65 protein-coding genes are annotated in these 81,746 nt (G+C 43.9%); 21 read left to right on the forward strand and 44 right to left on the reverse strand.

Features of this window, described 5'->3' with window-relative positions; translation table 11 throughout:
- The 22 genes from L5L94_RS19800 to tagH form a co-directional block, all read right to left on the reverse strand.
- Nucleotides 1-3,696, reverse strand: a 3,696-nt coding sequence (locus tag L5L94_RS19800; protein WP_263164725.1) for an RHS repeat-associated core domain-containing protein, incomplete at its 3' end; no start/stop codon positions are given.
- A gap of 6 nt (nt 3,697-3,702) precedes the next feature.
- A complete protein-coding gene (locus L5L94_RS19805; RefSeq protein ID WP_263164726.1) occupies nt 3,703-4,698 on the reverse strand; it encodes a hypothetical protein in 996 nt (331 codons plus the stop codon).
- Nucleotides 4,683-5,459 carry a hypothetical protein gene (locus tag L5L94_RS19810; RefSeq protein ID WP_263164728.1) on the reverse strand — a complete coding sequence of 259 codons (777 nt, stop codon included), beginning with the start codon at nt 5,457-5,459 and terminating at the stop codon, nt 4,683-4,685. Before L5L94_RS19810 ends, L5L94_RS19805 begins: the two co-directional genes overlap by 16 nt.
- A 266-nt stretch (nt 5,460-5,725) precedes the next feature.
- Nucleotides 5,726-6,016, reverse strand: coding sequence for a PAAR domain-containing protein (locus L5L94_RS19815; protein ID WP_006081784.1), 291 nt, complete (start codon nt 6,014-6,016; stop codon nt 5,726-5,728).
- A 37-nt stretch (nt 6,017-6,053) separates the two neighbouring features.
- A complete protein-coding gene (locus tag L5L94_RS19820) occupies nt 6,054-7,868 on the reverse strand; it encodes a type VI secretion system Vgr family protein (protein ID WP_263164730.1) in 1,815 nt (604 codons plus the stop codon).
- A 74-nt stretch (nt 7,869-7,942) separates the two neighbouring features.
- Nucleotides 7,943-8,422: an Hcp family type VI secretion system effector gene (locus L5L94_RS19825; RefSeq protein WP_006081786.1), complete on the reverse strand. Its 480-nt coding sequence runs from the start codon at nt 8,420-8,422 to the stop codon at nt 7,943-7,945.
- 309 nt (nt 8,423-8,731) lie between these two features.
- Entirely contained in the window at nt 8,732-11,344 is a 2,613-nt protein-coding gene (gene tssH, locus L5L94_RS19830) for a type VI secretion system ATPase TssH (protein ID WP_263164731.1), read from the reverse strand.
- 19 nt (nt 11,345-11,363) lie between these two features.
- The gene (gene tssG, locus L5L94_RS19835; protein WP_263164733.1) at nt 11,364-12,362 is read right to left on the reverse strand and encodes a type VI secretion system baseplate subunit TssG; all 999 of its coding nucleotides are present in this window, start codon (nt 12,360-12,362) and stop codon (nt 11,364-11,366) included.
- Complete coding sequence (tssF, locus tag L5L94_RS19840) at nt 12,359-14,188, reverse strand: type VI secretion system baseplate subunit TssF (protein WP_263164735.1); 1,830 nt, start codon at nt 14,186-14,188, stop codon at nt 12,359-12,361. Before tssF ends, tssG begins: the two co-directional genes overlap by 4 nt.
- A complete protein-coding gene (gene tssE / locus L5L94_RS19845) occupies nt 14,188-14,676 on the reverse strand; it encodes a type VI secretion system baseplate subunit TssE (RefSeq protein WP_263164737.1) in 489 nt (162 codons plus the stop codon). Before tssE ends, tssF begins: the two co-directional genes overlap by 1 nt.
- A 37-nt stretch (nt 14,677-14,713) precedes the next feature.
- The gene (locus L5L94_RS19850; RefSeq protein WP_263164739.1) at nt 14,714-15,511 is read right to left on the reverse strand and encodes a type VI secretion system accessory protein TagJ; all 798 of its coding nucleotides are present in this window, start codon (nt 15,509-15,511) and stop codon (nt 14,714-14,716) included.
- A gap of 16 nt (nt 15,512-15,527) precedes the next feature.
- Complete coding sequence (gene tssC / locus L5L94_RS19855) at nt 15,528-17,066, reverse strand: type VI secretion system contractile sheath large subunit (RefSeq protein WP_263164741.1); 1,539 nt, start codon at nt 17,064-17,066, stop codon at nt 15,528-15,530.
- Nucleotides 17,067-17,138: 72 nt separating this feature from the next.
- On the reverse strand, nt 17,139-18,632 hold the full coding sequence (gene tssC, locus L5L94_RS19860; protein WP_113940345.1) for a type VI secretion system contractile sheath large subunit: 1,494 nt from the start codon (nt 18,630-18,632) through the stop codon (nt 17,139-17,141).
- Nucleotide 18,633: 1 nt separating this feature from the next.
- Complete coding sequence (gene tssB / locus L5L94_RS19865) at nt 18,634-19,134, reverse strand: type VI secretion system contractile sheath small subunit (RefSeq protein ID WP_006081794.1); 501 nt, start codon at nt 19,132-19,134, stop codon at nt 18,634-18,636.
- A gap of 59 nt (nt 19,135-19,193) precedes the next feature.
- Nucleotides 19,194-20,285: a type VI secretion system protein TssA gene (gene tssA / locus L5L94_RS19870; protein WP_006081795.1), complete on the reverse strand. Its 1,092-nt coding sequence runs from the start codon at nt 20,283-20,285 to the stop codon at nt 19,194-19,196.
- Between the two features lie 46 nt (nt 20,286-20,331).
- On the reverse strand, nt 20,332-21,099 hold the full coding sequence (locus tag L5L94_RS19875; protein WP_113940343.1) for a PP2C family protein-serine/threonine phosphatase: 768 nt from the start codon (nt 21,097-21,099) through the stop codon (nt 20,332-20,334).
- A gap of 14 nt (nt 21,100-21,113) precedes the next feature.
- Nucleotides 21,114-21,830 (reverse strand): type VI secretion system-associated protein TagF, encoded by a 717-nt coding sequence (gene tagF / locus L5L94_RS19880; RefSeq protein ID WP_113940342.1) that lies wholly within the window; start codon nt 21,828-21,830, stop codon nt 21,114-21,116.
- Nucleotides 21,812-25,348, reverse strand: a complete 3,537-nt coding sequence (gene tssM / locus L5L94_RS19885; protein WP_263164744.1) for a type VI secretion system membrane subunit TssM — start codon at nt 25,346-25,348, stop codon at nt 21,812-21,814. Before tssM ends, tagF begins: the two co-directional genes overlap by 19 nt.
- Before the next feature lie 24 nt (nt 25,349-25,372).
- Entirely contained in the window at nt 25,373-26,683 is a 1,311-nt protein-coding gene (gene tssL / locus L5L94_RS19890; protein ID WP_263164746.1) for a type VI secretion system protein TssL, long form, read from the reverse strand.
- Nucleotides 26,684-26,722: 39 nt separating this feature from the next.
- A complete protein-coding gene (gene tssK / locus L5L94_RS19895; protein ID WP_006081800.1) occupies nt 26,723-28,051 on the reverse strand; it encodes a type VI secretion system baseplate subunit TssK in 1,329 nt (442 codons plus the stop codon).
- Nucleotides 28,052-28,074: 23 nt separating this feature from the next.
- On the reverse strand, nt 28,075-28,560 hold the full coding sequence (gene tssJ, locus L5L94_RS19900; protein ID WP_113940338.1) for a type VI secretion system lipoprotein TssJ: 486 nt from the start codon (nt 28,558-28,560) through the stop codon (nt 28,075-28,077).
- A gap of 38 nt (nt 28,561-28,598) precedes the next feature.
- Complete coding sequence (gene tagH / locus L5L94_RS19905) at nt 28,599-29,888, reverse strand: type VI secretion system-associated FHA domain protein TagH (RefSeq protein WP_263164750.1); 1,290 nt, start codon at nt 29,886-29,888, stop codon at nt 28,599-28,601.
- A 500-nt stretch (nt 29,889-30,388) separates the two neighbouring features.
- On the opposite strand from tagH, the gene L5L94_RS19910 reads away from it, so the two are divergent.
- The 11 genes from L5L94_RS19910 (at nt 30,389) to L5L94_RS19960 (ending at nt 44,281) form a co-directional block, all read left to right on the forward strand.
- Entirely contained in the window at nt 30,389-32,443 is a 2,055-nt protein-coding gene (locus L5L94_RS19910; protein ID WP_263164753.1) for a serine/threonine-protein kinase, read from the forward strand.
- 47 nt (nt 32,444-32,490) lie between these two features.
- Complete coding sequence (locus L5L94_RS19915; RefSeq protein WP_263164755.1) at nt 32,491-33,576, forward strand: hypothetical protein; 1,086 nt, start codon at nt 32,491-32,493, stop codon at nt 33,574-33,576.
- Between the two features lies 1 nt (nt 33,577).
- Nucleotides 33,578-34,327 carry an Imm49 family immunity protein gene (locus L5L94_RS19920; RefSeq protein ID WP_263164757.1) on the forward strand — a complete coding sequence of 250 codons (750 nt, stop codon included), beginning with the start codon at nt 33,578-33,580 and terminating at the stop codon, nt 34,325-34,327.
- A gap of 20 nt (nt 34,328-34,347) precedes the next feature.
- A complete protein-coding gene (locus L5L94_RS19925; protein ID WP_263164758.1) occupies nt 34,348-34,848 on the forward strand; it encodes a hypothetical protein in 501 nt (166 codons plus the stop codon).
- Between the two features lie 265 nt (nt 34,849-35,113).
- Nucleotides 35,114-35,965, forward strand: coding sequence for a hypothetical protein (locus L5L94_RS19930; RefSeq protein ID WP_263164759.1), 852 nt, complete (start codon nt 35,114-35,116; stop codon nt 35,963-35,965).
- Between the two features lie 2 nt (nt 35,966-35,967).
- Nucleotides 35,968-36,786 (forward strand): Imm49 family immunity protein, encoded by an 819-nt coding sequence (locus tag L5L94_RS19935; protein WP_263164760.1) that lies wholly within the window; start codon nt 35,968-35,970, stop codon nt 36,784-36,786.
- Nucleotides 36,787-37,044: 258 nt separating this feature from the next.
- Nucleotides 37,045-37,314 carry a hypothetical protein gene (locus L5L94_RS19940; RefSeq protein ID WP_263164762.1) on the forward strand — a complete coding sequence of 90 codons (270 nt, stop codon included), beginning with the start codon at nt 37,045-37,047 and terminating at the stop codon, nt 37,312-37,314.
- Between the two features lie 2 nt (nt 37,315-37,316).
- Nucleotides 37,317-38,135 (forward strand): immunity 49 family protein, encoded by an 819-nt coding sequence (locus L5L94_RS19945; RefSeq protein ID WP_263164764.1) that lies wholly within the window; start codon nt 37,317-37,319, stop codon nt 38,133-38,135.
- Between the two features lie 501 nt (nt 38,136-38,636).
- On the forward strand, nt 38,637-39,047 hold the full coding sequence (locus tag L5L94_RS19950; protein WP_263164766.1) for a hypothetical protein: 411 nt from the start codon (nt 38,637-38,639) through the stop codon (nt 39,045-39,047).
- A gap of 886 nt (nt 39,048-39,933) precedes the next feature.
- A complete protein-coding gene (locus L5L94_RS19955) occupies nt 39,934-41,595 on the forward strand; it encodes an MFS transporter (protein ID WP_263148120.1) in 1,662 nt (553 codons plus the stop codon).
- A gap of 148 nt (nt 41,596-41,743) precedes the next feature.
- Complete coding sequence (locus tag L5L94_RS19960; RefSeq protein WP_263164768.1) at nt 41,744-44,281, forward strand: glycoside hydrolase family 15 protein; 2,538 nt, start codon at nt 41,744-41,746, stop codon at nt 44,279-44,281.
- Nucleotides 44,282-44,402: 121 nt separating this feature from the next.
- Here the strand turns inward: L5L94_RS19960 and L5L94_RS19965 are convergent, their stop codons facing one another.
- Nucleotides 44,403-45,221: an AraC family transcriptional regulator gene (locus L5L94_RS19965; protein WP_263164769.1), complete on the reverse strand. Its 819-nt coding sequence runs from the start codon at nt 45,219-45,221 to the stop codon at nt 44,403-44,405.
- A gap of 80 nt (nt 45,222-45,301) precedes the next feature.
- On the opposite strand from L5L94_RS19965, the gene L5L94_RS19970 reads away from it, so the two are divergent.
- Nucleotides 45,302-46,693, forward strand: coding sequence for an SLC13 family permease (locus L5L94_RS19970; protein WP_263164771.1), 1,392 nt, complete (start codon nt 45,302-45,304; stop codon nt 46,691-46,693).
- A 115-nt stretch (nt 46,694-46,808) separates the two neighbouring features.
- On the opposite strand, the gene L5L94_RS19975 is transcribed toward L5L94_RS19970, so the two are convergent.
- Nucleotides 46,809-48,683, reverse strand: a complete 1,875-nt coding sequence (locus L5L94_RS19975; protein ID WP_263164773.1) for a choice-of-anchor I family protein — start codon at nt 48,681-48,683, stop codon at nt 46,809-46,811.
- A 430-nt stretch (nt 48,684-49,113) separates the two neighbouring features.
- Here L5L94_RS19975 and L5L94_RS19980 point away from each other — a divergent pair, with 430 nt between their 5' ends.
- From L5L94_RS19980 to ilvN, 3 genes are all read left to right on the forward strand, one after another.
- On the forward strand, nt 49,114-50,337 hold the full coding sequence (locus tag L5L94_RS19980; RefSeq protein WP_263164775.1) for a multidrug effflux MFS transporter: 1,224 nt from the start codon (nt 49,114-49,116) through the stop codon (nt 50,335-50,337).
- 533 nt (nt 50,338-50,870) lie between these two features.
- Complete coding sequence (locus L5L94_RS19985; protein ID WP_263164776.1) at nt 50,871-52,589, forward strand: acetolactate synthase 3 large subunit; 1,719 nt, start codon at nt 50,871-50,873, stop codon at nt 52,587-52,589.
- Entirely contained in the window at nt 52,589-53,083 is a 495-nt protein-coding gene (ilvN, locus tag L5L94_RS19990) for an acetolactate synthase small subunit (protein ID WP_028759823.1), read from the forward strand. Before L5L94_RS19985 ends, ilvN begins: the two co-directional genes overlap by 1 nt.
- Before the next feature lie 101 nt (nt 53,084-53,184).
- Here the strand turns inward: ilvN and L5L94_RS19995 are convergent, their stop codons facing one another.
- From L5L94_RS19995 to trmJ, 14 genes are all read right to left on the reverse strand, one after another.
- Nucleotides 53,185-53,628, reverse strand: coding sequence for an Hsp20 family protein (locus tag L5L94_RS19995; protein ID WP_028759822.1), 444 nt, complete (start codon nt 53,626-53,628; stop codon nt 53,185-53,187).
- Between the two features lie 362 nt (nt 53,629-53,990).
- The gene (ndk, locus tag L5L94_RS20000; protein ID WP_011789197.1) at nt 53,991-54,422 is read right to left on the reverse strand and encodes a nucleoside-diphosphate kinase; all 432 of its coding nucleotides are present in this window, start codon (nt 54,420-54,422) and stop codon (nt 53,991-53,993) included.
- Between the two features lie 197 nt (nt 54,423-54,619).
- Nucleotides 54,620-54,787 (reverse strand): hypothetical protein, encoded by a 168-nt coding sequence (locus L5L94_RS20005; protein ID WP_263164777.1) that lies wholly within the window; start codon nt 54,785-54,787, stop codon nt 54,620-54,622.
- Nucleotides 54,788-55,004: 217 nt separating this feature from the next.
- Complete coding sequence (gene iscX, locus L5L94_RS20010) at nt 55,005-55,202, reverse strand: Fe-S cluster assembly protein IscX (RefSeq protein WP_028759821.1); 198 nt, start codon at nt 55,200-55,202, stop codon at nt 55,005-55,007.
- Nucleotides 55,203-55,315: 113 nt separating this feature from the next.
- Nucleotides 55,316-56,221 carry a 30S ribosomal protein S6--L-glutamate ligase gene (rimK, locus tag L5L94_RS20015; RefSeq protein WP_006081851.1) on the reverse strand — a complete coding sequence of 302 codons (906 nt, stop codon included), beginning with the start codon at nt 56,219-56,221 and terminating at the stop codon, nt 55,316-55,318.
- A 157-nt stretch (nt 56,222-56,378) separates the two neighbouring features.
- Complete coding sequence (gene fdx, locus L5L94_RS20020; RefSeq protein WP_006081852.1) at nt 56,379-56,717, reverse strand: ISC system 2Fe-2S type ferredoxin; 339 nt, start codon at nt 56,715-56,717, stop codon at nt 56,379-56,381.
- An 8-nt stretch (nt 56,718-56,725) separates the two neighbouring features.
- Nucleotides 56,726-58,588 carry a Fe-S protein assembly chaperone HscA gene (hscA, locus tag L5L94_RS20025; protein ID WP_263164779.1) on the reverse strand — a complete coding sequence of 621 codons (1,863 nt, stop codon included), beginning with the start codon at nt 58,586-58,588 and terminating at the stop codon, nt 56,726-56,728.
- A gap of 67 nt (nt 58,589-58,655) precedes the next feature.
- A complete protein-coding gene (gene hscB, locus L5L94_RS20030; protein WP_263164781.1) occupies nt 58,656-59,180 on the reverse strand; it encodes a co-chaperone HscB in 525 nt (174 codons plus the stop codon).
- A gap of 16 nt (nt 59,181-59,196) precedes the next feature.
- A complete protein-coding gene (iscA, locus tag L5L94_RS20035; protein ID WP_006081855.1) occupies nt 59,197-59,520 on the reverse strand; it encodes an iron-sulfur cluster assembly protein IscA in 324 nt (107 codons plus the stop codon).
- Nucleotides 59,521-59,534: 14 nt separating this feature from the next.
- Nucleotides 59,535-59,918 carry a Fe-S cluster assembly scaffold IscU gene (gene iscU / locus L5L94_RS20040; RefSeq protein WP_006081856.1) on the reverse strand — a complete coding sequence of 128 codons (384 nt, stop codon included), beginning with the start codon at nt 59,916-59,918 and terminating at the stop codon, nt 59,535-59,537.
- A 37-nt stretch (nt 59,919-59,955) separates the two neighbouring features.
- Entirely contained in the window at nt 59,956-61,170 is a 1,215-nt protein-coding gene (locus L5L94_RS20045; RefSeq protein WP_028759818.1) for an IscS subfamily cysteine desulfurase, read from the reverse strand.
- Between the two features lie 80 nt (nt 61,171-61,250).
- Nucleotides 61,251-61,712, reverse strand: coding sequence for a Fe-S cluster assembly transcriptional regulator IscR (gene iscR / locus L5L94_RS20050; RefSeq protein ID WP_006081858.1), 462 nt, complete (start codon nt 61,710-61,712; stop codon nt 61,251-61,253).
- 378 nt (nt 61,713-62,090) lie between these two features.
- The gene (gene cysE / locus L5L94_RS20055; RefSeq protein ID WP_028759817.1) at nt 62,091-62,912 is read right to left on the reverse strand and encodes a serine O-acetyltransferase; all 822 of its coding nucleotides are present in this window, start codon (nt 62,910-62,912) and stop codon (nt 62,091-62,093) included.
- Nucleotides 62,913-62,952: 40 nt separating this feature from the next.
- Nucleotides 62,953-63,681, reverse strand: coding sequence for a tRNA (cytosine(32)/uridine(32)-2'-O)-methyltransferase TrmJ (trmJ, locus tag L5L94_RS20060; RefSeq protein WP_028759816.1), 729 nt, complete (start codon nt 63,679-63,681; stop codon nt 62,953-62,955).
- Nucleotides 63,682-63,834: 153 nt separating this feature from the next.
- Between trmJ and suhB the strand changes: the two genes are divergently transcribed.
- Nucleotides 63,835-64,638 (forward strand): inositol-1-monophosphatase, encoded by an 804-nt coding sequence (gene suhB / locus L5L94_RS20065; protein WP_028759815.1) that lies wholly within the window; start codon nt 63,835-63,837, stop codon nt 64,636-64,638.
- Between the two features lie 276 nt (nt 64,639-64,914).
- Here the strand turns inward: suhB and lolE are convergent, their stop codons facing one another.
- From lolE to L5L94_RS20080, 3 genes are all read right to left on the reverse strand, one after another.
- Nucleotides 64,915-66,165, reverse strand: a complete 1,251-nt coding sequence (lolE, locus tag L5L94_RS20070) for a lipoprotein-releasing ABC transporter permease subunit LolE (RefSeq protein ID WP_263164783.1) — start codon at nt 66,163-66,165, stop codon at nt 64,915-64,917.
- The gene (lolD, locus tag L5L94_RS20075; RefSeq protein ID WP_028759813.1) at nt 66,162-66,857 is read right to left on the reverse strand and encodes a lipoprotein-releasing ABC transporter ATP-binding protein LolD; all 696 of its coding nucleotides are present in this window, start codon (nt 66,855-66,857) and stop codon (nt 66,162-66,164) included. Before lolD ends, lolE begins: the two co-directional genes overlap by 4 nt.
- A 134-nt stretch (nt 66,858-66,991) precedes the next feature.
- A complete protein-coding gene (locus L5L94_RS20080; RefSeq protein WP_028759812.1) occupies nt 66,992-68,224 on the reverse strand; it encodes a lipoprotein-releasing ABC transporter permease subunit in 1,233 nt (410 codons plus the stop codon).
- A gap of 94 nt (nt 68,225-68,318) precedes the next feature.
- Here L5L94_RS20080 and L5L94_RS20085 point away from each other — a divergent pair, with 94 nt between their 5' ends.
- The 3 genes from L5L94_RS20085 to L5L94_RS20095 all read left to right on the forward strand — a co-directional run bounded on the left by L5L94_RS20085 (nt 68,319) and on the right by L5L94_RS20095 (nt 73,532).
- On the forward strand, nt 68,319-68,960 hold the full coding sequence (locus tag L5L94_RS20085; protein ID WP_212601065.1) for a hypothetical protein: 642 nt from the start codon (nt 68,319-68,321) through the stop codon (nt 68,958-68,960).
- Nucleotides 68,961-69,045: 85 nt separating this feature from the next.
- The gene (gene mfd / locus L5L94_RS20090; protein WP_263164790.1) at nt 69,046-72,531 is read left to right on the forward strand and encodes a transcription-repair coupling factor; all 3,486 of its coding nucleotides are present in this window, start codon (nt 69,046-69,048) and stop codon (nt 72,529-72,531) included.
- The gene (locus tag L5L94_RS20095) at nt 72,531-73,532 is read left to right on the forward strand and encodes a peptidoglycan binding protein CsiV (RefSeq protein WP_173244633.1); all 1,002 of its coding nucleotides are present in this window, start codon (nt 72,531-72,533) and stop codon (nt 73,530-73,532) included. The genes mfd and L5L94_RS20095 overlap by 1 nt, the downstream gene beginning before the upstream one ends.
- Nucleotides 73,533-73,599: 67 nt before the next feature.
- Here the strand turns inward: L5L94_RS20095 and L5L94_RS20100 are convergent, their stop codons facing one another.
- The 3 genes from L5L94_RS20100 to L5L94_RS20110 all read right to left on the reverse strand — a co-directional run bounded on the left by L5L94_RS20100 (nt 73,600) and on the right by L5L94_RS20110 (nt 78,427).
- The gene (locus tag L5L94_RS20100) at nt 73,600-73,875 is read right to left on the reverse strand and encodes an acylphosphatase (RefSeq protein ID WP_028759808.1); all 276 of its coding nucleotides are present in this window, start codon (nt 73,873-73,875) and stop codon (nt 73,600-73,602) included.
- Nucleotides 73,876-74,472: 597 nt separating this feature from the next.
- Nucleotides 74,473-76,173: a toxin-antitoxin system YwqK family antitoxin gene (locus L5L94_RS20105; RefSeq protein WP_263164784.1), complete on the reverse strand. Its 1,701-nt coding sequence runs from the start codon at nt 76,171-76,173 to the stop codon at nt 74,473-74,475.
- A gap of 10 nt (nt 76,174-76,183) precedes the next feature.
- Nucleotides 76,184-78,427 carry a hypothetical protein gene (locus L5L94_RS20110; protein WP_263164786.1) on the reverse strand — a complete coding sequence of 748 codons (2,244 nt, stop codon included), beginning with the start codon at nt 78,425-78,427 and terminating at the stop codon, nt 76,184-76,186.
- A 1,099-nt stretch (nt 78,428-79,526) separates the two neighbouring features.
- On the opposite strand from L5L94_RS20110, the gene L5L94_RS20115 reads away from it, so the two are divergent.
- The gene (locus tag L5L94_RS20115) at nt 79,527-81,170 is read left to right on the forward strand and encodes a hypothetical protein (protein WP_263164788.1); all 1,644 of its coding nucleotides are present in this window, start codon (nt 79,527-79,529) and stop codon (nt 81,168-81,170) included.
- Between the two features lie 418 nt (nt 81,171-81,588).
- Nucleotides 81,589-81,746, forward strand: a 158-nt coding sequence (locus L5L94_RS20120) for a transposase (protein ID WP_259573881.1), incomplete at its 3' end; no start/stop codon positions are given.

Below are 81,746 nucleotides of genomic sequence, written 5' to 3' on the forward strand. Positions count from 1 at the left end.
GATCCCTTCTACGGCCCACTCTATCGGTAATAATGTTACGGATTGTAATCCCGGTTCTTCTGGTGGAGGACCATAAGCCACTTCTCCTAAACCTTCCTTGCAACTCAGTCCCAACGGATCTATCCAGTTGATATGATTGGGCGCATATCGGTAATGGTTTATGCCCCCTAGCAACCCTATTGGGTCTTGACTGATAAAACGGCCTGTTTCGGGGTCGTAGTAGCGGAAGTGGTTGTAGTGTAAGCCGCTTTCGCTGTCAAAGTACTGCCCTTGAAAACGCAATGGGTTATTTATGTCGTTAATAGTAACAGTGGCCTTACCAAACACACTGTAGTGGGCTTGCCAAACGAGTTGATTAGTAGCGTTAATCAGTCCTATGGGGGTACCCAGTTGGTCTAATTGATAATGATATACTTGTCCGTCTTTCACCATCGCCAGCGGTTTATGGCTATTAGGTTCGTAGAGGTACCAAGTAAAGTGATCAAGATAGTGTTCACCGATCAGAACATCACCGTCCCATAAATAGTCAATCCGTCCTTGGGCGGTGATTTTGGCACTACGACGCCCTAGCGCATCGTATTCGTATTGAAAACATGCGCTACTACTCTCTAGCCAACTCAGTTGATTTAAACCATTAAATTCGCGTTTCTGAGCCATGCGGTTGGCCGATACAGGGGTTGACGCCGCATTAACTGAAGCCTTGGCCGCGCTCACGCTAACTTGATTACCGCTGTCGTCATAACGGAACTGTCGCCCATCGTATTGCAGCAGTCTGTCGCCTTGAACAGCAATACTCTCCCCCTGCGGATTTCCGAAGCTATCCCATTGATGCTGTTCATTCTGGCGGGGATCTTGTAAGTGCAGTTTACTCACTAACTGATCTAACGAGTCATACTGATATTGCCACTGACCGCAGAATGTATCGCTCACACTAATACACTGATGTTGCAAGCTATAATGATAACTACGCTCATGTAAGCGGCTATTCGAGTCCTCTTGAGCAGATGTTAACCCTTGCCACTGTTGAGCGCAGAGGCGACCAAATACATCGTATTGTTGGCTGAGTAATATACCGCTGTGATATTCGCGTTCAGTTTCACGGCTTGCGCTATCGAACTGACGCTGCAATAACGGTTGTTGATTAAACCCTACATAGGCAGCGTGGCCTTGCTCGTTGTAACGTAAGGTGATTTGGCTACCATCAGGCAACAATGTCGCGATTTTACGCCCAAAATTGTCATATTCGTGTTCAATATGCCAATTGTCTTGCCAGTGTGATTTTAACGCTTTGTTATTACCAAAATGACTACTCGCATAGCCAAAACGCAATTTACGTTGAGCATTATTTGCCCGTAATAACCGGCCTAACTTGTCGTAGTGAAAATGTTGCTCACTGACATTTCGTCCGGTAGAAGTCTCTTTGTGCGCTTTTTGCTGGATAATACGACCTAAGGTATCGCGCTCTAGAATGACGTGACCTTGCTTACCCTCTTGAATTTTATGGATCCGACCATTAACGTCATACTCAATTTGCTGTGATCGACCATCAAAACCTTGTATTTGTATCGGCCTTTCTTGGCCATCGTAATCAATTTGATAGCAGGCATCGTCACTGCGTTGAATCGCGGTAAGGTTACGTTCACTATCGTACTGGTAGGCAAAGTGACTACCATCAGCTTGCCAATAATGGCTAGCTTGGCTTAGTCCGGCATAACCGAGACGTTGCTCGTGTCCTAGAGAATTACGCTGGCAAATCAATCGTCCCGCATCATCATATTGATAATGAAGCTCAATTACGTCGTGCTCTGGTATCTGACTATTTGCCATAAATGGGTATTGGCGTTGACAAATCACTTGGCCAGCACTATTACGTTGCCATTCAGTGACAAGACCGGCAGCATCGACAATGCCATTCATTAACCCCAATTCATCGTAACTATAGCGAGTTAGCCCTTGTGGCGATTGCTGAGCGAGTAGTTGCCCTTCCTTGTCCCACGCCAATTTAGTTTGCTGACCACAGGCATCCGTAATGCTCACTAGCTGTGATAAGTGATTGTATTCATAACGTACTGATGCGCCATTAGGGCCGGTCTCTGCTCGGAGCAATCCCGCCGATGAAAACTCACGGCGCCACTCCTGACCTTCTGCATCAATCACACCGCTACGCTGCCCTAGAGCATTATATTGAAACTGGGTAATGCCCTCGTCGGCGGCAATCACTCGGCTTAACTGGCCGCGTCGGTTATATTCAAATGTGGTCACAGCCCCAGAGGGTTGAATTTCAGCGGTTTTCTTACCCTGTGCATTCCATTGGTATTGCCAAGTTGCGCCATCTGGAGCGATCTTTTTGATTAATCGATTTTGTGCATCATGGTAATAATGCCAAACTTGACCTCGGCTATCTGTGCTTACGGCCAGCCGCTCTGCTTCATGGTACTCAAAGTGATAATCGTAACAACCATCATCGCCCCAGTTACGGCGACAACGGGCTAACGGTCCTGTACCATACCAAGTGAAATAATGCTTAAAGCCGCTCGCGCGTTCACGCTCAACGAGCAAGTGCCCATCATACTGATATTGCTCAGTTTGCTGCGTTCTATTTGTTGCAGTTCTGAGATCGTTTGTCTCATCATATTCATAAATAGCCAGTAAGATCCCTAAGCGTTGTAAGCCTTGATCTGTGTGCCTAACGGCTTCGATACGGCTAATATTCCCATTGGCGTGGTAGGTTAATTCAATACCCCGCTTAGCAGTATAGTCGATACGGCTGAGCCTCTGGTATCTGTCATAGAAAAGTTGCAGAGTATGCCCCAGCTGATTAATCACTTGATGTAATACCCAGCATTGCGGCTTTTCATTGCACGGAACAAATACCCAATGAGTATCATCAGACTTGACTAGCACTAAGCTGCCATTTGATTCGTGTCGTAGAGCGAGTCCTTCAGCAAGCTGATAGGTAATTTCCCCACGAGGAACAAAGGCAAATGGTAAGCGTCGACCTTCTTCGTCGACAAACCAAAATTGAGAATTGGCCTCGTCATCAATAATAAGATCAATATGCTGATGAAAATTACTCCGCCAACCAAAACCTAAGCCTTCATTCTGTGTACTTTGGCTTGAACGATAGGTGCGAGTCCAGATTAATGGCATAGCACCTTCTAAGCTAAAATCAGTTAACGCAAGAATTTCCTCACCACTACACATAGCCACTGGATCGCCGCAGGTGACTTTATCTTTATTGGGGGGTTCCGTTTGACCTGCTGCATTTTGGCCCTGTTGATCATTTTGGCCATGCTCGGACGGACTTTGCGTCGGCTCCGCTCGCCCTCCAGGATTGGACGCTTTCGCTGTAGAAGCAGAACTAGACGAAGCCGGTGCCGAGGGAACCTCTACTGGCTTCGCCGGTAAAATTGCGGCAAATAGCTGTTGTTCAACTAACGCTTTTGCAAGCGTTTGTCTTAGCGCCCCTGCACGAGCTTGGCTCCACGTTGTCGTAAAAGATGCTGACTGATTAAACCACGCATATACAGACACAATCGTATCGCCAGGTAAGTCCGATACAGAAAACATCGATTGCAAAAAGGCAATAGCACTCTGCTCATCACTAAAGGCCAGAGAGGTTCGCGTCGGCTTTGTCGTGCTGAATAGAATTAAGTCGCCTGAGCGCGCTTTTAAAGATAACGACTTGGCTTGCATGCTAGTTTAACTTCCTTGCTGTGATAACGAACCATTCCAGGTCCGCCAACTAAATAATCCTGCTGCTCGAAATGCCTTGGCAGAAATCTCACACTGTAAGATATTCCCCGATAACAAGCCGTTTTTAAATCCTTCAAATATATGTACAAAGCGATACAAACCACCTGCAGCACCGATTTCCCCTGTATGATAGGCGGGGAATAACAGCTGCGTATGTTGACCTATTTTGGCCGACAGTAACGGATATGCATCTAACCACTGCTGTGTGAGCGTTTCATCACCATTATCAGGAAAGTAAATCGCCTGAAGTGAATCACTAGACTCCGCACTGACCTGAGTAAATAAAGACGTTAACGCCTGTTTCTGTGTACCTTCTACATCAGCATCCATAGCCGAAAAATTAACGACTACACCCACCTCTGACTTACCTAAACATAATCCCACGATCCCTTCGGATGGGCATAAACCCATGTGTTGTGCAGTGAGTAAGCGCTGCTGCTGCGCTAGCTGCAACAAAAGCTGTTTTTCTGCCAAACTATCCATGGCAATAATCCAAACCTGCTCTACTGCATCTACCGATAACAAACGGGATGCTTCAGCTAATGCCGTTAGATTGCCACTACTCCCATAAGGGAAAATACGGCTTAAGCTATGCGTCAATAAATGAGGATACACCACAGCTATCTGAGCAAATAACGCGTGTAACAAATGATCTTGACCATTAAAAAACTCTGGTAAAACGAGTAGTACACATTCATCCTCTGGACACTGCAATTGCTCGGAAAACAAACAGTCAAATAACGCCATAAACTGTTCAATCGATAACTGACCTGAAGTATTGAATGTTAAAGACGATATGAAGTTAACTAAAATCTCTTGATTCTCACCAAGAGACAACGTTTGTGGCTCAGGAGAGATCATATCTAGCATCATCCCATCGATACTATTTTTAGCTCTACCAATAACAAGTCCAGATTGCAAAATGGTTATTGGAGATGCCATATCCCCCCCAATAAGCGACAAGGTCTGGCTAAGGGAGTCTGCGGGAAGTGTACTTTAGCGCGATAGGCTGCAGCCTGACGCTGTCCTTGACACTCTAACTGCCAAAACGTTTTTAACTCGATAGTGTCGATAACTTGCAGTTTAGTTAAGGATGGATACTTATTCACCACTAACTCAAGGCTCGTTTCATCAATGAGATCTAATTGCGAAAGTAATACCTCTGCCTCAACAGTACCGACTAAGGTATAAAGCACATCCATTGCGACATTTTCTGTCTCTTGCTCTTTTGTTAAGGCTAAAACCATAGGAATAAACTTGGATAGGCCGCTAAAACCGATAGCCTTAAAACTGGCAGATTTATCATTTGCTTCTGAGCAAATAAGGTTTAACAAACGGATCTTTAATGGCTCTGGCGCGCCACAAATCAATACAAAAAGATAATCCCAGTGGCTTATTTCATTCTCTATTGCACAAGAAAGTAATTCGAGTTCATCTGTGCGGTCACCTAGCATATACAATGCAAGCTTTATCTCTACTCTCAATCTTGGATCAGCATTCCGGATTGCGGAGTTCAATGCCGCTTTTTTGGAAATACATCCCATACTCGCGAGATACCATAACATTGCAGACGAAATATCTTGCTCAAGCAATTTGTCAGTATTGGGGATGGGGATATGCAGATAGCTTGCAAGAAGCCAATTAGCATTGTCTTTCTGAGCTGACATGGCAATACCTGCATAATCCATATTATGCAACGCCATTTTTAGCTCAGTCAGCCATAGAGCATGGGGAGGATTAACCTCAAATGCTGAATCAAATGGAATTTGTGAACAATCTAAAACCCAATCAAGCCACCGATGCTCTGTAACGTGAACCTTGCGTCTAAGCAATTCGTTTAATCCACGCATCAATTTTTGATCATGCATCATAAGTAGCTGTCGATTGGTATAACGGCTCTGAACTAGGACATGTCTTTGTTCAAGTAGAGATGCGGTGATCTCGATCAATGACTTATCGGTTAGCATGATTAACCACCAATAAGCACCGTTGGAACACCGACAACAATTTTACCACCATGGGCAGTATCATCACCCAGACGGGCGGCATTTTTGCCATTAATAAAAACGGTAGATGAACCGCCACTAATCGTGTCAGGTGGACCGATACAAACAAGTTTGTCACCCTTGCGAGCGGCTGGAATACCACAGATAGAAACATTTGGCGAGCCTTGAACAACAGGACCACCAACATGGGGAACCTGTCCCGTAAACTTAGGGCAAATATGCATTGAGCCAATCACAGAGGCAGGTTTACCCATTTTATCTTTCTTCCTTGAATATCAATCAAATAATTAACTAGTTGATACTAACTTTACTGCCTTTAATCGTAATATTGGTGCCTTTAATGCTAATAGAACCATCACTTTTCATTGAAATTGAAGCCGAACCCGTTTTGATAGTAATAGCGTCACCAGCATCGATAACAAGTTTCTTACCCACTTTTAAAGTATCGCTACCATCAATCGTGCTTTTACGGTCCTTATTGACAGTATGCGTATCATTACCTTTAATGACCGATTTTCGATCATTATCAACACTGTCTGACTGATCATTCTCTACATGCAATGTAAAGTTTTTCTCTGCATGCAGATAGACCAGTTCATTTCCTTTTTTATCATCAAAAGTCAATTCATTGAAATTAACCGCACTCCCCTTTTCACTTGAGCGTGTACGGATACCACTTTGAGTTTTTCCGTCTGGCAAGTTATATGGCGGCATGTGATCCGAGTTATAAACTGAACCGATAATAATCGGTTGATCAGGATCACCATTTAAAAATTCAACAAGTACTTCTTGATCTCGGCGGGGCAGAAAATTACTACCCCAATTCTTACCTGCCCAACTTTGACTTACCCTAATTGGACAAGAACTTTCATGATCTTTGATTGCACTTCGATCCCAGTGAAATTTAACGGTGACGCGCCCTAAGGCATCTACCGAAATTTCCTCACCACCTTTGCAAGTAACAGTTGCGGTTTGAACACCCGAGATCATCGGCTTGGCAGTGATAGGACGAGGACGATATGGAACACTTTTAGGTACACACATAAAAGTATTTGTGATTTGTTGACGTGAGTTTTGACTCGCACCAATCTGATTGACAATCGCACAAGTTAAGACTAACTGAGTTATCGCATACTGCTTACCGACTTCAGACTTATCCTCATGCTCACTAAAAGCAAAAGTTTGACCGGCAGTAAAAGTTCGACAATTACTTGAGCCTTTGCGCAATTGAATGTCACGTTGTAAGGCTTCTAATCTCGATGCAGCGACGGCCTTACCTCTTGGATGAGTGTCAGATTCAGCGTCATATGCAAACACTTCATAATCGGTATGCTTAGGTAAAAGCCCACCTTTATCATGTGTTCCCGTGGGTAATTCCTTTGGTTTTAATAAATTATATCCACGTTGAACAAATTTACCTGGTGCCATATTAATTGCAGAATGCCATTGATTAATATGAGCTTCAGCAATACTACCTGTATTAAATTTCACTTTATTTTCAACACAAGGCTCATAAGCTGTTGCTTTATCAGCCAAAACCAAAGTATGTTGCGAAGCTGTGTGCGTAAAATAATAAAAAATACCTTCTTGCTCAAGCAAGCGGTTTATAAAAAATAAATCAGACTCTTCATATTGGACTTTAAATTCATAATCTGGATAAGATGAAGAAATCTTAGAGGCTATATCAACCTTAACACCGTGCTCTGCAGCGACTTCATTTACAATTTTAAGAACATTTTTCTTTTTAAAAATACGACTATTTACCCGATGTTGCATAAACCATGCAGCAGGCACAATAGTTAAAACGTAATCTTTATGTACTTTATCATCTGCTTCTTTCGCGACTCTTAACCCTAACGATGTGACGTCAGAAACCATACCGTGAATAAAACGATTCTTACCTCCACCTAATTTCAACGTTATGGTCACATCTTTACCAATTAACGCCTGTGAATCAATATCCTCACCATTAGTATAAACTTGCGCCTTTACATTAAAAAGTTCCGATATTGCCTCTTCAAACACAAAACGAGTCAAATAAAGTTTATCTTTCCCTAACGGAGTATCAATTTTGATACTGTTCTCATCCTGAGTCGCCAACTGCATATCGAAGCCTTAATGGTAGAAACGAAATAATCAAAAAACTGATGCGGAAAACCGCATCAGTTTGACCATTAGTCTTATAACTTTTGGCCTTTAACGCCACTGTAACCATAAACTTGTGGTGCAGATACGTTGTTTTTGTCATCTGTAGGTACAACTGTCATCATTAGCTCTGTATAACTAATAACAATTGTTTCAACTGGACGATCACCAGAAACTGACATGTGGTAGCTACTTACCATGGCGTCAGTTAGTTCAATTTTCATGATTTCTTCAATTTTATCACCTTGTTTAGTGATATGAAAAATTGCTTTCTTACCTTTACCAATAGTCGCTTCCTTGAAAAAATCAGGAGAAGATTTATCTTGCAACTTGGTAATGACAACATCGCTCAAACGAGTTGAACTAGCTTCACGATCCATAGCAGTACCAGTATGAGAAGAGATTTCACGTTGTGAACCCCAATCCATAGATAGAACAGTAATCATGTCTTTAAAAGCTTCTGCAGTTGCTTCGCCTTTAATCCCTTCGTAGTCCAAATATGTGTTAGCTTGCATTCTATATTCCTTTTACTAATTAACGGCTGTCCTTAATTGGACGTTCATATGCTCAGGTATTAATGACCCTGGTACACAAAAATACAAAGAATAAAGGAAAGCAAAATACATTAAGCATTCCTTGATTATTAGATATATTTTTGTCGGTAGACATTATACTACCAAAAGCGTTTCTCTCAATACTTGATAACGCGATTAAACATGGGTCACATCAGCAACATATCAAGCAAATCAGAGGCTTGCTGAGATCAACCAAAAAATTGGTCATCAAACTTCTCAATTTAATACTTTTGGACTAATACGATATTTTTATAAAATATCATATTTGAATTCATTGCCATCAACCATTAGTCTGATATTTGATAGAGCTTTACTCTCTGCAACAAATTGTAAAATCTTGACTGACATCTCTGGCAATATTCTATTCTGAATAACGTTATGTATGGTTCTTGCACCACTATCAGCATCTTGACACTGCGAGACAATATAATTGACAACATCTTCATCATAATTGAATTCGACTTTATAATTATTCAACAACCTTCGAGTAACACGCTTGAGTTGCAAACAAATAATCTGTTTAAGTTGTTCATCTGCCAATGGCAAATAGGGAATAACATTTATCCGACCTAAAAATGCAGGTTTAAAGACTTGTAGAAGATCAGGTTTAAGTGCTTTAGCAAGTCCACTTGGCGAGGGAGATGTTGATTCATCCTCAAATAAACGCATAGTCGTATCAGTACCAACATTTGAAGTTATAATAATTATTGTATTCTTAAAATCAATATCTCTACCTTCTCCGTCCTTTATTGTTCCTTTATCAAAAACCTGATAAAAAATATCTTGAACACCGGGATGAGCCTTTTCCATTTCATCGAGTAGAATTACGCTATAAGGTTTGCGGCGCACAGCTTCGGTTAACACACCACCTTCACCGTATCCTACATAGCCTGGCGGAGAACCGAGTAATAAGGATACTTTATGTTCCTCCTTAAACTCCGACATATTGATAATAGTGATACTATCTTCACTACCATATACTTGCTCTGCAACAGCAAGAGCGGTTTCAGTTTTACCTACACCACTTGGACCTGTGAGCAAAAAGATACCATTCGGTTTATTTTCGTCAGCAAGTTGTGCGCGTGATGTTTGTACCGTACGGGCAATTAACTCTAAGGCGTGCTCTTGACCAACAACCCTCTCTTCTAGAATTGACTTTAATGCCAGAATTGTTTTTATTTCATCAGCTTGCATTTTCCCTAAAGGAATACCAGTCCAATCTGAGACAACCTCTGCAACTAAGTTTTCTGTAACCTGCCAATGAACCATTGGATTTGGAATGGCTGACAATAATGCCTTTATTTCATTCAATCGATGAAGTGATGCACTATTATCTTCCCCATTCTCCGTATGCAGTAATATCGCGAGTTCTTTTGCTTCTGAAACTAAACTTTTTTCATATGTCCACTGCTGCTGAACTTGTTCAAGCTTATTATTTGCATCGAGAATTTGATTAGTAAGCAAATCAATAGCAACTAAGTGGTCCGCACCTAATCTTAGTTCGCGTTGTAATAGTGCTATTTCGGCTTCAAGCTGCTGTACACGGCGCTGCTGATCTTCAAGCTGACCAGGAATAGCATCTTGACTCATTGACACTCGCGAACATGCGGTATCAAGTAAGCCAACAGCCTTATCCGGTAACTGTCGACCATTAATATAACGGTCGGATAAATGTACCGCTGCTTGCAGGGCTTTATCCGCAATATTGACACCATGATGCGTTTCCATAACAGGCAAGATTCCTCGCAACATAACAATTGCGAGTTCAGGCTTTGGCTCTTCTACTTTTACAACTTGGAAACGACGGGTTAGCGCAGCATCTTTTTCAAAATATTTTTTATATTCAGCCCAAGTTGTCGCGGCAATAGTCCGCAATTCACCACGAGCTAATGCAGGTTTTAATAAATTAGCCGCGTCATTCTGCCCAGCTTGACCACCGCTACCTATCATTGTATGCGCTTCATCGATAAACAATATTATAGGTTGAGCACTCTGGCGAACTTCCTTGATCACATTTTTCAAGCGGTTTTCAAACTCCCCTTTCATGCCTGCACCCGCCTGTAATAGCGCAAGATCAAGGACACGCAGAGAAACATTCTTTAGACGATCAGGAACATCGCCTGCTGCTATTTTAAGAGCTAAGCCCTCGACAACAGCGGTTTTCCCAACACCAGCCTCCCCCGTTAAAATGGGATTATTTTGACGACGACGGGATAAAATATCGATCATCTGTCGAATCTCGAAATCACGTCCAATTATGGGATCAATTTTTCCAACCCTAGCTTGTTTTGTTAAATCAACAGTAAACTGATCTAATGACGGGGTTTTACCTGCTGTAGTCGGTGCATCAGAAGTATTATTTGAACTTATATTTGCAGCTTGTTGTTCATGTGAATGCTGAGCCAGACTTGGCCAGACTCTTAGTATTTCAGCAGCATCAATTTTGTCGAGCTCAGTAACACGCCTACTAATTGGGGCGAGTAAAGTTTCATCCTTCAACAATGAATAGAGTAAATATGCCGTCCGAATACGCTCATCATTAAAATCAATACTTGTATTCAACCATGTTGCTTTTAACAAGTTAACAACTTGTACGGAAATAGCAGGTAAAGAATTGTTACCTGTCTTAAAGTTTTCTAATGCTTGTTGTAATTGATACTTCACCCTATCAACATCAATAGAGAATGCATTCAACAGAAGCCTAATATCTGAATCCTTCTGTTCTAAAATTGCATCCAGCCAGTGCTCAATTTCAACGCTATAGTGACTACGAGACTGACATTTAGCCGTTGCAGCCTCAAGTGCCATTTTTGATGATGGACTAAGCTTTTCAACAAGGCTCTTTAATGGGGTATTTGACATAATAGCTTCCTTTGCTTATTTAACTACGCGCTAATTTAAAACCAACTCTGTTAACTTCTTCCAACTTATGATTTCGAATACTTAATCTTCCAACCTGTCCCAACTGATTACTTCCCGCACCCAACCGAACAGTAGGGAAATCAATATAGCGGCCGACTAAAGTTACCCTAGCTTTAACTTGAGGCGCTAAATATTCCTTAACTAGTTTTTGCACTAATAAATTAAGAGATTGACTGGGTAGTAATTTTCTTAAAACTTCAGACGTAGCCTTAATATTAATGTCAATAATGGAGCTGACATCCCATACTTTCTGCCCTAACATCATGCTCTTCCCTAGCTCAGCATTGACACCTTCAGGTTTTACTCCAGATGCTAGATAGCTACATTCTGATGCATTTAACGAAATCCAATGCCCCTGCAATGATTTTATTTCAATCTCTGCGCCAAGAAAATCTGTCAGTATTTGCTTTAAAAATTGGGCACCTCTACTTTTAGCAACAAATGCACCTGCATAATAAGAGTTTAAATTTGAAGCAGAACCTACGAGTTTCAACACTACCTGACTAAATGGGTCTTGTGAAAACTGTTGACTGCCATAGTGACAAGCAAACTGATGTTTTTCCCAAGCTCTATAATACAGTGATATAAGTCTATGATTAAAAATATCGAAAAAATCTCGCATTGTACGATCTTTTAATTTCAACCTTTGTAACATTAATTCTGAATAATGTTGGGGCATAACACCTGAAGGGCCAGTCAACCCCATAAAGCTTACATGAATATTAAATGCTTGCTTATCTGCGGAATCATAGTCTTTGCTTTCCACTTTACTGATTGCTTGCCCTGGAAAACCTAAATGCTGAACAGATTTAAATCTAATTAACTCCTGTTCAGGAAAAGCATCTCGCCCGACACTATGCCAATGGAGTTCTTGAGATGATAACTGCTTTTGCAAGAAGTATACTGCTTGATAAAAGTCAAAACTCTCGGGAGAGTCTTTCCAATCCCTAATACTCATAGCAACACCTGAGTACCGACTCTAGCCGGCCATGTATGATAAACCTGAGCCTGATCACGCAATTTAATTGAGAGTCGAGTGTAAGAATTTATTGCAGCAAACTGCGAAAAGAAAATATCTAAAATACCTGCAAAAAAATACACTCCCGTTCCTGCATAGGATGATTGGCTAAACTCAATAAGAATATCTGAGCCTGCACAAACAGCGACTCTTCCTTGCTGGTTAACTCTTGCCGTTCCATTGCTAATGGTTACTGCGGTTATTCCATCGATCAACGCTCTGGACTCTGGCGCTCCCCGAAAATCATATAACTTTAATGTTTCTTGTAACTGAGACAATGCATTTTCGCCACTGAAACTCATGAGTGTAAGGTGATTTACAAGCTGCCAGCGGGTGTTCTCTTTCAATGCGGGCCTAACTGGCGAGGTCGGAGCAATTAAACAACGGACATCTTTAATAATGTCTACATGACTACGAATACTAAAATGAGGCTCTCCACCTCCAAAAGGTAAATAGGAGGGCAAATTTCGATTGCTGCATAGTGCATTAACTTGAATGACCCAGTCTTGTTCTGCACCATCAATAGCCATACCTTTAAACTGACAGTCAATGATTGACAGATAAACTTCAGTTCCAGCCTCTGAATAACCACCGGCCCAATTCACAAATTCACGTCGACTATGCCAAAACATATTCTGCTGTTGGGAGAATGCGGGATGCCCTTGACTATAGTAAGGATTCAGGACCATCTCATTCCCAAAAGGATCATAAGCCCTAATATCTTGTATTGATATAATTTCACACACATCAGCATCTAAATAGCTTGCTGCAAGACGATATTCATATTGTGAAGACACTAACTTGATAGGCTCTAGCTTCTGCTGAAATAAGTTAATTACAGGAGTGCAGCCAAGCAAAAAACTATCGGCATTTATATGACGCTCTAATTCAGTAGCGCCTTCAGAAAGATAAAAATATAGATTAAATTCATCTTTAATCCCATGCCAATTTGGGTCTAAATCAATTAGATCTATAAATAGAAACTTCTCAGGACACAAAAACTGTTCAATAAGCAATCGATAGCCTGAAAAACTTTTTTGGCTATATGGCACTACACTCTCATTGTCACCAAATCCTACTTGTTGTATATGCCGAGGTTGTAAATAACGAATACTTGCTTCATCAGAAGCAGATACCCCAATACTGATAACTTGACGATATAAAAGCTCATAGAGCGGATACACATGATGACGTTGTCCATTCAAATAAAATCGTAAACGCGTCACACCAAGCTCATGCATTTCCGTCGTATCAAATTCACATGTAAGTGTAAGTTTAACAAGCGCCTTAATAGGCTGTTTTAAGTTCGGTGTTGGAGCATTAAACGGAGCGTTTTTAAACTCTGCTTTTGTTACCTCTAAGGGAAGCACTTCCGTATCATAGCAAGATTGAAATAAACAGTTTTTAAGCCCTTCAGTTTTAGTTTCAAACTCTGTTCCCCGAGCAACTAGAACTCCAGAAGTAGAAAGATTCTGGCTCGTCAATTTAAGAATCGAGCAGGCCGGAATGGGTGCTTGATAATCTGGATATAGCTGACCCAATAATGCATCCGTTACTTCAGGAAAACTATCATCTAGTTTCTGCCTAATTTGAGCAGTGAGTAACGAAAAACCTTCGATCAATCGTGAGACATGCGGATCTTCTACATTCTCTTCCGATATACGTAAACGTCCTGCAATTTTGGGATATTGTTCAGCAAACTCTGCGCCCATGCGACGAATGAAAGTAAGCTCACGATTATAATATTTCAGGAGTTCATCATTCATTATTGATAATCCTTTATCGTTAATCCCAAGTGAACGGGCTCTATCTCTGAATCAAACATAATATGTTCAGGTTCAGGATCTGCATATAGTAACGCTTGGATTCTTAGCTTTAGCACACGGTCTATAACCTCTTCATTTTCGAGTAATGACACTTCTACATCAATAAACCGCGGCTCAAAACGCCTTATCGTTTGCTCAACAGCTCGGCATAGCTTTTCACGCCCATGATCGGTATCAACAACCATCACTGAAAAATCAGGTAAACCATAATTCAATAAGCTTTGATTTAATTCTTGATAGCAATCAGGCCAAACATGCCACTGAACTCGGCTGTTGAGAAGATTTTCAAGATCACGCTTAACATTTGACCGCAAAGCGCGTAAATCAAAGTTACGCCGTGAACGAAGATCATCACTTTGTCCGGGAGCGTCATCAATCAACCGATCAATAAGTGACATTTGTAAAGATTGCTTATTATTAATTTTCAATTAATTAATCTCAAGATATCGCATTAAAAGAGGCTGATTAAGCTGAGCAAGATGCCATCTTTTCAAAACTACTTATCGCTGTAATTGGGAGTACTTCATCACCAACCAACCACATTTTAAGACCTGTCCCTGTGGCAACAAACTCCCCTTTTTGCAACCAATCAGTATCTTTACCTAAGCGAGAAGATTCATCCTCACTTGAAACATACGTTAATGGAAGAAATGCTTCGCCGCTGGGTCCATTTTCAATTGAAATATCAATACGTCGCCAAACACTATCGATAATTGATTCAGCTTTATGTACAGTAAAATGTTCAATTTCAGAAAACTTCGCTAAGTAAAATTTTCCATCAGTACCATATATTTCAACGTAACCCGCTAAAACATCATCTAGATCTCTAATATCATCAATAGAGTTGTTATTGACACTTGCTAATACTTTCTCTCGATCATTTTCGATTTCGAAAACTAACGATGTTGCAGCTTCTATGTTGTTCTCAAGCATTGCTAAGTTGACACGTATTGTCTTCTCAAAAATATCATCTGATTCCTGAAAGAGATTCGCAGTCATTCCGCCACGATAAAAATCTAATCGTGCTTGATCTGCGCGGATCAGTTGCCTTAAATTTACTGCACCCAATAGAAAGTCAGGATGTTGCCGAATAATCATGTCTAATTGATTATCTGCTGACTCTAAATCTCCATTGATACATAGTAACTCTACATAAATAGCGCGTAACTGAGCATTGATGGGATCCTCTCTTAACGCCTCTTTACAGTATTCGCAAGCCAAATTTAGCTTTCCTTGCTTAATTAAATCATTTAACTTTTTCATGTTATTCCTTTTACATTTAGATTGAATTTTGCTTTGGTGACAACTCAGCAACTAATCTTACAGTCGTTACCATTTGGTCCAACTGAAAATGTGGTTGCAAATGAATTATTGAATAAAACTGTCCTGGCTTACCACGTTTTTCCTTAACCTCTATCCTTGCTGCTCGCAATGGAAATCGTGCTCTAATTTCGTCGGATGCATCTTCAGTCGCAGTTGTGTATTTATGTAACCACTTTTGCATATCCTGCTCACATTCTTGTGCTGAATGATATCCACCGACCTTATCTCGCCCCATAACTTTTATATAATGGGCAAATCTCGCGACACATAAAATATACTGCAGCATTGCTGACAATCTATGATTAACATTAACGACCAATTTATTTGTTATTTTAGCCTTCTGAACAGAGGCATTATTATAAAATGCAAAAAAATCACTGTATGGAACGGCTGACAATGGAATAAATCCATTATCGGATAATTCAGCTTCAAACCGATGGCTTACAAGTAAACTTACAGACGGCTTATTAGATTTTTGATATATATCAGTTTCATACTGACATGCAGGCAACCCACTTACAAGACCAAAACTATGACTACCCGACTTAACTCCGCGTATTTGACCAAACCAACCAGATTCACAATATGCTCGTAATAATACTGTAGCAAAAGCAAAAGCCGCATTTCCCCAAAGATAATCTTTTTCTGGCCTAGATAAATTTTCTTTAAAAACAAAGCATTCTATTCTTGAACCGTCATCTTTATATGGGCTTCTCATTAGAACTTCAGGTAGCACAATACCAAGAAAGCGAGAATCGTCCATTTCTCTTAAAGCATGCCATTTTATATATTCAATTTGTTTAAATTGATTGCCAATATCTGTTACTTGTCCTAATTGGGAGAAATCATCAACGCCAAATAAAGATGGATGAGCTGAACAAATAAATGGAGAAAAAGCCGCTGCAGCCGTTCGAGTAACATCTTTTAAAATATCAAGATCATTTACAGCATGCCCTGGGCGGATAATATGACTAACCTTATAATCCCCAACAATAACACCAAACGGTTCGCCACCTGGCATATCGAATTCATTGCTATATATCAGCTTAAAAAATTCACTTTGGTCAAAATCAATTGCTTTTGTAACATCCTTTGATAGCTCAGTCCAAGATAAAGAAATCAATTTTATCTTGGTCTTTTGTTCCCTATCATAGATGCCAGCTTGCTCGGTGAGATATAAAACCCCTCTCCAACTCGCTTCTAATTCTTGCAATATTGAATGATGCAATATCTCATTAAGCTGAGCGTTGATTAGCTCATCAATTGCAGAAATAGACCGGCATAGAGATGGAACTATATGTTCAATCTCTATGTTAGTCATATTTTCCACGTTCTCTAACCAATATACTATTGCTAGTGCAGGATTGTTTTCTCGTAAAAAACGCGCAAGTACACCTCTGCGCGTAATATCAGAGTATGTGGCACGATTTTCAATCGGATCATTTGACTCAGATAGAAAAATATCTTCTGAGACAAAGTTAACCTCATTGAACATATAATCTCCCACATAAAAACAAAAAATAGGACTTAACTAAAGCTAAGTCCATATCAAACTCACAAGTGAGTGTTAGCCACCGATTTGTGGGATCTTTGCAACTAATCGTAAAGACGTTGACAATTCTTCAAGTTGAAGCCAAGGCTTTAACCATGCAACCGCATTATATGATCCTGGACGACCAGGAATTTCTTTAACTTGTACTTTCGCATCAGCTAAAGGATAACGCGCTCTCACTTCCTGTCCGCCACCTTCTGAAGCATTCACATAGCTTAAGATCCAGCGATTTAACCAGACTTCAACATCTTCAGCTTCCATGAAGCTACCGATTTTATCTCGAGCTAAAACTTTCAAGTAGTGAGCGAAACGTGATGTCGCCATTAAGTATGGTAAGCGAGCTGAAATAGCCGCATTGGCCGTAGCTTCAGGGCTATCATACTTATGGGGTTTCTGAGCTGTTTGTGCACCAAAAAATACTGCGTAATCCGTATTTTTATAATGGCATAGCGGTAAAAACCCTAGTTTACCTAATTCAGCTTCTCGTCTATCCGTGATCCCTATTTCAGTAGGACACTTCAGATCTGGATCACCGTCATCACTCATAAAGATATGACTTGGTAAACCTTCTACTTTTCCACCACCTTCGGCGCCACGAATAGCAGTACAGAAACTATATTGAGAAAATGCGTTAGTTAAACGGCTACCCAGTACATAAGCAGCATTCATCCAGCAATAATCAGCATGATCAGCAGTTATAGCGACCTTTTTAATAGGGTCTAACTCAAACTCTTCAAAACCAAATTCTTCTACTGGACATGTCGCATTACCATATGGCAAACGACCTAATACTCGAGGCATAGTTAGTGTGACAAATCGAGAATCTTCACTCTCACGGAAAGAACGCCATTTCGTATATTCAAGAGACTCGAATATCTTCTCTAAATCACGGGGTTTAGATAATTCTGTCCACTCGTCAAATCCAAACATAGTTGGAGAAGCAGATGAAAGGAAAGGACAAAAACCTGCGGCGGCGACGTTAGACATATAGGTTAATGTCTCAATATCCTCAGGATGATTGGTAAATTCATAATCACCAATCAGCGCACCATAAGGCTCACCACCAGGAGTTCCAAACTCAGCTTCATATACTTTTTTGAATGTTTGACTTTGGTCAAACTCAACAGCTTTACTTAAATCTTTATAAAGCTCTTTTTTTGTCATACTCATTAAACGAATTTTTAGCGTTGAACTCGTTTCTGAATTACTGACTAAATGATTCAAACCACGCCAAGAACCTTCCAGTTTTTGAAAAGCCTCAGTATGCATGATGGCAGATAATTGGCTAGAAATTGCTTCATCCAGCCTTTCGATTGCTTCATTAAAGGTAACCGTTAAGTTTTTATTCCAAGATACGGTACCGTTAAGCGCTTCCTCCGTTAAAGTACGGATTAATTCCTCAGCACGAGTTGCTTCCGTTTGCTTGGTTGCGCCAATAGCCATCTCCAGTAAAGAGGACGTTTCCACTTGCGCATTATCGTGTTGTTCAGCTAATGCTTCCATGCTCATATTATTTATCCTCTAAACTCAGTTCCTGCGCTAACTTCTGCAGATCTTCGTTATTGTTAAGCACTCGTTCAAGAATGTTTTCAAGTTCTTCTGACCTATCAATTTTAGTCATGAGATCACGTAACTTATTACGAGTAGCCATTAACTTATCTAAAGGTGCAACTTGTCTAACAATCGCTGCAGGTTCAAAATCCTGCATCGATTTAAACTCAAGTTCTACTGCAAATTGGCTATCATCATTCGCGAGCTTATTATCAACTTTAAAATTTAATTTTGGATTCATGCGACGTAAAACGTCATCAAAATTATCCCGGTCTATTTGCACAAAACGGCGATCTTTCAATGGTTTCAAAGCCTCTGTATTATGGCCCGCAAAATCGCCCATAACACCAACAACAAACGGCAGTTCTTTTTTAACCGAAGCTCCTTCTGTTTCGACATCATAAGTTATATGAACTCTTGGCTTCCTAACTCGTGATAATTTACTGTGAATACTTTCCATTTCTTTTCTCCTATTAAACAGAATTGCCTTGGAATAACATCACCTAGGCATGATTAACATTACTTAGTTTCAGTTATGCCTGTTAGTTTAAAATACCCATTACGACTATTACTATCATCTATAAGCTCTTGCAATAACTCAGGCAAAGTTAAGCTACTCCAACGAATAACTTGCTCTAGTGAATAAGACATAGGCGAATGAGGTTCAGTTTTTCTAAAAAATTCAGCAGCCTGCTGTAAACTTCTAATAACTTGTTGCCGTGTTTGGAGCTGATTATCGACAGCACCGATTGTCTGCGTTTCGCCATCAATATTAATATCAATGCTATCATTAACTTCAGAACTAATAACTGCCAATTTATCGGCCGCAAGATATTTAACAGAATCAAGACATTTCTGTAGTGATTTGCTAATGGCTGTGGTAGGTTGCGGTTGTCCCATAACTCTATCCATATTTTTTGATAACTGTTCAAACTCATCAATAGCACTATTTAACTGTTCAACTAACTCCCCATAAAACTCTTTAGAGGATTCAGAAACAGCTCTATTAATTTGCTCGACACTTATAACACCATTATCTGTTTTTTTCCGTTGTTTATCTTCATTTTCTCTAGATAGGTCTAATGCTCGAATATATTGCCAAGTAGCATAACAACCAGAACTTGTATCTTGAGTAATCGGAATACTCATAATTGGTGTAATTAATGCACCATCACCATCATAGCCGTTAAGTCCAATTAAGGATGCAATGCGAAATTCAATATCGTCATCATCAGGACTCGGATATAAACTATCCCAAAAGTTCTCTATGATAAGGTGCGCAGTTTTAAAGCCAATCGCAAGCCCTCTGAAACCATAAACACGACACAATGCTTCGATTAACCAAGCTGCAAACTCTAGATCCTTTACCTCGTGCACAAGTGCATTTGGTATTTCATCAATAATGGGTCGCCAATCCCCAACTAAAGACTGAAAGTCATCTTCTTCTACCAGCAACTTCCGTTCATTCGCTCTAGCATTACTACGAATATCTTTTAATCGATAATACTGAGAACTCGGAGATATATCTGTGCGAGGATCGACCCCTGAAGGAGCCAACTCATTAACATTTTTTATCAGTAATGAAAAATCAATTATATCATCATAGTCCATTGTTAATTATTCCATATTAGTTTCGAAAAAGGCCAAAAGTCAGTTTTCAACGCTTAGAATACAGCGGGATCGTTTTGGCACATTCATAATCAAAATTAGAATCAAATATACTCACTAGAATGCTCGTGACATTATCCTTTGCACCTGAAACCAACGTTGAATGGAGTAGCGCTCGATTAGCTTCATATACATTGTTATTGAGTAGATAATCACCAATTTCTCTATCTGGAATTTCTTTATTCAATCCATCGGTACATAAAAGATATATATCTCCGGGACTGCAACGACCAAATATATAGTCAACCTCTATATCAGCATCAACACCGATTGCACGCGTGATGACATTCGAAAGCTCATGATTCTCCGCATCACTCTCAGAAATTAATCCCTGTAAAATCATTTCATTAACTTGACTATGGTCCCTGCTAAGCTGAATAAGATTAGCAGAACGTAACAAGTAGCATCGACTATCGCCGGCCCAAAACACGTGATATGTCTCTTTACTTATAAAAAGAACAACAACAGTTGTACCAGCAGTACTACCCTCTAATTTATCTTCACTAAAATTGCACACAGCACGATTTGCATCATACAAAGCCTGAACAATAATTTCAGAGCTAATACTTTCTTTATGTTTCAATGCAGTCTGCGTTAATACATCCATAACCAATTGACTTGCTATATCACCAGCAGCATGTCCTCCCATACCATCAGCAACAGCCCATAAGCCAAATTCCGGTAATGACAAGCAGGCATCTTCATTTATTTTGCGAACAAGTCCCTTATGTGTTTGTGCATCAGATAAAAATTGCATAATTACATCCAGTACTAAGACCTAATGGTCTTAAGTTGCCAATTCCATTTAGCCCAATTTCCAGCGATCATTCCCGCAAATTGACTAATTTGAGGTAAACCAGAAGTGACAAGCATACAGGGCTCGACCTGCTCCGATCCTGCCGTCCACCAAAGACAGTATCGTCCAAACTGCTGTACATAACTCTGGTGCAATAGTTCTAAAAATGATATGTCCTTATTTGACTCTATTACCCATGGTTGTTTTATATGTGTCTCAGTATTACCTGACGTACTTATTTTATTCACTGGCGTCCATGGGATCTCATTTTCCTGTAATTCTTTAAACCATGCAGTTAAATTAAAATCATCGTCTAAGCTTTGCAAAATTCTATTTTCTAATTCAAAAAACCAACTCTTTTGCTCCCATGCTTGAGCTGGCGAGATATCAATAGCTGCCGCTAATGTAAATGGAAAGTTTCGCCCAACTGCATCAACACTCGGAATAACAGTACCTATAATTGGAGACTCACCACAAACATTTGCAGAAAGAGCAAAGTGCCAAATTGGGCTTGTAAGGTACATAGGCAGCCAGGACTCCCCAAGTTGCTCACGGCTTACCGCCATTACAGCTTGTAACCACTCATTCCATCCATTAATAAAATCTGTAGGTAAATTTTGAGTAATAAAATCACCATGACTCGGAATTTTCCCATATATGCCTAATTGCGGTGTCAAAGGTTGTTCGGACATTTAAATGCCTCCAATGCACCACTTAAAAATGGATTGTCGACACTATCTGGCACAAGTTCGACTCTAGCCTTGTTTCCTTGGACAGATAAGTAAAGAATCCCATCGTCTTTCGTTTCAGGACGCTCCTTCACCAGTTCATCCAATAATCGGAACCATGACCACTCACCTTTAAAGGTATTACTTGAAAGTAAACCTGAGTTTGCCGGAGTAAAAACGAGTCTAGTCTGTAATCGACTTCTATCGCCGGGCCAAAAAAACTGCGTCATACGCGTTGGTCCATGCCTGTAAGATAACTCTTGCCCATCAAGTTCAACGAGTAAGTGGGTAATATGTTTATCTAAGTAAATTGGCTTTAATCTAAAACCAATTTTTAACTTTTGAGAACCAGGCTCGAAATACATTGTTCGAATATTTTGTGCCGTTTGAAACGTTTTTAACACTCTATCACTCACACCAATATTCTGCTTAAAGCGCCATTGTTCGAGGTTTGTATTAACAAATGGGCTCAAATAATCAATGAAAAATTGCTCTAATACGCCTCCATATCCGAAGAAACGTTCGAAATCCCGGATCTTAATATCAACTGAACTATTCCTATCAAGAGGATAACGTCCATGAATCGCTTTTTGATATTCAGAAACAACATTACTTTTCCAAGCATCGTTGATGTGTTGTCGACTACCTTTAGCAAATAGTTTTGATGTGTCTGTAGAGATATTACCAAGCCAATCAGAAAAAGGAGATGGCACATCACTACGCAATCGACGTAGCATAACGCTTAGTTCGCCCGCATTATTTTCTCTTTGATTTGCAAATGCCTGCATTGCCATACCACCGCTAGGTGCATATAACCGCTCTAAGTACGCATAATATTGCTGACTCGTTTGTGCAATTTGTTCCATTTGCGCGCTATTAATCGCCAGAAGAGGTGCAAATGCTAACTCAACTTCATGTCCTGGTAGCTGTTTACCAAAATCAGGAAGTTCGTCAGGAAGCAAACGTCCAATCCTTGATTTTTGTGAAGAAAACTTTGTATCAGCTACCTTTCCTGCAACATCAAGCGTCATATCGACGTTTGCAGACTCGGGCAACGACGATAATTTTGTGTTTTGTTGGAAAGCCTTAATCAAACTTTGGATAGGCTGCTCAGGTCCGGCGAGGACTTTAGTCACATAAAGACCTTGTTCTAAATCGTCAATTTTCTGTATATCTAAATCTGCAAGTAACTCTTTCCAGTAGTTAGTATAATCACGCAAATACTTTTCCGTAACTTGCGCTGACAATACTTTCTCTACTTCGTCATCTTCTTCAGCTTTAATGTCACCATATATCCAGTTATCTGCTAATAAGGCTTTTATTATCCTTCGCTTCTCAATGTTGAATACCCCATGAAAACCTTGATATGTATAAAGCCCAGGGATCCCTTGTTTTAATGATGCGCCACTTTTTCGAACAATAACATTTGCGCTTTCCATCCCCAACACATCTGATAATTTGAAGTCCGGAATGTTATTTTTAATTAACTCATTCTTAACTTTTTGATATGCCAGATCTGATAAAGGCATAGTCAGCAATATATCTCGAGTTTCAGTGACTATTTTATCATTATAATTCTGGAGCTGTACTCCATTAACAATTAATGCATTTAAATGAGATAGCAATGAACTTCTTGTATCTGAGCTAACCTCACCAGGCAAATATCTCTGTAAATATGCATCATACCATGCAGTAATTTGTTCACTCTTAAACTTTTCAGGGTGATAAAGCATTAAATATGTTTTTAATGTCTCATACAAATAATCTCGATGAGTGCTATTCGTTCTCATTTCACTGGTCAAGCCATTAACGAGATCAGGTAGTAAGCTTGAATATAAAGCTTTACTATAAATAATCTTCGCTGACTGCCCTAATTTATCGCCTTGATATAAGCCAATACTTTTCAGCTCTCCATCAGGTAAAACGCCAGCATATCCTGCAGGTATATCACGTAGAATACTTAATTGATTATTTAATGCTAATAGATCAGTGTTTGATTTAGAGGCAGCTTTGTAATGTTCAATTGATTGGGCAGTATTTTCAATCAATTGCTGATTCCAGCGATAGCTGTCGTACCAAGCATATAAAATCCATGTCGTGGCGATCAGGGTTAGCGCCGTAACACCGTGACGTAGCCATGTATTCTTAGTTTTGTGGCGAAGATTTACAGTCGCAAGATCACGCTCAGGGATAAGAATATTTTCAAAGAAACGGTGGATAAAATATCCTTTACCTTCACCTTTTTGCTGCCTTAATGGCGGTTCAGCTAAACCACTGCTTCCTCCAACTTGCTGCATTATCCTATCGATAGGAATACCTTGTTGCGTTGCACTTGTAATATATACCCCGCGTAACATTGTTGATTTTTCAAAAGGGTTTTGTGAAAAAATTTCTTTGAGAAAATCATCCGCGGCACTCTGCAACAAACGAAGCTGGCGAGGAAATTCATATATAGCACTTCGACTTTCAAGATCTCTTTCATGCTGTAAACAAGTAAACAATCGTTGATATAAACGATTAATCAGCGCGTGGAACTCTTTGTTAAACTGAGATACGGCACCCGTTTCATCCCATGTTTGGTCTGCAGTGAATGTCACGCCCCAAACTTGCTCTCTTTCTTCCGCACTTAAATCTGCAAAAAACTCTGTAAAACCCGCGACTAAATCGGCTTTTGTAAAAATAACGTACACAGGAAAGCTCATGCCTAGTTGGCTTTGAAGCTCCTGTACTCGCTGCTTAATCGCTCTAGCATGAATATTACGCTCGGTTTTAGTCTGATTAATCAGATCTGACAAACTAACAAATACGAGCACACCATTGATTGGTCTACGAGGTCGATATTTACGCAATAAACCTAAAAATCCTTGCCATGCAGCTGAGTCCTGTGACGCATGACTATCTTGCGTTGTATATCGACCCGCTGTGTCGATTAAGACGGCTTCATTTGTGAACCACCAGTCACATTGACGTGTACCACCTACCCCACTGATAGGATCAATGCCTAACTGCTCCATCAGCGGAAACTCTAGACCTGAATTTTGTAATGTAGTCGTTTTACCTGAACCTGGGGCGCCAATGAGCATATACCAAGGTAATTGGTATATGTCCCTTGCACGGCTAAAGCGTGCATTCTTCAATATATCAATAGCTTTTTGCATCCGCGAAGTGAGTATTTCGATATCGCGTTTTGCTAATTCGTCATGTTGCTGTTCATCACTACTTAATAGAGATTCTACAGCTTGATTATGGTTTTTTAACTCACGACTGCGTTTGATGAATTGAGAGATCATCCAAATCAGAGCGATTGATAATAATGTGATCAGTCGTGCACTCGTCGTTGCAAGGGGTTCTACACCTGCAATCGCAACGAGTGGTCCACCAAACCAAATCAGTAATGCTAAAGCGAGTAAACCGAGTACTGTAATAAATAATGACGACTTTATTACTCTCAGTAACATGCTAAGTATTGCTTTGAAGTTCATTAAGCTATCCCTTGCTAATACATCTTATTTCAATAAGTCTATTTCGACACGACGATTTAAAGCCCGATTTTCAGGGGTATCATTGGGTGCAACAGGCTCTGCCTCACCTCGTCCCTCTGGCTGTAAACGTCCATGTAAATCTGCTCCAGCAGCTAAACTGTCTGCCATCGCATTTGCTCTTGCTAATGAAAGGTGCCAATTTGATGGATATCTGCTTGTAAATATGGGTTGATCATCTGTATAACCATTCACTAAAATACGGCCTTTGGTCCCTTCTAGAGCTCTCGCTATTTTCACAATAACAGGCTGAAATCCTTCATTAATATCTGTCCCGCCCGTTGTAAAAAGATGATGAAGTCCCACCCGAATTCTCACGCGATCCGGTAACTCAATAACCTCGAGTAATTGCATGCCAATTTCTGTTTCCAGTAACTGTTGCAAACGTGCACCTTCATGCACAGTTGACGCTGAAACCTGAAGCGCTTGTGGCGTATTATCTACAATTAAAGAATTCATCTGCCGATTGACTGCATCAGACTGTGAATTCAGTTTGTAACTTAAATACATATATACACTGAGTAATAAAACACCGACAAAAGAGCACATTACCCACAGTGGTACACGATTTTCTAGATGATTAACATTCTTTGCATCGGAATGCCAATGTGGTGATAAATCTCTCGGAGGTTCACCTTTTTGACTACGTATAGCCTTATAAGCGCGGTCTTTTATAAGTTCTAGTTTTTCATAGCCATTTGTTTCAACCCTCATTTTCCCAATAAAGCCAAGAGATAAACAAAGATATTGCAACTCTAACTGCATTAAATTTTCTTTTGGGGAAGCGATAGCACTTTCTAAAAGAGTAAAAAAATACTCTCCACCAAATGTTTCGTTATGAAAGGTAGAAAGCAGACTCTCGGTCCCCCAATCACTGTTCTCACCCCAGGCGGTGTTGAGCACGAGTTCATCCAGAAAACTGCATACACAGTAACGAGCTCGCTCTATTACTTCAGAGGATATTTGCTTAGCTCTCAATTGCAATTCGTACTGCTGAATTAAATAAATACAGTGTTTCTTAAGTCCTAATACATCTTGATGTTGTCGCGTACTTCGGATTGGCGCGACTAAAGAAAAAAGAAGGCCAGCCTCGTCTATTAGCACATTATCACTCACAGACAAGTACAATTGAGCACTTTGAAATGATGTTGGTGCCTTTGGTATTGCCATCTGGGTTTTGTCGCTCTGATGACTAACGTCATCACGACTTGCATTTGTGCCAACAGGATCAGCCTTTCTTGCTCCCGGTCGAGGCTTCATTATTGTCTTATCTGACATGACATACATCCCTGTAAATAGTCTCGAAATACAAAATCATCAAGATTTAATTGCCCACAATTCCAGCTTTAATCCCGGATAATTACCAGATAAATGCAAAGCAAGACCACCACTATTACTGAGTTTTTCCCAATATATTCCGCTCTTATCTAACTGAAAATAATGGAAACCTGCATGATAAGGTACTTGTCTTGGCGCCACCGGTAATCCTGTCACAGCAATGCCTGGTAATTGGTTATTGACCAGCTCTCTAATATGTTCAACGGGTCCAATTTTTAATCTCGCCGGCAAGTGTTTACGCACATCATCAGCGGGTAAATCTGCACTAACAGCCAATACAAACTGCGCATACTCCAACAGAGTTTTATCCGTCAATGGAGATACCATAATGCCAAACTTAGCTTGTTCAATCGGTAACGCAATGGCTGTTTGTTCTAATACAACACTTAACGTTTGGTTTAATATCACTGATAAGTTGCCAAATACTGTGGCCAAATCAGTATGGTTATACTGCGGGAATTCAGGTGCTCGCTTATCTCGGCTAGTAAAAGTCGCCAATTCTCCAAGCATGGTTATAGCATGTTGATAAAGATATTCTGGATGCTGTCCATCACTTTGCTTAATATGCTGAAAAATAGGCTCATATCGATTAAGCACCTGCAGCATTAAGAAATCGGCTATCGAGTTGGCGTTTCCTTGCCCCCTTGAAATACGAGCGGCCAACGCTTCAGCACGTTGTCTCAACATGCCTAACGTCTCCTGAATAAATCCTTTTAATTCACCGTTGCGCTGAATGTTAATCGTTGGTGGAATAAATTTCTTATCCAATTTAATTTCACCGTGCTCGCTAACCTCTTTTATTTTTGCAATTGGCATTGCAATATAACCGCCGCGGTCTTCACTCTCGAGCTTCAGCAATAAACGCAACTGTGCAACCTGTAGTAGCTCTGCACTTTCTTCTGATAATGTGTTATCCGAAACCAATTGGTCTGAAAATTGATAGCGAGTTATTGTTGTACTATCGGCGGTTGCAATATCAACGCTATTCACCTTCTCGAAGGCAAGACACAGAAATACCTGTTGCTCACGGCACGATTTAGGTATCTCAATAACAGATGGTATTAAGTCATTCATTGGCAACTCAAGCAATGTCCCATCCGGTAAAATCCCCTGTAATGAAGTAATACCAAACTGAGAAAATTTTGTTGCTTTGTCATCAATTTCTAAATCTGAGACTCCCCAAGGGAAAAGTGACAACATCGCATTGCACTTTTGCTGCATATTAGAAAAGTAACGTTCTTGCTGCTGAAAGTGTTGTGGACGTAGAAACGTTCCTTCAGTCCAAGCTATCTTGCTAAAATGACTCATTTAAACAACTCCATTATGAGATATTAGCGCTTCGTTGCCGCTTCGGTGTCTCGGTCTCTGATATAGACCGCTAGTTTATCGATATAAACATACGCATCATCATATCCAGTAGGATCCGCATCAATTACAGCATGCCAACGTGCGCCCTCTACATCCCTGTAGGCGACTAAAATCGCAACAGCTTTCGTTGTTGGTTGTAAAAACATTTCATACTCTAAACGAGCACCGGGCTCAAAAACTAATTCATCTTTTTTGATTAAGTCCGTTCTTAATGTTTCGCTCGCATTATCATATAGTGCAAAAAAGTCCTGATTCTCAAAGACCGTTTTTGATGCTAACTCATACACATTTACAATAACCGGCGAAGCTCGACCATCACTATCAGGATTAATATCGTTAGCAATACGAAAGTTCATCGTTGTTGAAGGCGGAAAAGCCGAATAAAAAGTTTGACATCCGATTAAGCCCATAGACATCACTACGCCTAGTAATGCTTTATAATTAAACATTAATTACAACTCCTTTGTTATTAATAACACTGCACTATTCATCTATTATTCATAAAAGCATCATATGCATTTACAAACTCATCACTTATGTTACTATTCTCTATATTGACTTCATCAACTAATCCATTATGTTTAAGTTGATAAATATTCCAAAATCTCGCTTTCCTCTGTGCAGGGTTTAACTTATCGAGCAATGATTCGCTATAATCTTGTTTTGCAATTTCTGTGGGTGACAATTGAATTAAAATACCATTCACAGCCCCTTTTGCGCCTGCAATAATGGCAGATTCGTGACGATTAATATCGTTAAACGCCTCTTGTATCGCTTGCTTTGCAGGCATGAAACTTAACGTAGACCGATTAAACAAATTATGAAATGCATCATCAATTGAGGCAGAAAATTTCAGTGGATTATTTTCTTTCTGCTGAAACGTGGTTTGATTCACTCTAAAGTTACTCTTAACTTCAGATCTTGTTCGCATAATCTGGACTAAACCTGATAATGATTCTTGCAATGCAACACCTAGCTGTTCCCACCACTCATCAGAATTCTCAAGATACTGTTCATAATTATCGATTCCTAACCCTCTTAAAAATGCGACACTGGCATTACGTCCATCTTGTTGAGATAAGAATGGGATAGCTATTTTCTGCCCTACTTTAATTTCTTCATGTTTCTCATCAAATGCTTTACTGCTCAAACTTTCAGGAATAGTGTCGAACTGCTCCTCATTACTGGTCCATTGCTGCTCCCACTCATCAGGGATCAAGGTACTAGGTGCCATAAAATGTTGTGCAAGAGGATCATTATCACTACGTTCAATAATTGACGATATAGCAATACCGTCAGGAAAACTCTTTATGGGGGCCTGAATACTATTAATTGCAACTCTATCTCCAGAATCTAATAATGACAGATTCTGCAATGTATTCTTTTGATTATGAATGGGTTTATTAACCTGAGGCATATCTGAATGGCTTTTTGTGTTTAGCTCACAAATAGAAACCTTAACTTCATAATCCCCGAGACAAAAGACATCTCCTTCTGCTAATGGAGTTTGATTTTCTTGCCCTATTGGCTCAACTGAACGATTGAGAAACAGTCCATTTGTAGACTGATCTTTAATAAAAAAGCGCTCATTTTCAAAAATGATTAAAGCATGAATACCAGAAACAACGCGCTCGGGATCAGGTAAGCACCAATCAGCCTTTTCAGAACGACCAAGACTGCCACCGCTCGTGCCAAATCGCTTAACTGATATTTGGCGTGGTGAAAGTCGATGATAACTTACGACTGATAATTCGATGAATGTATCATTTTGATGCACTTAATACTCCTGTATTACAACTCCATCCCATGGGCTCAGCACAATAAGTATTAGTTATTGTGTGATGGCAGAGACTAATTTTAAAAAAAGTTCATGTCAACAAAACTAGAGCACATAGGAAAATATTAGAAAGAGCATTGGCGACAATATGACTAAAATCATAAGTTAAATTATATGGTTACAAAATAAAATATATAAATACCACAATGTCATTCTTTAGTGTTAAATTTAAATACCAACTTTAACCCAAAAGTACCAATATTGATTAAAGTACTAGATGGCTAAATGCTATTACTTTTGTTAAAAATTATAATTTCAAGAATACGGTATAACTGTGGTGGGTAATTAATTTAGGCGGAAATTTAACAAGTGCTATTTGACTGCAAACAAAGCGAACTGTAATATGTTTCACTTTATTAAAAGTGATAAATCTATTCACCCTTAATTCTATGGACTATATGGGATAATAGTTCTTTCTAAATCCATAACAGGAGTGTGGCATGCTTGATTCTGGGAGAGTGAGACTGGCTGATGAGACTGACGAGTCATCAGAGACTTCTACTCAAATAAATACTCACATTAACAACTCTTCAGAAGAATTAGACACATCTGATAAAACACTCTTTATTAAATCCCCTACCAATATTCCTATCGTAGACACCCCCTCTGCTTCCCTAGAAGGTTCCACACTAAAAAATCGTTATTACTTAGAAAGTAAGATTGGTTCTGGTGGTATGAGTGATGTTTACAGAGCGAAAGATATTTTCCTTGAAAATACTGGGATAAAAGATAATCACGTTGTGATTAAAGTACTGCAATCACAATTTGTAAATCAGCCAGAAGCATTACAACTCCTATTAGAAGAAGCGCATAAAACACAGCTGCTGTCGCACCCTAATATAGTGAGTGTGTTTGATGTTGATTCAGATCAAGACAGATACTTTATCGTTATGGAGTATCTTGATGGCGAAAGCTTAGACCAGATAATAAAACGTTATAAACCTAAGGGTTTAAGTCTTACGGCTGCGATGAAGTTGCTAGAGCAAATCGCAGACGCATTAAATTATGCACATAAAAGAGGCATAGTTCATGCTGATCTAAAACCTGCAAATATTATGGTTGATCGACATGGGCATATTAAAATACTCGATTTTGGCGTTGCACACCGCATGCAACTGAATTATGACGCGTATGCCGCAGCCCCTTTATCACAGAATTCGCCAATTAATGGCTTTACACCTGCCTATGCAAGTACAGATTTGCTTGCAGAAAAGACACCAGCTGTCTCTGATGATGTTTTCTCGTTTGCCTGTGTAACCTATGAGCTTCTTACTAGCAAACATCCTTTTGATCGTATGCCTGCCGATAAGGCACAAGCGCAACATAAAATCGCATCAAAGCCATCCCACCTAAATGTATTACAGTGGTTAGCGCTAAAAAAAGCACTTAACTTTAATACTGCTGATAGAAATATCTCCATATCAAGTTTAATGACACATCTCAAGCGCGAACTCTGGAAACCTGCGCTGGCAACAATAGCGGTACTAGCAGTTTTAGGTGGCGTGAGTTATCAACTTTATGCACAGGAAAACAAGGTTGCACAAGTACAAGCAAAACAAACACAATTTGAACTAGATAGTCGTCAGCTGTTAGCACTTGCTGATCTCGACGCCAAACAGTTTCTTGCAACCTTACCAAGCCTTGAGATGCAAGACCCAATCATCCGTGCTGGACTACTTAGACAGCAAAGAGAGAACATTTTTAGCTATGTTGAGCAGCAAGTGGATCTCATATTCACTGACAAACAACATGATTATCCAGATTACCCTAAGATGCAAAGCTTGCTCAGTGAAGCAAGAGCCCTCTATCCCGACTCCTATTTCTTACTCACGTTGAATAATAATATGGTTCGTGGGAAACAAACTGCGATTGATGTCTTACGTGAACAATTAGCGAGTTTCTTATTACAACAGAATTACTCACACCAAACGAATGGCAATGATATCTATAAAATTGCAGCTAATTTTGAACATATAGATCCACAATATAGCATTCAGCTACAAGACAACGAAATACAGGCTTTTATCCAAGCATTTGATCAAGCTAAGCAAGCGTTAGATCCCATTGTACTAGAACAACTTATTAATGCTGGGAACCTGCTTTTTTCAAGTACAGAACAAACTAAAGCATTAATATCTCAAGGTAATCAGATTAAAACCGCTGTAAAAGCAATGTCTATTTACCATCAAGCCATTGCGAAAGGTCAACAAGCCGCATTTCCCTATTCAGATGCCACTGTTTTCTATCAAAATGCCTTTACTACTCTGGAAAACTTGTTAGTCACCAGTAAAAATAGTGCTGACGTGGATGAGGTTTATCAGCGCTTTGAAGCTTATACACCCATAGTTCCATCTGACTTTTCTCCCTACAATGAACTACGTAAGCAACTGGCAGATAAATATCTCAATTTGGGTAGCCAATTACTTGAAGCTCGGAAAGTAAAAGATGCTGAACGCCAAATACGCAGAGCCAATGAGCTGATGAATAACAAATAGTCACTTTTAAACGCGTTCAACAGTTTTAACATGGAGCAGTGAAACGGATGTCTTATGCAAATTACGACGGCGTAATGGTTGAGGATATATGGGGGAAAACGTACCTCATCAGCAATTGCCCCTTTGCCAGAATGGATTTGGGAGAGGATCACCTCTCCTCAGTTCAGGATGTTATTTTTGGTCGCCAATTTTTATATAAACTGCAACCTGAGTGGCAGCAGGATGCCGTGTTTCGAAAACTCTACTTGCAGGCAATGCCTTGGTGCCAGAAGCTTTCGAGCTTAAACACCCTGCAAGTGGTACAGGCCGTTATCGACTTTTTTATCTCTGGTAAGTTATTAGTCTGGCAATTAACCGACGGCTGGGCAAAACCACCTGCTGGCTCTCCCGGCATCGGCGGCCTAGCGCCGCTGGCGGGCAGTGGTACGGCCAAAGCAGCAGTGACGAAAGCACCAAGCAAAACCGCCAATAAGAAGGCCGGTACGGCGAATACTGACTCGACGAGCACTAAGGCACAAACTGCAAATCACGAGTCCCCCGCACAACCAGCGGTCAAACATAATGTCACAGCCGATGCGGATGTCGACCCTTTATTAGCGCAACATGTCAAAGCGGTGGAAGATTATGCTGCGCACTATCAACAAAAACTCGACGCTGCAATTAAAAACGGCGACAGTGCTCGCAGTATCGGGGCGTTTAAAGCCAAAATAACCGAAGCCAAAGGTGAATTAGCGGCGGCGCAATACATGCAAGAAACCTTTAGTCAACCGCCACCGCCGGCCAAAATGGCAATGGGCTTTGGCCCTGGCCCTGGGTTAGACCAAGTCTGGACCAAGTGTGCCCCAGATGGTACCGTGCTGGAATATTTTGTGGTCGAAGCCAAGGGACCTGGGGCTAAGTTGTCAACAGGCGCCTCAAAAGGCGACCAAATGACTGATAGATGGGTGGAAAACAACCTGCAGGCGATGACGAAATCGAAGAAACATAAATATAAGAATAAGTTAGGCCAGGATTTACTGGATGCAATTGAAGATGGCGAACCTCCGACAACAAAACTCGTTATTGAAGCCGAAGTGGGTAATAACGGCGTCATTGTAGGTAAATCTAAGCCTCTACCTAAAGAGAGAAAGTAAAATGTCAAAATTAGATGGTATTAATGAATCTGATTTCAACAGATTATTCGAACGAGCGCCGAGTGTTCTCGCAAAACGTACACCACAGATAACAGATATAACGTTAGACATCGAAAAAAGGGAGCAGGCCTTATTTGTCGTCACGGGAAAATATATTGAACTAGCGCAAGCAAGTTATGCCCTCGGCCGATTATCGGAAGTTAAGCCCTACTTCGAGCAAGCGGCACCCTATGCCTTTTTACGAGGCTTCGACCCTGAATTAAGGACTCATAACAATGAGTGGACCATTCAAGAGGAACTGAACATTTGCCTTCTGTTCGCAAATGAAGAAACAACAACCAAGCTTAAACAACTTGCATTGCCTTTTAAAATTGGCAGCATCACTCAGCGCTCGATTGATTGTTATAACCAACTGCTGATTAAAGCAGGCACAGGGCAAGCACTGCAGATTGATGAGCTGGAGCTGGCAATTGCAGAAGCCAAGGCAGCTAAAGACAAGGACGTGCAACAATATATCGTCTCACTGCTCGAGGCCCTGCTTGCCATCGAAACCGCCAATCAAGACATGTGGCAGTCGAGCATAGCGAAGGCCGTCAAATGGCATGCCGACGAATGCCAGTTTGGGGAGCTAAAGGATATGGACGCGTTTATCTGCTTCAATGCCCTGACGCTGGCCAAGTTAGGCAAAGACCGTCATCACTGGCAATGCCAAACCGATTCAGTCTATTTACCGCTATTCCTGATTGATTAATCCATTTTTCAAGAGACACTATGATGAGCAGCCTTATTCACCTCTATTTGGTCGATGAAGATATCTACCCAAACACCTTAACGGGTGACGATGAAGCCAAATACCAAGCCTTATTACGCATCACCGAAGACGAAGCGATTCGTTGGCAGAGTCTGGAGCTCAATATGCGCGGTTTTATACCGGCTTTAGCGACTTGGGATAAGATTGCGGGCAACAGTAAGTTGTTGTCGGTTTGCAGTTTTAATTATTACCCCCATCAATTGATAGATCCTGCGGCAGACCTCAGTGGCAGCTTCGGCTTTTTCCCTGCCAAGATGGTGCAAGATTTATTCAGCGTCATGCAAAATCACTACGATTTTGACCTTGATTCGCCCAAAGGACATAACATCATTGAAGCCATAGAAGCTGAGATGGGGGAAGTCGACTTCCAAGCCTATGAAATGGTCAGAGACCGTTACTTCGTGAGCTTTCGCGATGCCGCTGAGCAAGGTAAAGCCATCGTTGTGCTGATTGAAGATTAATACTGAGCACTAAGTTGAGCATTGAGGGCGAAATTGTGCCCTCTATCTCCTTTTCAACATTGATGCCCAGCCATTAACCGACGGCTGGTCAAAACCGCCGGCAGGTTCCCCTGGTATAGGTGGCCTAGCGCCGCTAGCGGGCAGTGTACTATCTGCCACAGTTAGCAGTAACACCACCAGTACCAATAAGAGCCGCTCAGCGTCACCGCTCGTTGCCGCCCCTATCGCACAAACTCAATCCCATGAATCGTCTATTGATACCATCGTGGGTGGCGCCAAACAAGTCGCTAATGATGTCATCGCGGGTCAACGCGCTGCGGAGGCTGAATGGTTAGCAGAACAAGGTATTATCAAGGTAACGGATACTCAGACTAATCAACTATTAACACCAGAGGAAGTCCGCGAACGTTATGCTGGCATAGTCACCTTCGATATCGATACCGCCGAGCAAGCGGGGGCCGATACGATTCAGGAGGTGCCGGGCTACAGCGCCGCGCTACTTGCTGTCGAATTGGCGAGTTCAAAGTTCAAGAAACTGCTCACCGACCCCAAAGGCCTATACAAAGAATTGACTAAAGTGGTCGAAGATGCAGTGAAAGATGCCCGAAGCCCCGCTGAAGCCTTGGGGCACCTTGGTGGCAACCATGCCGTAGATCGTTTGGGTCTTAAGCCCGATGATCGCTTCGTTAACCGTTACCATGGCCCTGATGGTATGTATTATGATGCTAATGGTAAAAGGGTCGAAGCCGAGTTTAAAGGCTATAGCAAAGACAGTACCGTGCTGAGCAGTAACACCAACCGGCACAGACAGGGTTCCGAAGCGAAAAATCTTACCCGCGCAAAACAGATGGACACGAAAAAAAGCAAAGTCAACCAGCCATCGAATCGCCAAAGTGCGGAATATACCGACGGTGAGCAAGCACTTTGGGGGGAGATTTTGGATGCTAGAGGTCGCAAAAATCATCTGGCGGTATTTACCAATACTGAAACCGGTCAGGTGCGCGCTTTTAGTCAAGATAAAGACGGTAACCTTGTCGACAAGGTGCTGGATGAACCCATTCCTCATTTTAATGACGCGAAAGATATTATTAATAACGCCTTTTCAGGGAAAAAATAACCATGGCAGAAAAGAAAATCCCCCAAATGACATTGGCTGAAATAGAACAGGATATTAAATCTAATCAAGAGTTTATTGAGCGAGCAAAAAGTCTTAAAGAAGCAGGCTTTTACGAGCAGAATGAGATTGAAGCAGAAACAGTCTATTGCGGTAATGCAATGGAGTACGCCGGCCTCGGCATGGCCTATGCGTTGCATGGCGATTGGGACTTAGCTAAGGAAGCTTTTCAAACCGCCGCAGAATATAAAATTAAACCACTGTTAATGGCCTATGACCCTGACTACCCTGACTTTCTCGGTGATGCCTGCACTAGGGGCGCGCAAACGATTGATGTCGTTGATTGTTTCAACTATGGCATGGCCGCAGGGGATTTAGCCATAGCGAAGCAAGCTTGTGCGTTATTTCCTGCGGAGTGGCGCCCTCGCAATAGTAAACCAGATACGACTGATGACTTTGTGCATGCGTTACATGCGTGGTTTAGCGGCGATAAGCTTCGAGCTGCTGGCTTTTGTCAAAAAAGCATGGAAGCCTATATCGCCAAACCCAGTAAAAAAGTCACCTATCGCAGTAATTACTACACCCTACATTTGGCCTTATGGGGCATTATTATTAACGACCAAAGTGTGTTCGATACAGGCATTCAAAAGCAGTTGGAGATTTGTCACCATGAAGCCCGTTATGGTGAATGGAAGGGCATGGTTGAAGGTCATTTCGCAGAATATGCTTTGGCTCTTACCAACTTAGCGATTCAGGCGGGGATGAAACACCAGGTTATTGACCCTTTCATTCCAGAAGGGCTTGTCTGGCAGCAACCGCTTTAAGCCATGCTACGGTTCACCACGATTAAGATGTTGGCTTCACTGATATTGAATACATGAAGCCTTAACATTGCTCGTTGACAAACTAAGCACGCATAAGCCCTACTTAGCAAAGATTATGCGTGCTCATCTCATCAACTGCATCGATAAATACTAACCTCAAGCAATATGGCTAAATTTAGGTTTAACCGCGTTGGGCAAATTTAGCCCTTAAGATTAATTTCGTGGGGATGGGCGCAAACCCCCACCTACGCAGAAAAAATGAAAAAGAAGCAAGGTAAAGTCAACCAGCCATCCAATCGTCAAGGTGGAGAATATACCGAAGATGAGCAAGCACTTTGGAATGATATTAGATTAGCTACCGGTAAGAAAAATCATCTGGCGGTATTTACCAACACCAAAACCGGTCAGGTTCGCGCCTTTAGTCAAGATAAAGACGGTAACCTTATAGACAAAGTGTTGGATGAGCCTATTCCCCATTTTAATGATGCAAAAGATATTATTAATAACGCCTTTTCAGGGAAAAAATAACCATGGCAGAAAAGAAAATCCCCCAAATGACACTGGCTGAAATAGAACAGGATATTATATTTTTTCAAGAGCTTATTGAGCGTGCTAAAGGTCTTAATGAAGCTGGTTTTTACGAAAAAAACGAGATAGAAGCTGAAACTGTCTATTGCGGTAATGCGATGGAGTATGCCGGCCTCGGCATGGCCTATGCTTTACATACCAATTGGGACTTAGCCAAAGAAGCCTTTCAGACCGCAGCAGAATATCAGCTAAAGCCGCTACAAATGGCCTATGACCCTGACTACCCAGATTTTCTCGGTGATGCTATTGCTGAAGGAGGGCAAGCGATTAGTGTTGTTGATTGTTTCAACTATGCCATGGCCGCAGGAGATTTAGCCATAGCGAAGCAAGCTTGTGCGTTATTTCCCGCCCAATGGCGCCCCCGCAATAGTAAACCTGGCACTGCCGATGACTTTGTGCATGCATTACATGCGTGGTTTAGCGGCGATAAGCTTAGAGCTGCTGGTTTTTGTCAAAAAAGCATGGAAGCCTATATTGCTAAACCCAGTAAAAAAGTCACCGGTCGCAGTAATTACTACACCCTACATTTGGCTTTATGGGGCATTATTATCAACGACCAAAGCGTGTTCGATACTGGCATTCAAAAACAGTTGGAGATTTGTCACCATGAAGCCCGTTATGGGGAGTGGAAAGGTTCAGTTCGTGGCCATTTTGCCGAATATGCCCTCGCGCTCACCAACTTAGCGATTCAGGCGGGGATGAAACACCAGGTTGCTGACCCTTTCATTCCACAAGGGCTTGTCTGGCAGCAACCGCTTTAAGCCATGCTACGTGCCACTAATGGCACCGTGTTGGAATATCTAGTGGTCGAAGCCAAGGGGCCTGAGGTAAGTTACAGCCAACTAGTCTAGAAGAAGCCGCCAGCATCCTGGCGGCGATCCTGACCCCAGACTTTTCCGAGGATTATGCCGGTTTCATGGCCAGTTATGCAGGTACCGGGAAAGATTTTCACAACAGAGATGCGGTAGGCCAATATGCCAGCAAGACCATCCAGGATCACGAGCTGCGAACATTGAGCCCTGCCAGGCACGTGATGTAGGAAGAATTCGGTGCCAATCCCCTGTTCGCGGGCAACGGCTTGACTAAGGTCGATAAGAACAACCGCTATGCCAAGGACATAGGCCAAAACTCCGGCGTAGTGGAGACCTTCACCTTCGAGCGCGATCCGCTCACCATAGACGAACTGCAGACTCTCGGCGCCGTAACCCTTATCCCGACCATTCCATTAAGGTGCTGATTAATAAAAGAATAAAGAAATCCCCATGCAGTTATTACACACAGACAACTTACCCGCAGGCCATAAGCTCATCGCCAAGCTCGACTATCTGTTATTCAAGGATGAAATTTTATACATAGTGGCCTCCGCCAACAACTTTTACTTCATTAAAAAAAGCCCAGCAATGTTTCCGGAAGATGCCGACGAACCCGGCTTCGATGTGTTTCAAACAGGCTTCCCACGGGCGGCTTGGATGGTCGACAATATCGAGAATAAATTGTGGAAATCTGCCGCCGAAGGCGGTTTACCCTCGGGCACTTATTTCATCGACGAAGACGTCGACGGTGAAAACCTCAAGATCCGCCGCACTATGCATGTGGGCGCAGATCAAGATAAGGGCTTTGTGTTGATCAACTTCAGCCGGCCTCACCTCAAATTTACCGAAAAGAACTTCTAGGAGATAGACATCTCAGACCGCTTGTTGCTCGAAGGTGGTCTTCTTGATGTGCTGAAGCAACTTTAGCCATACACTCATTCCACTGGCAATTTAGCGATTTAGGCGGGGAATGAAACACTAGGTTGTTGGCCCTTTTATTCCACAAGGTTTTGTCTGGCAGACAACGCTTTTAGACTTATTCTGCTCAACTTTATAGATATAAAAAATGTTAAACTTTCGCCTATCGTCAAGCATCATACCTCCCATTAAGTACCATCATTCTTCTTCCTCGAAACCTAAAAAAGTCGAACATCAATACCATAGATGATCTCTTTAAAACCAAGCTTCAAGCATATTATCGAGAGTTTCACGCCCAATTTACAGCGAAACCGAAGTTAATCTAGCGTTACTCAAAGGATGCCACATCGTGATGAATACGTATGTAAGCAGTTGTGCAAAAATCTACGCCGAGGCTACTATAAATCCGCTCGTTTCACCCTCTGCTTGTGGGGTTTGAAATCTGTGAGGTCGTTTCTGATAGGGTTACATACAAGGATTGCTATCAGGCTTAAGTTCTTTCTGCTGACTGGCTTTAGGCCACTCACTTGGGCTAATCCCTTTGAATTAAGGTGTTAGCCCAAATTTGAAATGAATTTATCGGCGAATATACTTCTGAGGGAGGAGTATATTCGCTATTTTTTCACAGAGTACACTCATTCATGGCATGCGCGAAACTACCATGAATAAGCCATGAATCTGACTCTTAGCTTTTATTGTATGCTCTTGGCTGTGATGAAATAGCTCACCACATAAAAGCAAAGTACAGTGCCAATCCATTGCTAGGCAAAACAATTAAAACAATAAGCACTCAAGGCAGAACGACTGCCAGCAACAGAAAGGAAGTTCAATGTCTTCGAATTACCAGCAAGATCCCCATCAAGCCGCAGCGCCTCAGTTGCCGCATGCATTCAAGCAACAACCTGAGTTGAGTTTCTGGCAAATTTTTAATATGTGTTTCGGTTTTTTAGGCATTCAATTTGGGTTTGCCCTGCAAAATGCCAACGTCAGCCGCATTTTTCAAACCTTGGGGGCTTCTATCGATGAAATCCCCATACTGTGGATTGCCGCGCCGCTAACGGGTTTATTGGTTCAACCTATTATTGGTTATTTGAGTGATAACACCTGGGGTCGCCTTGGCCGTCGTCGCCCCTATTTTTTGATTGGCGCGATTTTTACTACCCTTGCCATTTTTATCATGCCGCACTCGCCTACCCTGTGGATTGCCGCAGGCATGTTATGGATCATGGATGCCTCGATCAACATCGCCATGGAGCCGTTTCGCGCCTTCGTCGGTGACAATTTACCGAAAAGCCAACGTACTCAAGGCTATGCCATGCAAAGCTTTTTCATCGGTATTGGCGCTGTGGTGGCTTCGGCCTTACCCTATATTTTGACTCACTTTTTTGATGTTGCGAATACTGCACCAGCAGGTGAAATTGCCGATTCAGTACGTTATGCCTTCTATTTTGGCGGCACAGTATTATTGCTCGCCGTCAGTTGGACTGTCGTATCGTCAAGAGAATATTCCCCTGAAGAATTAGCCGCCTTTAACGCAAAACAAGTCGATGCTGAAGATGAAACTTTAGCCCGCACTCGTACCCGCAAGGACTATCAATTTGCCTCCATCGTGTGGATGGGTCTCGGCGCCCTGCTCACCTTCGCTATTTGGGCGCAGGATTTAGATAAACAACTGTATATCTTAAGCTTAGGGATTTTCGCCTTTGGCCCATTACAACTATATTGCGCGCTGCGTTTGGGCAATTCACAACCCGCTGAACGCAATAAGCTCGGCATGGTATTTAGCGTGGTCGATGACTTGTTCCATATGCCCAAAGCCATGCATCAACTGGCGATCGTGCAGTTTTTCTCTTGGTTCGCACTGTTTGCCATGTGGATTTACACCACAGCCGCCGTGACGTCTTACCATTTTGGCAGCAGCGATGTATTGTCCCAAGCTTATAACGACGGCGCAGATTGGGTCGGCGTACTGTTCGCCTCCTACAATGGTTTTGCCGCCATTGCCGCGATTTTTATTCCTATGCTGGCTAAGCGTATTGGCATCAAGCTGACCCACACAGTCAATATGTTCTGTGGTGGTATAGGTTTGATTAGTTTCTTTTTTATTACAGACCCAAGCCTGTTATGGCTGCCTATGATAGGTGTCGGTATCGCGTGGGCGTCAATTTTATCTGTGCCCTACGCCATGTTGTCGAGCATGTTACCCCCGCAAAAAATGGGCGTTTACATGGGGATTTTTAACTTCTTCATCGTCATCCCGCAGCTTCTTGCCGCCAGTGTGCTGGGTTTAGTGCTCAATGGTCTGTTCGATGGTCAACCTATTTATGCACTGATCACAGGTGGCGTCTTGATGATGTGCGCAGGTATTGCCGTATTATTTGTCGACCAAGACGTTGTCGAACAAAATAACCCAAATAATCAAAGTACAGCGATGAACCGCAAGACTCACTTAATCACGAAAGCCACAGACAAATTAACAAATAAAAGTTAACTCTTTATAGCAACGATACACATTAGGCGACATGCAGAAATGCATGTTAAGCGCGGTGAATTCGGTCACTCGGCTAATCACAGCAGCATAAAATATCTTTATCAATTCAATCACTATAAAAATAAAACCATTATTTGGGGAGAACGAGATGGAATCGAGTCCTACGCCGCAGCAGGATCTGCACACCAGCCAAAACCGTCACACACAAGCGTTAACAAGACACAGCCGCCTAGCGCTTGCCGTCGCCGCAAGCCTATTAGGGATAATAGGGTTAGCGGCCTGTTCACCCACATCGAATTCAGCAACAACTGCCACAAGTGTGAATGCCGCGCCAAATGTGCAGCGGGTTGCGCCCGGCGCACCGGGTAAAGCGCCGACTTGGGCATTTTCGGGTAAAACTGGTATTGGGACGTCTTACGAGCCTTATACCCAAGGTCAATATCAAGATGCTAAGCAAAATCCCATTAGCCGCGTTTGGTTCTCCCTCGCCCAAGGTATTTTAACCGAAACCATGTATGGTCTTATCCATAATGCGCAGCTCAAAGAACTGCAATTTGTGGTCACAGGTAATGGCTTTGTCGATACCGAAAAAGAGAACACCATCAGCAGCATAGAATATTTAGATACAGATGCTAACGGTCGCCCACAATCCCTTGCCTATAAAATTATCAATAAAGATGTTGAAGGTAAGTATCAGATTGAAAAGCATATCTTTACCGATCCAGACCGCGACACTTTGATGATGCGTGTCACCTTTACTGCCTTTGAAGACGGCATTACACCGCATTTGTATGTCAATCCGCATATCGATAACGCGGGCGCCAATGATATCGGCCGCATCGACACTCATACAAAGAATCAGTCGCTGGTGGCCTATACCGCCGCCAAAGACAGTAGCGTAATGACGGTAAAATCCGATCTGAATTTTGTGCAGGCTACGACTGGCTTTGTCGGCGTCTCCGATGGCCTAGCCGATTTGGCCGATAACGGCAAACTCGATACGCCCTATCAAACGACCAGTGCGCAAGATAAATCGACCGTTGGCAATATCGCCTTTACCGCGAGTTACCCTACGCTCATCAAAGCCAAACCCGTCACCTTTAATCTCGCCATCGGTTTTGGTAAAGATGAAGCACAGAGTTTAGCCAATGCCGATGCCAGCTTGGCCGCAGGTTATGATGCTGTGCTCAGCCATTACAATGCAGGCTGGCAGGGTTACCTAAGCTCACTGCCCGCCATCGCTAACATGGCTAACAACACCACAGATAACGGCAAGCTGCTGTATACCAGCGCTATGGTCTTGAAAGCGCAGGAAGATAAAACCTATGCGGGCGCACTGATCGCTTCGCTTTCAAACCCTTGGGGCGATACGGTTTCGGCAGCCGTGCCGAGCACTGGCTATAAAGCAGTATGGCCGCGCGACTTTTACCAATGCGCCATGGCATTCCTCGCCATGGGTGACACGCAAACGCCCAAAGTGGCCTTCGAATACCTGAAAAAAGTGCAAGTGACCGAAAAGACGCCCGGCTATACAGGTACGCCAGGTTGGTTCCTGCAAAAGACCCATGTGGATGGCCAAATTGAATGGGTCGGTGTACAGCTCGATCAAACCGCCATGCCTATCATGCTCGGCTGGAAACTCTGGCAAGCGGGCGTACTCACCCCTGATGAGATCAGTCACTGGTATCAAGAGATGCTCAAAGGTGCAGCGGACTTTTTGATCAGCGGCGGTGACGTCAATCTGGATTGGAATCACACTCAAATCACCCCACCCAAAACTCAGCAAGAGCGTTGGGAAGAACAAGCGGGTTACTCCCCCTCGACAACGGCCGCAGTGATTGCCGGTCTTGTTGCCGCGAGTGACATCGCCAAAGAAGCCAAGGATATCGACTCCAGCAGCCGTTATCTTACCGCCGCCAAAGACTTAAGTAATAGTTTAGAAAAACACTTAGTCACCACCCAAGGGCTATTGAAAAACAGCGCAGATGTCAGCGCGCCTTACTATTTACGTTTAAGCCCGAATGGCGAGCCAAACACTAGCGATACACTGGCGGCAAATAACGGTAAGCAAGGTTTAGATCAACGTCAGATCCTAGATGGCGGATTTTTAGAACTAGTGCGTTATGGCGTGCGCGGTGCAACCGACAAGCTCATCAATCAAAGCCTTCAACTGATTGATAATACAGAGCTTGAGCACAACCTACGCATAAAATACGAGTTTACCGCCAAAGATGGCAGCACTATCCCAGGCTTTAGACGTTATGGCAACGACGGCTACGGTGAGGATACGGTTTCTGGCAAGAACTATGCGGAATCGGGCAGCAACAGCGCCGATCAACGCGGCCGAATCTGGCCCTTCTTCACCGGCGAGCGCGGTCATTTTGAATTAGCACTCGCCCAAGCAAAAGGCGAGCTAACTGGCAATAATGCCAAGCAAACCAAGCAGCTGTTGATCAACACCTATGTGCAAGGCATGGAAACCTTTGCGAATGCGGGCATGATGTTACCCGAGCAAGCGTGGGACGGTGTCGGCGACACCACCCGTTATCATTACCAACTCGGACAAGGCACCAACTCTGCCACACCGCTTGCCTGGACCCATGCCGAATACATCAAACTGGTGCGCTCAATGACCGATGGCCAAGTCTGGGATTATTACCCTATCGTCCCAGCGGCATTGAAATGACAAGTTGAAATAGCCGATTAAAATAGCGCATTAGCTTAACGATACTTTGATAAATTGCAGGCTAGAACAGCATCCTAGATATTGTTCTAGCTTTTTTATAGACGGTTTTATCATGCCTGATTTAGCTCGCGCTTTTCATAGGCTTATGCTGCGGGTAATCTTGCGGCGTGCAACCAAATTGCATTTTAAAGGCGGCACTGAAACTGCTGACACTCAAATAACCTAAACTATGGGCCACCATAGTCGTGCTCTCCCCTTGGTTTAAGCTCTCAAGCGAATTTAACAAACGAAATCTTTGTCGCCATTGTCGATAAGTAAGCCCAGTTTCAGCTTTGAATAGTCGCTCAATCGTTCTCACACTCGCGCCGCCCATTTCGGCTAACTCGGTCAGTGAGTAACTCACTTTTGGACGTCGGATCAGCGTTTGGATCAAGCGGCTGAGTCTTGGATCTGAGCCTGCGGGTAAATGGGCATCCAGACTGTCCAGAGTTTGGAGCTCATCGATGGCAACCAAACCCAGCCGATGCAGTTGTCCACTGTCCATAAGATGTGAACTTTCACAAAGTTTAAGCACTAATTCGCGCATCAGCGCTGTCATAGTCACCATCACCACTTGCGTATCCTGTGGCCTAACGCCATAGCTAGGGTCAATATAAATATTGCGAGTATGTGCGTGGGTTTCACTGTTCACTTGATGGGGCAAATTGCAAGGGATCCAAACGGCATGGGTTGAGGGTACCACCCAGACGGCATTTTCACTGCGAACACGTAACAAACCTTTGGCGGCCCAAAGTAGCTGACCCCGCGGGTGCGAGTGAGGCTCGATACCCGCTTCCGCCGCCATATTGCGAGTATGGGTCAGTACGGGCCGATTGGCATCTATGATAAACGCCGCATCACTGGGTGTTAACAATGTCGCTTTAAGAACATATTTTGACATATTACCCTCTTAAAACGTCAAACTAAGTCAGCTATCTTAGTAGGCATCTTTTACGTATTCAACCCAATAGGTCGGTAAACATGAAACGTTTTATTGGCGTTAAACAGCTAGCGTTTTTCAGTGCACTGTTGATCGCTACTTTACTTGCGCTTTTTCCGCTAAGTCAGCATCCCGCGGTGTTTTCCTACAGCGCAGGCGTAGTGTTAGTGACCTTGATGTTTTGGAGCACAGGTTTCTTCCCGCCCTTTATGGCGGGGTTAATCTTTTTTGCCCTTGCCACCATTTTTAAACTCATTGAGCCGAGTATACTTTTCTCCGGATTCGGCTCAACTGCGGTGTGGTTAATCATTTCGGGGTTTGTGATCGGCAGTGCCATCACTCAGTCTGGCTTAAGTCGCAGAATGGCCAGTTTGATTGCCCCCATACTGACCTCAAGTTATCCACGCTTGATTGCGGGTTTGGTCTTTAGTGCCGTGCTGCTTGGCTTTGTGATGCCCTCATCCGTTGGCCGTGCTGTAGTCATGGTGCCAATTGGTATGGCGTTAGCTGAGCAAGTCGGTTTTGCTCGTGGTAGCCATGGACGGATAGGCATTGCGACCGCCTTGGCACTGGCGTGCAACATGCCCAGTTTTGCCGTGTTGCCCGCGAATATTCCCAACATGATATTGGCAGGTTCCAGTGAGAATCTATTCAATATCCATTTTGGTTATACCGAGTATCTCTTATTGCATTTTCCAATCCTTGGTTTACTCAAATCGATATTGATTGTGGCGCTAGTTATCTTCCTATTTCCTGCAAAAATTGATAAAAATCAGCCTGAACGCGTTATTGAAAAAGAAGCTTATAACCTTGGTATGCAAAAGAAAGTTGCACTGTTACTGGCGATAACTTTGCTCTTTTGGGTGACTGACTCGCTGCACGGCATCAATCCCGCTTGGGTAGGATTAACAACGGCTATCTTGTTATTGCTCCCCAAATGGGGAGTACTTGAGCCTAAGAGTTTTAATAGTTCAGTGGATTTGTCGACCGTCATTTTTGTCGCGGCGGCCTTAGGTCTGGGAGCATTGGTCAATCATTCCGGGCTCGGCACTGCGCTAGGTCAACTGTTCAGTGAATGGTTACCATTGCAGCAAGGGGCATCGTTCCTGAATTTTATGTCGTTATCGTTAATCGCGACGCTAACAGGATTAGTGGCAACGGTTCCAGGCGTGCCGACTGTGTTATCCCCCATGGCAGCAGACTTTGCCAATGCAACTGGCTTCTCCACCCCTGCGGTATTAATGACGCAGGTGATCGGGTTTTCAACCGTGATTTTTCCTTATCAGGTGGCTCCTTTGATTTTGGCGATGCAATTATCCCAAGAGCCATTAACTAAACTACTTCGCATCACCTTACCTCTAGCGGCAATAACTCTAGTTGCACTTATTCCACTGGATTATCTGTGGTGGCTATGGCTCGGTTGGATAGCCTAAACCCTCACCATTGGCGGTATTCATGCCGCCAATGGTGGATTTTAGAGCGGTTATATCAAGAACTCACAAGGCCCACGTCCAAAGCGCGATGCTCAGGTGACTGAGTAAAATTCAATTACTTGATCTTGAGTTGGTAAACACTCGTGGTGCCACTAACTTCATTGCCTATTATTAACAAAGGATTACCGTTAGGGCTTTTATCGGCACTGACAAATTTCATCCCTTCTGGTCCCAAATCACCCGCCAATGTTGCATCACCTTTGACTGCACCTGTAGCGGTATCGACAACGAAGTCAGCTTCAAAATCACGGTTCACAACATAGTCGACAAAATGCACATCAAAAGAATTAGTCACGTCATAGATCATAAAGCCAGAGGTACGTTCTAAACCAACAAAGGCATATAGTCGTTGACCAATTTGGCCTAGGGCTAAAGCTTCTGGCTCTGGCCCCTTGTCATCGCTGCGACTATCACCTTTATTTTCTTCGTTGTTATTGTTGAACTTATCCCCCAGTAGTACGGCGGTAATACGTTCAAAATCACTGCCACTGTCAAACACTTGCTGACCATCAGTATTCCAAATCGAGAATGAACGAGCACCAAAGCTCACGACTTTGTCGTAGTCGCCATCCTTATCATCATCCCCCATGCTCTTCGTTACCTTAAGACGCGCTAATTGGGTTTTATCTTTTGCGGCGGCAAATTGTGGGTGATTCGGGTCGAGCACTAAATCCCCTGCGCGGGCTTCTTCCGAAAAAGCCACATAGTCACGGGAGTCACCTTCATTCGCAGTCACAATAAAATCAGTGTTATTCCAACGGTAACTCGCTATGGTATCGGGTTGATACATGCCGTACACCCCAGTGTAGCTTTGCAGGTTCACAAGATTATCTTTGTCACTTGCATCAATTTTATTCACCTCAAGCCCGTAATCCTTGAGGCCTAGCGGTAAAATCTTGGCCACTTTAGCATTGGCGATATCAATCACGGCAATGGCATTGTTCTCTTGCAAACTGACAAATGCACGGCGGTTATCTTGGCTAATAGCGATATATTCAGGTTCTAAATCCTGCGCAACACTCGCCATTGGGCCATTAATTTTAATGTCCGCGGTGATTTCACTTGCACGTACACTACCTTGATTAAACTCATTAAAATCTATGATGGTTGCGCTTGCTGCCGGCTTACCCTCCGTAATAGCAATCAACGCAACACTGCCTTCAGGATCTAAGGTATAAGCAGGATTAGGTTCGCCTTCATTGGCCACGAGTAAAGTTTTACCGTCGTGGGTGAACACTACATTATCGGGTAAAGCACCGACTTCGACGGCGCTGATAAACTGCGGAGCATCTGTGCCATTAAGCTGATAAAAAGCCACAAAACCATTGGCTTGGGTTTTATTGCCTGCAGCGTCACCACGCTCAATGGCAGCCGCTAACAAGTTGCCTGAAATACTCACGCTGTTCACGCTACCCATAAAGGTTTGACCCACATCCTTAGCAACATCGAGTTCTGCTAATTTTTCGAGATTATTCAATGCTAAAGGATCTGTGGCGTTTAATGCAGTCGCTAATAAGCTGCCATCGATAATATCGACTTTGCCGCTAATCGCATTGACCACAAAAATACGGTTAGATGCACTGTGATATTCAACGATTTCGGCAGCACTTAAGCCATAAACGCCAGTCTGATGACGACCAATTAACTCAGCCTTTAAGCTTGCAGTTTGTTGCTGGCAAACATATTGGGTTTGCGCGACTGCAATTTCATTGTCATCCAATTTTCCATTATGGTTGGCATCTAATCCGGTATCGATACGCTGACCACTGGCGGGACAATTTGCATCACCGATAGTTAATGCGGTCACTTTAACCAGTGAATTTAAGCCGTTGTCGCCTTTATCACCTGCTGCGCCATCATCACCGCTGCAAGCACCGAGCAATAAGCTCGCCATAATGGCGGCTGCAAGCGGGAGTCGTTGTGTTTTCATCGTGTCATTCCTGAATATTTTATTTTTAGTAGGGTGAAGCTAAAGCCCACTAAATTAGTCAGCATAAAAGACACCTAGATGACAACTAACACTTTTAAATGAAGCATATTGGAGGATAACGGCTCGAGCCGCCAAGGTTATGCCTCGATTATCGAGACTTGCTACTTAGTTACAATTTAATCGGTAAAATACGGTAAAGAAATCATCGCAAAGATTGGTTTATTTGTCCTAGCGCTTTACTATGCTATTGCTTAATGCCTTACCGTGAAAATTGATCGAAGCACAATTCACTTTTCCCCAAACACTGCCAATTAGCGCAAGATGCTGGCTAAAAATGGACGGATTAGAGTGAATTGTCCTAGTACAATTTAAACCACGCCGCATAACCCTGAGAAATACGCTTTCAATTCTTTCGCCACCCGAGGTAACAGTGGACCCACAATCACAACCTTCTGCCCATAACGGTAGACGTATACCGAATTTAGCACTGCTTATTCCCATGCTAGCGGCGATTGTCGCGATCACACCATTGGCCATCGACATGTACTTACCTGCGATGTCGACATTGGCCCTTAGTTTTCATACCGATATCACAACAGTGCAACAGTCCCTGAGTATCTACTTAGCAGGTTATGCACTGGGCATGTTGTGTTTCGGTCCCTTAGCTGACCGCATTGGCCGTCGCCCTATGGTGATAATGGGGCTGAGTGGCTTTATGCTAACCAGTTTACTGATTGGGTTTGCTGGTCAAGTCGAAGTCTTTCTTGGGCTACGCTTTTTGCAGGCTTTTATCGGCGCAGCAGCGACTGTGGTGGTACCGGGATACATCAAAGAAGTCTATGGCGACAATACCGCCAAAGGTATGTCTTACGTGAGTTTAATCATGATGTTAGCGCCATTATTGGCCCCTAGTATTGGCAGCGTTATCTTAGAACTCGGTGATTGGCATTTAATCTTCTTCATTCAATCTGCCTATGCCGCGACCCTGTTATTACTCGTGCTGTTTGCGCTAAAAATGCCCAGCGATAAAGATATGGATACCCGCAGCCAAAAATCATTTCTTGGTGCCTATGCGACCGTATTTTCCCGACCTGGCGTTAAGTTGAACATTGCCAGCGGCGTGTTAACGTCTTTTGCGTTTTTCTGTTATCTCACCGCATCACCCTTCGTTTATATGGAAGTCTTTGCCTTAGATAAATCCTATTTTGCCATCTTGTTTAGCACCAACGTTGGCGCCTTGATGTTGGCCAATATCATTAATACTCGCATTGTCGGCCGCTATGGTTCGCTGCGTATGTTGCACGTATCGACCTTTTTTGGCGCTATTGCGGGGGCTGGTTTATTAACGGTCAACCTACTGGATATGAGCTATCATTTTACCGTGATCATGCTTATTCCTTTGATGGGCAGCCTAGGGGTGATGTCGGTCAACGCCGATGCGATAGTGCTGATGAAGTTCAAACAAGAAACCGGAACGGCAACGGCGGTTATTGGCACCTTAAGATTTGGCTGTGGCGCGTTAGCGGGGCCATTATTAGCGGTGTTCTATGATGGCACAGCAGTGCCCTTCTCCGCCCTTATGTTAGGCTCTATTGTGTTAGTCGGTATTTGCCAATTCAATCGTCCAAAACATCAAACGCAGCCGACGGTTTAAGGATTTATTTTTAAGGGTCTATTTTTAAGAAATCATGGATGCCAATGCCTCATCTACAACACATGTTTGATCGCGTGAAAACAGCGCATTGGCTTTCACTAAATATAGCAAATAAGTAATATTTAATCGCAATAGTTAAGTATCTGCTTATCTAACGTCCCACACCAAAACGGCACTTTTAGTGCCGTTTTTGCTTTTTAAGCATCTAACAATCTGAAAAATATAAGATAAGTCCATAAATCAGCCTAGATTACTTGGCGATTCCAGCAAGTTCTCCAGCCATTCAAACGTGAAATTGTTTCAAGTTGGTTATTTTTTACATAAAAGGCTTGAAATGTTGTTTTTTTTGAATATGATGAAATTCTGTTCATTGCAACAGTTGCTGCATCCTAAGGATGAATCACTTGTCTTCTACGAAGTCAGTTCAGCATTACGGAGCCTGAATTACCCTTCAGGCTTAATTTTTAGAGCGATTACCGTCGCTGTAACAAAATACTGTTTACCGTAACGGTACTATGCAATAGGAGTTCCACATGGAGATGTTATCCGGCGCCAGCATGATAGTGCGTTCTTTGATTGATGAAGGCGTAAAACACATTTTTGGCTATCCTGGCGGTTCAGTTTTAGATATCTACGATGCCCTGCACGTTATCCCAGGTATTGAACACATACTCGTTCGCCACGAACAAGCTGCCGTGCACATGGCCGATGGCTACGCCCGTGCAACGGGTAAAGTGGGCGTGGTATTAGTCACCTCAGGACCCGGTGCCACCAACGCGATTACCGGTATTGCCACCGCCTACATGGACTCTATTCCCCTCGTAGTATTATCGGGTCAAGTACCGAGCAACCTTATCGGTAATGATGCTTTCCAAGAATGCGATATGATCGGTATCTCTCGTCCTGTGGTCAAACACAGCTTTTTAGTTAAAGATCCCACTCAAATCCCTGAAACGATAAAAAAAGCCTTTTATATTGCCTCTACCGGCCGTCCTGGGCCTGTGGTCGTCGACCTGCCAAAAGATTGCTTAAACCCAGCGCTGCTGCACGAATATATTTATCCCGAAAGCGTGAAAATGCGCTCATACAACCCGACAACCTCGGGGCATAAAGGACAGATCCGTCGTGGACTACAGGCACTATTAGCGGCTAAAAAGCCTGTGCTCTATGTCGGTGGCGGCGCCATTATCTCAGGTTGTGATAAGCAAATTTTACAATTAGCTGAGAGATTAAATATTCCCGTCGTCAGCACACTCATGGGACTCGGGGCTTTTCCAAGTACCCACAAAAACAGCCTAGGCATGCTAGGGATGCACGGTCGCTACGAAGCCAACATGACTATGCATAACTGCGATTTGATCTTCGGTATTGGTGTGCGCTTCGACGATAGAACCACGAATAATGTGGAAAAATATTGCCCGAACGCGACCATTTTGCACATAGATATCGATCCCTCGTCTATTTCAAAAACTATCCACGTCGACATTCCCATCGTAGGGTCGGCCGACAGTATTTTAGACAGCATGTTGACACTGTTAGATGAATCGAACGAGCACAATGACAACGATGCCATCGCCACTTGGTGGAATGATATTGAGCAATGGCGCAGCCGCGATTGTCTGGCCTATGACAAAAACAGTGGTCGCATCAAACCACAGCAAGTGATTGAAACCTTGTATAAGCTAACCAATGGCGATGCCTATGTCGCCTCTGATGTTGGCCAGCACCAGATGTTTGCCGCCTTGTACTATCCGTTCGATAAGCCGCGCCGCTGGATCAACTCAGGGGGTCTAGGCACCATGGGGTTTGGCCTACCCGCCGCGATGGGGGTTAAAATGGCGATGCCTGATGCCACGGTTGTCTGTGTCACGGGTGATGGTTCAATCCAGATGAACATTCAAGAGCTTTCGACCGCGCTGCAATATGATACGCCGGTTAAAATTATCAACTTAAACAATCGTTTCCTTGGCATGGTTAAACAATGGCAGGACATGATTTACTCTGGCCGTCACTCACATTCCTATATGGATTCAGTACCTAATTTTGCCAAAATTGCCGAGGCCTATGGCCATGTAGGTATGACTATCAGCGATCCCGCCGAACTTGAGTCAAAAATGGCAGAAGCACTAGCGATGAAAGACAGGCTGGTCTTTATCGACATCATGGTGGATGAAACTGAGCACGTGTACCCCATGTTGATCCGTGGTGGTGCGATGAATGAAATGTGGCTGACCAAGACGGAGAAATGCTAATGCGTCGAATTATATCTGTATTATTAGAAAACCAATCCGGCGCCTTGTCTCGTGTGGTCGGTTTGTTTTCACAGCGCGGTTATAACATTGAAAGTTTAACGGTGGCGCCAACGGACGATATCACACTGTCGCGGCTTAACATTACGGTCGTTGCCGATGAAATGGTGTTAGAGCAGATAGAGAAGCAGCTACATAAACTCATCGATGTGTTAAAAGTTTCGAATATTACCGAGTCTGCTTATATTGAACGCGAATTAGCCCTTATTAAGGTCCGCGCCCAAGGCGAGTTTAGGGAAGAAGTTAAACGGATGGCGGACATTTTCCGCGGCCAAATTGTCGATGTCACCGCCAATTTATATACCATCCAAATGGTCGGCACATCAGAGAAACTCGATGCGTTTATCCATGCGCTAGGTGAAGTGACTAAATTGGTCGAAGTCTCTCGCTCCGGCGTGGTGGGTTTGGCTCGCGGCGAAAAGGCCATGAAAGCGTAACTTTCTCACGGAAATCTCGTGGACATTTTTTTGCGTAAACACAAAAACATCAAGGGGAGCATTATGCTCCCCTTGTTTTTAGGTGGTTACCGCAGTGTCAATTATGACTGGCTGTCTAGCAAGCGCGATGAAGTGATCTCGATTTTGCGTGGTTTCAATGCTTCAGGGATTTCACGCACTAAATCAATATTGAGTAAGCCATTTTCTAAACTTGCGCCGAGCACAGTGACATAGTCTGCCAGTTGGAAAGTGCGCTCAAAACCGCGTTCCGCTATGCCTTGGTACAAGTATTTACGCTCGGTTTGGCTTTCAGCTTTGTTGCCTTTCACCAGTAATTTCTCACCTTCACTGCTGATCTCAAGTTCATTCATTGAGAATCCGGCCACGGCCATAGTAATGCGATAGCGATTTTCGCCTAATAATTCAATGTTATATGGGGGATAGCCAGTATTACCATTATTAGCGGCGGCATGTTCTGCCAGCTGAGCTAAACGGTCAAAACCAATGGCACTACGGTACAGGGGAGCTAGATCATAATTACGCATATTCATATCCTTGTCTCAAGCAATATGGAGAATTGGCGGACGGTTTTCACGATGAAAACGCTTGTAGAGTCTGCCGAGTTAAATCTTCTGTCCTTACGGCACAGAATTCACACTAGGATCCTCATCGAGCGATCCTGAAATAGATATAAGGACGGGAGAGAAAATTTCAAGCAAGAAAATTAAAAAAATGTGCAAAATTTAAAAAGACTAATAAAAACAAAATTTTATTAAGTTTTAACACTTTGAATTGACGTATGATTTGTATAAAGGGATTAGCGTCATTGCAATATGGAAATCTATATTCACTAAATTGCAGCCAATAAAAAAGGAGCCTAGGCTCCTTTTTCAGTCTTAGCATCGAATTAACGAGTGCGTGGACACAATTCTTCAGCGCTGAAGAAGTAAGCAATTTCACGAGCAGCAGATTCAACAGCATCTGAACCGTGAGCCGCGTTTTCGTCAATGCTTTCTGCGAAATCAGCACGGATAGTACCAGGAGCTGCTTGAGCTGGATTAGTTGCACCTAAAATTTCACGGTGAGCTAAAACAGCGTTTTCGCCTTCTAATACTTGGACCATGATAGGACCAGAAGTCATAAATGCAACCAGAGCACCGAAGAAACCGCGCTCGCTATGCTCTGCATAGAAACCTTCAGCTTGTTCTTTGGTCAGGTGTAACATTTTAGCTGCAACGATCTTAAGACCAGCAGTTTCAAAACGATTGTAGATAGCACCGATGTGGTTTTTTGCAACAGCATCTGGCTTGATAATAGAAAATGTGCGTTCGATCGCCATAACTAGCTTCCTTTGTCAGCAAGTTTAAAAAATTCGCGCGGATTATACGAAATTTAAAAGCTAAATCCTATCTTTATAGCAAATTAGTCTGAGATATTGCGCACATTCGCTTTATTCGTAATCAGTTTGATCACACAAAATACCCCGCTAGGAGGATAAATCCTTAGCAGGGTTCATTAACTCATTAAAAAATGGGATTATTTTCTATTTTTTGCCCAAATACCAGCCCATGCAATCAAAGCGACTAAAATGACTGCGGGTGTAAGATCTAACAAGTGATGGAATAAACCGACACCGCCATGACCTGGATGAGCCCAAGCCATTGAAGGGACAAGCATACATAACAATACAAGCAAAAGTTTCATGTGAACATCCTTGCAGTTGCGATAATAAAGTTAAGCCATATAAATGCCTTAACCAATATACAACAAATTACGATATCCACTGAAAATGAACTTGACTGTGATCAAACTCTCGCGAAATATTCTCTGCGCCACTGCAAATACGTGAGGTAAATCACCTTAGTTAATCTTCTGAAGGACAAGATGCCTCACATAAAAAGCCGTACCACAACTGTGCTCACTACTTTTCATCAATCCAACACTGCTGAATTGCTTCCAGTATTTTTTCATTGCAATGCTTAGGATCATCTGCAAAATCATTCAAAGCTAACACCCACTCATACAGTTGGGTGAAATGCAGCTGAGTGGGATTCACCTCTGGGTGTGCTTCGAGTAATTCCAACGCAATATCTAACGAATCTATCCAAGTTAATGTCATCGTTTTCCCCTATTCGGTTCGCTTGAATGGGTAAGCTAGTGCTTAACGCCGTTACCCATAAGGAGGTGAATCAAGTGTTGATATTCCGTAGTCAATACTCGACACCAAGGGGGCTAACCCTGTGCTTGCGTCACCTTTTTTACTTTAATCGCATTTTTTTCAACAAAATCAATAATAGCACCCGCCACATCTTTCGTGGTGGCGCCTTCAATCCCCTCAAGCCCTGGTGAAGAGTTCACTTCCATGATCACAGGGCCATGGTTTGAGCGTAACAAATCAACCCCTGCCACATTTAATCCCATCGTCTTCGCCGCACGAATAGCTACAGAGCGCTCTTCAGGAGTTAGTTTGACTAAACTCGCCGTGCCACCACGGTGCAAATTAGAGCGAAACTCACCGGGCATAGCTTGACGTTTCATGGCGGCAATCACTTTATCGCCGAGCACAAAGCAGCGAATATCTGCGCCATTAGCTTCTTTAATATATTCCTGCACCATGATGTTGGCTTTAAGGCCCATAAAGGCTTCAATCACGCTCTCAGCCGCTTTGCGGGTCTCGGCTAATACCACGCCAATGCCTTGGGTGCCTTCGAGTAATTTAATCACCAGAGGCGCGCCACCCACCATATCAATTAAGTCTGGAATATCACTCGGTTTATTGGCAAAACCGGTAATAGGCAAACCAATACCGCGGCGTGACATCAACTGCATAGAACGCAATTTGTCCCGTGAGCGGGAAATTCCAACTGAATCATTTAAGGCATAGACGCCCATCATCTCAAATTGGCGCAACACCGCCGAACCATAAAAGGTAATCGACGCCCCAATACGGGGGATCACGGCATCAAATGCAGGTAACTCTCGCCCGCCAATGTGGATACTCGATTGCCGCATATTGATATTCATATAACATTCAAGGGGATTGATTACGTGTACTTCATGACCACGTAATTGAGCCGCTTCAACGAGTCGCTTCGTTGAATATAACTCTGGCCCTTGCGATAAAATCGCTATTCTCATTTGGTCTCCGGCAACCATTAATTTTGAGCGCATAATACGCCTGCGCAAGGATAAATCAAACAACTAGAGGCATAGACAAGATTAGTTGTACAAATGCTCAACGCCAAAAGCAAAAAACCAGTCACGTGGACTGGTTTTAATCATTATCGAAGCAATATTAATTGCCTTCGCTAACCATGTTAACCGTGTATTTAGGGATCTCAATCACCATGTCAGTGTCGACCACTTTAGCCTGACAAGATAGACGGCTTTCGGGCTCGAGTCCCCAAGCTTTATCTAACATGTCATCTTCTAGCTCATCACTTGGCTCAAGATCATTAAAGCCTTCACGCACGATACAGTGACACGTCGTGCAAGCACAGGACTTTTCACAGGCATGCTCGATATTGATGCCATTACGCAGCGCAACATCGAGAATGGTCTCACCAACATTCGCCTCAAGCACAGCGCCATCAGGGCACAACTCGGCATGGGGAAGAAAGACTAATTGGGGCATTACATCACCTATATGTTGTCGATCGACTGGCCTTTGAATGCCACTCGAATAGAATTGTCCATACGTCTGGCAGCAAAATCTTGGGTTTGCTCATCCAGTTTTTCAATCGCGAGTTTAATCGCATCGGCATCATCGCCCGTAGCCACTTGCGCCACATTGGCCATAGTAGCATCGATCTGAGCACGCTCATCGGCATTCAGCAAATCACCATCCTTCGCTAACGCGGCATGTAAAGACTCGAGTACCCTCGCCGCCTCCACTTGCTGCTCAGCCAGCATACGACGACCGATATCGTCTTTGGCATACTTCATCGAATCTTTCAGCATAGTGGCAATTTCAGTATCCGATAAACCAAAAGACGGCTTAACTTGAATACTAGACTGCACGCCGGTGGACTTCTCCATCGCCGTCACGCTAAGTAAACCATCGGCATCCACTTGAAAGGTCACCCGAATGTGCGCAGCGCCAGCGGCTAACGGCGGAATACCCTTTAAGGTAAAACGCGCCAGTGAGCGGCAATCGGCAACGAGCTCACGCTCACCCTGCACCACATGGAATGCCATGGCCGTTTGACCATCTTTAAACGTGGTAAATTCCTGCGCCCGTGCAACCGGAATCGTGGTATTACGCGATACCACTTTTTCAACTAAGCCACCCATAGTCTCTATGCCTAATGACAAAGGGATCACATCGAGCAATAACAAATCCGATTCGGGTTTGTTACCCACTAAAATGTCGGCTTGAATGGCCGCACCAATGGCGACAACACGATCGGGATCGATAGACGTCAGGGGTGGTTTACCGAAGAAAGCTTCGACCTGTTCACGTACTAATGGCACGCGCGTTGAACCGCCAACCATCACAGTTTCAAGCACTTCATCCGTCGTCACACCCGCATCACGCAGGGTACGACGACAGCTGGCAATCGTCTTTTTCACTAATGCCGCAATCATGGCATCAAATTCAGCTTTAGTAACGATTTGCGTCAGTTCAGTACCATCGGCAAGGATCACTTTTGCTTCAGTTTCTGCAGCATCCGTTAAGGCTTCTTTAACTCGACGCGATTCAATCAACAACTGACGGCTTAATTGTGAGTCGATGTCACTAAGCTGCCACACTTGCTGCATATGTGCTTGCAGTAAGTGATCGAAATCATCACCGCCAAGCGCTGAATCGCCACCAGTAGCAAGCACTTCGAATACACCGCGATTCAAACGCAAAATAGAAATATCGAAAGTACCGCCGCCTAAATCATAGATGGCAATCACGCCCTCTTGCTTAGAATCTAAACCATAGGCAATCGCAGCAGCAGTCGGTTCATTCAACAAACGTAGCACTTTAACACCCAGCAAAGCTGCGGCATCTTTTGTGCCTTGGCGCTGGGCATCATCGAAATACGCAGGCACAGTGATCACCACGCCTTGCAGTTCGCCGCCTAAGGTTTTTTCAGCGCGGGCGATCAGCGGACGTAAAATCTCCGCAGATACTTGCACGGGATTCACTTGGCCTTGGGGAGTCACAAATAAAGGTAAACCGTTTTCGCTTTCGGCAAACTCGTAGGGTAATGATTGCTCGCCAGCTTGAATATCCGCTAGGCTGCGGCCCATAAAACGCTTTACCGAAACGATCGTGTTTTGCGGATCCTGCGCCGAACTCAACGCCGCAAGTGCGCCGACTTCGACTGAATCTTGGGTATAACGCACGATAGAAGGTAATGAATGCTGTCCAAGTTCGTCCGGCAGGGTTGCCGTCTCTCCACTTCGAACGGCCGCCACCAAAGAATTGGTCGTACCTAAATCGATGCCAACGGCAAGTCTATGTTGGTGCGGCGCGGCACTTTGACCGGGCTCAGCTATCTGCAAAAGGGCCATATATATCCAACTTAGTAATGCCAACTCAAGCGTACTTGAGTCAGCAAAGTAACATAAACACGGAAAATCAATCTAACAGAGCGTCTTCGACTCTGGTCAACTCGTCGTGTAATTTTGCCATAAATTTGAGTTTGCGAACTTGATCTGCCGCTAACAATGCATCTTCAGCCTGCTCACTGGTTAACAGTTGAGTCAATTGCTGAGTGAGTTGCGCGCGGTACTCTGCAAACGATTGATATAGCTCGTCAATACTCGCTTGAGGATCGGCACTATCGCGTATATCTTCCAACGCCTCGCGCCATTCCATTTGCTGCATCAAGAAGCCGGTATCTTTCACTGTCGTGGTTTCATGGCTTAATTCAATTCCACGCAGCGACAACATATGCTCAGCGCGGCGAATGGGATCTTTTAAGGTTTGAAAACCATCATTGACTTGCGCCGTGCGCTGCACCGACAGCAATTTTTGCTGATCAGTATCATTGGCAAATTTATCGGGATGAACCGCCCGTTGCAGTTCGCGATAGCGTTCTGCAAGTAAGGCGGTATCAATATCGAAGGCAGGGGAAAATTTAAACAGCTCGAAATAATTCATGCGTCAACTTTAGCGGTTAAACAGTGAAACTCTCACCACAACCACACTCACCTTTTGCGTTAGGATTATTAAATTGGAAGCCTTCATTCAGCCCTTCTTTAACAAAATCCAGCTCGATCCCTTGAAGATAGATAAGGCTCTTGGCATCTATGATGATTTTCACATCTTCGATATCAAACACTTCATCGTCATCATTTAAAGAATCAACGAACTCAAGTACATAAGCCATACCAGAACAGCCTGATGTTCTTAAGCCGAGACGCAGGCCTACACCTTTGCCTCGGTTGACTAAGAAAGATCTGACACGATCGGCTGCCGCTGGGGTCATTGTAATCGCCATCTTAACTCCAGATGTTACTTAGCTTGTTTCGATTTGTACTCGTCGATAGCAGCTTTAATGGCATCTTCAGCCAAAATTGAACAGTGGATCTTCACTGGTGGCAATGCCAATTCTTCAGCGATATCCGTGTTTTTGATCGCCGCAGCTTGTTCGATAGTCTTGCCTTTAACCCACTCAGTTACCAGTGAGCTAGACGCAATCGCGCTACCACAACCGTAGGTTTTGAACTTAGCGTCTTGAATGATGCCATCAGCACCAATTTTCAACTGAAGTTTCATCACGTCACCGCAAGCAGGTGCGCCTACCATACCGGTCACGACCGAAGGATCGTTTTTATCAAAAGAACCAACGTTACGTGGATTCTCATAATGATCTATCACTTTTTCACTGTAAGCCATGGTACTGCTCCAAAATTATCTATTGTAAAGGTCAGAATTAATGATGTGCCCACTGAACTTGGTTCAGGTCGATCCCATCTTTAAACATTTCCCACAAAGGAGACATTTCTCTTAATTTATCAATAGATTGAGTAATAACTTCGATAGCGTGATCGATTTCTTCTTCGGTTGTGAAACGGCCGATTGAGAAACGAATCGAGCTATGTGCCATTTCATCGTTTAAGCCAAGCGCACGTAATACGTAGCTAGGCTCTAGGCTGGCTGAGGTACAAGCCGAACCCGATGAAACCGCTAAATCTTTCAGTGCCATCATTAACGACTCGCCTTCAACATAGTTGAAGCTGACGTTGAGGCTACCGCTAACACGGTCAATCGCATCACCATTGATATAGGTTTCTTCAATGTGCTTGATGCCATTCCATAATTTGTCACGTAATGCACCGATACGAGCGTCATCAGAGGCCATTTCCGCTTTTGCGATTGCAGCAGCTTCACCTAAACCTACGATTTGATGCGTTGGTAACGTACCGCTACGCATACCACGCTCATGACCACCACCGTGCATTTGCGCTTCTAGGCGAATGCGTGGCTTACGACGAACATATAGTGCGCCGATACCTTTAGGGCCATACATTTTGTGGCCAGAAATCGAGATCAAATCCACTTTAGTGGCTTGCACATCGATAGGTACTTTGCCTGCACTTTGCGCCGCATCCATGTGGAAAATGATGCCTTTTGAACGGCATAGTTCACCGATTGCATCGATATCGTGGATAACACCGATTTCGTTGTTCACGTGCATGATGCTGACAAGGATAGTGTCGTCACGCATTGCCGCTTCTAAACGTTCCATCGGAATGATGCCGTTTGCAGCAGGCTCTAAATAAGTCACTTCGAAACCTTCACGCTCTAATTGGCGACAAGTATCGAGAACCGCTTTATGTTCAGTCTTACTGGTGATGATGTGCTTGCCTTTCTTGTGATAGAAATGAGCAACACCTTTTATCGCTAAGTTGTTCGATTCCGTCGCGCCAGAGGTAAACACAATTTCGCGGTGATCGGCGTTAATTAACTCGGCAACTTGGTTGCGAGCAATATCCACCGCTTCTTCGGCTTGCCAGCCGTAGCGGTGTGAACGTGAGGCCGGATTACCAAAGATACCGTCCATTGTCATGCATTGGAACATCTTTTCCGCGACTCTAGGATCAACAGGCGTGGTGGCGGCATAATCTAAATAGATAGGAAGCTTCATAACACACTCCGTACTGAGCAGTCTCTGGTAGAGGCTACATACAACGTACAAAAATTATTTTTATATATAACAAAGTGCCGCTATAAACTGACTCTTTGTTCCTTTTGCATAGTGTCTTGCTTAAGTGAGATAAATTGCACATCTCGCTTCTGCATCAAGCCGGCAAGACTGATACCATCTAAAAAATCGGAAATTTGTTTGCTTAAATCGCCCCAAAGTGAATGGGTTAAGCAGCGAGTTCCACTCTGACAGTTGCCAAGTCCTTGGCAACGAGTCGCATCGACAGACTCGTCTACAGCATGGACAACCATGCCGACTGAAATATCATTGGCTTCTAGGCCTAAGCGATAACCACCGCCCGGTCCACGTACACTGGCAACTAAACCGTGTTTTCTTAGCTTAGCGAAGAGTTGTTCCAGATAGGAAAGCGAAATCCCTTGTCTTTCAGAGATATCCGCTAAGGGAACTGGTCCCGATGCTGAGTGGATTGCCACATCTAGCATAGCGGTTACTGCATAACGACCTTTTGATGTAAGTTTCATAACTACCATAGCTCCCGAACAGGTATGCATTATTTCAACATACCCGAGTAATTCAGTCAAGTATTAAAACCTACTAAAACACTCAAATATATGAGTGTGCACATAACCAATACCCTTTCATCTTGGTGGGGTATTTAACCTTTTTCTAGCCTAAGATTCAATGCTAAAGCGCCAATTAATCGACATCTAGCACGATATAAACGCAGGATAAAAGTGATCTTGGTACTATGGCGCGATCAAACTCAGGTTTGATCGCAATATGCGCCTTTACAACAGGATAAGCTAAAGTAAAACGCTAAATGAGACCCTTGTAAGGGTCAGCCCTTAAGCAAGTTAGACCGCTAAGTTAAATCATTTCGTTGAACCATTTCTTGAAACTTAGATGCTCGGATCAAACTCATCTAATGCACTATGGCGTTTTTCCGCTGCCGCTTTTTCTGCATCATTAAACTCGCCCATATCAAGCTCTGGCAGTTTTTCAGTACAGACATTGCCACCCAGCCCTTGAATGGCTTGACACAACTCTTGAACTTTCGAGTCCATCAAATGCATGTGATCGAGCATCTGCCCTATTGCATTGGCCACCGGATCGGGATTATCCGGTGATACCGCGTACGCATCGAAGCCATATTTTTTTGCCATCGCGCTGCGGCGTTCAGTTTTCTCTTTCGATTGCGGTGACGGTGTAGCCACCACGCGCCCAGGAATCCCCACAACCGTGGTATCTTTGGGCACATCTTTCACCACAACAGAATTCGAACCCACACGCGCACCATCGTGCATGGTAATAGGACCGAGGATTTTTGCCCCTGCGCCCACCACCACGTTATTGGCTAACGTCGGGTGACGTTTCCCCGCCTGCCAGGTGGTTCCACCAAGCGTGACACCGTGATAAAGGGTGCAATCATCACCAATCTCAGCCGTTTCACCTATCACAACGCCCATACCGTGGTCGATAAAAAATCGATGACCTATGGTTGCCCCAGGATGGATTTCAACTCCTGTCAACCAACGGGAAAACGTCGATAAACAACGTGCCGTTAAGCGCCAATCGCGCTTCCATAGCTTATGGCTTATCCGATGCAACCAAATGGCATGCATGCCTGGATAGTTAACCAAGATCTCAAACGCGCTACGCGCCGCAGGATCACGGTGATATATAGATTCAATATCTTCTTTTAGCCTAGCTATCACGCCCATTGTTTATCCTTCGCGATTAGTGTTAATTATTAAGGTTTGGCTATTTTTCTTTAGAACCCGCCACTTTCTCAATTGACGTCAAAATACCCCTGAGGATATTCATTTCCTGACTCTCAATCCGTGCACGACTAAACAAGCGGCGAAGTTTCATCATCACTTGTCCAGGATGGTTCTTGATGATAAATCCAGTGGATAACAGTGTTGTTTCAAGGTGTGCGAAAAAACGTTCCTGATCGGCAGCCAAGGGATACTCAGTCAGCTCTTCTTCGGCAACGTCTTTTTGCGCAAGATGGGCAACGCGGGTTTCATAACAAATGATTTGTACGGCTTGCGCCAGATTAAGCGAGCTATACTCTGGATTTGCAGGGATAGCCACATGATAAGTGCACTGTTGCAGCTCTTCATTGCTTAAACCATGGTTTTCACGGCCAAACACAATCGCAACAGGGCCTTTAAGTGCCTCGGTCGCTAATTTCACCCCAGCTTGTCTTGGCTCTAACATGGGCCAATCTAAGGTGCGACTGCGCGCGCTGGTTGCAATCACTAGACTGCAATCGGCAATCGCTTCAGCAAGTGAATCCACTTTCACAAGATGTTTCAGAATATCCGATGCACCCGCGGCTAATGCTATGGAATGACCGTCGGGCTCAACCCGGGGTTCTGCAAGATACAGAGTAGACAGACCCATAGTCTTCATCGCTCTGGCAGTAGAACCAATATTGCCGGGGTGCGAAGTCCCCACTAAAACCACTCGAATATTACTTAGCATGAAACAACTTAATTTAATTCATAAAACGTTGGGGACGAATATTATCACAGCCATTGCCGAATGCTTATATGAAAATCGGTATTTGATATAACTATCAAATCGAGTATAATACCGCCCGCTATTTTAACGTTCTTTAACATCCAGGGGATTGCAATGCATCCGATGCTGACGATTGCTGTACGCGCTGCCCGCGCGGCCGGCCAAACTATTATGCGCGCCTATACTGAACTTGACCGTATCGAAGTCAGTTCAAAAGGTATCAACGATTTTGTTACCAGTGTAGACAAGGAAGCAGAAGCGACAATTACTTACCAAATTCGTAAATCTTACCCTGATCACACTATCGTGGGTGAAGAGAAAGGCGAAAACCGCGGTGAGAATAAAGACTATGTTTGGATAGTCGACCCTCTGGATGGCACTAACAACTTTGTTAGAGGCATTCCCCACTTCGCGGTTTCTATCGCTCTGCAATACAAAGGCAAGACTGAAGTTGCCGTTGTTTACGATCCTGTCCGTGAAGAACTCTTTACCGCTGTACGTGGTAAAGGCGCCAAACTCAATGATTTCCGTCTGCGTGTTACCAACGTGAATGAATTAGCGCCTACCATGATTGGTACAGGCTTCCCATTCAAGGCGCGTCAACACACTGAAACTTACATGGCTATTTTCGGCGAAGTCTTCGGCCAATGTGCTGACTTACGTCGCGCAGGTTCTGCCGCATTAGATTTAGCCTATGTTGCCGCGGGTCGTTTGGACGGTTTCTTTGAAATCGGCTTAAAGCCATGGGACATCGCTGCTGGCGATCTGATTTGCCGCGAAGCAGGCGGTACAGTGACTGATTTTACTGGCAACCATAACTATTTGGTTTCGGGTAACATAGTTGCTGGCTCACCTAAGGTGACCACAGAATTAGTTAAGATCATGCGTCCATTATTGAACGAAGGCTTAAAGCGTTAATCAAGATTAACACTTAGCTTTAAATAAACGCATAAAACAGATACAAAAAAGGCCAGTGGTAATCTCTTTAAGAGCGCCCACTGGCCTTTTTGTTTATGTGGTTTTCATTCTAAAGCCTTAAGTACTCGAGTCATCAAGTCCTCAGTCGCCACAATATCGTATTTAGAAATAGTATAGAAATAAAGCAATAGTCATTGGGAAGAAAGGAGTGTCCTGAAAACATCTGCACTGATTTCAGCCCACATCGGCTAACATGACGAACAGCCACTTATCCAGTTATCTACCCGCTAACGCTTGTGCTGGTGCAATTTGGCTCGCCTTCCAAGCGGGATACAAAGTCGCGATTAAACTCATCACAAACGCCATCACAATCACCAGTACCGCATCCGAAACATGCAATTCAGACGGTAAAAAATCGACAAAGTAAACATCGGCCGAGAGCAGTTGAATACCGAGTAATTGCTCAACTGAGCTCGCAAGCACACTTAAATTCAGCGCCACACTAATGCCGATAATGCCGCCAAGGCCACAGCCAAGCAGACCATTTAACGCGCCCTGCACCATGAAAATCCCCATCACAGCCAAACGACTCAGGCCCATGGTCATCAAAATCGCAATTTCGGACGCTTTATCCCGCACCGCCATGACTAAGGTGGAGACAATGTTAAAGCAGGCCACACCAATCACCAACACTAAAACTAAATACATCACAGTGCGAACTAACTGAATATCTTGATATAAATGCCCTTGGGTACGGGTCCAGTCACTGATATACACAGACTGCTTTTGCGCATAACCGAGTTCGCGCACTTTTACTGGTGCATCAAACACTTTATCGACACTAATACGCACACCCGTTACACCGTTATTCATGTTCAAGATCTGCGCCGCGTATTGCAATGGAATATAAGCGGTTGCCAGTTCAAGCTCGCCGCCCAGATGATAGGTGCCTGACACCACAAAACGATGGCTCTTCGCCGCACGTAAACTGCCTGCCGCGTCGGGATCGATATCCTGCACATATAAGGCCAGCGTATCACCCACCACAAGCCCCAACTTAGTCAATAAACTCTCGCCAAGGACGATATGATTCTCATCTTGGCTCAGACTCTGCCAGCTTGCATCACTCATAAACTGTGACAAAGTTGAAACCTTCGTTTCTTCTTTCGGATCAATACCCACCACGGCTAAGCCTTGAAAACCACCAGGCTTCTGCACTAAACCTTGCATGCGAATAAAGGGGGCAGCACCACGAATACCTTCAATTTGTAGCGCACCTTGCGCAACACTCTGCCAATTGACGATAGGTTCGTCCACCCCGACAATGTCCGCCTGCGGCACTACACCCAGTAATCTTTGCTCTAGCTCGCGCTCAAAACCATTCATTGCAGACAGAACTATGATCAATACCGCCACACCTAAAGCGATACCGGCAGTCGATGCAAAGGAAATAAAACTAATAAAACTGTTGGATTGGCGGGCGCGATAAAAACGCCAACCAATGGATAGGGCTAACGGTCCTTTCATACTTGGGTTTCCGCCGCTAATTGCAAGTAACCGTTTTTCATCATCAGTTGGCGGTCCATACGGGCAGCCAATTTATGATCATGGGTCACCACCACAAACGCCGTACCTAACTGATCGGCCAGCTCTCGGATCAACTCATAAACCGCATCGCCACTGTTAGCATCTAAATTACCCGTAGGTTCATCGGCCAGCACTAACTTAGGTTTATTAATCAACGCCCTTGCGATAGCGACACGCTGACGCTCGCCGCCCGATAGTTCAGCAGGAATGTGGGTCATACGATGGCCTAGCCCTACCCGCTCCAATAAGACTTTGGCATCGGCGAGCGCTTGTTTACGGTCTTTACCTTGAATAAATGCCGGCATAGCGACGTTTTCTAGCGCAGTGAATTCAGGCAATAAATGATGGAATTGATAGATAAAGCCGAGATCTTGATTGCGGATCTGCGCTTGACGCGCACTAGACACTTGGTATAAATCTTCGCCTAGCAACAAGACTTTGCCCGCGGTTGGCTCATCCAAAGTTCCCATAATATGCAGCAGTGTGCTCTTACCTGAGCCTGAGCTGCCGACAATCGCCAACTGCTCGCCCTTAAACACCTGCAAATCGACATTAGACAACACTTGCGTGGTCACGGCGCCATCATGGTAACTCTTACTGACACTCTGCACTTGCAGTAACACGTCTTGCATTGAAGTTCTCTCTTAAACATGCTTTGGCACCGATTTATTTCATTAAATCAATGCATTAAATTATTTTCATCTTGGCAAGCATCACTCACGGATGAATGCCCATGGGTGACGACTATTCGTAAAAGCTCACGGGGTTACTCGTATCTCAACGCAGTTGCAGGTTGCACACTGGCCGCACGCAGCGCGGGATATAAGGTCGCCAACAAGGTGACCAATAGTGTGCCTATCACGATCACTGACAACTGCATCAACTCCAGTTTTACTGGCAAACTCTGTCCTGCACCTAAAATCGAAATGCCTAATGTCGTCATAATGCCATTCAGATTCAAAGTGATAAGTATACCTACCGCGAGCCCAAGCACTAAACCAAGTACAGCATTGAGCGAACCCTGCACCACAAAAATGCCCATCACGGCGGGCGTGGTTACGCCTTGGGTTTTTAGCACTGCCACATCCGTGGTTTTATCGACCACCATCATCACTAGCGCCGAAACAATATTGAATGCGGCCACGGCCACAATCAGGCTCAGCATCAGTGACATCATGTTCTTTTCCATTTTTACCGCACCAAACAAGTGACCATAGGTATCACGCCAATCGCTAGTTGTTACCTTAATATCTTGTTTAGCGAGAACATCCTGCACTTTAGACGCTAAAGCGGGCGCACTAAAGGGATCGGTTAAATAAAGTCTAAGCTGATCAATAGCCTCACTCGGTTGACGCATTAGACGCTTTGCATCTTGATAATGAATATATGCAACGCCAGCATCAACCTGAGAGCCCATTTCAAAAATGCCAGATACCAAGAACTTACGTTGACTCGGCACAGGGCCTAATGGGGAGTACACCACACCATCGCCACTCAATAATCGTACCGTATCACCGGGAGCGACTTTGAGTTGCCGTGCGAGCTCAGATCCTAAAATCACCTTGAAGTCGCCACTCGCCAACTGTTCAAATGCACCTGAGTAAGTGTGCTGCGCAACGGAGGATAACTTTTGCGCTAATTCGGGAAACACCCCATAAACCTGCACAGCGCGAATATTCGACGCTGATTGCACCATGGCCTGCGTCGATACGCTCGGTGTAACGCCTAACACACCCGGTAAGGCTTTAAGCGCACTCGCCTGCTTTGTCCAATCGACTAATGGCGCTTCGCTATAAAGGGTTAATTGTGGCACTGCACCTAAGATACGTTGCTTAAGTTGGCCTTCAAGGCCATTCATCACTGAGCTGACAACGATCAAGGCTGCAACGCCTAAAAAAATGCCCGAAACGGCAAATAAGGTAATGAACGACGCGAACGCGTTCGCTTTTTTGGCCCGCCAATAACGGTAACCAATATAGAAAGGGAATCCTGGATTCATTGAAAGAGGGTTGCGTCCTGTGTGCTGAACTTGCTAAATCATGAAGATGGGCACGATAATAGGGGTATTGGTCCTATAAATAAAGAGGCAAGCCTTGTTCACTGACACCAATCCGTATTTTAGTGTGCCTCACCACTTTACCGCCTACCTAAGCCAATGGCCGAGTTCCCAGCCATTACCCTCAGAAATGGCACTGAGATCAATGCAATCATTAGGCATTCAACTGCTCAGCGAAGTCAAAACACTCGAAGCTAACTGCTTGCTACAGCTGCGCCATTTAGATAACGAGGCAAAAGTTGTCGTGGATTTTTTAAAGCTGCAATCCCGCAAAGTAGATCTAGTGCTGCAACATGTATTAGAAAAAGAAACCCAAGAGGGCGAAAAATGCTTTGGTAACCAATTTGGTGGTAGTGGCCTGAGATTACTCACCCCAACAGCCTTAGACATTGGCTCCCACTATAAAATTACTCTGTTTATTCACGACGAATTAGTTGCCATTCTCTGTTTTGGCAAAGTCATCGCCACTCAAGCACAAAAAATAGCACAAGCCGAAGGCGATATGAGTCGTAATGACAGAACAGAACAACATACTCAACCTGAACATCTACAATGGCAAACCGACTTTGAATTCAGTCAAATTCTTGAATCTGACGTGGAGCAATTAGTCAAAGCTAGCCTCAATGTGCAACAGAAACAACTCAAGTTACGCAAACTCGCCAGAGACGAGCGTCAATAGCCGCTGACTTTTCTCTGGCACCTACGCCATCAAGTCTCTACAATGTCTGCAACTCTTTGTGAATGAATCAGTTTATCGCACGCCAATGACTCACATATCAGCCCTAACGCCGCCAGCCGTCAAAAATGGCACACAAATTCAGACTCTGTCCACCGTGGGCGGCGTTTGCCAAGCCGTTACACTCGCCAATTTAGCGCGTCAACATAAGGGAACGACCTTAGTCGTCACCAGTGACACGCCAAGCGCCTTAAGCTTAGAGTTAGAGCTGAGTTATTTGCTCAGTAAAACAGGCATTAAGGTCAGATTATTCCCTGACCGCGAAACCTTGCCCTACGACAGTTTTTCGCCCCATCAGGATTTAATCTCCCAGCGACTCGAAACGCTATCGCAGCTGTCTCAGATTGAGCAAAATATCGTTATCGTGCCCGTCACCACCTTGATGATACGCCTGCCGCCTAAGGCCTATTTAAGCGCCAACGTGTTTGTGCTCAAAAAGGGGGATAGCTACAAGTTACACGATGTACGCCAGCATTTAACCGACACTGGCTACCATTCGGTGGAGCAAGTGTATGAACATGGCGAGTTTGCCATTCGCGGTTCGATTCTGGATATCTTCCCAACCGGGATGAATATGCCACTGCGCATCGAGCTATTCGATGAAGAAGTGGAAACCATTCGCCATTTTGATCCCGAAACCCAACGCTCATTGCAACCTGTCGACTCGATTCGCCTATTGCCCGCAAAGGAATTCCCCACCGACAGTTCGGCCATCGAAGGTTTTAGGCAAAGATACCGCCGCCGTTTCGAGGTCATAGTCAAAGAGCCGGAATCGGTTTATCAGCTAGTGAGCCGTAACTTGATGCCGGCGGGGATCGAAAACTACCTGCCGCTATTTTTTGATGACACAGCCACCCTATTCGATTACTTGCCCAAGGACACTCAACTCGTCACCTTAGGCGATATCGAAAAGTCGGCGCGCGCCCATCTACAAGAAGTCGAGCATCGCTATCAAGACAGACGCGTCGATCCGCTGCGGCCATTACTGGCGCCTAAAGAACTGTATTTACTCATAGAAGAGTTATTTGCCGCCTTTAAACCGCTGCCACGTTATCAAATGCAAGTGCCAGCAGATGGCACTGAAACAACGAAAGCGGTTGTTATTGCCGCCAGTACCCTGCCCGACATCAGCGCCAATCATAAATTAAAGCAACCGCTGCTAGCGCTGCAAGATTATGCCAGCAGCGCCAAACGCATGTTGTTTAGCGCTGAGTCCGAGGGTCGCCGCGAAGCGCTGCTTGAATTGCTCGCTAAAATTCAGTTAAAACCTGCGCTGTTTAACCATTTTGATGAATTTATTCAAAGTGATGCCAAGTTAGGCCTTATCGTGTCGCCGCTGTCACGCGGTTGTTTGCTGCAGATCAGCGCCAAAGAAAGTATCAGTATCATTTGTGAGACTGAACTCTTCGGCCATCGTATTTCCCAGCAACGTCGCCGTGAAAAACAGCGTCAGATCAGTAATGATGCCCTGATTAAAAACTTGGCCGAACTCAAAGTTGGCCAGCCCATAGTGCATTTAGAACACGGCGTTGCACTTTATCGGGGCTTAGTCACCCTAGATACGGGTGGACTGGTCGCAGAATACTTGCAATTAGAATACGCTGGCGGTGACAAACTGTATGTGCCAGTGTCTTCGTTGCATCTCATCAGCCGTTACAGTGTTGGCGCCGATGAAGACGCCCACTTAAATAAACTCGGCAACGAGACGTGGGCTAAAGCCAAGAAAAAGGCGATTGAAAAAATCCGCGATGTTGCGGCCGAGCTGCTCGATGTCTATGCCCGTCGCCAAGCGCGTCCCGGCGAAAGCTGCGCAATTGACGAAGAAGAATACGCTCAATTCGCCCGCGGCTTCCCCTTCGAAGAAACCGTCGATCAAGAAAGCGCCATCATCGCCGTGTTAGCCGATATGCAATCGCCGACCGCAATGGACAGATTAGTCTGTGGCGATGTGGGCTTTGGTAAAACCGAAGTCGCCATGCGCGCCGCCTTTGTGGCCGTCAACGCTGGCAAACAAGTGGTCGTGCTAGTTCCGACCACACTGCTTGCCCAGCAACACTATGAAAACTTTAAAGACAGATTTGCCGACTGGCCCGTGGTCACTGAAGTGATGTCACGCTTTCGTACCGCCAAAGAGCAGACTCAAGTGCTGCAGCAATTGGAAGAAGGCAAAGTCGATATCGTTATCGGTACCCACAAGTTACTGCAATCTGAGGCTAAGTTTGAAAACTTAGGCCTATTGATTATCGACGAAGAACACAGATTCGGTGTGCGTCAGAAAGAGAAAATCAAGGCGCTGCGCGCCAACGTGGATATCTTAACCCTGACCGCAACGCCTATTCCGCGCACCTTAAACATGGCCATGTCGGGTATGCGCGATTTATCAATTATCGCCACCCCGCCCGCCAAACGTTTAGCAGTGAAAACCTTTGTACGGGAATCGGATCCCGCGACTGTGCGCGAAGCCATTTTGCGGGAAATTCTCCGTGGCGGCCAAGTGTATTACCTGCACAATAATGTTGAAAGTATTGAGAAATGTGCCCAAGGCATTATCGATTTATTGCCTGAAGCGCGAGTCGTCGTTGCCCACGGTCAAATGCGTGAGCGCGATCTAGAACGGGTAATGTCAGACTTTTACCATCAAAGATTCAACGTGTTAGTCTGTACCACTATTATCGAAACCGGTATCGACGTCCCAAGTGCCAACACCATTATTATTGAGCGCGCCGACACCTTTGGTCTGGCGCAGTTACACCAATTGCGCGGCCGCGTCGGGCGTTCGCACCATCAGGCATATGCCTATTTGATGACGCCGCATCCCAAACGTATGACCCCAGATGCGCGCAAACGTTTAGAAGCCATTGATGCTCTTGAAGATCTCGGTGCGGGCTTTATGCTGGCGACCCAAGATTTAGAGATCCGCGGCGCAGGTGAACTTTTGGGCGATGAACAGAGTGGCCATATTTCGAAAATTGGTTTTAGCTTGTACATGGAAATGCTCGAAGCGGCAGTCAAAGCCTTAAAACAAGGCAAAGAACCGTCACTGGCGCAAATGCTCAATCAGCAATGCGAAATTGAACTGCGTATCCCCGCCCTGCTGCCTGAAGCCTATGTGAGCGACGTAAATATTCGTCTGTCGCTCTATAAACGCATCGCAGGGTGCGAAACACAGGCGGCGCTGGATGAGTTAAAAGTCGAATTGATCGACCGTTTTGGCTTATTACCTGAACCGACGCGTAACTTAATGGAAATGACCCTCTATAAACATGAGGCGACTCGCTTAGGTGCGACTAAAATAGAAGTGCACAGTAAAGGTGGCAGCATCGAATTTAGTGATGATCATGTCATAGATCCTGTGTTTATTATTGGATTACTCCAAAGCCAGCCACAAATCTATCGAATGGAAGGACCGAATAAGTTAAAGTTCAGCCTTGCAGCCGAAACCAGTAAAGACAGGCTCGCTTTAGTGAAACTTTTGCTAGAACAATTATCGCAACATCGTCTTGGAGATAAATAGTGTTACGTAAACTCGCGGTCTCTATCGCTACACTCATTGCACTATCACACAGTCAGGTCGTCCAAGCAGAAGCTTGGTTCGAGGTTGAAGTCTATGTGTTTGAACGCCAAAGTCAGTCAAGTGAACAATGGCCTGATGCGCCGAACAAGACGAAAACCGATAACGCAATAGACTTAATCTCCCCCGCTATCGCGCAAGCAATCACGCCGATACCCAGCGCATCTGCGCCTTGCACACTGGTATTTGATGCCGATGCAAATAGCCACTGCGCTGAAACCTTAAACGGTACCTCGACGTCAGAACCTATGCCTGCTGCGCCTGCGAGTGTGGAATATCGTTACCCGCCGGTGATCCCATCAGAAATCAGCAGCGCACAGATCAGTTATCCTACAGCCAATGGCAACCCAGTATTGTTAACCCGCAGCCAAAGTCAGTTCGCGAGCATTATCAATAGTATTTCCCGCGAACGTGGTACGCGCAGTTTACTGCACATGGCTTGGCAACAACCTATGCGTGGTAAGAGTGGCTCAGTACCCATACGCTTATTTGCGGGTAAAGATTTCTCAGGTACTTATCACTTCGATGGCAGAAAAATCATTAAGCAAGCTCAAGCAGAGCCTATGACTAATGCCGATGGCACACCAATGCTTGCACCTGCTGTATCACCAGTATGGGAATTAGATGGCACACTGAATATCTATTTAAGCCACTATTTATATATTGAAACCGCATTGCACTTGCGCAAAGAAGGCAGAAAATTAATGCCAGCCGTACCCAGTGATGCGGCCGATACCAGCGCAACACTCACGGCGCCCAAAGTCATGACACCATTTTTAATGTCTGTGCCTTTGGAGCAAAACCGCCGTGTGAAGAGTGAAGAAATCCATTATTTAGATCATCCCGAAATGGGCATGGTGATCCAAATCCGCAAGATGGCGCAACCCAGTGCAATGCAAAATAATCAGAATGCCGAATCAATACAAACTGTTGGCCAATACTGAACAAACGCACAACCCGCACAATTCTTAAGTTAAAACGGTGCAGTTAAGTTAACACGGTACGTTTAAATTAAGACTGAACGATGGAGAAATCGAGGTAGATATCATCAGCCTCGTCTTCTCCTACCGTTACGGTTAATCCCTCAGTGCAAGGCACACCTACTTCGCACCAAGCAATTAAAGCATTAACAGCAATGTCACTGCCTTGGGCGAGTACTTCAACACTGCCATCGCGGCAATTGGTTACATATCCTGTCACGCCCAAGGCTCTGGCCTTAGTCAAGGTCGCATGACGGCAACCCACACCTTGCACTTTTCCCGTCAAATTAATTAATACTCGCTTCATCTCACGCTCCTTTTTCACGGAACCTTGTTATAGAAATAAGCATAGCCGCAATTATCCAAAGGCTAAGTGTTAACCTATGGATTTGTAGAGCAAAAAACAAACAATATTTAAATTTAGGCAAAAAAAACAGCTAACAAGACTGCTGCTAGCTGTGTCGGGCGACATACGCAAAGGGATATCCAATAAATGGACAAATAAAACAGCAACTCTGTATCATTTTGTTACAAAATAGCAAGGGTCGCTACTTTACACAATAAATAATTATTTTCAAGAGTTTGAAAAGTAAAACTATCCATCCCGAATGAATATAATGCTTTTAGCTGAAAATCAGCTCGTACACCCATCTGCATTGTTCATGTTTAAAAACACCCCCTGTGATAGCCGAAGAAGTATAAAGGCGTGTTGACGTTTAACGCTGAGATTACGTTTGTTCTGGCAAGTTGGTAAACGCGAAACGAGGGTTGAGAAGTGAGCCCTCTAATGACAAGCGGCCGTATGCCTGACGATAAAGCAAGGCAAGCAAACTAGATGCAAAAAAGCAAAAAACCGGCCTAATTAGTCGGTTTTTGCTTGATTGTGTGATTAGGTGATGAAGTGCTACTCGCTTATCATCAGACCATTTTGATAGCGATACTCGGATGAGGGTTCACCGTTGAAGTAGTACACCGACCTGCCGTGCAGTTGATTATCAAGATACTCATCACTTTGCAGCAGGCTGCCATCTTCGTTAAAACTATAGCCTTTGCCTTGCAATTGACCTTTATCATCATACTGGGCCTGCCCTAATAAATGGCCATTGGCGGAAAAGGCTTGCCAGTGACCCACTTCGTGTCCAGCTTTATAGTTGCCATGCCAGAGCTTAACCATGCTGTAGCTGCTTTCATCTTGCAGCAGCCATTGGCCTTCGCGCTGACCGTTAACATACTGACCTTGGGCTTGAAGTTGTTTATCAAAGCCACGCAGTAAATACGCGCCATGTAACTTAGCGTTTTTATAAAACTCTCGACGCATTATCGTGCCATCGGCTGCGATTTCTGTTTGTTCACCACTCAGCTCACCTTGTTGGTTAAACTGCTCATTGCGCGTCGTATCCGCGTTTTTTGTGACCCACTTGCCGGACTTTAACCCTAAGTGATATTGGCCGCTGACAAAGCCGCCGTCCTCGGCCTTATCTTCTCGATATGCACCGTGCATTTGACCTTTGCGGTAGTTTATCCGCCTGATATAACCGTTCCAGCCAGCACCGATATACAAGCCATCGTATCGCCCCTTGAGTTGTTCATCACGTTCAATCAGCTCTCCTGCTGCATCAAAACGCTGACGTAAGCTCCAGTCTTTTGCTGTATCTTGCTGATATTGATAAGTTAACTTTCCCGCAGAATCGAAGCGCTGTTCAGTGCTAGTCTGACCGTTAGCGAGGTATTGCGTGTCGGTTTGGGTCGCAACGTTACCGGCATTATCATAGGTAATATGTTGAATTTCACGACCATCCTTATCATACTTTTGCAGCTCTGCTAACCGCCCTTGTTCATCAAAACGCTGCTGGTTTCCCACCTGTTTATCATGCTCATAGTGTTTAATCTCTTGCAGCACATCGGCAGCTCGGTAAATCAACACTTCGCCGTGTATTTTCCCCTTAAGATAAAACTCTTTAGTGTATAACCAGCCGTCTTTTGTCCAATACAGTCGCTCGCCTTCTCTTTTTCCCGCCACCATATTAACGGTTTGCTCCGGCTGACCATTGTTATGAAAGCTTTCATATAGCCCTTCCATACCGTTAGCGCCGTAGGTTACGCGTGTTTGCAACTGGCCATTGTTAAAATAACTTTGCGATAATCCTAATTCAGCGCCATTCACACGATGCTGAAGCTCCCTTAATTGACCATTAGTATGGTAACTTTTCTGATCTCCATGCAACTGGCCATGCTGGTAGTGGTACTCTCCCGAGAGCGCTCCGTCTTCCCAATAATGCAGATGCGTGCCCTGATAGCGCCCTTGCGCATCGCTACTGCCCTTGCGAGACCGTTGACCATCGGGGTAGAAAAACTCGAAATCACCAACGATAAAACTCTCGGCTAAATTGGGACTGTTGACGCTGCCCTTAAAAACGGGTTTATCCGTCTCCAGATAAAAGAGTTGTAGCGGCCACTCACCATTTTGCTCTGTCGGCGCTTGCTCCTGATAATAAATGGCTTCACCAGGCACATCGCTAAGCCGCCATAGTTCGTCGAGTAAAATTCGCTCAGCCGACAGATTAAACGACATAAGTAGCGCAGATAATAGTAATAAGACTCTCATATTCTGCTCCTTAAGGTAACGCAGGAAATGTATTAACCCACTGTTTATTGACCGGTTCGCCGCTTATCGTTAGCTGCTCTATCTGTGCTGCGCGCCCCGCCAGTACAAACCAGCGTTCCTCACGTAATACTTGCTGCAACGGACGCTGATAAAAATCACTGCTGTCACCTTGAATAGCAGGAGCTAGCTGTAAATTTTGCGCATTTAAAAAACGATAGCGCCGCATAAAGTCGGCCACGGTTTGATGGGTATCAACATTCGGCAACTGAGTGATATCAATCAACCAGCTTTGCTCGGGTTGATACGCTAGCGCTTGCCATTTGGGCGTACCGGTACAGGCCAAAGTGCTGCTGACATTGATGTCGTAAAAATTGCGGCGGATCCCATCGGCGCTAGTCAGTTGGTACAGCACAAACTTATCCAGCCCTCCACCAAAACCCGTGTTGTTAGTGTTAGTGCTTGTGTTTGTCCATTGCAGTGTGTGCTCGTTGACCTTAGGTGCATCGACAACACTGAGCGTGCACACCGCTGCCTGCTCGGAAGTTAACAGCAAACTGACGCCGTATTTGGCCACGACTTGCGGCTCAAGTAAGGCGGGGTCTTCAGGTGCAGTAACTTGTGGCTGATTAACATAGGACGCATACATATCATCACTATAAAGCAGTTGTTGCTGCGCCGGCGGATAGGCGACATTTTGCGCGTAATCTTGAGTCGGAATAAAACGAATGTTCTTAGTCAGTTCACCACTGTCAACCACAGTATTCACATAGAGTGTCAGCGTGGGCGGCGCTGCGGGAAAGGTAAACTGTGTGATCGATTCATATTGTGCAGCTGAGGCCAACGCCACCATATTTTGCTCTGCCGGGGTTAACCAATCCGGCCCAGTGGGCGGCGGTGAAAGATATTTCACCATAGCGCCTTCGGCACCGTCAAAGCGCCGGTATAACCAAGATTTGTCAGTGCTGCCTCGCGATTTCAGCAAATAACTGAATGGTTTATCTGGGATTGGCGAGAGTTCCAGCTGTATATCTTCATATTGCAAGGCCACAGTTTTGCTGGGATCGGGGGTCAGGTTAAGTTTGACTAATTTCGCGCCGCGATAATGGGCAGTCGCGCGAAACTCAGCAACCTGAGCTAAGAGGTCATTCGGCGCATTCCAACCGATAAGCAAATTCTGCTGCTCAGACTGATGGAAACCATCCTGTTCTGGATAACTATAACTACCTACCTTGCTCAATTGCAGCGGCAGTACTGTGCCATCCGCACTGTGTGCTGTGATATCGGTTAAGCTAAACCCGCCTTCGGGTTTAAAACCTGAAAAGTCATACTGATAAGTCAGCTTTAATAAATCATCTTGCTGGTAAAAGTAGCCCGCATCATAGGCAAATACAGCATCTTGGGTTAAGGTCTTATTGACGTTATCCAACACAACGTCAGGTTGTTTTTGATACTCAAATACTGGGAAATCATAAAAACCTAAATACTGCGTCAGATCGCCCAACTGGCGCTCCTGCGGCAACATAATAACGTTGCTGCGCACAGTGCCCTTATAGCCGTAGCGCTCAAACGGCGCTTCCGCCACTAAGGCTAACTGCGCTAACCAACCCCGCTCACGTTCTAACATCAACTGACCGTATATTTTGGCTTGCTCGCCGCCACTTTCAACTTTGGCTAATACATGCGTATCAGTGACTTGCAATACAGTAAGCTTGGCATTGGCGTGGCCTTGATAGGCAGGAAGCGCGACAACCGCCCCCGCTTTGGCGGGTATGGTGCTAAGGAAGGCAGATGAGCTAAAGAGCTTTTTCAGTTCCTGCTCAAGCTCTGCGCCGCGTTCAGCCAACAGCGCCTGCCATACAGGTTTGTTCAATGCACTGAATTCTTTAACGCTGCCATCGTCTAGATTTAACGTAAATTCAAACCCCTGCGAGAAAATAGCGTGCATTTCTGGATTACGATCGGCCCGCTGGCCACTACTGACGCCGCTCCCTTGGCCATCGCGCATGTTCATATAATCGACGTGCACTTGAAACCGACTGTTTTTGCCTGTTTCGAGGACCTTATAACGCAGCAATTGATGTGACGTGGCGTTAACCGTTTCGGTACGCTGACCATTGTCTACAGTGATGTTAGTGGTGCTATACAGCTGATACGAGCGCTCTTCCCCTTTTTCAGGTGTAAACTCAACATCAGCATCCCCAAAAGAACAGGCCGATAATAAACAGCATGCAACTACGCTAACCAAGTACTTCATGGTTATTCCTTGTATCTCAAACAAATAGTAAGCGCCGCATTATGCCCGTTCATACCCAGTAAATAAAATGCTTTGGCTATTTTGCCTGTCCAGCGCGACACCTGAGTGCGCGACTCAAATATCCTTTTAGATCGTCACAGGTAGGGCAATACCTATCTTAGGCAAGTTCTTAATGACGAATTACAACATAAAGAACTGATGCGCAAAGCTAGTTCTGCTGTATTAATTGTCATTATTTACCCAGTGACTCACCGTCTTTTTATTTAATAAAAAGTATCCCTATTGGCTCGACGATAACATCTGCAGCACACGGAAGTGTAAATGCCGCGTTCACATGGTCTAAGATGTTCCCAACATCATAGACATTTCCCATATCCCTATCGGTCAGATGTGAAAGAGCGGCCATATCGCCAACGGTCACTGTTGTAACAAGGCCAATCCTAACTAACACTTCTGCTGTTCGTTTAGCTAAAAAGCTATTGCCCCAAAGTGTGTTTCGCAGTCCAAAAGGGGCATAGACCAAGTAAAGCTCTGCCTATAGAAAAGTTGATAGTTAGATTTAGAAGTTATGTATCCCATCTTTTTCGTAATTTGAATGTTTTAATTAAAATCAAAGTCGTGGGGCTTCACCCCACACCCGACCAAGGAGGACTGCTCGTCCTATCCTCCTTGGATGCTCCAAGACGCCCCCAACGGAGTTGAAAGCCCCTTGTGCTCATTGACAAATTTGCTATCGCTTCCGAAGGATGCGTCCCTGCACCTGCGAAAGCTAGTCGGTCATCCATGACCGAACTCACGCAATTTGTCTATTCGCCCTGCGGCAACTCCGAGGGGAGGTGTATTCCTTAGAGTTTTAAGTCGTTAGATAGCTATTCATCATCAAAAAATAATCGCGAAAAATGAGAAAGCTAAAACGATATCAAGTGATTACCCACCAAGCTGTATAAAAAACCGCTACCGTAAAAAAGCAAATTCCTATAGCATCATTTATACCAATTGACATGGATGTGGCAGCGGCCAAGTCCAACAAGCGATTTATGCCCTGCAAACAGCGCAGCGCATAAATACTAAGAAGTTATACGCAAAAGTGAATTAAATCATGGACAGAGAAGCATTACATAGACGCATAGAATTACTCCAAGAAAAACTGAAAGAGGGCAAAGTTAAGTTTGCACCTCATTTGGTTGATGGATTTTGGGAGAGCATGAAACAGGTGAGGATCTTACCTGATGGAATGGTTGACCCTGAAACTGTCGATGGAAGAGTTAGATCATTATGTATGTTTATTGCGTATGAGAATGACCGCCAAGAGTGGAAAGAAGCTGTCTCGTTAAGAGAGATTCAGGAGGGGTTCTTTCAGCGAGTGAATTACGCTTTTGGTCAACTATTTGAGATGATGACTGAAGCTAAAGCAGACCCATACAGGTTTGCGGGGTGGTTTTCATCTGATGAAAGCAGGGTCAAAGACTGTTTGCCTGTTATTGATGAATTCTACGAGGAAATTGTTGATTTCTGGGAGAATATATCGGAACCGACATGGATTCACCTAGAAGATACATTTGATTCTAAGGCCGTATTTACTGGTGAATTATTTCCTGATGGAAGCTCAAACGTAGCAAGCTCTACTGGGTTGTATTTTGATACAACAGTATTGCCAGACCCGTTTTTAAAAATATCTCCCATGATTCAATTCATGAATGATGAAGAGAAGTGCTATGAAGTTGTTCGGCTTGCTCTTCAGGTTCTTTCTTACAAGTCACTAGCTCTTGCTGATCTTGAGAAACCGATTGTAGCGATTCTTCCTGATAGGCATCATTTAGAAGATGGGTATAGAGAGTTTGTACATGATTGTGCAGTTGCTGATTCAATAGATCATACAAAAACTCTTTTTGGGCAGGAGATTCAAGATAAGGATGAACTATTCGCTTACTACTCGCACTTCAAGGATGCTGAAGATGTCGAGAAAAGTTTATTAAACCCAGGCAAGCTAGTTTTTGCAACTGAGTGGGATGGCTCTCTAGCTCAGCAAATGATGCGTTTGCTAGATGAGCAGGGCAAAAAGGTAGGCATGGAGACAGCAGGACAGGCTGTATTTATGCATCTGATAAGCAGGTTCTCCCAGGCTAATGATGCTTTCCAACGTAGCATGCAATTACGTGGCACACCAATAATACGAGCTGAGACAAGCTGGATTTGGTACAACCAAATGCTGGAATATAACGCAGGGAACAGCGAGACAGACAAGCTAAACGATCTTCATATTGCACGAGCGTTAAATTCTACCGTAAAGAATGAAATGCCATGGATGGGAAATATACCACCAGATGCTTTGATAGAAATTAGAAATTCGGGTGCTTTAGATGAAATACGGGATTTATTGTCAGGTGGGCTTAAAAGTTTAATTGAAGCAAATCCCAGCAATTTCTATCGAACAGGCGATAAGGTTTTCGATAACCTCAATAGTGCTTTTAAAGATCATGAAAACAAAATAAAAGAGCTGACATCTAAGCGTTGGAAATTTGCTGGGAAAGATATCGGTTCCTTTGTTGTAGTTGGTGGTATAGAAATTACGGCAGCATTGACAGGTTTGCCTATGTTTGGGGCGTTGGGGGCAATGGCTGGTATGACTGGTGTGATCCCTAACGTGAAAGATTTAAAAGAGAAGTATAAGCAATTAAAAGCGGAAGAGAGTGAAATTAACAATACGGGTGTTGGGATTTTACTCAAGAATAAAAGCGTATAACAAGTTGCTGCACACGGAAAAATTACTCGCTACGCTCCTAATTTTCCGGTGAGCAAAGCGTTAACCCATAGAAATTTTTATCTGAAACAGACGCGTTTGAGTTAAGGCTTTGACACGAAAATGTCCCAAAGTGTGTTGCGTATGTCTTTTAAATCTACAGGTTACGTGAATGCACGAAAGGTGAGCCATGGTGATTGGCGAGACGACCGTCCGCCCCATGGACGGGGCGGTCGAGCATCCAAGGATGGACTGGCTGCGTGTCGGTGAGTAAATACCATGGTGAGCCTATATACAGGGATATCAGCCAACACTAAAATTCTACTTAATCTAGGGTCTGTTGATCTTTCGAGAGTGATTTTTAGACAGCATGGCAAGACGTTATAATTTGCTTCGCCAAAAGTAACCATAACCTCAAGCCATGCCAAGACTTATGCTAACCGATGCACGCTGGGAAAAGCTATTTCATTTAATGAAAAGCACAGGCCGTGTTTATGACAAACCTGAACATAGACAAACATTCGAAGGTATTCTTTACCGCCTTAGAACAGGTATCCCTTGGCGAGATTTACCTAAAGA

Origin of the sequence: Shewanella sp. SM21 (genome assembly GCF_025654335.1) — a bacterium.
Taxonomy (GTDB): Bacteria; Pseudomonadota; Gammaproteobacteria; order Enterobacterales; family Shewanellaceae; genus Shewanella; species Shewanella oncorhynchi.

Excerpts from the sequence above, each read along its gene's own strand:
- L5L94_RS19805 (WP_263164726.1), bottom strand. The coding sequence starts at position 4,698 with ATGGCATCTCCAATAACCATTTTGCAATCTGGACTTGTTATTGGTAGA.
- L5L94_RS19810 (WP_263164728.1), bottom strand. The coding sequence starts at position 5,459 with ATGGCGTTGCATAATATGGATTATGCAGGTATTGCCATGTCAGCTCAG.
- L5L94_RS19815 (WP_006081784.1), bottom strand. The coding sequence starts at position 6,016 with ATGGGTAAACCTGCCTCTGTGATTGGCTCAATGCATATTTGCCCTAAG.
- L5L94_RS19820 (WP_263164730.1), bottom strand. The coding sequence starts at position 7,868 with ATGCAGTTGGCGACTCAGGATGAGAACAGTATCAAAATTGATACTCCG.
- L5L94_RS19825 (WP_006081786.1), bottom strand. The coding sequence starts at position 8,422 with ATGCAAGCTAACACATATTTGGACTACGAAGGGATTAAAGGCGAAGCA.
- tssH (WP_263164731.1), bottom strand. The coding sequence starts at position 11,344 with ATGTCAAATACCCCATTAAAGAGCCTTGTTGAAAAGCTTAGTCCATCA.
- tssG (WP_263164733.1), bottom strand. The coding sequence starts at position 12,362 with ATGAGTATTAGGGATTGGAAAGACTCTCCCGAGAGTTTTGACTTTTAT.
- tssF (WP_263164735.1), bottom strand. The coding sequence starts at position 14,188 with ATGAATGATGAACTCCTGAAATATTATAATCGTGAGCTTACTTTCATT.
- L5L94_RS19850 (WP_263164739.1), bottom strand. The coding sequence starts at position 15,511 with ATGAAAAAGTTAAATGATTTAATTAAGCAAGGAAAGCTAAATTTGGCT.
- tssC (WP_263164741.1), bottom strand. The coding sequence starts at position 17,066 with ATGTTCAATGAGGTTAACTTTGTCTCAGAAGATATTTTTCTATCTGAG.
- tssC (WP_113940345.1), bottom strand. The coding sequence starts at position 18,632 with ATGAGCATGGAAGCATTAGCTGAACAACACGATAATGCGCAAGTGGAA.
- tssB (WP_006081794.1), bottom strand. The coding sequence starts at position 19,134 with ATGGAAAGTATTCACAGTAAATTATCACGAGTTAGGAAGCCAAGAGTT.
- tssA (WP_006081795.1), bottom strand. The coding sequence starts at position 20,285 with ATGGACTATGATGATATAATTGATTTTTCATTACTGATAAAAAATGTT.
- L5L94_RS19875 (WP_113940343.1), bottom strand. The coding sequence starts at position 21,099 with ATGCAATTTTTATCTGATGCACAAACACATAAGGGACTTGTTCGCAAA.
- tagF (WP_113940342.1), bottom strand. The coding sequence starts at position 21,830 with ATGTCCGAACAACCTTTGACACCGCAATTAGGCATATATGGGAAAATT.
- tssM (WP_263164744.1), bottom strand. The coding sequence starts at position 25,348 with ATGAACTTCAAAGCAATACTTAGCATGTTACTGAGAGTAATAAAGTCG.
- tssL (WP_263164746.1), bottom strand. The coding sequence starts at position 26,683 with ATGTCAGATAAGACAATAATGAAGCCTCGACCGGGAGCAAGAAAGGCT.
- tssK (WP_006081800.1), bottom strand. The coding sequence starts at position 28,051 with ATGAGTCATTTTAGCAAGATAGCTTGGACTGAAGGAACGTTTCTACGT.
- tssJ (WP_113940338.1), bottom strand. The coding sequence starts at position 28,560 with ATGTTTAATTATAAAGCATTACTAGGCGTAGTGATGTCTATGGGCTTA.
- L5L94_RS19910 (WP_263164753.1), top strand. The coding sequence starts at position 30,389 with ATGCTTGATTCTGGGAGAGTGAGACTGGCTGATGAGACTGACGAGTCA.
- L5L94_RS19915 (WP_263164755.1), top strand. The coding sequence starts at position 32,491 with ATGTCTTATGCAAATTACGACGGCGTAATGGTTGAGGATATATGGGGG.
- L5L94_RS19920 (WP_263164757.1), top strand. The coding sequence starts at position 33,578 with ATGTCAAAATTAGATGGTATTAATGAATCTGATTTCAACAGATTATTC.
- L5L94_RS19925 (WP_263164758.1), top strand. The coding sequence starts at position 34,348 with ATGATGAGCAGCCTTATTCACCTCTATTTGGTCGATGAAGATATCTAC.
- L5L94_RS19935 (WP_263164760.1), top strand. The coding sequence starts at position 35,968 with ATGGCAGAAAAGAAAATCCCCCAAATGACATTGGCTGAAATAGAACAG.
- L5L94_RS19940 (WP_263164762.1), top strand. The coding sequence starts at position 37,045 with ATGAAAAAGAAGCAAGGTAAAGTCAACCAGCCATCCAATCGTCAAGGT.
- L5L94_RS19945 (WP_263164764.1), top strand. The coding sequence starts at position 37,317 with ATGGCAGAAAAGAAAATCCCCCAAATGACACTGGCTGAAATAGAACAG.
- L5L94_RS19950 (WP_263164766.1), top strand. The coding sequence starts at position 38,637 with ATGCAGTTATTACACACAGACAACTTACCCGCAGGCCATAAGCTCATC.
- L5L94_RS19955 (WP_263148120.1), top strand. The coding sequence starts at position 39,934 with ATGTCTTCGAATTACCAGCAAGATCCCCATCAAGCCGCAGCGCCTCAG.
- L5L94_RS19960 (WP_263164768.1), top strand. The coding sequence starts at position 41,744 with ATGGAATCGAGTCCTACGCCGCAGCAGGATCTGCACACCAGCCAAAAC.
- L5L94_RS19965 (WP_263164769.1), bottom strand. The coding sequence starts at position 45,221 with ATGTCAAAATATGTTCTTAAAGCGACATTGTTAACACCCAGTGATGCG.
- L5L94_RS19970 (WP_263164771.1), top strand. The coding sequence starts at position 45,302 with ATGAAACGTTTTATTGGCGTTAAACAGCTAGCGTTTTTCAGTGCACTG.
- L5L94_RS19975 (WP_263164773.1), bottom strand. The coding sequence starts at position 48,683 with ATGAAAACACAACGACTCCCGCTTGCAGCCGCCATTATGGCGAGCTTA.
- L5L94_RS19985 (WP_263164776.1), top strand. The coding sequence starts at position 50,871 with ATGGAGATGTTATCCGGCGCCAGCATGATAGTGCGTTCTTTGATTGAT.
- ilvN (WP_028759823.1), top strand. The coding sequence starts at position 52,589 with ATGCGTCGAATTATATCTGTATTATTAGAAAACCAATCCGGCGCCTTG.
- L5L94_RS19995 (WP_028759822.1), bottom strand. The coding sequence starts at position 53,628 with ATGCGTAATTATGATCTAGCTCCCCTGTACCGTAGTGCCATTGGTTTT.
- ndk (WP_011789197.1), bottom strand. The coding sequence starts at position 54,422 with ATGGCGATCGAACGCACATTTTCTATTATCAAGCCAGATGCTGTTGCA.
- L5L94_RS20005 (WP_263164777.1), bottom strand. The coding sequence starts at position 54,787 with ATGAAACTTTTGCTTGTATTGTTATGTATGCTTGTCCCTTCAATGGCT.
- iscX (WP_028759821.1), bottom strand. The coding sequence starts at position 55,202 with ATGACATTAACTTGGATAGATTCGTTAGATATTGCGTTGGAATTACTC.
- rimK (WP_006081851.1), bottom strand. The coding sequence starts at position 56,221 with ATGAGAATAGCGATTTTATCGCAAGGGCCAGAGTTATATTCAACGAAG.
- fdx (WP_006081852.1), bottom strand. The coding sequence starts at position 56,717 with ATGCCCCAATTAGTCTTTCTTCCCCATGCCGAGTTGTGCCCTGATGGC.
- hscA (WP_263164779.1), bottom strand. The coding sequence starts at position 58,588 with ATGGCCCTTTTGCAGATAGCTGAGCCCGGTCAAAGTGCCGCGCCGCAC.
- hscB (WP_263164781.1), bottom strand. The coding sequence starts at position 59,180 with ATGAATTATTTCGAGCTGTTTAAATTTTCCCCTGCCTTCGATATTGAT.
- iscA (WP_006081855.1), bottom strand. The coding sequence starts at position 59,520 with ATGGCGATTACAATGACCCCAGCGGCAGCCGATCGTGTCAGATCTTTC.
- iscU (WP_006081856.1), bottom strand. The coding sequence starts at position 59,918 with ATGGCTTACAGTGAAAAAGTGATAGATCATTATGAGAATCCACGTAAC.
- L5L94_RS20045 (WP_028759818.1), bottom strand. The coding sequence starts at position 61,170 with ATGAAGCTTCCTATCTATTTAGATTATGCCGCCACCACGCCTGTTGAT.
- iscR (WP_006081858.1), bottom strand. The coding sequence starts at position 61,712 with ATGAAACTTACATCAAAAGGTCGTTATGCAGTAACCGCTATGCTAGAT.
- cysE (WP_028759817.1), bottom strand. The coding sequence starts at position 62,912 with ATGGGCGTGATAGCTAGGCTAAAAGAAGATATTGAATCTATATATCAC.
- trmJ (WP_028759816.1), bottom strand. The coding sequence starts at position 63,681 with ATGCTAAGTAATATTCGAGTGGTTTTAGTGGGGACTTCGCACCCCGGC.
- suhB (WP_028759815.1), top strand. The coding sequence starts at position 63,835 with ATGCATCCGATGCTGACGATTGCTGTACGCGCTGCCCGCGCGGCCGGC.
- lolE (WP_263164783.1), bottom strand. The coding sequence starts at position 66,165 with ATGAAAGGACCGTTAGCCCTATCCATTGGTTGGCGTTTTTATCGCGCC.
- lolD (WP_028759813.1), bottom strand. The coding sequence starts at position 66,857 with ATGCAAGACGTGTTACTGCAAGTGCAGAGTGTCAGTAAGAGTTACCAT.
- L5L94_RS20080 (WP_028759812.1), bottom strand. The coding sequence starts at position 68,224 with ATGAATCCAGGATTCCCTTTCTATATTGGTTACCGTTATTGGCGGGCC.
- mfd (WP_263164790.1), top strand. The coding sequence starts at position 69,046 with ATGACTCACATATCAGCCCTAACGCCGCCAGCCGTCAAAAATGGCACA.
- L5L94_RS20100 (WP_028759808.1), bottom strand. The coding sequence starts at position 73,875 with ATGAAGCGAGTATTAATTAATTTGACGGGAAAAGTGCAAGGTGTGGGT.
- L5L94_RS20105 (WP_263164784.1), bottom strand. The coding sequence starts at position 76,173 with ATGAGAGTCTTATTACTATTATCTGCGCTACTTATGTCGTTTAATCTG.
- L5L94_RS20110 (WP_263164786.1), bottom strand. The coding sequence starts at position 78,427 with ATGAAGTACTTGGTTAGCGTAGTTGCATGCTGTTTATTATCGGCCTGT.
- L5L94_RS20115 (WP_263164788.1), top strand. The coding sequence starts at position 79,527 with ATGGACAGAGAAGCATTACATAGACGCATAGAATTACTCCAAGAAAAA.